Source organism: Terriglobales bacterium (assembly GCA_035764005.1).
Taxonomy (GTDB): Bacteria; Acidobacteriota; Terriglobia; order Terriglobales; family Acidobacteriaceae; genus Gp1-AA112.
The window spans coordinates 1-115,343 of record DASTZZ010000025.1 but is presented as its reverse complement, the minus strand read 5'-3'; the positions used below and the strand labels follow the sequence as shown (position 1 = coordinate 115,343).

The 115,343-nt window shown below is 56.5% G+C and carries 98 protein-coding genes and 1 tRNA gene (1 of these 99 running past the window's edge); 39 read left to right on the top strand and 60 right to left on the bottom strand.

Going from position 1 to position 115,343, the window contains the following annotated elements:
• From VFU50_04520 to carB, 5 genes are all read left to right on the top strand, one after another.
• A protein-coding gene (locus VFU50_04520) for a glutamate-5-semialdehyde dehydrogenase (protein ID HEU5232102.1) crosses the window boundary here: on the top strand, positions 1 to 635 show its 3' portion. 694 nt of this gene lie to the left of the window's left edge; only the last 635 of its 1,329 coding nucleotides appear in the window; its start codon lies off the left edge, out of view; it ends in the stop codon at positions 633 to 635.
• Positions 636 to 693: 58 nt separating this feature from the next.
• Positions 694 to 1,677, top strand: coding sequence for a D-2-hydroxyacid dehydrogenase (locus VFU50_04515; protein HEU5232101.1), 984 nt, complete (start codon positions 694 to 696; stop codon positions 1,675 to 1,677).
• A gap of 71 nt (positions 1,678 to 1,748) precedes the next feature.
• On the top strand, positions 1,749 to 2,315 hold the full coding sequence (gene lepB, locus VFU50_04510; GenBank protein ID HEU5232100.1) for a signal peptidase I: 567 nt from the start codon (positions 1,749 to 1,751) through the stop codon (positions 2,313 to 2,315).
• 179 nt (positions 2,316 to 2,494) lie between these two features.
• The gene (carA, locus tag VFU50_04505) at positions 2,495 to 3,625 is read left to right on the top strand and encodes a glutamine-hydrolyzing carbamoyl-phosphate synthase small subunit (GenBank protein HEU5232099.1); all 1,131 of its coding nucleotides are present in this window, start codon (positions 2,495 to 2,497) and stop codon (positions 3,623 to 3,625) included.
• A gap of 6 nt (positions 3,626 to 3,631) precedes the next feature.
• Entirely contained in the window at positions 3,632 to 6,910 is a 3,279-nt protein-coding gene (gene carB, locus VFU50_04500) for a carbamoyl-phosphate synthase large subunit (GenBank protein ID HEU5232098.1), read from the top strand.
• Between the two features lie 260 nt (positions 6,911 to 7,170).
• On the opposite strand, the gene VFU50_04495 is transcribed toward carB, so the two are convergent.
• Positions 7,171 to 9,519: a glycoside hydrolase family 31 protein gene (locus tag VFU50_04495; GenBank protein ID HEU5232097.1), complete on the bottom strand. Its 2,349-nt coding sequence runs from the start codon at positions 9,517 to 9,519 to the stop codon at positions 7,171 to 7,173.
• A 158-nt stretch (positions 9,520 to 9,677) separates the two neighbouring features.
• Here VFU50_04495 and VFU50_04490 point away from each other — a divergent pair, with 158 nt between their 5' ends.
• The 3 genes from VFU50_04490 (at position 9,678) to VFU50_04480 (ending at position 11,904) form a co-directional block, all read left to right on the top strand.
• Positions 9,678 to 10,163: an AI-2E family transporter gene (locus tag VFU50_04490; protein ID HEU5232096.1), complete on the top strand. Its 486-nt coding sequence runs from the start codon at positions 9,678 to 9,680 to the stop codon at positions 10,161 to 10,163.
• A 138-nt stretch (positions 10,164 to 10,301) separates the two neighbouring features.
• A complete protein-coding gene (locus VFU50_04485; GenBank protein HEU5232095.1) occupies positions 10,302 to 11,048 on the top strand; it encodes a YebC/PmpR family DNA-binding transcriptional regulator in 747 nt (248 codons plus the stop codon).
• Between the two features lie 115 nt (positions 11,049 to 11,163).
• On the top strand, positions 11,164 to 11,904 hold the full coding sequence (locus VFU50_04480; protein HEU5232094.1) for a hypothetical protein: 741 nt from the start codon (positions 11,164 to 11,166) through the stop codon (positions 11,902 to 11,904).
• A 71-nt stretch (positions 11,905 to 11,975) separates the two neighbouring features.
• Here the strand turns inward: VFU50_04480 and VFU50_04475 are convergent, their stop codons facing one another.
• Positions 11,976 to 12,347, bottom strand: coding sequence for a hypothetical protein (locus VFU50_04475; GenBank protein HEU5232093.1), 372 nt, complete (start codon positions 12,345 to 12,347; stop codon positions 11,976 to 11,978).
• A 26-nt stretch (positions 12,348 to 12,373) separates the two neighbouring features.
• Between VFU50_04475 and VFU50_04470 the strand changes: the two genes are divergently transcribed.
• Positions 12,374 to 13,558 (top strand): pyridoxal phosphate-dependent aminotransferase, encoded by a 1,185-nt coding sequence (locus VFU50_04470; GenBank protein HEU5232092.1) that lies wholly within the window; start codon positions 12,374 to 12,376, stop codon positions 13,556 to 13,558.
• Here VFU50_04470 and VFU50_04465 read toward each other — a convergent pair.
• The 5 genes from VFU50_04465 to smpB all read right to left on the bottom strand — a co-directional run bounded on the left by VFU50_04465 (position 13,555) and on the right by smpB (position 17,269).
• The gene (locus tag VFU50_04465) at positions 13,555 to 14,187 is read right to left on the bottom strand and encodes an MBL fold metallo-hydrolase (protein ID HEU5232091.1); all 633 of its coding nucleotides are present in this window, start codon (positions 14,185 to 14,187) and stop codon (positions 13,555 to 13,557) included. The genes VFU50_04470 and VFU50_04465 overlap by 4 nt on opposite strands.
• 34 nt (positions 14,188 to 14,221) lie before the next feature.
• A complete protein-coding gene (gene secG, locus VFU50_04460) occupies positions 14,222 to 14,566 on the bottom strand; it encodes a preprotein translocase subunit SecG (protein HEU5232090.1) in 345 nt (114 codons plus the stop codon).
• A gap of 95 nt (positions 14,567 to 14,661) precedes the next feature.
• Positions 14,662 to 14,746: transfer RNA gene (locus VFU50_04455), tRNA-Leu, on the bottom strand.
• A gap of 333 nt (positions 14,747 to 15,079) precedes the next feature.
• Entirely contained in the window at positions 15,080 to 16,591 is a 1,512-nt protein-coding gene (locus VFU50_04450) for a leucyl aminopeptidase (protein HEU5232089.1), read from the bottom strand.
• 153 nt (positions 16,592 to 16,744) lie between these two features.
• Positions 16,745 to 17,269 carry an SsrA-binding protein SmpB gene (gene smpB, locus VFU50_04445; GenBank protein HEU5232088.1) on the bottom strand — a complete coding sequence of 175 codons (525 nt, stop codon included), beginning with the start codon at positions 17,267 to 17,269 and terminating at the stop codon, positions 16,745 to 16,747.
• A gap of 270 nt (positions 17,270 to 17,539) precedes the next feature.
• On the opposite strand from smpB, the gene VFU50_04440 reads away from it, so the two are divergent.
• The 3 genes from VFU50_04440 to VFU50_04430 are packed head-to-tail and all read left to right on the top strand — an operon-like array spanning position 17,540 to position 20,788.
• On the top strand, positions 17,540 to 19,876 hold the full coding sequence (locus tag VFU50_04440; protein HEU5232087.1) for a cohesin domain-containing protein: 2,337 nt from the start codon (positions 17,540 to 17,542) through the stop codon (positions 19,874 to 19,876).
• Entirely contained in the window at positions 19,866 to 20,372 is a 507-nt protein-coding gene (locus tag VFU50_04435) for a type II secretion system protein (protein ID HEU5232086.1), read from the top strand. The genes VFU50_04440 and VFU50_04435 overlap by 11 nt, the downstream gene beginning before the upstream one ends.
• Positions 20,366 to 20,788 carry a prepilin-type N-terminal cleavage/methylation domain-containing protein gene (locus VFU50_04430; GenBank protein ID HEU5232085.1) on the top strand — a complete coding sequence of 141 codons (423 nt, stop codon included), beginning with the start codon at positions 20,366 to 20,368 and terminating at the stop codon, positions 20,786 to 20,788. Before VFU50_04435 ends, VFU50_04430 begins: the two co-directional genes overlap by 7 nt.
• A gap of 9 nt (positions 20,789 to 20,797) precedes the next feature.
• Here the strand turns inward: VFU50_04430 and VFU50_04425 are convergent, their stop codons facing one another.
• Positions 20,798 to 21,685, bottom strand: coding sequence for a PAS domain S-box protein (locus VFU50_04425; protein ID HEU5232084.1), 888 nt, complete (start codon positions 21,683 to 21,685; stop codon positions 20,798 to 20,800).
• A 102-nt stretch (positions 21,686 to 21,787) separates the two neighbouring features.
• On the opposite strand from VFU50_04425, the gene hutU reads away from it, so the two are divergent.
• From hutU to VFU50_04410, 3 genes are read left to right on the top strand one after another with little or no spacing between them, the layout of a single operon-like run.
• Positions 21,788 to 23,557: a urocanate hydratase gene (gene hutU, locus VFU50_04420; protein ID HEU5232083.1), complete on the top strand. Its 1,770-nt coding sequence runs from the start codon at positions 21,788 to 21,790 to the stop codon at positions 23,555 to 23,557.
• Complete coding sequence (gene hutI, locus VFU50_04415) at positions 23,554 to 24,834, top strand: imidazolonepropionase (GenBank protein ID HEU5232082.1); 1,281 nt, start codon at positions 23,554 to 23,556, stop codon at positions 24,832 to 24,834. The genes hutU and hutI overlap by 4 nt, the downstream gene beginning before the upstream one ends.
• Positions 24,835 to 24,843: 9 nt before the next feature.
• A complete protein-coding gene (locus VFU50_04410; GenBank protein HEU5232081.1) occupies positions 24,844 to 27,432 on the top strand; it encodes a M1 family metallopeptidase in 2,589 nt (862 codons plus the stop codon).
• Between the two features lie 284 nt (positions 27,433 to 27,716).
• Here VFU50_04410 and VFU50_04405 read toward each other — a convergent pair whose 3' ends face one another.
• The 6 genes from VFU50_04405 to VFU50_04380 form a co-directional block, all read right to left on the bottom strand.
• Positions 27,717 to 30,383, bottom strand: coding sequence for a glycoside hydrolase family 3 C-terminal domain-containing protein (locus tag VFU50_04405; GenBank protein HEU5232080.1), 2,667 nt, complete (start codon positions 30,381 to 30,383; stop codon positions 27,717 to 27,719).
• Between the two features lie 520 nt (positions 30,384 to 30,903).
• Complete coding sequence (locus VFU50_04400; protein ID HEU5232079.1) at positions 30,904 to 32,550, bottom strand: TolC family protein; 1,647 nt, start codon at positions 32,548 to 32,550, stop codon at positions 30,904 to 30,906.
• 21 nt (positions 32,551 to 32,571) lie between these two features.
• Positions 32,572 to 33,861, bottom strand: coding sequence for an ABC transporter permease (locus tag VFU50_04395; GenBank protein ID HEU5232078.1), 1,290 nt, complete (start codon positions 33,859 to 33,861; stop codon positions 32,572 to 32,574).
• Entirely contained in the window at positions 33,861 to 35,165 is a 1,305-nt protein-coding gene (locus VFU50_04390) for an HlyD family efflux transporter periplasmic adaptor subunit (protein ID HEU5232077.1), read from the bottom strand. Before VFU50_04390 ends, VFU50_04395 begins: the two co-directional genes overlap by 1 nt.
• Positions 35,162 to 36,418: an efflux RND transporter periplasmic adaptor subunit gene (locus tag VFU50_04385; protein HEU5232076.1), complete on the bottom strand. Its 1,257-nt coding sequence runs from the start codon at positions 36,416 to 36,418 to the stop codon at positions 35,162 to 35,164. Before VFU50_04385 ends, VFU50_04390 begins: the two co-directional genes overlap by 4 nt.
• The gene (locus VFU50_04380) at positions 36,415 to 37,800 is read right to left on the bottom strand and encodes an efflux RND transporter periplasmic adaptor subunit (protein HEU5232075.1); all 1,386 of its coding nucleotides are present in this window, start codon (positions 37,798 to 37,800) and stop codon (positions 36,415 to 36,417) included. Before VFU50_04380 ends, VFU50_04385 begins: the two co-directional genes overlap by 4 nt.
• A 168-nt stretch (positions 37,801 to 37,968) precedes the next feature.
• On the opposite strand from VFU50_04380, the gene VFU50_04375 reads away from it, so the two are divergent.
• From VFU50_04375 to VFU50_04365, 3 genes are all read left to right on the top strand, one after another.
• Positions 37,969 to 38,868 carry a metallophosphoesterase gene (locus tag VFU50_04375; GenBank protein ID HEU5232074.1) on the top strand — a complete coding sequence of 300 codons (900 nt, stop codon included), beginning with the start codon at positions 37,969 to 37,971 and terminating at the stop codon, positions 38,866 to 38,868.
• On the top strand, positions 38,868 to 39,587 hold the full coding sequence (locus VFU50_04370; protein HEU5232073.1) for an amino acid racemase: 720 nt from the start codon (positions 38,868 to 38,870) through the stop codon (positions 39,585 to 39,587). Before VFU50_04375 ends, VFU50_04370 begins: the two co-directional genes overlap by 1 nt.
• Positions 39,588 to 39,772: 185 nt before the next feature.
• The gene (locus tag VFU50_04365) at positions 39,773 to 40,318 is read left to right on the top strand and encodes a transposase (protein HEU5232072.1); all 546 of its coding nucleotides are present in this window, start codon (positions 39,773 to 39,775) and stop codon (positions 40,316 to 40,318) included.
• Between the two features lie 66 nt (positions 40,319 to 40,384).
• Here VFU50_04365 and VFU50_04360 read toward each other — a convergent pair whose 3' ends face one another.
• Positions 40,385 to 42,307 (bottom strand): ABC transporter ATP-binding protein, encoded by a 1,923-nt coding sequence (locus VFU50_04360; protein HEU5232071.1) that lies wholly within the window; start codon positions 42,305 to 42,307, stop codon positions 40,385 to 40,387.
• 103 nt (positions 42,308 to 42,410) lie between these two features.
• Here VFU50_04360 and VFU50_04355 point away from each other — a divergent pair, with 103 nt between their 5' ends.
• Together VFU50_04355 and VFU50_04350 are read left to right on the top strand one after the other, a co-directional pair.
• Positions 42,411 to 43,427, top strand: coding sequence for an RluA family pseudouridine synthase (locus VFU50_04355; GenBank protein HEU5232070.1), 1,017 nt, complete (start codon positions 42,411 to 42,413; stop codon positions 43,425 to 43,427).
• A 90-nt stretch (positions 43,428 to 43,517) separates the two neighbouring features.
• Positions 43,518 to 44,696, top strand: a complete 1,179-nt coding sequence (locus VFU50_04350) for a VWA domain-containing protein (GenBank protein HEU5232069.1) — start codon at positions 43,518 to 43,520, stop codon at positions 44,694 to 44,696.
• Between the two features lie 35 nt (positions 44,697 to 44,731).
• Here the strand turns inward: VFU50_04350 and VFU50_04345 are convergent, their stop codons facing one another.
• The 5 genes from VFU50_04345 to VFU50_04325 form a co-directional block, all read right to left on the bottom strand.
• Positions 44,732 to 45,499 carry a hypothetical protein gene (locus VFU50_04345; GenBank protein HEU5232068.1) on the bottom strand — a complete coding sequence of 256 codons (768 nt, stop codon included), beginning with the start codon at positions 45,497 to 45,499 and terminating at the stop codon, positions 44,732 to 44,734.
• Positions 45,500 to 45,600: 101 nt separating this feature from the next.
• Positions 45,601 to 46,893, bottom strand: coding sequence for a porin (locus VFU50_04340; GenBank protein ID HEU5232067.1), 1,293 nt, complete (start codon positions 46,891 to 46,893; stop codon positions 45,601 to 45,603).
• Between the two features lie 231 nt (positions 46,894 to 47,124).
• Positions 47,125 to 48,036: a VOC family protein gene (locus tag VFU50_04335; protein ID HEU5232066.1), complete on the bottom strand. Its 912-nt coding sequence runs from the start codon at positions 48,034 to 48,036 to the stop codon at positions 47,125 to 47,127.
• Positions 48,037 to 48,096: 60 nt separating this feature from the next.
• A complete protein-coding gene (locus tag VFU50_04330; protein HEU5232065.1) occupies positions 48,097 to 48,582 on the bottom strand; it encodes a GNAT family N-acetyltransferase in 486 nt (161 codons plus the stop codon).
• A gap of 19 nt (positions 48,583 to 48,601) precedes the next feature.
• Positions 48,602 to 49,102 carry a DUF4188 domain-containing protein gene (locus VFU50_04325; protein ID HEU5232064.1) on the bottom strand — a complete coding sequence of 167 codons (501 nt, stop codon included), beginning with the start codon at positions 49,100 to 49,102 and terminating at the stop codon, positions 48,602 to 48,604.
• A gap of 139 nt (positions 49,103 to 49,241) precedes the next feature.
• On the opposite strand from VFU50_04325, the gene VFU50_04320 reads away from it, so the two are divergent.
• Positions 49,242 to 50,561, top strand: coding sequence for an AAA family ATPase (locus VFU50_04320; protein ID HEU5232063.1), 1,320 nt, complete (start codon positions 49,242 to 49,244; stop codon positions 50,559 to 50,561).
• A 77-nt stretch (positions 50,562 to 50,638) separates the two neighbouring features.
• Here the strand turns inward: VFU50_04320 and VFU50_04315 are convergent, their stop codons facing one another.
• A complete protein-coding gene (locus VFU50_04315) occupies positions 50,639 to 50,851 on the bottom strand; it encodes a hypothetical protein (GenBank protein ID HEU5232062.1) in 213 nt (70 codons plus the stop codon).
• A gap of 170 nt (positions 50,852 to 51,021) precedes the next feature.
• On the bottom strand, positions 51,022 to 51,945 hold the full coding sequence (gene truB, locus VFU50_04310) for a tRNA pseudouridine(55) synthase TruB (protein ID HEU5232061.1): 924 nt from the start codon (positions 51,943 to 51,945) through the stop codon (positions 51,022 to 51,024).
• A gap of 92 nt (positions 51,946 to 52,037) precedes the next feature.
• Between truB and VFU50_04305 the strand changes: the two genes are divergently transcribed.
• The gene (locus tag VFU50_04305) at positions 52,038 to 52,751 is read left to right on the top strand and encodes a rhomboid family intramembrane serine protease (protein HEU5232060.1); all 714 of its coding nucleotides are present in this window, start codon (positions 52,038 to 52,040) and stop codon (positions 52,749 to 52,751) included.
• A 117-nt stretch (positions 52,752 to 52,868) separates the two neighbouring features.
• Here the strand turns inward: VFU50_04305 and VFU50_04300 are convergent, their stop codons facing one another.
• From VFU50_04300 to VFU50_04285, 4 genes are all read right to left on the bottom strand, one after another.
• Positions 52,869 to 53,585 carry an SDR family oxidoreductase gene (locus tag VFU50_04300; GenBank protein HEU5232059.1) on the bottom strand — a complete coding sequence of 239 codons (717 nt, stop codon included), beginning with the start codon at positions 53,583 to 53,585 and terminating at the stop codon, positions 52,869 to 52,871.
• A 220-nt stretch (positions 53,586 to 53,805) separates the two neighbouring features.
• Positions 53,806 to 54,411 (bottom strand): GTP cyclohydrolase I FolE, encoded by a 606-nt coding sequence (folE, locus tag VFU50_04295; GenBank protein HEU5232058.1) that lies wholly within the window; start codon positions 54,409 to 54,411, stop codon positions 53,806 to 53,808.
• 251 nt (positions 54,412 to 54,662) lie between these two features.
• Positions 54,663 to 55,088 carry a 6-carboxytetrahydropterin synthase gene (locus tag VFU50_04290; protein ID HEU5232057.1) on the bottom strand — a complete coding sequence of 142 codons (426 nt, stop codon included), beginning with the start codon at positions 55,086 to 55,088 and terminating at the stop codon, positions 54,663 to 54,665.
• Positions 55,085 to 55,495, bottom strand: a complete 411-nt coding sequence (locus tag VFU50_04285) for a 6-carboxytetrahydropterin synthase (protein HEU5232056.1) — start codon at positions 55,493 to 55,495, stop codon at positions 55,085 to 55,087. The genes VFU50_04290 and VFU50_04285 overlap by 4 nt, the downstream gene beginning before the upstream one ends.
• A 42-nt stretch (positions 55,496 to 55,537) precedes the next feature.
• Here VFU50_04285 and VFU50_04280 point away from each other — a divergent pair, with 42 nt between their 5' ends.
• Positions 55,538 to 56,068 (top strand): TlpA disulfide reductase family protein, encoded by a 531-nt coding sequence (locus VFU50_04280; GenBank protein ID HEU5232055.1) that lies wholly within the window; start codon positions 55,538 to 55,540, stop codon positions 56,066 to 56,068.
• A 137-nt stretch (positions 56,069 to 56,205) separates the two neighbouring features.
• Here the strand turns inward: VFU50_04280 and VFU50_04275 are convergent, their stop codons facing one another.
• The gene (locus tag VFU50_04275; protein ID HEU5232054.1) at positions 56,206 to 57,816 is read right to left on the bottom strand and encodes a hypothetical protein; all 1,611 of its coding nucleotides are present in this window, start codon (positions 57,814 to 57,816) and stop codon (positions 56,206 to 56,208) included.
• Between the two features lie 664 nt (positions 57,817 to 58,480).
• Between VFU50_04275 and VFU50_04270 the strand changes: the two genes are divergently transcribed.
• From VFU50_04270 to VFU50_04260, 3 genes are all read left to right on the top strand, one after another.
• Positions 58,481 to 58,948: a hypothetical protein gene (locus tag VFU50_04270; protein ID HEU5232053.1), complete on the top strand. Its 468-nt coding sequence runs from the start codon at positions 58,481 to 58,483 to the stop codon at positions 58,946 to 58,948.
• A gap of 83 nt (positions 58,949 to 59,031) precedes the next feature.
• Positions 59,032 to 61,479 (top strand): ABC transporter permease, encoded by a 2,448-nt coding sequence (locus VFU50_04265; GenBank protein ID HEU5232052.1) that lies wholly within the window; start codon positions 59,032 to 59,034, stop codon positions 61,477 to 61,479.
• 91 nt (positions 61,480 to 61,570) lie between these two features.
• The gene (locus tag VFU50_04260) at positions 61,571 to 61,759 is read left to right on the top strand and encodes a hypothetical protein (protein ID HEU5232051.1); all 189 of its coding nucleotides are present in this window, start codon (positions 61,571 to 61,573) and stop codon (positions 61,757 to 61,759) included.
• Between the two features lie 69 nt (positions 61,760 to 61,828).
• Here VFU50_04260 and VFU50_04255 read toward each other — a convergent pair whose 3' ends face one another.
• From VFU50_04255 to VFU50_04230, 6 genes are all read right to left on the bottom strand, one after another.
• Positions 61,829 to 64,255: an ABC transporter permease gene (locus VFU50_04255; protein ID HEU5232050.1), complete on the bottom strand. Its 2,427-nt coding sequence runs from the start codon at positions 64,253 to 64,255 to the stop codon at positions 61,829 to 61,831.
• A gap of 39 nt (positions 64,256 to 64,294) precedes the next feature.
• A complete protein-coding gene (locus VFU50_04250) occupies positions 64,295 to 65,881 on the bottom strand; it encodes an FAD-dependent oxidoreductase (protein HEU5232049.1) in 1,587 nt (528 codons plus the stop codon).
• 222 nt (positions 65,882 to 66,103) lie between these two features.
• Positions 66,104 to 66,841 (bottom strand): hypothetical protein, encoded by a 738-nt coding sequence (locus tag VFU50_04245; protein ID HEU5232048.1) that lies wholly within the window; start codon positions 66,839 to 66,841, stop codon positions 66,104 to 66,106.
• Between the two features lie 366 nt (positions 66,842 to 67,207).
• On the bottom strand, positions 67,208 to 68,122 hold the full coding sequence (locus VFU50_04240) for a GntR family transcriptional regulator (protein ID HEU5232047.1): 915 nt from the start codon (positions 68,120 to 68,122) through the stop codon (positions 67,208 to 67,210).
• A gap of 101 nt (positions 68,123 to 68,223) precedes the next feature.
• Positions 68,224 to 68,655 (bottom strand): hypothetical protein, encoded by a 432-nt coding sequence (locus VFU50_04235; protein HEU5232046.1) that lies wholly within the window; start codon positions 68,653 to 68,655, stop codon positions 68,224 to 68,226.
• Between the two features lie 89 nt (positions 68,656 to 68,744).
• Positions 68,745 to 69,461: a GAF domain-containing protein gene (locus VFU50_04230; protein HEU5232045.1), complete on the bottom strand. Its 717-nt coding sequence runs from the start codon at positions 69,459 to 69,461 to the stop codon at positions 68,745 to 68,747.
• Between the two features lie 457 nt (positions 69,462 to 69,918).
• Here VFU50_04230 and VFU50_04225 point away from each other — a divergent pair, with 457 nt between their 5' ends.
• Genes VFU50_04225 through VFU50_04215 form a run of 3 tightly spaced genes read left to right on the top strand, consistent with a single transcriptional unit; the run spans position 69,919 to position 72,546 of the window.
• On the top strand, positions 69,919 to 70,776 hold the full coding sequence (locus tag VFU50_04225; GenBank protein ID HEU5232044.1) for a hypothetical protein: 858 nt from the start codon (positions 69,919 to 69,921) through the stop codon (positions 70,774 to 70,776).
• Positions 70,777 to 70,795: 19 nt separating this feature from the next.
• Positions 70,796 to 71,518, top strand: a complete 723-nt coding sequence (locus tag VFU50_04220) for a hypothetical protein (GenBank protein ID HEU5232043.1) — start codon at positions 70,796 to 70,798, stop codon at positions 71,516 to 71,518.
• 8 nt (positions 71,519 to 71,526) lie between these two features.
• Positions 71,527 to 72,546, top strand: coding sequence for an alpha/beta hydrolase (locus VFU50_04215; GenBank protein ID HEU5232042.1), 1,020 nt, complete (start codon positions 71,527 to 71,529; stop codon positions 72,544 to 72,546).
• 116 nt (positions 72,547 to 72,662) lie between these two features.
• On the opposite strand, the gene VFU50_04210 is transcribed toward VFU50_04215, so the two are convergent.
• Positions 72,663 to 73,112, bottom strand: a complete 450-nt coding sequence (locus VFU50_04210) for a cyclic nucleotide-binding domain-containing protein (GenBank protein HEU5232041.1) — start codon at positions 73,110 to 73,112, stop codon at positions 72,663 to 72,665.
• A gap of 333 nt (positions 73,113 to 73,445) precedes the next feature.
• Between VFU50_04210 and VFU50_04205 the strand changes: the two genes are divergently transcribed.
• Positions 73,446 to 73,766 carry a co-chaperone GroES gene (locus VFU50_04205; GenBank protein ID HEU5232040.1) on the top strand — a complete coding sequence of 107 codons (321 nt, stop codon included), beginning with the start codon at positions 73,446 to 73,448 and terminating at the stop codon, positions 73,764 to 73,766.
• 187 nt (positions 73,767 to 73,953) lie between these two features.
• Positions 73,954 to 75,621, top strand: a complete 1,668-nt coding sequence (gene groL, locus VFU50_04200; GenBank protein ID HEU5232039.1) for a chaperonin GroEL — start codon at positions 73,954 to 73,956, stop codon at positions 75,619 to 75,621.
• A 323-nt stretch (positions 75,622 to 75,944) separates the two neighbouring features.
• Here the strand turns inward: groL and VFU50_04195 are convergent, their stop codons facing one another.
• A complete protein-coding gene (locus VFU50_04195) occupies positions 75,945 to 76,529 on the bottom strand; it encodes a GTPase domain-containing protein (GenBank protein ID HEU5232038.1) in 585 nt (194 codons plus the stop codon).
• A gap of 145 nt (positions 76,530 to 76,674) precedes the next feature.
• Positions 76,675 to 77,946, bottom strand: coding sequence for a VWA domain-containing protein (locus VFU50_04190; GenBank protein HEU5232037.1), 1,272 nt, complete (start codon positions 77,944 to 77,946; stop codon positions 76,675 to 76,677).
• Between the two features lie 112 nt (positions 77,947 to 78,058).
• On the opposite strand from VFU50_04190, the gene VFU50_04185 reads away from it, so the two are divergent.
• Positions 78,059 to 79,153 (top strand): VWA domain-containing protein, encoded by a 1,095-nt coding sequence (locus VFU50_04185; protein ID HEU5232036.1) that lies wholly within the window; start codon positions 78,059 to 78,061, stop codon positions 79,151 to 79,153.
• Positions 79,154 to 79,517: 364 nt separating this feature from the next.
• Here VFU50_04185 and VFU50_04180 read toward each other — a convergent pair whose 3' ends face one another.
• A complete protein-coding gene (locus VFU50_04180) occupies positions 79,518 to 82,172 on the bottom strand; it encodes an ABC transporter permease (GenBank protein HEU5232035.1) in 2,655 nt (884 codons plus the stop codon).
• Complete coding sequence (locus tag VFU50_04175) at positions 82,169 to 82,510, bottom strand: PadR family transcriptional regulator (protein HEU5232034.1); 342 nt, start codon at positions 82,508 to 82,510, stop codon at positions 82,169 to 82,171. Before VFU50_04175 ends, VFU50_04180 begins: the two co-directional genes overlap by 4 nt.
• Positions 82,511 to 82,862: 352 nt before the next feature.
• On the opposite strand from VFU50_04175, the gene VFU50_04170 reads away from it, so the two are divergent.
• Positions 82,863 to 83,027, top strand: a complete 165-nt coding sequence (locus VFU50_04170) for a hypothetical protein (protein HEU5232033.1) — start codon at positions 82,863 to 82,865, stop codon at positions 83,025 to 83,027.
• Positions 83,028 to 83,093: 66 nt separating this feature from the next.
• Here VFU50_04170 and VFU50_04165 read toward each other — a convergent pair whose 3' ends face one another.
• The 15 genes from VFU50_04165 to VFU50_04095 form a co-directional block, all read right to left on the bottom strand.
• Positions 83,094 to 83,462 carry a VOC family protein gene (locus tag VFU50_04165; GenBank protein ID HEU5232032.1) on the bottom strand — a complete coding sequence of 123 codons (369 nt, stop codon included), beginning with the start codon at positions 83,460 to 83,462 and terminating at the stop codon, positions 83,094 to 83,096.
• Positions 83,463 to 83,659: 197 nt separating this feature from the next.
• Positions 83,660 to 83,971, bottom strand: coding sequence for a hypothetical protein (locus VFU50_04160; GenBank protein ID HEU5232031.1), 312 nt, complete (start codon positions 83,969 to 83,971; stop codon positions 83,660 to 83,662).
• Positions 83,972 to 84,076: 105 nt separating this feature from the next.
• Positions 84,077 to 86,656, bottom strand: coding sequence for an HD domain-containing protein (locus tag VFU50_04155; GenBank protein ID HEU5232030.1), 2,580 nt, complete (start codon positions 86,654 to 86,656; stop codon positions 84,077 to 84,079).
• A 9-nt stretch (positions 86,657 to 86,665) separates the two neighbouring features.
• Entirely contained in the window at positions 86,666 to 87,004 is a 339-nt protein-coding gene (locus VFU50_04150) for a P-II family nitrogen regulator (protein ID HEU5232029.1), read from the bottom strand.
• Positions 87,005 to 87,288: 284 nt separating this feature from the next.
• On the bottom strand, positions 87,289 to 88,707 hold the full coding sequence (locus VFU50_04145) for an ammonium transporter (GenBank protein HEU5232028.1): 1,419 nt from the start codon (positions 88,705 to 88,707) through the stop codon (positions 87,289 to 87,291).
• Between the two features lie 241 nt (positions 88,708 to 88,948).
• Positions 88,949 to 89,875 (bottom strand): homoserine kinase, encoded by a 927-nt coding sequence (gene thrB / locus VFU50_04140; GenBank protein ID HEU5232027.1) that lies wholly within the window; start codon positions 89,873 to 89,875, stop codon positions 88,949 to 88,951.
• Positions 89,872 to 91,086 (bottom strand): threonine synthase, encoded by a 1,215-nt coding sequence (thrC, locus tag VFU50_04135; GenBank protein ID HEU5232026.1) that lies wholly within the window; start codon positions 91,084 to 91,086, stop codon positions 89,872 to 89,874. The genes thrB and thrC overlap by 4 nt, the downstream gene beginning before the upstream one ends.
• 330 nt (positions 91,087 to 91,416) lie before the next feature.
• Positions 91,417 to 92,715: a homoserine dehydrogenase gene (locus tag VFU50_04130; GenBank protein ID HEU5232025.1), complete on the bottom strand. Its 1,299-nt coding sequence runs from the start codon at positions 92,713 to 92,715 to the stop codon at positions 91,417 to 91,419.
• A gap of 3 nt (positions 92,716 to 92,718) precedes the next feature.
• Positions 92,719 to 94,140, bottom strand: coding sequence for an aspartate kinase (locus tag VFU50_04125; GenBank protein HEU5232024.1), 1,422 nt, complete (start codon positions 94,138 to 94,140; stop codon positions 92,719 to 92,721).
• A 400-nt stretch (positions 94,141 to 94,540) separates the two neighbouring features.
• Positions 94,541 to 96,346, bottom strand: a complete 1,806-nt coding sequence (locus tag VFU50_04120; GenBank protein ID HEU5232023.1) for an ABC transporter ATP-binding protein — start codon at positions 96,344 to 96,346, stop codon at positions 94,541 to 94,543.
• Between the two features lie 300 nt (positions 96,347 to 96,646).
• The gene (gene cmk / locus VFU50_04115; protein ID HEU5232022.1) at positions 96,647 to 97,345 is read right to left on the bottom strand and encodes a (d)CMP kinase; all 699 of its coding nucleotides are present in this window, start codon (positions 97,343 to 97,345) and stop codon (positions 96,647 to 96,649) included.
• Positions 97,338 to 98,243: a hypothetical protein gene (locus VFU50_04110; GenBank protein ID HEU5232021.1), complete on the bottom strand. Its 906-nt coding sequence runs from the start codon at positions 98,241 to 98,243 to the stop codon at positions 97,338 to 97,340. Before VFU50_04110 ends, cmk begins: the two co-directional genes overlap by 8 nt.
• A 196-nt stretch (positions 98,244 to 98,439) precedes the next feature.
• The gene (mutL, locus tag VFU50_04105; GenBank protein HEU5232020.1) at positions 98,440 to 100,401 is read right to left on the bottom strand and encodes a DNA mismatch repair endonuclease MutL; all 1,962 of its coding nucleotides are present in this window, start codon (positions 100,399 to 100,401) and stop codon (positions 98,440 to 98,442) included.
• Between the two features lie 74 nt (positions 100,402 to 100,475).
• Positions 100,476 to 101,678 carry an amidohydrolase family protein gene (locus VFU50_04100; GenBank protein ID HEU5232019.1) on the bottom strand — a complete coding sequence of 401 codons (1,203 nt, stop codon included), beginning with the start codon at positions 101,676 to 101,678 and terminating at the stop codon, positions 100,476 to 100,478.
• 37 nt (positions 101,679 to 101,715) lie between these two features.
• Positions 101,716 to 102,540: a dienelactone hydrolase family protein gene (locus VFU50_04095; GenBank protein HEU5232018.1), complete on the bottom strand. Its 825-nt coding sequence runs from the start codon at positions 102,538 to 102,540 to the stop codon at positions 101,716 to 101,718.
• Positions 102,541 to 102,708: 168 nt separating this feature from the next.
• On the opposite strand from VFU50_04095, the gene VFU50_04090 reads away from it, so the two are divergent.
• The 3 genes from VFU50_04090 to VFU50_04080 all read left to right on the top strand — a co-directional run bounded on the left by VFU50_04090 (position 102,709) and on the right by VFU50_04080 (position 107,136).
• Complete coding sequence (locus tag VFU50_04090) at positions 102,709 to 103,398, top strand: TetR/AcrR family transcriptional regulator (protein HEU5232017.1); 690 nt, start codon at positions 102,709 to 102,711, stop codon at positions 103,396 to 103,398.
• Between the two features lie 319 nt (positions 103,399 to 103,717).
• Positions 103,718 to 104,107, top strand: coding sequence for a BlaI/MecI/CopY family transcriptional regulator (locus VFU50_04085; protein HEU5232016.1), 390 nt, complete (start codon positions 103,718 to 103,720; stop codon positions 104,105 to 104,107).
• Positions 104,107 to 107,136, top strand: coding sequence for a M56 family metallopeptidase (locus VFU50_04080; protein ID HEU5232015.1), 3,030 nt, complete (start codon positions 104,107 to 104,109; stop codon positions 107,134 to 107,136). Before VFU50_04085 ends, VFU50_04080 begins: the two co-directional genes overlap by 1 nt.
• 162 nt (positions 107,137 to 107,298) lie before the next feature.
• Here VFU50_04080 and VFU50_04075 read toward each other — a convergent pair whose 3' ends face one another.
• A complete protein-coding gene (locus VFU50_04075; GenBank protein ID HEU5232014.1) occupies positions 107,299 to 107,625 on the bottom strand; it encodes a hypothetical protein in 327 nt (108 codons plus the stop codon).
• A gap of 119 nt (positions 107,626 to 107,744) precedes the next feature.
• Between VFU50_04075 and VFU50_04070 the strand changes: the two genes are divergently transcribed.
• Positions 107,745 to 108,380 (top strand): hypothetical protein, encoded by a 636-nt coding sequence (locus VFU50_04070; protein ID HEU5232013.1) that lies wholly within the window; start codon positions 107,745 to 107,747, stop codon positions 108,378 to 108,380.
• Between the two features lie 4 nt (positions 108,381 to 108,384).
• Here the strand turns inward: VFU50_04070 and VFU50_04065 are convergent, their stop codons facing one another.
• Together VFU50_04065 and VFU50_04060 are read right to left on the bottom strand one after the other, a co-directional pair.
• Positions 108,385 to 109,386, bottom strand: a complete 1,002-nt coding sequence (locus VFU50_04065; protein HEU5232012.1) for a site-2 protease family protein — start codon at positions 109,384 to 109,386, stop codon at positions 108,385 to 108,387.
• 42 nt (positions 109,387 to 109,428) lie between these two features.
• Positions 109,429 to 109,698, bottom strand: a complete 270-nt coding sequence (locus VFU50_04060) for an HU family DNA-binding protein (protein ID HEU5232011.1) — start codon at positions 109,696 to 109,698, stop codon at positions 109,429 to 109,431.
• Positions 109,699 to 110,030: 332 nt separating this feature from the next.
• On the opposite strand from VFU50_04060, the gene VFU50_04055 reads away from it, so the two are divergent.
• A complete protein-coding gene (locus VFU50_04055; GenBank protein HEU5232010.1) occupies positions 110,031 to 111,089 on the top strand; it encodes an L-threonylcarbamoyladenylate synthase in 1,059 nt (352 codons plus the stop codon).
• Positions 111,090 to 111,284: 195 nt separating this feature from the next.
• Here the strand turns inward: VFU50_04055 and VFU50_04050 are convergent, their stop codons facing one another.
• The 4 genes from VFU50_04050 to VFU50_04035 form a co-directional block, all read right to left on the bottom strand.
• Positions 111,285 to 111,689, bottom strand: a complete 405-nt coding sequence (locus VFU50_04050; GenBank protein HEU5232009.1) for an RNA chaperone Hfq — start codon at positions 111,687 to 111,689, stop codon at positions 111,285 to 111,287.
• 172 nt (positions 111,690 to 111,861) lie between these two features.
• Positions 111,862 to 112,242 carry a c-type cytochrome gene (locus VFU50_04045; GenBank protein HEU5232008.1) on the bottom strand — a complete coding sequence of 127 codons (381 nt, stop codon included), beginning with the start codon at positions 112,240 to 112,242 and terminating at the stop codon, positions 111,862 to 111,864.
• Between the two features lie 2 nt (positions 112,243 to 112,244).
• Positions 112,245 to 113,060: a hypothetical protein gene (locus VFU50_04040; protein HEU5232007.1), complete on the bottom strand. Its 816-nt coding sequence runs from the start codon at positions 113,058 to 113,060 to the stop codon at positions 112,245 to 112,247.
• A 193-nt stretch (positions 113,061 to 113,253) separates the two neighbouring features.
• Complete coding sequence (locus tag VFU50_04035; GenBank protein ID HEU5232006.1) at positions 113,254 to 114,375, bottom strand: lysylphosphatidylglycerol synthase transmembrane domain-containing protein; 1,122 nt, start codon at positions 114,373 to 114,375, stop codon at positions 113,254 to 113,256.
• Between the two features lie 318 nt (positions 114,376 to 114,693).
• Here VFU50_04035 and VFU50_04030 point away from each other — a divergent pair.
• The coding region (locus VFU50_04030; protein ID HEU5232005.1) for an endo-1,4-beta-xylanase at positions 114,694 to 115,343 on the top strand (650 nt) is incomplete at its 3' end.

The window sequence follows — 115,343 nt, the reverse complement described above, 5'->3', positions numbered from 1 at the left end:
ACGTCTGCGTCGATGCTGCTGCTGATCTCGATCTGGCTACTTCCGTGATTCTCGACAGCAAAATTCAGGCGCCCGCAACCTGCAACGCAGTCGAAACCGTTCTCATTCACCGCAACATTGCAAACGACTTTCTTCCGAGATTGGTGGAGTTGCTTCAACTCGGGGGAGTGAAAGTCCGAGGCTGCGAGCGCACCCGGGCCATTTGCGGCAATGGAATCGATCTCGTGAAAGAGAGCGAGTGGCACGCCGAATATGGATCCCTCACGCTCGCCTTGCGCGTGGTCGAAAGCTGCGACGAGGCAATTACGCATATCAACCACTTCGGATCGCATCACACCGACTCGATCATTACCGAGGATCAACAAACGGCCGAAAAGTTCCTGGCTGAAGTTGACTCCGCGGGAGTGTTTCACAACGTCTCAACGCGTTTCTCCGATGGATACCGCTATGGCTTCGGAGCCGAAGTGGGCATCGCGACGGGCAAACTGCACGCCCGAGGTCCGGTAGGACTGGAAGGACTGGTTACGTACAAGTACATTCTCGTGGGTAAAGGACAATGCGTTAGCCAATACATCGGTGCTCGTGCTCGAAAGTTTAAACACGAGCTCAATGCCACCGAAGTTGCTGTGGGATGATGAGGTGAAGAATATGATGGTTGCGATTATTCATATTGCATAGCATCATCAGCTCCCGTTGAAAGTCCTGTTGGCCATTCATCATCGCTTTGAACTGTGGAACGCGCCGGAGTGGCTCGGCCCGCGTCTGCAGCAGGATTTTCCCGAGCACCGGTTCATTCAGCTCACCAATCTCGAGGACCTGCCAGACAAACTTGTCGATGCCGATGTCTTGGTGGGCTGGCAGCTCCGTCCGGAACAATTCAAAGAGGCTAAGAAACTGCGATGGATTCACGCCACAACGGCTGCCGTGCATCAGCTTATGTTTCCCGAATTGGTCGCGAGTGATGTACGCGTGACCAACTCGACGGAAATCCACGGACCAGTTGTTGCCGAGCACGCGGTAGCGCTCATCCTCGGGCTCGCCAAGGGACTGCCGTGGGCGATGAAATTCCAACAGCAGCATCGCTGGGGACAACAGGACCTGTGGCGTAGCTTTGCGCGTCCGCGAGAAATCGCGGGAGCAACTTTGGGCGTGATTGGGCTCGGCGCGATCGGACGCGAGAGCGTCAGACTGGCGAAGGCACTAGCCATGCGAGTGATTGCCGTTCGCGAGCACCCCGAGCGTGGAGCGGAAGGAGCTGACCGCGTTTTCGGACCCGGTGAACTCGATCAGTTGCTCAGCGAATCTGACTACGTTCTCCTGGCCGCCCCGCTCACTCCAAGAACAGCAGCTATCTTCGATGACCGGGCATTCGCGAAAATGCGCGGCGATGCCTCCTTTCTAAACGTTAGCCGCGGAGCGCTCGTGGATGAAGAGGCGCTTGGGCGAGCTCTGCGGCAGGGCAAGATACGAGCCGCAGCTCTGGACGTCTTCCAAACCGAACCTCTGCCCGCAGATTCGCCGTTATGGAAAATCGAAAACCTGTTCATCACTCCTCATACTGCGGCTCTCACGGAGAAGCTCTGGGAGCGGCACTTCAAGCGCATCAGCGAGAATCTGCGTCGCTACGCCACGGGTGAGCCGCTGTTGGGAGAAGTGGATAAACAAAAAGGCTACTGACTGTGTCTTTATAATGAGGAGTAGACCGAGTGGGGCACCGTGGTAATGCCCGAGCTTGATTCTGATCTCTTGTGATTGAATCCAGCACGCCACCGACGATACAACCTCCAGCCCAACCGTCGCGCCGCCAGCGCTTGCTTTGGAGTTGGGGCCGCGATCTTCTGATCGCGCTGGGACTCTCCGCTTTTTTCATTGTGTTTCTCTATCAGCCCGTGCGCGTCGAAGGCACGAGCATGCTACCGGGTCTGCAGGACCAGGAGCGCATCTTCATCAACAAGTTCGTTTATAAGCTCGAGCCGATCGAACGTGGCGATATCGTTGTCTTCCATTATCCGTTTGATCCATCGAAGAGCTACATCAAGCGCGTGATTGGAGTATCAGGAGACCGCGTGCGCATCGTTGAGGGGCAAGTGTACGTGAACGAACGTCCAATCAAAGAACCATACGTTCCCGGCGAATACTTCGACTATCGCTCGATGGCAGAAATGACGGTTCCACCGAATTCGTATTTCGTGCTTGGCGATCACCGCTCGCTATCAAATGACAGCCGCGATTTTGGAGCAGTGGATCAGAGCTATATCTACGGAAAAGCCGTCTTCGTTTACTGGCCTGTGGATAAGTTGGGCATTTTGCGCTAGCAGCTTCTTAGCTTCTAAGCTGCTCAGCTCCTGAGCCAGAGTCTCGGCTCAGTTCAGCGAGAATCATGCTCGAGCGAGAATCGTTCACGAAGAAAAATTCAGCTAGAAGCTCAGCAGCTTAGCAGCTCAGAAGCTAAGTTGCGTGATAGAATCGGTAAAATCCACCCCCGGAGAAACAGGTGCAAGCAATCCTTGCGCTGGAAGATGGCCGCATCTTCCGAGGCAAAGGCTACGGAGCGAAAGCAGAGTGCTACGGGGAAGTCGTTTTTAATACATCTCTCACCGGATACCAGGAAATCTTCACCGATCCTTCCTATGCCGGTCAGATCGTAGTACTCACCAACCCCCAAATCGGTAATTACGGTACCAACCCAGAAGACAACGAAGCTGTTCGACCGTTTATTGAAGGCCTCGTCGTTCGCGAGTTTTCGCCTATCAGCTCGAACTGGCGTTCACAACAGGCTGCCGATGAATACCTCGAGCGCTTCAACATTCCTGTAATCGCCGACATCGATTCGCGCGCGCTCGTTCGCCATCTGCGCACGCATGGCGTGATGCGCGGCGTGATCTCGCTGATCGAGTCGGATACGGAAAAGCTCGTAGCCAAGGCGCGTTCGATTCCCAAAATGGATGGAACCGATCTCGCACGCGTGGTGAGCACGAAGCAGCGCTACTCGTGGAACCAAGGTCCGATCGTGACGTACCCGGCGCGGCAGATAAAAGAACTCGATCCGGAGAGCGCGCTGCACGTTGTCGCGTACGACTACGGGATCAAACAGAACATCCTGCGCATGCTGGTTGATCAGGGGTGTAACGTCACAGTCGTTCCCGCGGAAACGAGTGCAGAAGATGTGCTGGCTCTCAAGCCCGATGGAGTTTTTCTCTCGAATGGCCCCGGAGACCCCGAACCGGTGACCTACGCCCAGGAGAACATTCGCAAGCTGGCGGGCAAAACTCCCATCTTCGGAATCTGTCTGGGGCATCAGTTAGTTGGACTGGCGCTCGGCGGCAAGACCTACAAACTGAAGTTCGGACATCACGGTGGCAATCATCCTGTGCGCCAGGAGCGAACAGGCAAGATCGAGATCACGGCGCACAATCACAATTTCGCCGTCGATCCAGACTCGCTCAAGCAAAGCGAAGTCCAGATGACGCACTTCGATCTGAACGATGGCACGCTCGAAGGCTTGCGCCATCGCACGATGCCGCTGTTCACGGTCCAATACCATCCGGAAGCCTCGCCGGGCCCGCATGACTCGCATTACCTGTTTGGCGATTTCGTGAAGATGATGCAGGAGTGGAAGGGCTAAGAACCAATGCCTCGCCGCAACGATATATCAAAGATTCTGGTCATCGGCTCCGGTCCAATTGTGATCGGTCAATCGGCTGAGTTTGATTACTCCGGCACACAGGCTTGCAAAGCTCTCAAGGCCGAAGGTTACGAAGTCGTGCTGGCGAACTCGAATCCGGCGACGATCATGACCGATCCGGAACTGGCCGACCGTACTTACATCGAGCCGCTCACTCGCGAGTACCTCGAAGAAATCATTCGCCTTGAATCGGAGATGAAGATCGGTGGCAAGTTTGCTCTGCTGCCGACGGTGGGCGGACAAACGGCTCTGAACCTTGCTGTCGAGCTCGCCGATTCGGGAGTGCTCGACAAGTATGGCGTCGAGCTGATCGGAGCGCAGTTGCGTGCGATCAAGATGGCCGAGGATCGGCTGCTGTTTAAGGATGCGATGACGCGCATCGGCCTCGATGTTCCCAAATCGGCACTCGTCAACAATCTGCGCGATGGCATCGAATTTGCCGGCAAAATTGGTTTTCCGGTGATCATTCGGCCTTCGTTCACGCTCGGCGGATCTGGCGGCGGCATCGCCTACAACCGCGAAGAGTTGATGGAGATTCTTGCCCGTGGACTCGATCTCTCTCCGGTTCACGAGGTTCTTATCGAGGAATCTGTTCTCGGATGGAAAGAGTACGAGCTTGAGGTGATGCGTGACTTGAGAGACAACGTCATCATTGTCTGCTCGATTGAGAACTTCGATCCCATGGGTGTCCACACGGGCGACTCGATCACCGTCGCGCCTGCCCAGACGCTCACGGATCGCGAATACCAATGTATGCGCGACGCGGCGATTCGCGTCATTCGCGAGATCGGCGTCGAGACCGGCGGATCGAATATTCAGTTTGGAGTACATCCGACGAACGGACGCATGGTCGTCATCGAGATGAATCCGCGCGTCTCGCGTTCTTCGGCCCTTGCGTCGAAAGCAACGGGATTCCCGATTGCGAAGATTGCCGCGCGCCTCGCAGTCGGCTATACACTCGACGAAATTCCCAACGACATCACGCGCAAGACCCCAGCATGCTTTGAGCCAACCATTGATTATGTAGTCGTCAAAATTCCCAAATGGCAGTTCGAGAAATTTCCTGGAGCGGAAGAAGGCCTCGGTCCACAGATGAAATCGGTCGGCGAGGCCATGGCGATCGGCCGCACGTTCAAAGAAGCGCTGATGAAAGGCGTTCGCTCTCTCGACACCGGAAAGCGAGCCACAGCAGAAGACATCGAGCCGCGACGGCTCATGCAGCGCCTGGTCACCCCTCATCCTGAGCGCCTGATGTATCTGCGGTATGCGTTGCGCGAGGGACACACAGTCAAAGAACTCGCGCGCATTACCGCCATCGATCCGTGGTTCCTGCAGCAGATGAAAGAAATCTCTGACATGCAGAAGGAGATCGAGAAGCATCCGATCGATTCTGTCCCGCCGCAGCTTGTGCGCGAAGCCAAGCGCATGGGCATCTCCGATGCGCGGCTGGCGGATTCTTGGAAGATTGGCGACAGCAAAGGAGCGGCCGAGAAAGTTCGCCACCTCCGCGCGAAGAATGGGTTAAAGCCGGTATTCAAGCTGGTGGACACCTGCGCGGCAGAGTTCGAGAGCTACACCCCATATCTGTACTCAGCGTACGAAGAGGAGGACGAAGCGCCTCCGACCGGCAAGAAAAAAGTCATCATTCTGGGCAGCGGGCCAAATCGCATCGGGCAGGGAATTGAATTCGATTACTGCTGCTGCCACGCCTCGTTCGCGTTGCGCGAAGATGGTTACGAGACCATCATGATCAACTGTAATCCCGAAACGGTGTCGACTGACTACGACACCAGCGATCGGCTCTACTTCGAGCCACTGACTCTGGAAGACGTGCTTGCCGTGTACGAGCACGAAGCTTCGAGTGGCGCACCCGTCGCCATGATCGTACAGTTTGGCGGACAGACTCCGCTGAATCTATCTCTGCCGCTCAAGGCTGCTGGAGTGCCAATCATCGGAACCTCTCCGGAGTCGATTGACCTGGCAGAAGACCGCAAGCGCTTCGGCAAACTGATCGAGGAACTAGGAATCCCGCAGCCGCCGGGGGCCATGGCCACGAGTGTCGATGAGGCAGTGAAAGGCGCAAACGCGGTCGGCTATCCCGTTCTGGTACGTCCGTCATATGTGCTTGGCGGGCGCGCAATGGTCATCGCCTACGACGATGCTTCCGTGATTCGCTACATGAAAGAAGCGGTCGAATACTCCCAGGAACGACCGGTATTGATTGATCACTTCCTCGAAGCTGCAGTTGAAGTTGATGTCGATGCGCTGTCCGACGGCGAGGACGTCGTAGTCGCAGGAATCATGCAGCACATCGAAGAAGCCGGAATTCATTCAGGTGATTCCTCATGCGTGCTGCCCGCGGTGGAGATTGCACCGCACCTGCTCGATACCATGCGGGAGTACACGTTCAAGCTTGCTCGCGCTCTCAAAGTTATCGGGCTCATGAACATTCAATTCGCGATTCAGCGCGATAAGGTTTACGTCCTTGAAGTGAACCCACGCGCCTCGCGAACCGTTCCATATGTGTCGAAAGCTACCGGCGTTCCGCTAGCAAAGATTGCTGCTCGCCTGATGACCGGACGTAAGCTTCGCGAGTTCTTGCCTGAAAATGTGGAGCGACGCACCGATCTGGAAACCGGCGATTGCTATTTCGTGAAGAGTCCAGTATTCCCGTGGAACAAGTTTCCCGGAGTGGACACGGTGCTCGGTCCCGAAATGAAATCGACGGGCGAGGTGATGGGGGTGGGCGACACCTTCGGAGAGGCGTTTGCAAAGGCGCAGCTTTCAGCAGGCCAGAGTCTGCCGACGAGCGGAACGGTGTTCATCAGCATCGCCGATCGGGACAAGGACGGCCTTGCCGAATTGGGAAAGCGGTTTGTCGAACTTGGCTTCAACATCGTGGCGACTCACGGCACGGCGAACATCTTGGAGCGTGCAGGTCTGCCGGTCGAGCGCGTCTACAAGGTCAAGGAAGGGCGCCCGAACGTCGTCGACTTGATTAAGGGCGAGCGCATTCAACTCATCATCAATACGCCGCAGGGGCAGGATCCCTGGTTCGACGAGCAGGCAATTCGCCGCGCTGCCGTAACACAGCGCATTCCTGCTCTCACCACGATGGCTGCGGCTCGCGCTGCTGCGGATGGAATTGCCTCGCGGCAAGGTGGACAGATATCAGTGAGAGTGCTGCAGCACCTGCACGCGGAACGCGTCGCCATTGCGAAGTAATCATCTCTACGCATCTTTTTAGGAACTGTCTTCGCTCGCGCCGTAGGCAAGTGCATTGCTGCTACATCAAAGCGATCTTGCGGCGCGGGGGACCTGCTGTTCCGCGCAGCCGACAGAAAAGCGGGTGCCCCGCGCAGCAAACATCAAATTGTCCAAGCCTTATCTGATTCGCGGCTGCGCGAGGCATGACAGTATCTAAAAAGGCGGTGCAAGCTGGAAAGCGGTGTAATTCTCCAATTGCGCGGATCATCGTACGTCGATCACCGAACTGGAACAGCCACCTGCTTGCCTGAGTATTGGACTGTTTTGTCTGGCGCTGAGATCGACGCCTCACCTGTGCCGTGTCCCTCTCGGACCAGAACGATTTGAAACGATCGGGCCGACATCATTCCAGGAAAGCTTCCCGTGCGATCGCCGATCGTCAGCGTACCTGTCGAATCATTCCAGTGCAGCGGAATGACCGCATACTCCCCTTTCTCGTAATCGTAGTTGTCGTTTTCGTCTTCGTAGATTGCGAAATCAGCATTCGCTCCGGGATAGATTCTGATCTCGATTGGATCGGCGGGCTTTTCGGAAGCGTATTGCACTTCGGGGCCCATCGGCAGAATCGATCCGGCGCGCACATAGAGCGGAAGCTTGTCGAGAGGTGCTGGGCTGTCGATCGCCACTCCGCCGTCCTGCGTGGCTCCCGTCCAGAAGTCGTACCACTTCGCTTTCGGCAAGTACAGATGACGCATGGTCGCTCCTGGTTCCGTTACGGGATTCACCATGATCGCCGGTCCAAACATGAACTGATCGCCGACGTTGATGGCGCGCTGGTCTGAAGGAAAGTCCATCACCAGCGGACGCATAATCGTGTAACTGTTGTGAGTCACCTGCCAGGCGAGCGAGTAGATGTACGGCATTAATCGATAACGAAGATTGTCAAAGCTGGTGAGAATCTGCTGCGCTTCGGGACCATAGGACCAAAGCTCATTCTGATTCGTCGTTCGAGTGCCATGAACACGGAAAATTGGGCAGAAAGTCCCATATTGGAACCACCGGATGAAGAGCTCGCGATATTGAGGATCGTCGGGATTGCCGTCTACGAAGCCGCCGATATCGGTAGTCCAATAAGGAATTCCAGAAAGAGCGAAGTTCAGTCCCGCGGGAATCTGGCGTTTAAAGCTGAGAAACGTGGAGTTCACATCCCCCGACCATGCCGTGACCGCATTGCGCTGTGAGCCCGCGAACGCGGAACGCGAAAGAATGAAGACGCGCTTATCTGATGAAGCTTGCCTCTGCCCCTGGTAAACGGCGGATGTGGTCATGAGCGGGAAGAGATTTACGTAGCGATCGCCGCTGCCGATGGCGAGCTTGTGTCCGAGCTGAATATTCTCTTCCTGACCTTCGGTTTCAGGCTCGGTGGTATCCATCCACCAGGCGTCTACCCCGAGTTTGAAGAGACCCTTGTCGAGCAAGCTCCAGTAATATTTGCGCGCTTCGTGATTGGACGCATCGTAAACGGCCATGCCATCCGCGTGGAACGGCGGCTTAGCGAATTTAAACTTGTCGATGAACCAGCCCTGTTTATTCATGTAGTCGTATTCGGACGAGCCGGGCTCGAAGAAAGGCCAAACGGAGATCATCAGGTGGAAGTTCTCGCGATGAAGTTCGTCGATCATTGCCTTCGGGTCGGGATAGTTTCTGTTGAAGACAAACTCGCCTTTACGCACCCACCAGAACCAGTCCTGCACGATGTTGTCGACGGGAATCTTCAGCTCGCGATATTTCGCTGCGACCCCAAGCAGCTCGTCTTGCGTTTTATAGCGGTTCTTGCACTGCCAGAACCCATACGCCCATTTACCGAACATTGGGGCTCGTCCGGTCAGCTCGCGGTAATCGGCGATGAGTTTATCGAGTTCCGGCCCATAGAAGAAGTAGTAGTCGATTACATCGGCAACTTCGGAGCTGATGTACAGATAATGAAGAAAGCGATCGTTGAAGCGGCTGCGCGAGTCGTTGTTCCAAAACAGTCCATAGCCGCGCGATGAAACCATAAAGGGAACGGCAATGTTCGTGTTCTCTTGTGAAATATCGACCGACTCACCGCGGTAATTCCAGACACCGGCCTGGTGCTGCCCCAATCCATAGAGGCCCTCTTGAGAGCCATACATGCTCACCAATGATTCGGCATGGTAGGTGTTCTCTCCATTCACCTGAACGGGCCTCATCATCCGATTCGCCTCGTTCATGAGTGGCTTGCCATCGGCGGAGCTATAGGCGATCGATCCGTCGGTACGGTCGACCGCGATGCGCAGGCGCGCAGTGGAGAGTTGGACTTTATCGCCGTTGTCTTCACGCTTCCAATCAACCGCCGGCCAGGACTGCTTTACAACCACGTACTCCGGTCGCGAGGGGAAGTCTTTGGTGGGCGAATAGAGCACATGCACGATCGAATCGGAGCAGACCTGAATGCGCAATGTGCCTGTGCCCATGGTCAGCACTACACCGTCTGCCTGTTGCTGCACGGCGGTGACAGGATTCCGCGGCTTCCATTGCGCGTTTAGCGGCAAAATACTGGAAATGAGGAACGCAGGGAGCAAGAGGAGAATGCGAGCGAGTCTCATGTGGGGTGCGCTCAATCGTTTTAGTAGAACAGACGCGCTACATTCTCAGGCTCGAACAAGAATTGTTCAAGCAAAAGTAATAAAAAACGCGACCGAGCAGCGAATCATTGCGCATGGTCCATGGAAAATGAAGTGCTTTGCAGAGTTCGGCATCTAATATGAACAAGAAGATGGATTTTCGCTCACATGTCCAGACCACGGCTTCCGCCCTGAAGAACTGGTTCATCGCCACACTGCAAGATGCGGCTGCGGTAGCAGCGATGTGGTTGATCGGTTTGCTGATTCTGCGCGTGCCGCTGGCCCCAGTCTGGGCGGTGATTGGCGGGGCCTGTCAGTTCATTCCCAATTTCGGACCGCTGATCGCGGTTATTGGGCCGGCGCTGACAACGCTGTTTGCCGCCAAGTCAGACGCGTTGATGCATTTGCTGTACGTGTTCATTCTGTACGCAATCATTGCCGTCATCGATGGCCTGGTGCTTCAGCCTTATCTGATGAAGCGCAGCAATCGGGTCCCCATCTGGGCATCGATACTTGCGCCCATCGTGCTGGGATTCGTCATTCCTTTTTGGGGAGTTCTGCTGGCCCCTCCGCTGCTCGCGGTTATTTACGCGCACAGGCGGCCAAAGCAAATCATCAGCCGCTAACGGTCGCGTCGCGCCATCCGTAGGCACGATCACGCGCCAAAATCAGCGAGCCCGCGTGCTATACTTCTCGTTTGTTCTCATGCGGATGCGGGCATTTGGAGAGCTGCTCTGCATTAATCCAAGGTTTGAGGTTGTCACATGTCTGGCCACTCAAAATGGGCCACAATTAAGCACAAGAAGGGCGCGCTGGACGCTAAGCGCGGCAAGATTTTTACTCGGCTAATAAAGGAAATCACGATGGCTGCCAAGAGCGGCGGCGATCCCGAGGGAAATCCCCGTCTGCGCACCGCTATTGCTGCTGCCAAAGCCGAGAACATGCCGGCCGACAATATCAAGCGCGCAGTCCAGCGCGGCACGGGCGAACTACCCGGCGCAACTTACGAAGAGATCCTGTTCGAGGGCTACGGGCCGGGTGGCGTGGCACTGCTTGTCGATGTCACGACCGATAACCGCAATCGCACGGTGAGCGAAATTCGTCACGCCTTTACCAAGAATGGTGGGAACTTGGGCGAATCAGGTTCCGTTGCGTGGATGTTCCACAAGAAGGGATACATTGTCGTTCCCAAATCGGCAGCGAAGGAAGACGATCTGATGTCGCTTGTACTTGAAAACGGCGGCGACGACCTGCGCGATGATGGCAACGATTGGGAGATTGTTACCGATCCATCGGCCTTTGAGAGTGTCCTGAACGCGGTCAAAGGAGCGGGGCTGGAGACGACTGTGGCCGAGGTCTCGATGATTCCGCAGAACTACATCAAGCTCGAAGGCCAGGCTGCCAACACGATGATCCGCCTGCTCGAAGCTCTCGAAGATCACGACGACGTGCAACACGTGTATTCGAATTTCGATGTCGATACCAAGCAGCTAGAAGAAGTCGCCGGTTAACTTCGCTGACGCTCCGCGCCCTGCGTCGCTGAATCTGTGATAGCTTCGTTCGCGAAGCTTTCGTCACGCATTTTTTCGTGCGTGATCATTTCTCGTTCCCCTCGAGGAGAAGCCAGTGATCCCCCACATGAAGAAGCTCACCCTGCCTCTGATCGCGGCGTTGATGATGTTCGCCAGCGCCTGTGGAAACAAAAACAATGCCAACAACGAGCCTGCTCCTGCGAGCCAGCCGTCCGCGACTTCGACGCCCGGTGCCGGAGGCGAGACTTCCAGCGCTTCGGACACTAGTAAGAACGCGGCAGCACCTTCTCCGACGCTGAAGACGCGCGCGGCAACACAACCCGCTCCCGTTACCATACCTGCGGGCACGGTGATCACAGTTCGCACCGGTCAGGCGCTCAGTTCGAAAACGAGCCAGGCTGGCGAGACGTTCACTGCCACGGTCGCTCGTCCGGTAGATGTTGGCGGCTCAGTCGCCATTCCCGACGGTGCAAAGGCAACCGGCACCGTGACGACAGCTCATCCCCTTGGACGCTTCAAAGGCGGAGCGATGCTCGGACTGAGGCTGACCTCCGTCGAAATTAACGGACAAAACGTTCCCGTCGATACCGCTGCTGTCGCTCGTACGGAAAAAGGAAAGGGTAAACGTTCGGCAACGATGATCGGCGGTGGCGCCGGTCTGGGAGCGCTAATCGGCGGACTCGCCGGCGGCGGAAAAGGAGCTGCGATAGGAGCGCTCGCCGGAGCTGGAGCGGGCACTGCGGGTACTGCTTTTACCGGGAATAAAGAAATTGAAATCCCAGCTGAGTATGCTCTCAGCTTCAAACTCACGAAACCCGTTCAACTCAGTAAATAATTCCCAGCATCAAGAGAGAGCGAATCAGATCCTCTGGTTGGCTCTCCGTTACTTTTGCGCAGTCGCACCCGTTAAGTTGTGGAGACAGTCTTCTTGACGAACTCGTATGCTTCTTCTGCCAAGTGCGTCCAGCGTCCCGGCTCTGAATCGATTGCAATCCACTCCTTCATGAGGCGCCCATGGCCGGGATCGAAGCGTTCTCCTCTACCTTGGGTTACGAGTTCGTCGACCCTGCTCTTTGGGAGTTTGGCAACGAACTTACCGCGCCCAAACATAGCGAAGATTTTGCCGTTCACCTTTAATCCATAAGAAGACATCAACTTGCCGTAAGTTACATCGCGGCGGCGGGAGAAGGCATTCACCACCGGAGCGAAGCTTGAATCGATTGGCTGCTGCCCATTCTTCGCTCCCTGTTGCTTGCGCGGCTGGCGTGACCGAGTCATGACCTCAGATGTTACATTGAACATCCATGTTCGCGCGAAGAACGGAATGGGAACTGGGCCAGAACCGCTTCTCTCGGGCTCTCACGACAGCTCGCGCACGTGGAACTAAGCTGCTCGATCTGACGATTTCCAATCCCACCGAGTGCGGATTCGAATTTGATTCTGCGTCCATAATGAACTCACTTCATCGCGTTGAGTCGCTCACCTATGATCCTCAACCGCAGGGGCTTCTGTCAGCTCGTCGCGCCGTCGCCGAGTACTGCAAAGCGAACGCAATTCGGCAGGAGGATCAGGTTTCACCGGAGCAGATTTTCCTGACCACCAGTACAAGTGAAGCGTACTCGTACCTATTTCGGCTGCTATGCGATCCCGGTGATGAAGTCCTGGTTCCGCGCCCGAGCTACCCGCTCTTCGATTTTCTTGCAGACATTCAAGACGTAAGGCTTCGCCGCTACGACCTTTTTTACGATCACGGTTGGCAGATCGATATCGGTGGACTGCCGGGCGCAGTAACCGAGCGAACTCGCGCGATCCTCATCGTAAATCCCAACAATCCCACTGGATCATTCGTACACAACCCGGAGCTTCGTCAGTTGCAGGCTTTCTGCGCTGCACGAGACTTGGCGCTCATTTCCGACGAGGTGTTTCTTGACTACGAAGTAGAGGCTGAAGCGGAAATGAGCGCTGCTATTTCACGAGAGTGCCTTTCGTTTGCGCTCAGTGGACTATCGAAAATCTCCTGCCTTCCGCAGATGAAGGTTGCCTGGATGGTTCTCAGCGGTCCTGAAGAGCTGCGCCGAGAGGCGCACCAGCGTCTTGAGGTAATTGCGGACACTTATCTTTCCCAAAACGCGCCCGTGCAGCATGCAATTCCTGCCTTGCTGCATCAGAGAACGAAGGTACAACCGCAGCTTACGAAAAGAGTCCGTTCCAATTTGGAATTTGTCGATGACCAGTTGCAGACCTGCCCTGAAATCCAGCGCTTACGAGTCGAAGGCGGATGGTACGTCGTGCTCCGCGTACCTGTCCGCCAATCCGATGAAGAACTCGCAATTGAACTTATCGAGAAGTCAGGAGTTGTTGTGCATCCAGGTCATTTCTATGACTTCCAGAGCGATGGATATCTGGTTCTAAGTCTCATTACGCCCAATGCTGTATTCGCGGAAGGCCTGCAGGCGGTTCTGAAAAGAATCGGCTCTGATTCGGCCTAGCGCTTCACCAGAAACGGATTGCTCTGCCGCTCTTCCCCAATCGTTGTGAGCGGACCGTGACCTGGGACGACCACCGTTTCGTCTGGCAGCGCGAGCACGCGATCGTGCAGAGAAGTGATGATCTTATTGAAGGAGCCGCCGGGCAGGTCAGTTCTTCCAATGCTGCCCGCAAACAGAGTGTCGCCGGCTATGAGCTTTTGCTCCACAGGGAAGTAGATACAGATACTTCCTTCCGTATGACCCGGCGTGTGCATTGCGACTGCCTGGAGCTTCCCGCACTGAACCGAATCATGATCCCCGACACTCTGATCGATTTCGACAGCGCCGGGAGGTTTCGTTCCAATCCAGGCTGCTTGCATATCCAACATCTTCAGCAGCGCGTAATCGTTCTTGTTGAGCAAAATCGGGGCGCCCGTGGCCTGCTTCAGCTTCATTGCCCCGCCGACGTGGTCGATGTGCGCATGAGTGACGATGATCTGCTTGAGCTTGAGCTGGTGCTTATTGAGGACGGCGAGGATCCGCTCAATCTCGTCGCCGGGATCGATCACAAGCGCTTCGCGTGTGCTCTCGTCACCGATCACCGAGCAGTTACAGCCGAGAAGGCCAACGGGGAAAATCTCGTGGATCAAGGCTTGTACCTACGCACGGTACTGACGCCGATACTTACCGCGTGACTGGCTGAGGCTCGCTGTTCGAGCCTTTGGACTGCGCGCCGGGCTGCGCCGGAGCGGTCGTCTGCTTCGTTGGTTTCGTGTTCTCCAGCACCGAACCAGTGTGACGACGGCTCATCATCACCGACAAAACGATCGAGGTGATCATGAAGATCACTGCGGACCACGTGGTTGCCTTCGTCAGAACATTGGCCGACGAACGCGGGCCGAAGGCCGTCTGCGATCCCATGCCGCCGAAAGCTGCGGCCACGTCGCCACTCTGGCCGCTCTGCAGCAGGACGACGATGACGATGAAGAAGCAAACGACAATGTGAATAGCCAGAATCAGATACATCATTGCGAGCGAGTTACCTTTCGGGGCCCTGCAGGCGTAAGTCCATCAGCTTCAACGGGCTGGAAAGACTGGATGCTGCGAAGGCGGGGCAAAATCTATGGTGCGGAAGGGGGGACTTGAACCCCCATGCCTTTCGGCGCCACCCCCTCAAGATGGTGTGTCTGCCAATTTCACCACTTCCGCACACTGGTGGCGAGGCCGTTCACAGTATAGCAGAGCTTCTCCAGCAGCTCGGAGCGGTTTCACCACGGAGACACGGAGGCACGGGGGCGGTATTCGTTTGTCATTCCGAGCGCCGATTCTGCGGCGAGGAATCTCTATCGACGACTACAAAAGCAGAGGTCGCGATGAACTCTCGCGCAGGACTCTAAAAGGCATTGAAGGCTGGGACAATACAAACTCAAACAGCGCTCGCGAAAGCCAATAGGGATTCCTCACCACCGCCAGCAGGAGGTTCGGAATGACAAAATGAAAAGGCTTTCTCCGTGACTCCGTGTCTCCGTGGTGAAAAGGACGTTAAGCAGGGTGCGTTTCGAAGCTGCGCACGAATTCGATCAGACTCCGCACCGCGATTCCTGACGGTCCTTTCGCGATGAAGGGTTTGGCCTCGTCGACCCAGGCTGTGCCCGCAATGTCGAGGTGAATCCAGGGCTTGTCTTCGACAAATTCCTTGAGGAACATGGCTGCCGTCACGGCCCCGCCGTAGCGTCCACCGCTATTCATGATGTCGGCGATGCCGGACTTAATCATGTCACGGTACTCGTCATCGACCGGTAAGCGCCACATCTTCTCGCCGGCCTGATGCAGCGCCTTGTGGAAGCGCTCGTAGAGCGCATCGTCGTTCGCAAACACGCCAGCGTTGACCATGCCGAGCGCTACCACACATGCGCCGGTCAAAGTTGCGGCATCGATCAGGTGCGTGCATCCCAATTTGGTACGTGCGTACGTGAGACCATCGGCGAGGACGAGGCGGCCCTCGGCATCGGTGTTAATGATCTCGATGGACTTGCCTGACATCGCGATCTGCACGTCGCCCGGTTTCTGCGCCTTGCCGGAAGGCATGTTTTCCGATGCGCAGATCACGGCATTCACTTTGACTTTGGGCTTAAGTTGCGCGATTGCCCGCATGGCGCCGAGCATGGCTGCGCCGCCGGCCATGTCGTACTTCATTTTCTCCATGCCATCCGCGGGTTTGATGGAAATGCCACCGGTGTCGAAAGTGATCGCTTTGCCCACAAGTCCCAAAACGGGCTGCGCCGGCGCTCCAGCAGGCGAGTACTTCACGATGATCATCGCCGGAGGCTCGTCCGAGCCTTGCGCGACGCTCCAGAAGGCGCCCATCTTCAGGGCTTTTATTTCATTCGGACCGAGGACCTCGCATTCCAATCCGTTTTCGGCGCACATCTTCTTTGCGCGCTCTGCCAGGATAGTTGGAGTGAGGCGATTGCCCGGCTCATTGACCAGCTCACGCGCGAAGTTCTGTGATTCTCCGATGATTCGTCCTTCGTTCAGTGCTGAGCGCAGGAGCTTTTCATCGCTGCCGGGAGGCGCGACGATCGATAGCGATTCCAGTCGCTGATCTTTGCGATCGCTCTTGTAGACATCAGGATCGAAGTCGCCGATACACGCTCCAATCACCGCAGCGCGAACCGCGTTGTCGGCATGGAAGTGAACGTTGGACGGAAGAGCAATAGCGAGATGGCGAATGTTTTTCGGCTTCAGATACCGCGCGGCAGCTCCGGAGATTTTGCGTAGATCGTTGGGACTGAATTTTCCCTCTTTGCCTCCGCCGATGAGGAGCACACGCTTGGCTTTCACCCCCATCGGGCGATAGAGCAGTGCCATCTCCAGCGGCTTGCCTCCGATCTCGCCAGAGGTGACCAGCTCCTGCGCGGCATCCTGCAGCGGTTTTTCTGCCGTCAGCAGCGAGGCTACGGCTTTGTCCTTCTCTCCTTTATCGACAACGGGAACTACGAGGCATTCAGTTTCGACTTCAGCAGCGTTCTTGATGACTAGATCAATCTTCATTTTTTCCCTTTTATAAATGCGTTTTCACCACGGAGTCACGAAATGCAGGAAAAGCTTCGAGTTTCAGGTTTCGGCAAAGCCTTTGCCGACCATTCACGTTGCAGCTGGCTTTGCCGAAACTCGAAACCTGAAACTCGAAACGCTGTTGCCCTTTTAAGGGCGGCGACTGCGCGCAATTGCTTCTCGTGCTTCCTTATCCGCCGTTCGACGCCGTTCGGTCTCTCGCTTGTCCCAATCCTGCTTGCCACGCGCGAGAGCGAGTTCGCACTTCGCTCTCCCATTTCGGAAATAGACACGAGTTGGGATGAGCGTTAAACCCTTTTGCTGCGTCTTTCCGATTAATTTCCTGATTTCTTCGCGGTGCAGCAAAAGCTTGCGGGTGCGCGTCGGCTCGTGGTTGAAGATGTTGCCATGTTCGTAGGGCCCAATATGGGCATTCAGCAGCCAGGCTTCGCCGTCTTTCACCAGTCCATAGGCGTCCTTAAGTTGGACTTGCCCTGCCCGGATTGACTTCACTTCGGTACCTCGAAGCTGGACTCCCGCCTCGTATTTTTCCAGCAGAAAGTAGTTGTGCGAGGCTGCCCGATTGACCGCCGCGTCCCGCTCTCCCGAAGCCACTGGATCGCGTTTCACATTCTTCGGCTTGTCGGGTTTGGTTTGGACGGTGGGCCGAGCCATAGCGGTAAATCCCCATTGCGGACAAATTCAAATCGTACCATGCAAGAATTGGTGCAAGCGAAAAGGCAGCCCGCGTTCAGATGCTATAATCGGCAATTCCGCAACTGGCAAAAGATGTTATGTAACAGCGACTTGCGGAGATTCCGGGAGCGGCATCCCGATCCGCTTATGCCGGAGCAGTCTGATCGGAACGAAGTTCGCGCTGCTTTGCCGCCTAAGACAAACCTGCCGCCGGCGAATCTCCGGCGGACAGGGCTCGAAGGAGCTGGTTTGAGAATTCCCACCCGAAGTACAGCGGTGCTGTTGTCACTCGCCTTAGTGGTTCCCGCATTCGCCGACGATTCCGCCAAGACGCTTTTCAAGAAGGGCCAGAACGCCGAAGCGCGGCAGAATTATCTCGAAGCCTACGAAGATTTCAAAGCCGCTTACGAAAAAAAGCCGACCGACTTGCGCTATCGCGCTTCGTACGAGCGTATGCGCTTCGAGGCTGCGGCCGTTCACGTGAAGCAAGGCCAGCGGCTGCGCGATGCCGGTAATCTCGAAAAGGCTCTGCAGGAATTCCAGACGGCGTTCCAGATCGATCCTTCGAGCTTTATAGCGCAACAGGAGATCGCGCGGACGAAGGAAATGATGAATGCTGCCAACCCGGGCAGCAGTGAGCCGAAGCCGCCTGATCGCGCCGACATTCTCCGTCAGCGAATTGAGCAAGCGCAGGGACCGGTCACGCTGGCACCCATCAATGACCAGGCAATCACGCTCCGCATAGCCAATGACAGCAAGACCGTTTACCAGACGATCGGCAAGCTGGCGGGGATCAACGTTCTGTTCGATCCCGATTACGTGTCCCGGCAGCTTCCTATGCTCGAACTGAACAATGTCACGCTGCAGGACGCGCTGAGTCTGGTCGCCATTCAGTCAAATACGTTCTGGCGTCCGGTGACCCCGAATACGATCTTCGTCGCTCCGAATACGCCTACGAAGCGCAAGGACCTGGATCAAAGCGTGGTGAAGACTTTCTATCTCACCAACGCAGCCAGCCAGACCGAGTTTCAGGATATTGCGAACACGTTGCGAACTATCCTGGATATCACGCGAGTACAGCCGATCGCTGCAGAGAACGCGCTCATCGTGCGCGGAACCCCAGATCAAGTCGCATTGGCAGAGAAACTGGTCAGTGATCTAGATAAGAGCCGAGCAGAAGTCGTAGTGGATGTGGCAGTGATGCAGGTCTCGCGCGAAAAGATCCGTAACTTGGGATTCAGTCCACCTCTGGCGAATGGCCCGATTGGCGTGCAACTTACGACGCCAGGTCAAACTACTACCTCGAATAACAACAACGGAAACAACACGAACGGTACTCCCGCTACTCCCACCAATAACCTCACACTTAACTCTTTTAAGAATCTGAACGCCACGAATTTTTCAGTCAGTGTTCCGCAGGCGCAATTAAACGCACTTTTAAGTGATTCCAATACCAAGCTTTTGCAAAATCCTGAGATTCGAGCGTCAGACGGTCAAAAGGCCTCAATGAGGATCGGCTCGCGAATTCCTATCGCAACTGGTTCGTTTCAACCCGGCATCGGCGGTGTGGGAATTAATCCGCTGGTTAACACCCAGTTCACTTACTTAGACGTGGGCGTGAATATCGACCTGCAACCCACCGTTCACCTGAACGGTGACATTACGCTAAAGGTCACCATGGATATCACGTCGCAAACAAACACAGTCGATATCGGAGGTATCTCGCAGCCGGTCATCAGCCAGCGCAAAATCGATCATCAAATCCGCCTTCGCGAAGGCGAGGTTAATCTCGTCGGCGGGATTTTTGAGGATCAGGATCAGAAGAGCTATGGCGGCATTCCCGGTTTAGGACAAATTCCAATTCTCAAGTACCTTTTCGGCAGCGAAAAAGTCGACCATCTGCAGAACGAAGTTGTGTTTGTGCTAATTCCGCATTTGGTACGAAACCAGGACGTCAGTGATCTCAACCTGCGACCGATCGACGTTGGCACCGCCAACAACGTGGAACTCAGGTTTGCGAATCACCCTGGGCGCGGCGCGCAAGGTGAATCTCCGGCTGCATCACCCCGGCCAGCGACAACACCTCAGCAGCCTCAAAGCCAAGGTTTACCCAACTCTGGGGCCGTGCCGGCTCCGCCACAAACCCAGCCTGAGCAGCCGGCTTCGGCTGGGGCCGCAGCGCTGCGCTTTGAACCCGCTTCGATCACGACAACGAATGGCGCGACGTTCAGCGTAAATGTGAATATGACAGGCGGAACCGACGTCGCCGCTGTCCCGGTGCAGATTGCATACGATCCGAAGCATCTCTCGGTTGCGAAGATCGATAACGGCGATTTCCTTACCAAAGACAGCCAGCCGGTTGCCCTCGTCCAGCGTGATGACCCGAATAGCGGAATGCTGGTCGTATCGGCTTCTCGTCCGCCCGGAGCTGCCGGCGTCAGCGGCCAGGGAACCGTTTTCACCATCACATTCACTGCAAAAGATAAAGGTCCCACCGTTCTCAGTATTACGCGTCCGGGTGCCCGCAACAGTCAGCAGCAGCCGATTCAGGTACTTGGCTCGCAAATGACAGTAAATGTTCAGTAGCTTCTGGAGCGACAATATTTATATGCATTCAGTCGTACGCTCTAGAAGGACCGGGAATTGTCGCGGCCTCACGTTGGTCGAGTTGATCGTGGCGTTCACGATCATCGGGATTATGGCCGCAGCAGCGGTTCCCATTGTGCGCGTGCGCATCAAGCGCGAGAAAGAGATTGAGCTCCGCCGCGATCTGTGGGAGATGCGCGACGCTATTGATCGATACAAAGATGCTGCTGACCGCAATGCCTTTCAAACGAAACTCGACAGCCTCGGCTACCCGCCAGATTTGCAAACGCTGGTTGATGGTGTGGACGTCCAGGGTAAGAAGCTGCGCTTCCTGCGGCGCATTCCTGTCGATCCAATGACGGGCGATTCAGATTGGGGATTGCGCTCGAATCAAGACGATCCTGACTCTAGTTCATGGGGTGGGCAGAACGTCTTCGACGTGTACACCAAGAGCGAGGGCACGGCCCTCGACGGCACAAAATACAATACATGGTGAAACGCTCCCAATTCGGAACGCCGATCTTGCGCTCTCGTCGCGGTTTTACGCTTATCGAGCTGATGATCGTGATCTCCATCATTCTGATCCTCATCGGAATCGCAGTTCCCGCATATCAGCAATCCGTGATCCGCGCCAAAGAAGCAGTTCTGCGGCAGGACCTGAAGACGATGCGCGATCAGATCGATAATTACACGATGGACAAGGAAAAAGCGCCGCAGTCGTTACAGGACCTGGTCGATGCCGGATACCTGCGAATGATCCCCAAGGACCCATTCACCAATTCTGCAGACACCTGGCAGGCCGAAACCTCCGACACACTGCAAAGTCTGGATCAAACCGAACCGGGCATTACAGATGTCCACAGCGGCTCAAGCGAGACGGGCAGCGACGGAACTGCCTACAACACCTGGTAAGCGGATCTCTCAACGTGGGCGAATGAATCCCGTGAACACTCGTTGACCGCCTCGCTGGAACTCTCCGAACGCGATCGTGAGCGGGACGATGCCTCCATCTTTGTGAAGACCCGGTAGGTCCGTCCCCGACCAGTCAAGCTTCCGATTGGCGGTTTCGATGTAACGCCGCAGCCCACGCTCGTGTAACGAACGGAATTCTTCAGGAATAATGCGCGTCAGATTACCTCCGATGAGTTCGTCTGGCTCATATCCGAGGATTCGCAACGTTCCCGAGTTGGCATAAATGACCGTGCTTTGCTCGTCAATCGTGAGGACTGCATCGAGTGACCGCTCGGCCGCAATGCGCAGGCGGTCGCCCTCCTGGATTACATCACTGATGCCGTAGTACTGCAGAAAAAGGCCGACCTGAGCTCCCAGGGCGCTGAGGAACTGTTCCGTTTCGGGATCGGATGTCAGGAGGTCCGGGCTGAAAAATTCAAACACTCCGAAGACTCTGCGCGCCTGATAAGCAGGGAACGCTACTCCAGTGTGCAAGCCCTCGAGAGCGGCGACGGAAGCTCGAGGGAAGTTCGATTCTTTGGTGATGTCGGTGAACCAAACCGCGTGGCGAGCCTTCCAACTCGTGCCTGGCAGGCCGTCGCCATAATGGAAACTGCGGACGCGGGTTACGAGCTCAAAACTCGGATATTGATGATCGTCGCGCGTCCAGAACGTGGTGCTTCGCAGCGCAGCGTGGAGCTCATCCACTGCCCAAAAAGAACCAGCAACGAATCCGAGCGCCGCGCCAACCGTAGAGAGAATGTTGTCGACGGCAGTCTGCGCATCCGAAGCTTCGGAAAGCATGCCGGTGATGCTGTAGCTCAGGTTCCAGCGCTCTTGCGAGTCCAGCTTTCGCATTCGTCTTTGTGCAGAGCAGATATTGTACCTGCTCGGTTCTTGATTACAGCCCTGTTCAAGACGTAGGCTACAGAGTTTGCTCAAATGAGGTAAAGCGCGCTCATGCCGGTTGATATCGAAGTTCCTCCAATCACCAAGCACCGCATCAAAGCTCCGCGCGGTACGCAGCTTTCCTGCAAGGGTTGGCAACAGGAAGCTGCATTGCGCATGCTCATGAATAACCTCGATGATGAGGTCGCCGAGCGCCCGGAGGATTTGGTCGTTTATGGAGGCACGGGACGGGCCGCGCGGAACTGGGAATGCTATGACGCCATCGTTCGGTCGCTACGCGATCTCGAATCGGACGAAACGTTGCTGGTGCAATCCGGCAAACCGGTCGGCATCTTCAAGACTCACGACTATGCTCCGCGCGTGCTGATCGCGAATGCAAACCTGGTTGGGCAGTGGTCGAATTGGGAAAAGTTTAACGAGCTCGAACGCGTCGGCCTCACCATGTACGGCCAGATGACCGCCGGGTCGTGGATCTACATCGGTTCGCAGGGAATCATCCAAGGTACATTTGAGACCTTTGCTGCGGTAGCGGAGAAGCATTTCGCAGGCGACCTTGCCGGCAAACTGATCGTCAGCGGCGGCATGGGAGGTATGGGAGGAGCCCAGCCCCTGGCGGCAACTATGGCAGGCGCGTGCTTCCTCGGAATTGATGTCAATCCCGAGCGCATCAAGAAACGCCTGAAGACCGCCTACTGCGACTTCATGGTCAACAGCCTCGACGAGGCGCTGCGAATCCTGAAGAACTCGATTCGCAAAAGGGAAGCGGTTTCCGTCGGTTTGATCGGAAACTGTGCGGATGTGATTCCCGAATTGGCTGCGCGTGGAGTTAAGCCCGATCTACTTACTGATCAAACCTCGGCGCATGATCCCTTGAATGGCTACATTCCTTCCGGGTTGAGCGTCGAGCAAGCGGATGAACTCCGGCGACGTGATCCGAAAGGTTACCTTGAACGCTCGCTCGATTCGATCGCACGGCACGTTGAAGGCATGCTGGTCCTGCAGAAGTCCGGTTCGGTCACATTCGACTATGGCAACAACATCCGCACCTTCGCCTTCGAGCGCGGCGTCAAGAACGCTTACAATTTTCCCGGATTCGTGCCAGCCTACATTCGTCCACTCTTCTGCGAAGGACGCGGTCCCTTTCGCTGGGCAGCTCTTTCAGGCGAGCCATCCGACATTGCAGTGACCGATGAGCTGATCCTGGATATGTTTCCCGAGAATCGGATCCTGAGCCGATGGATCAACCTGGCTCGCAAGCGCATTCGCTTCCAGGGACTGCCCGCGCGCATCTGCTGGCTCGGTTACGGCGAGCGTGCCCAATTTGGAGTTGCGATGAATGATCTCGTCAAGCGCGGCAAGATCAAAGCTCCTATTGTGATCGGCCGTGATCATCTCGACTGTGGCTCGGTTGCTTCTCCTTTCCGGGAAACGGAAGCAATGAAAGACGGCAGCGATGCAGTCGCAGATTGGCCCTTTCTCAATGCACTTCTGAACACAGCGAGCGGCGCGAGTTGGGTTTCGATTCACAACGGCGGTGGTGTTGGCATCGGCTACTCACAACATGCGGGCCAGGTGACAGTCGCAGATGGTACCGATCTCATGGCCAAGCGCATCGAGCGCGTGCTCACCAACGATCCTGGCATTGGAATCGCCCGCCATGCCGATGCAGGCTACGAAGAAGCTCGGGAGTTTGCAGAACGCAAGGGCATCCGCCTGCCCATGCCATCGACTGGATCGGTGCGCTCCGCAGCCAAGTCAGTACCGTCCGCGGTAGCGGATGGGTCAATACCCTTCAAGTCATCCTCGGGTGATGCAGAGTGATTGCTCCCGACCAGCCAGGACTCACAACACCACTACTCCTGACCAACATCGGTCAATTGCTTGCGTTGACGCACCCAAGTGGCAAAGAGCAGCCGAGACGCAGGGCCGACTTAGCCGAGCTTAGCATCGTATATGACGCAGCAGTTCTGATTCGGAACGGCAGGATAGCCGAAGCTGGTCGCGAAAGCGACATCACTCGCAACTTAGCCGGGGAAGATCTGCAGAATTTCGACTGCGCTGGCGGCGTAGTCCTGCCAGGATTTGTCGACTCTCACACCCATCCAGTCTTTACCTCTCCCAGGCTGATCGATTTCGAGCAGCGCATTCAGGGGAGCACCTACGATGAAATCGCCAAAGCTGGAGGCGGTATTCGCTCCAGCCTGGAAGGCGTGAGGAGCGCAAGCCCTCAAGAGCTGTCTTGCAAGGTACTGCGCGTCTGCGAGCGAATGCAGAGATCGGGAACGACGACGGTGGAAGCTAAATCCGGTTACGGCTTGAGTACCGATTCCGAACTCAAGTCGCTGCATGCGATTCGCTGCGCGGCAACTCGCTGGCATGGAACCGTTGTTCCTACTCTGCTTGCGGCTCACGTAGTTCCTTCAGAGTTCCAGGGTAAGTCAGACGAATACGTGGACGTAATCTGCAAAGAGATGATTCCCAAGGCCGCGGAAGAGAACCTCGCTCGATTCGTTGACGTCTTCTGCGAGCGTGGAGCTTTCTCTCTACAGCAGACCGAGCGCGTATTCGCAGCTGCCAAACGATCGGGCTTGGATGTGCGCGCACATGTATGCCAATTCACCCCGCACGATCTTTCAAGCCTCGCGGAATTCGATCCCGCTTCGTTCGATCACCTCGATTGCCTGCGTGACAGAGATCTTGAAGCTCTTGCCGGACAGAACACCATCGCCACGCTGCTTCCGGGAGCTTCGTATTTCCTCGCGCACTCGTATCCAATGGCACGACGCTTGATCGATGCCGGCGCTGCAGTCGCGCTAGCGACAGATTTCAATCCGGGAACGTCGCCCACGACGAGCATGACATTGATGCTCTCGATGGCTTGTACGCAGATGCGGATGAGTCCGGGGGAGGCGATCTCGGCAGCGACGATCAACGGAGCGCACGCACTGCGACTCGCCAGTCGCAAGGGAAGTATTGAGCCAGGAAAAGACGCTGACCTGGCCATTTTCGATGTGAAAGATTATCGCGAGATTTGCTACTGGTTCGGCACTGAACATTGCCGCGCCACAGTGCTGAACGGCAAACTCGCTGTACATTGAGGAGTGAGAATGAGAAATCTGATTTTTGCCTGTGTATTGTTGCTTTGTTGCTCCGGAGCCGAGGCGCAGCGCCTGCCAACCGGAGTCGTGCCCGAACATTACCAGCTCAGCTTTACTCCCGATTTGAAAACCGCAACGTTTGCTGGGGACGAAGTTATCGACGTTCGAATTCTCAAGCCTACGAAGCTGATTACGCTGAATGCGGCTGAAATCAAGTTCACCTCCGCTATGGTGGAAATCCACGGCACTCCTGAATCGGCAAGAGTCACAGTCGATCCCGATCGAGAACAGGCGACGATCATCGCTCCGAGCACGCTCGCTGCGGGTTCGACACGTCTGCACATTGTCTTTACAGGCATATTGAACGACAAACTGCGCGGATTCTATTTGAGCCGGACGGCGAAACGCGGCTATGCGGTCACGCAGTTTGAGCCGACCGATGCTCGCCGAGCTTTTCCGTGCTTCGACGAGCCGGACAAGAAAGCTACGTTCGACATCACGCTGATCGTTGATAAAGGCGACACGGCAATCTCGAATGAGAAGCTGGTCTCCGACACTCCTGGCCCTGAGCCAGACAAGCACACTCTGAAGTTCGCGACCACCAAGAAGCTCTCGACATATCTGGTCGCAATGTTGGTTGGTGACTTCGAATGCGTAGGTGGCTCGGCCGACGACATCCCGATTCGCGCCTGCGCCACGCCCGACAAAAAAGATCAAGGCAAGTTTGCGCTCGAAGCTGCCGAGTACATCATGCATTTCTACAACGACTACTTCGGCATCAAGTATCCATTCGGGAAACTTGATCTCATTGCGATCCCCGACTTCGAAGCCGGAGCCATGGAGAACGCCGGAGCGATCACTTATCGCGAGAGCGAGATGCTGCTCGATCCCAAGATTGCAACCGTGGACAACTATCATCTCGTCGCGTCGGTCGTAGCCCATGAGATGGCGCATCAGTGGTTCGGCGATCTGGTCACCATGAAATGGTGGGACAATCTCTGGCTGAACGAAGGCTTCGCCACCTGGATGGAATCGAAGCCAGTCCAAAAGTGGAAGCCGGAATGGCACGCCGAACTCGAAGACGTTGCGGATACGAGTCGCACGCTTTCGCTCGACGCCCTGAAGAACACGCGCCCGATCCGTCAAAAGGCCGAAACGCCTGATGAAATCAACGAGCTGTTTGACGGCATTGCATACGGCAAAGCTGCGGCGGTGCTGCGCATGGTCGAGCACTACGTTGATCCCGAACTCTTCCGCAAAGGCGTGCAGAACTATCTTCGAGCACACTCTTACGGCAATGCCACTGCAGAAGACTTCTGGAACGCGATCACAGCGGCCTCGAATAAGCCGGCTGACAAGATCATGTCGAGCTTCGTCGTTCAAGCCGGCGAACCACTGCTGCATATTTCCCAGGACCCCCAGCTCACGATCTCGCAGGAGCGATTCTTTGCCGACAGACAACTGCTTGGCACATCGCAGCAGATGTGGACTATTCCGGTTTGCTGGCGAGCCGCCTCTTCCGATAGCACGGCATCTTGTCTGCTGATGCAGAGTCGCGGTCAGGAAACGAAAATGTCCGAATCGACTCCGGTATTCGCGAATGCCAATGGACGCGGTTACTATCGCACCGAATACGACGCTCCACTTCGGGACAAGCTGACGCAAGTATTGGAGTCCGGACTCAATCCCGCCGAACGCATTTCGATGCTGGGCGACGAGTGGGCGCTCGTGCATGTTGGACGAATCTCGATCAGCCACTATCTCGACCTGACGTCTCACTTAAAGGGAGACCGGCAGCGTCAGGTCTGGGAGGAGGTCCTAACCAGTCTGGAGTACATCAACGACAAGCTCGTCAGCGATCAGGATCGCGATCAGTTCCGCCAGTTCGTGCGCACGCTGCTGAAGCCGCCTTACACCGCAACTGCAAACACAGGCGATGTGGAAGAGAAGGCACTCCATGCCGATCTCTTCGAAACGCTCGGACTGATTGGCCGGGATCCTGACGTTATCGCCGAAGCCCGCCAGATCACCGACAAGGCGCTGCAGAATCCCGACAACGTAGATTCCCTGATGGCTTCGCCGGCCATGGAAATCGCCGCAACGCAGGGAGACCAGGCGCTCTTCGAGCGTTTCGTAAAGGCATTGAACGGAACATCCGATCAGGTTTTGCGTCGCCGCTACATGAGTGCGCTTTCCCATTTTGAAAATCCGGAGATTCTGCCAAAAGCGGTTCAACTTGGAACATCGAGTGCCATTCGCAACCAGGACGCCGCATACTATCTCAGCGATTTCCTCCGCCATCCTGAGACTCGCCAGCTCGCCTGGAAGTACATTGAGACGCATTGGAGCGATGTCGAGAAGCAGCTCACGACCTCGAGCGCATCGAGAATCGTGACCGCAGCCGGTCAGTTCTGCAACGAGGATGCAGCTTCGAACGTAAGCGCGTTCTTCAAAGTGCATCCGCTTCCGGCGTCGGAACGCGCGTTGCGTCAGGCTGTCGAGCGCATCAACTCATGCACCGACCTGAAGAAGCTGCAAGGCTCGAACCTGCAATCGTGGCTGGCAGATCACAGCAGTGCGCAGGCCAGTGGGAACTGAGCAACACGCATTTCTTGAACAGCCTCTGGTGGTCCAGTTCACGTGCTCTCATAACCACTGTCATCCCTCGCGCCGCAGTAAATACTTTTGTTGCGTGGAACCTTTGGTTTGCGGCGCGGGGGATCTGCTGTTCCGTAGCGCGCCAAAACAGCAGGTCCCCCGCGCAGCTAAAACAAATTCTCGATCCTCTGTGGCTGTTTGCGGCTGCGCGAGGGATGACAGTGTTGTTCAAAGAGGCATCATCGGAATCACGCACTTCCTGGATCTCTACGGAGTGCGCACATCTAATCCGGCAAAGTAACTTCCGATGTGATCGAGAACTGTCCTTTCACGCCCGCAGGCGTAGTTCCATTTCGGGAAATCGGCTGGCCACCTCCAATCCACACATCGACGGTGCCGGGTACAATCCGGTGCTTGCCCTCCGGATCCACGATTCCTAAGTCTCGACCGCTCAATGCAAAAGACACGGTACGTTGATCTCCTGCATCAAGCGTGATGCGTTGGAATCCTTTCAGCGCACGTATTGCTGCTCCCTGGACTCCCTGGTGCGCGAGATACAGTTCGACGACTTCCTCCGCTTTCTTTTGGCCGGTGTTCACCACATCGACTGAGAGACGCACCGTTCCATCCGCCGCAACGTTCGGATTGTCGATCTGCAGGTTGCGGTATGCGAACGTCGTGTAACTCAGCCCGTAGCCGAATGGATATAGTGGTTCGCCGTCGAAGTAGCGATAGGTGCGCTTCGCCATTGAGTAGTCTTCGAACGCGGGTAGCTGGTCAATGGATTTGTAGAAGGTGACCGGCAGGCGGCCGCCGGGGCTGAAATCGCCGGCGATCGCCTCGGCCACGGCGGTTCCTCCTTCTTCACCTGGATACCACGCTTCGAGGATCGCGGGAACGTGCTCCTCGGCCCAATTCACGCCCAACGCGCTTCCGTTGGTGAGGACCAGAATCATCGGTTTTCCCAAGGCATAAATCTGTTCGAGAAGTTCTTTCTGGGGCGCGGGAAGATCGAGGCTGGTGCGATCGCCGCCGGCAAATCCTTCGGTGTGGACGTTCATCTCTTCGCCTTCGATGCGCGGGGAAAGTCCGAGAACCATGATTACCAAATCGGAATTGCGAGCGACATTGATGACGTCCTGACCATCGCCGGGCTTGCTCCAAACCAGGCGCGCTTCGGCGCTGCGGATCGTCTGGAAGTATTCGATCTTCACCGAGTACGCATGACCTTTGTCGAGATGGACCTTCGTGGTGATGGTGTCGGCGGGATGATGAATCGTCCATTCTTCGGCGACGAGCTTGCCGTCGAGCCACATGCGGAATCCATCCTGCCCGGTGAAGCCTACGAGATAGTCGCCCGTTGTCGGAGGAACGATGATTCCAGTCCAGCGCACGGAATAGTTCTTGAGCAGTTGCGGTGAGATGCCGCGATCTCCCCAGGCAAAATTTACGTCGGCGTCAACCCGACTCATGACCGGAGCGCCTTTGAGATCGACATTCCCGAAATAGTCCGCTTTCAAGCCGTGCTGCTTGCGGGAGGCGTCGGTAAAGAGCGAGTCAGAGGGAATCGCCCGTACGATCGGGCCGGTGAGTCCTACTCCCTGCGAGTAAACAATCTTTGATTGCGAAAAACGCTTGCGGATTCCATCGACAATTGTCACCGGATGAGATGGCGTGCCATTGTAATTGCCGACCAGTGCGTCGAGATTGTCAGCATCCGGACCGATGACTGCAATGGTCTGATACGTTTTCTTCAAAGGAAGAAAGTTGTTTTGATTCTTCAACAGCACCAGGGACTCGCGAGCCGTTCTCAATGCTAGTTGGCGGTGCTGTTCCGTATCGTTTTCGGAGATTCCAATCTGAGAGAAGGGAACAGCGCTGGGTGGATCGAACATCCCAAGGCGGAAACGCGCAGTGAACAGACGCTTCATCGCGCGGTCGATATCGGCCTCACTGAGAATACCCTCCTGCACGGCTTTGAGCGCGGCATCGCGTTCGGTCTTTACGCGAGTTCGCGGATTGCCGCAAATCAGATCCGTGCCTGCTTTGATCGCCGCAGCAACGCCTTCTTCCATCGTTTTGGTGAAGTGATGGTTGTCCGAGATGTCAGTCACAGCTCCGCAATCTGAAACGACATAGCCCTGAAATCCCCAGTCGTGCCGCAAATGTTCATCAAGGAGCACGTTGTTAGCACATGCAGGCTGTCCATTCAGCGAGTTGTACGCGCACATCACCGACTCGGCTTTGCCCTGCATGACGGTCGTGCGAAACGCAGGAAGGTACGTGTCTTCCATGTCGTGACGCGACGCCTGCACGTCGACGGAGTGCCGAGTTGGCTCCGGTCCGCTGTGTACGGCGAAGTGCTTGGGAGTCGCAACCGTCTTCAGGTACTTCGGGTCGTCACCCTGAAGACCGGTGACGAACGCGAGCCCCATGCGCGACGTGAGGAATGGATCTTCGCCATAGGTCTCCTGCCCGCGTCCCCAGCGCGGGTCACGGAAGATGTTGATGTTCGGCGACCAGACGGTAAGACCGCGATACCACTCGGTAGATCCGTCCGGATGACGCTCGGCGTTGTACTTAGCGCGAAATTCCGTGCTGATTACCGTGGCGATCTGATGCATCAGCGGCTCGTCGAAAGTTGCCGCCATCCCGATCGCCTGCGGAAAGACAGTCGCGACTCCTGCGCGTGCAACTCCGTGCAAGCCTTCGTTCCACCAGTTGTATTCTGGAATTCCCAAACGGGGAACGGCGTCGGCCGTGTGCCCTAGTTGAGAGACTTTCTCCTCCAGCGTCATGCGAGAGACGAGATCGTCAACGCGTTGCTCAAGGGGAAGCGAAGCGTTCTCATAAGGTGCGCTGGCCGGGACTTCAGGAGACGCCTGTTGGCCAACAGCTAGCGTTGCGACAGAGAACAGCAGAAGAGCACCTACAAAAGGCGGAATGTTCATCGATTGGATTCCTGAAGAGTCATTTTGTGAACGGCGCGAAAGCTCCCACTAGACGGCTAAATCGTTTCAGGCTGGCAGTAAATCACGCCGAAACGACCATGCGCAATATCTTGCGTCAACAGACGACGAGGATGTCTTGGCATTTGCCGATTTAAACCGAACACACAACGAGAGTTCCGCCACATGCTGGCGTCGATTTCACGATCCGAATAGCCGAATTGAACCCCGGGGTTAACCCCGGAATTTCCACGGGGTAAACGCCCAGTTTTCCACGGCGTTAACCCCGAAATTTCCACGGCGTTAACCCCAGCACTTTCGGCGTTAACCCCCGAGTTCCATTTGAGAATGAAAGCACCTCGGTCCACGGTTGCATTCCGAAATTGGGAAAATAGCCCCATACTCTTGTGCTATCCCGGATCTTGTCGATTGTCAAGCGGAAAGTCCGCGGTTGGTCGCGACTGCTGTGAGCACGCGGAATGCCGTACTGCCGACTTCTCTAAGCGCGGAAAGAAATTTCCCGTCAGTGAATCGAATCGGCGATGAGCACACGATTGTGCTCGAGTAGATTGCCGGTTGCGTGATCGAGTTGAGCAAGCGCAAGCTGGTACCCGATCTGTGCCTGCAGGTAGCTCTGTTCGGCCTGCTGAACCGTACTCTGCGCGTCGAGCACGAAGAAGATCGTCTCAGCGCCTAGCTCGTACTTGCGCTGATCGGCTGCCAGAGTTTTCTTTGCGAGATCGAGAGCGTCGGCAGCGGCGGAAAGCGAGAGCTTGCTGACCTCAAGCTGGTGAACGGCGTTGCGGACCTCCAGCGTGATGGCCTGTTGACGTGAACGAAATTGATAGAGATCAGTTCGCTTCGATACAAGAGCAGAACCGAGGTCGGCTTCCGCCTGACGATTCTTAATTGGCAGCCGCAGATTCAGTCCAACGCTGTAGGTGGGGAATCCGAATCCGCCCACTTGCCCGAGGGCATCGAGCAAACCTCCGCGCGCCACCACAACAGGAGCTCCGCTCGATGTATCGATCACATTGCCGCCGATTCCGTTCGACGTGTATGCGCCAGTGAGGCTGAGGTCGGGTTGGAGGCTATTGTGAGCGATATAGACGCTGGTGTCATCGTTCGCAAGCTGTTGGCGCACCGCTTCCAATTCGGGACGCTTGCTGAGCGCGGTCTCTATAGCTGTTGGAATGTCCTCCGACATCAGATCGCCTGAGACTTCAGCGTTCTGGACGAGGTCAAGATCAAGAGCTCCGGCGCGCGAATCGAGATCGGCGCCGATGGTGCGGCGGAACTGGTCTTCGAGCGGCTTCACCGCGTATTCCGCTTGAATCACCTGCAGCCTGCGTTGCGCGACCGTAGCTTCGGAGCGATAGATGTCGAGCGGCGATAGCGCGCCAAGTTCCAGCGCGCGCTTGTCGTGCTTGTACGATTCCTCGGCTAAATGCAGCGAGTCTTGCACGACGGCGAGATTCTTTTGCGCTTCTACGAGATTCCAATACTGATTGATCACGCCGAGAATCGAATCGTTCAGTTGCGCTTCAAAGTTAGCTCTCGCCTGCTTCACATTGCGCTGGGCAATAAGAATTGGACCGTGGTTCACAACGTATCCGCGTCCGCGGAGCAGATGTTGCCCGACCGTGAATGTGGCGCCGGAAGTGAACGATGGATTGAAAAGAGCGAAGCTGCTGTTGGTGGTAAAGCGCTGGGTGCTGAAACCGAGAGAAAAGTTTGTCCCACTTTGGAATTGCTGGTTGTAGGAGACGTTCGTGCTTTGCTGCAGCTGACTCAGCGTTTGTGCGCCCGCCAGAGCAGTGGTGGTCGGCTCACTTGAACGTTGTGGCAGGAAACTGGCATTGAGAACCGGATCAAAGTTCGAATATGCTCTGCCGATTCCAAAAGAGGTCTGATCGAGCTGCCCCTGACTGATCCGCACTTCGGTGTTGTTGAGCAGCATCAAGCGAATCGCGTCCTGCAACGATAGGTGGAGTTTCCCGTTGACAATGTATTCATCGAGGCTTTGCGGGCCCGAGAGCTGCGTCTGGACGTGTGGAAAGCTGAACGCTTGGCGAAAGTAATCGGGCGCCGGGAACGTCTGAGCGCTCAACGCTGACGCAACATTGATAACAGCGAGTAGTGCTAAAACACGCAGGACTGCAGACTTCATCAGAAAATCTCCCAAAGTACCTTATTCGTAGCGAATCGCTTCAACCGGATCGAGCTTGGCGGCTTTGACCGCAGGATAGAGACCAAAGATCAATCCAACGGAAACCGAGAATGCGAAGGACAACACAATAGAGCTGATGCTGGTGACCGTGGACCACCCAGCAAGCACAGCGATGGTCTTCGACATCGTCATTCCCAAAACGATACCGAGCATTCCCCCCACGAACGAGATCAGGACCGCTTCCACCAGGAACTGACGAACGACGTCGCTGCGGCGCGCGCCAATTGCGCGCCGAACGCCGATTTCGCGTGTACGTTCGAGGATGTTGGCGAGCATGATATTCATGATCCCAATGCCGCCGACCAGCAACGAGATCGAAGCAATGGCGACCATCACCAGGTTGAAGACGCGCTGCGTGCGCTTCTGCTGTGCCAGCAGTTCGGCGGGAACTAGAATGCCGAAATCTGATCGGCCGTGATGCGAGACGTTCAGAACGCCGCGAACCATCTCTGCGACCGTGGGGCTATCGTCTGCGGAAGCAAGCTGGAGATAGATGCCATCGATCTCATCGCGGAAGCCGCTGCGATTATCTTCGAGGCGCAGCATCGCGCAATTGAGCGGAACGTAAATCAGATTGTTCAGATCCTGGCTTGAAACACCCTCGATTGCGCCGCCTGAAGTCATCTGAGGACCTGCCACTCCGATCACGTGCAGCCATTGGTCATTTACCTTGATGTACTTGCCAACTGGATCTTGCTGCGGAAACAGCGCAAATCGCGCCGCCTCGCCCAGCACCGCGACGTTTGCCGCCGAGCCGGCGTCTTCTTCATCGAAGAATCGTCCAGACACAATGCGCAGACCGGCAATGTTCAGATAACTCGGCTCGACGCCATAAATGAGAGGGGCATCTCCTTGCGCCTTGGGCAGCAATTTCGTTGGAACGAATTTCTTGCGAGGCGTGGATGCAACTACGTCGCGTGTAGTGGCGCGGATTACGCGATAGTCTTGCAGGGTCAAACCCGGAGAAGTCTTGCGCGCCTCCTGCCAGTCCTGCCATGAATTCGCCTCATGTGCTTCCACGATGAGGTTGCGCACGCCCAACTGCTCGATGAAGGCCATCGCCTGCTGGCGCGCTCCGGCGCCAATCGAAAGCATGGCGATCACAGCGGCGACACCGAAGATCATGCCGAGCATCGTCAAGAGCGAGCGCAGCTTGTGAAGGAGCAGGTTCTGGAAGCCAAGTCCCAGATCGGGAAGATAACGAGCCTTGAATTGGCGGATTGCGGCCAGCGATATCGTCGGAGCAGCCATTACAGTGCTCCGCTCGCCAGCATCGAACTGGAGCGTGGTCCTGACTTCTGCTTATTGGTGGGATTTATAACGGAAACCTCGGTCCCTTCCTGCAGACCTTCGATAACAATGCGGCTTTCGCTGCGGTACTTCACTTTCACCGCAGTGGCCTGGAAATCGTCTCCGTGTTTCACATAGACAACGGGCTTTCCGTCTTTGTCGAACAGCGATTGCGCAGGCAAATACAGAACGTCGCTCAAACGCACCCCATGTACCTTTACGAGCGCCGAGATGCCAGGACGCAGATCAGGCGAATTGCGTTCAAGCTGGAATGTCGCCGGGAACTTGGCTTGCGAGTTACCACCCCAGAAGTCGTGTGGAGCAAGGCCGGCAACGGTCTTCACCTTGGCCGGCAAGACTTCGCCCGGATGGGCGTCGATCTGAACTTCGGCGCTTTCGTTGGGAGCGATATTCGACCGGTCGGTCTCGCTCACCTTGGCCTGTACTTCCATCTGATCGATGTCGAGCACATCGGCGAGAACGCGCCCGGACTGAACCAGGTCGCCGGCGCGATACTCCGGCAAGACCATTCCCGGGAAGCAGCAAATTCCTCCAAGGGTGTCGCGATTTTCTTTGGCAGCAACGATGCCCGAGATCGTCGATTTGAGAGTCATGTTCTCGATGTTGTGCTTCGCCACGTCCATCGCCAAACGCGCGGCGTTGCGCTTCTCTTCGAGCACGCGAATACCGGCTTGGCCCGAAGTTGCGCGCGACTTCACGTCCTGCTCGAGCTGCGCCAACTTGCGCTTGGCTTCTTCGAGGGCAAGATTGTTCTTCTCCGCGTCAATGGAGCTCACAAGCTCATTGCGACCGACCTCAAGCTCGGCGCGGCGCACATCGAAGCGCGCCTTCAGCAGATCGGTCTGATCCTGTGCAGCCTGAACAGCGGCATCAGCTTTGGCTTTCGTAATGTCCTGCTCCGCCTGCCGCAACTGCGATTCGGCCTGCTCGAAGTTGTATTGCTGCTCGCTGGGATCGAACTGGATAACCACGTCGCCGGGCTTTACCGCTGCTCCGGTGCTCGCCATTGAGACGATCTGAAGTGTTCCGTTCACGGAAGGCGCGATGAGAGAGATGCTGTGCGGGGCTCGCAGCTCGCCAGAGGTGAAGACGTCGATCTGAACATCTCCGCGTTCGACGCGAGCGGTCGGAATCGGCGCCTCTGGTGTCGAGAGACTGCGCGCCGCATTAACAATACCTTTGCCGATAAATACAGCAATCACCAGCACGATTGCGGACGCGATGATGCGACGCTTGGTCTTCATTTGTTCTGCGCCAGCTCCGTTGGATTCTTCAGCGCAACGCGCTCGCCCGGGCGCAGTCCATCAATGACCTGAACCGTATCACCACTGCGCCGCCCCACGCGCACCGTCTTTTCGTCGAACTTTCGGCCGTTCTGAACGTACACCACACTCGAACCATTTTTGGGGAAGATTGCCTGCGGCGGAATGAGTATCGAATCGGGAATAGTCTCGACGGCGATGCGCGCATTCGCCTTCATCCCTGGCCGGATGCGCGTGTCGGTGCGATCCATCTTGAGGTCGAGCGTGAAGTTCTTCGCCGGCGGCCAGTTCGTAAAATCCAATTGAGCAATCGTGCTGATGCTGCGTACCGATCCGGAAAAATCGGTATCGGGAACGGCATCGACGTGCACGGTTCCGCTCTGGCCGGCTTTGAGCTTGCCACGATCGGCTTCCTCAATTCGCGCTTCGAATCGAACCGAACTCAAGTCGGGAATTTCGGCGATTGCGGCCCCCGGCCAGGCGTGATCTCCTTCACGAAAATCAGGAGCATTGCCGCCAAACATCACGGAACGAAAATTCGGTAAAAGGGTAACTACGCCATCGCTGGGAGCGCGCAAGGTGAGGGAAGCGATCTGGTGCTCGGCGAGTCGAACGTCGAAGAGAGCTTTGTCGCGCTTCTTCTTTTGTTGCGCGATGTCCGCAGCGGAGCCGACCTTTCCGGAATCGAGCTTGGTTTGCGCCTCGCGATATTTTTCCTGCGATGAAGCCAAAGCTAACTTGTTTTTCTCACCGTCGATGACCGACAGAATTTCGGCTTTGCTGGCATCGAGGCGCGCGCTCTCAACGTTGTACTTGGCCGCGAGCGAGTCGGTCAGGTTCTGCTCCTCGGTCATGTGCTCTTGCGCTTCCTGCTGGCGTATCTGAGCTTCGGCGGAGGCGAGATCGGTACGCTTCTGTTCGAGCGTGCGCTGCACCGTAGTGGTGTCGAACTGGACAACTACGTCTCCGGCCTTCACCTGCTGACCGGTGTGCGCGAGCTTGATGATTTGTAAGTCTCCTGCTGCGGAAGGAGCGGTGAGCGTTTTTGATTCGCGCGCTTTGATCTCTCCGCGAATAGAGAGATAGTCCACGAACTCGCCGCGACGGACTTCCGCGGTCGGAATCGCAGTTGCTGCTGCATGCGAGGAACGAACGGAGACGAAGACGACTGCCGCCAGTACCACAATGAAACCACTGCCGAGCAACCACCTTCGCTTCTTGATGAAGGACTTCATTGCTGGCTCACATTGCGCAGCACGCGTGTACCTTCCGAGATTCCGGAAATCGCTGCTTGGGTATCGTTCTCTGCCTTGATATGAACCGGCTCGCGAGACGAGCGCGACGCGGAATCGAGTACAACGTAGTGCTCATTTCCGGAGCTCACAACGGCATCACGTGGAACGATGAGCGAGTTCGGGATGCGCTCAAGTTCTACATCGAGTGACGCAGACAGATCGGGCATGAGTCGAGCATCGGAGCCTTCGATCGAGAACAGCACGTTGAATGATCGGACGCGGTCGTTCAGACTGCTGGTGACGCCGATAGCGGCGATGCGATCGACTTTGCCCTTGAATGACAGATCCGGATATGCGTCCAGACCAACGCGTACTGGTTGACCCACGTGTAGCATCGAGACGTCGGCCTGATTCACCCGCGCGCGCACCTGCATCGCGCCGGGATTCACGATCTGCATGAAGGGAATGCCGGCGCGAACTTCGTCGCCTTCCTGAACCTCACCCATCTGCCCGCCCTTCCAGATGGTGTTCAGCACCACGATGCCATCGATGGGCGCGTGAATCTCAAGCCTCGTGGTGTTCTTGCGCGCGTAGTCCATCGCGTCGCGAGCACGATCACGTTGGATCTCCAGAGACTTCAGCTCTGCCGCAGCGGCCTGGCGCTTCAGCGCGAACGTCTTCTTTAGCTGCTCGTAGGTTGCTTTGGCTTGCTCGTAGGCGAGATTGTTCTTTTCAGCGTCGATTTTGGAGAGAATCTCGTTGCGTTTGACTTCGAACGCGGCGGAATTTACGTCGTTCTCCGCCTGATGCAGCGCACTGTCGTCGGCGGCTTTCGTGGCTGCTTGATCAGCCTTCTTCTTGTTTATCTGTTCGACGAAATCCTGGTAGGTCGCTTCCTGGTCGAGTGCATTTCGAATTTGCTGCTGTTGATCGAACTGAACCAGAAGGTCACCTTTCTTGACGTGGCTTCCGCTTGGCATCAGTTTCGTGATCACCAAGGTTCCCAATCCGGGTCCGGAGAGGCGGGGAGCGGCGATGGCAAGGAAATTGACTGCCTCAACTGTTCCGGTGAGCCGAACGGTGCGAACGAAATCAGCTCGTTGTACGGTAAATATCGAAGCTGCGGAATTTGCGAGTGGCTCGGAACGGCGAACAGCTCTGAAGGTCAGGACAGCTATCAAAGCAACCGCCACCAAGCCCAAGCCCCACCAGGTCATCGCTCTGCCGTGTTTTGGCGGCTCTGGAACAACTAATTGCGGAGCCGGTGCTGCAGCAGCGCTTTGAACTTCCGGAGCTTCGAGTACCTGTTTCACTGTGGAGATGTCATCAGGCGAGTCGAGAGACTCGCGCCAGTATCTTAGCTGCTTTTGGACGTGAGGCACTATCAGGCGTTAGCACGATTTCAAGGAGCGAACTGCCTGAAGTTGCCCGTGAGTTGAACGGCGCGATTGCCGAGCTTGCGCAATTTCTTTTGACACCGTGTAGCCCCGAAAGGTGCCCAGTTTGAATCCGGTGTCCCGGTAAGGCTTTCACTTGTAGTCTAATGAGGAGTGACCACCCTCACGACCGATCAGAACGAAACCATCTTGCCGCCAAAGTTAAGCCGCCGCACTTTCTTAAAGCGTGCCAGTTTGGGAGCCGGTGTGCTGGCCATCGGATTGGCCGGGTATTCAGGTCTCATTGAACCCAACGTCGTCGATGTGACCCGGCTCAATTTAAAAGTCAACCGCCTGTCGGCAGCCTTTGACGGATTCAAGATAGCTCTCATTTCCGATCTTCACTATGGCCCCTATACGGGCGAGCACGAGATCAGCGCCGCAGTCCATGACGCCAATCAGTTAAAACCAGATGTCGTCTTTTTGCTTGGCGATTTCGTGACCGAATCACTGATCGGACGCTCGAAAGACGGAGCAAAGAAAGCGGAGCCCTGTGCCAAGCTTCTCGCGCGTCTCGAGGCGCCGTATGGCAGCTTTGCCGTTCTGGGAAATCATGACTATGCGACAAATCCGGAGCTTGTAGCCGAAGCTCTTACGTCACACGGAATTACTCTGTTGCGAAATGCGAATCAAGTAGTTGAGCGCCACGGTGATCGGTTTTGGCTGCTCGGATTGAACGACGCGATGTTCGGCAAGGCGGCTCTGGAGCAGGCGATGCAGGGTGTGCCTGCGAGCGAACCTAAGGTTTTGCTGGTGCACGAACCAGATTTCGCCGATGAGTCGTCCCGATATGGAATCGACGTTCAGTTTTCCGGACATTCGCATGGAGGACAAATTCGCTTCCCTGGAATCCATCCACTGTGGCTTCCACCATTGGCGAAGAAGTACTACCGCGGTTATTACCGAGTACGCAATCTTCAGCTCTATACCAATCGCGGCATCGGAACTGTGGCGCTACCGTTTCGGTTCTGCGCGCCGCCGGAAGTCACACTAGTGACGCTGAGATCGGCGTAATGATGGCTGAGAATCAGGTGAAGCATATCGGCATCGTCGCATGCAGTGCAGAAGGCGCGGCACTTTGCTATCGCACGGTTGCGCAGGCATCGGAACCGCTGTTGGGAACCTACAACCATCCCAAAGTCACGCTTCACTCGATTCCCATGGCTGACTGGATGCCGGCCTTCAATTCCGGCGACTATCGGGGCGTCGGCAAGCTCATGCTGGAATCGGCCAAGGTGGTGGGGAATGCAGGAGCGGATTTCGCCATTTGCCCGGATAACTCGTGCCACCTTTCCTGGCCGTATTTCATTCAGGAATCTCCGATTCCGTGGCTTCATATTGGCGAAGTTGTGGCTGACGAAGCGGTGCGAAATGGCTGGAAAAAGGCTGCGCTGCTGGGAACGCGATTCACGATGAACGGTCCGATGTACCGCGAGGTGTTTCGCACAAGAGGCATGGAAGTGCTACCACCGTGCGCGGAGGATCAGAGGATTGTGGACGACATCATTTGGAACGAACTCGTGCAAGGAAAGTTTCCTGAGAGTTCACGTCTGCTCTACAACCAAGTGATTGATCGACTGAAGGATCGAGGATGCGACTGCGTAATCCTTGGCTGCACCGAGATTCCGCTTTTGGTGCTACCCGAAGATTGCCCCTTGCCTACTCTTGATTCAACACGCTTGTTGGCGGTCGCCGCGGTGGGACATGCGATTGGGGAGCAGGCACAGGCCTGATTGGGCACAACAACTGGAGGCCCGGCAGAGTCAGTACCGTCCGCGGTAGCGGATGGGTGAGTCTGCGCTGTCATGCCGCCTTCGAGCTCGCGAGCTGCAGCTCTTCACTCTCAATTAATTTCGGCGGGCATCTACTACTGTTCCACCTGCTGAAGCTCAGCCCACTTTCTATATACTCTTGGCCAATGCCTGACACTCCACTGGCATATCTCATCACCTTCAGGTGCTATGGGACCTGGCTGCACGGCGACGAACGCGGATCTATTGATCGACATCGGAACCAGTACAACTCTGAGTACATAATCGCTAATCCGAACTGGCACGAATATAACGTTCGCCACCTGAAGTTTGCTCCTGTAAAGTTGACGGATATACAGCGTCAGTCAGTGGAAGCTGCGATCCATGAAACATGCCAATTCCGCAGTTGGGAGTTGAAAGCCATCAACGTTCGCAGCAATCATGTACACACCGTGGTGTCTACCGGTTCACTTAGACCCGAGCGCGTGCTGAATGCGCTCAAAGCAAATTCCACCCGGCAGTTGCGGCAGGATGGACGTTGGCTGCATTCGCATACGCCGTGGGCTGATAGCGGAAGCAAGCGATATGTATGGACCGATGTTGGCTCCAGCGTGCTATTCAGTACGTGGCTAGCGGTCAAGATGGTCCCATTCCGGAACTCGATCCACCATCTTCTCGTTTTTCGGGACCTGGCACTCGGGCGGAATCGATAAAACCAGACTCACCCATCCGCTACCGCGGACGGTACTGACTTTGCGCCGCGTCGCTCATACCCGCGGTCAGTACCGTTCACCGATCAAGTTTCCTGAGGAAGTGGCCATCTCCTGATCCTTGTACTGAAGCTGGTAAAGCTTCCAATAAATCCCGCGGTGTGCCAGCAGCTGCTGGTGAGTTCCGATCTCGCGCAGATGAGCTTTGTGCATGACGATGATTTTGTCGGCCCGCTGAACCGTGGAGAGTCGGTGGGCGATGATGATTGACGTGCGTCCTTCCACCATCGTCGTGAGCGCTTCACGAACTCGCAGTTCCGTATCGGTATCGACGCTGGATGTGGCCTCGTCGAGAATGAGAATTCGCGGTTGATGCGCCAAAGCGCGAGCGAACGAGATCAGTTGCTTCTGTCCGGTCGACAGTGTACTGCCGCGTTCGCGCACGGGTTCCTTGAAGCCGGCGGGAAGGGTGCGGATGAAGTTGCCGATATTCACATCGTCTGCCGCAGTTTCGGCCATCTTCTCGCTCACCCATTTTGAACCTAAACGAATGTTGTCGCCGACTGTGCCAGAGAACAGGAATGGATCCTGCAGCACCACTCCATAGCGGCGGCGCAGATCGGCGAGATTCATGTCGCGAATATCGACTCCATCGAGGCGAATCGATCCTCGTTGAATGTCGTAGAAGCGCAGCAGAAGGGAAATGATCGTGGTCTTTCCCGCGCCGGTGTGGCCGACGATTGCAACCGTCTCGCCTGGCTCGATGGTGAACGACACATCGCGCAGCACCCAATCGAGCTCTCCTTCATGAGCTAAAGGCTGTTCGGAGAATCCATTACCCTCGTGCTTCTTCGATTTCACTCGCTGGTACGCGAACCAAACGTTCTCGAACTCGATTCGGCCAGGACCATCCACACATCTCGGCTCCGCGGGAGTGGCGACTTCAACAGGCGTATCGATGAGCTTAAAGATGCGCTCGCTTGATGCCATCGCCGACTGCAGAATGTTGTATTTCTCGCTCAGGTCCTGAATGGGCCGAAAGAAGCGCTGGGCGTACTGAATGAAAGCGACCAGAGTACCGAGCAAACCTGCGTCGATTAGCGCCTGACGTCCTCCGAACCAGATAACGCTGGCAATGGCGATCGCGGAAAGAATTTCGATTGTGGGGTAGTAGATCGCGTGCGCAAGGATGGCGTCTTTGTAGGCATCCATGTGTTGCGCGTTTACCTCTTCGAAGCTCTTGTACGCCCGCTTCTCGCGATTAAAAAGCTGCAAAACGACAATGCCGCTTACGTGCTCCTGAAGATAAGCATTGATGCGGGCAATGGCGACGCGAATGCGTCGATAGGACTCGCGGACACTTTTGCGAAAGATCATCGTTGCCCAGAAGATCAGCGGCAGAACGGCAAAGGTGATCAGCGCTAGCCACCACTTCATCCACAACATGAAGCCAACGATGCCGGCAAGCACGAACACGTCTTCAAAGATCGCGACCACGCCTGACGTGAACATTTCATTCACGGCGTCCACGTCCGTGGTAACGCGCGTGACGAGTCGCCCTACAGGGTTGCGATCGAAGAAAGCGACATGCAGGCGCTGCAGATGAGCAAAGATCTGGCTGCGCAGGTCGAACATCGCTTTCTGCCCGACCCACTGCATGTAGTAGGTCTGCAGGAACTCCATGCAGAAGCTGATTGCGAGGAGGGAAACGTAAAGCGCCGCGATCTGGCCGATGCCGACCAGAGGACGCGAGCTCAGCCAGGAATCTAGAAACGGATGCCGCACTCCGGCACGGGCGCTCGCCAGGTACTTATCGATAGCAACTTTAGTCAGGTAAGGGCCGACGACGTCGGCTCCAGCTTTCACCAGAATGGCGACGATCGCGAGCAGCGTCTGCCATTTGTAAGGAACCAAATAGGCCAGCAACCGCTTCATCAGGCGGCTGTCATATGCTTTTCCTAGTACCTCTTCTTCCTGATGGGCGTCGGCCATGGGGAGCTGATTTCATTTTAGATGGAGGAGCAATGAGAAGGTCGCACCGGCTTGGAACAGATTTCCCGGCTAAGGATATCCTCCTGACGAGCAGTCCAGCTTGATGGATCGTCCCGACACACCGCCGGCCATCCGTACACTTCGTGCCAATCCCGAGGACTCAGGACGCCGTTTGGACCAATTCCTCACTTCCTCACTCGAAAATTTGAGCCGAGCACGGGTGCAGGACCTGATCGAGCAGGAGAAGGTTACCGTCAACGGAACCCTTGCAAGGTCTTCGCTCAAGCTGCGGGGCGATGAACTGATCGAGATTACCGGCGAGATCGAGCGCCCGCCGCTGAAAGCACTGCCAGAGGACATCCCTGTCGATGTTGTTTATGAGGACGAATACCTGGCTGTGGTGAATAAGCCTGCCGGCATGATCGTCCACGCGGGGGCCGGAGATGAGGAGCGCAATCGCGGCACACTGGTGAATGCGCTGCTATTCCGCTTTCGGAAGCTCAGCGAACTGGGAGGCGAAGCACGGCCTGGAATCGTTCACCGGCTCGATAAAGAGACGAGCGGATTGATGGTCATTGCCAAAACCGACGAGGTTCATCGCAAGTTGGCGGCCCAGTTCGCCTCAAGACAAGTGAAGAAGAAATATCTTGCGCTGGTGATGGGCTGGCCGCCGGAGAAGGGAACTGTTGACGCTGAGATTAGCCGCGACCGCCTCCGCCCAACGCGCATGACCACGCGACGTTCAGGAGGACGAGCAGCAGTCTCCCACTATCGCGTGACCCAGAAAGCCGAGACCGCGTTCGGAAAGTTCGCGCTGCTCGAGGTCGAAATCGAAACCGGTAGAACGCACCAGATCCGAGTGCATCTGTCATCGCTGCATCATCCAGTTGTTGGAGATGCTCTCTATGGAGCTCCACGTGCTCTTCGGCGTCAGGACATGCGAGTTGGGCAATCGGGATCACCGAAGCAGGATCAGCAACTCTCGTTGAACCGGAATTTTCTTCATGCTGCAGTGCTGGAGTTTATTCATCCTGCTACCCACGAGCGAATGCGATTTGAACGAGTGCTGCCGACAGAACTTCAGAACTTCCTCAAACAGTTAGGCTTTCCAGCATCATGAACGCGCAACGACAATCCGCGAAAGTGGTATGAGAAGTGCTCTTGAGTAACGTGAAATCTTCGTAAGAACCGGAATATAATTAATCTTTCCATGCGATTTACCCGTCTTTTTGCAATTGCGCCGCTCGCAGCGGTGTTGTGTGCCAATGCGTCCGCTCAGGATGCAACAAGCCTTCCCTCGGCTCCATCAGCAACTCTGGAGCAGCAGGCCGCGCCGCCTCCGGCGCCAACCGCGCAACAGCAACCCGCTCGGCAGCCGGAATTGAAACATCGGGAGAAGCCCGGTCAGCCGGTTCTCGAAAGTCTCGATCCAAAGCCCCGCCCTGTTCCGCAGCCGCAGAATACGGCCGCACAGCCAGCCAGCACAGCCCAGAACTCGAACGAGACTGCGGCCGATCAGGCCCCTCCGCTCACCATTCGAACGGCTGTTAACGAAGTGAATGTTGTGTTCGCCGTCACCGACAAACACAACCACTATGTGAAAGATCTGAAAGCGAGCGATTTTCGTGTGTTGGACAACCGCATGCCTCCGGCCAACATTCGCAGCTTCGTCTCGGAAACGAATCTGCCTCTCCGAGTCGGACTGCTCGTGGATTCCAGCAATTCAATTCGCGACCGTTTTCGTTTTGAGCAGCAGGCGGCGATTGAGTTCCTGAATCAGATTATTCACCCCAGCCGCGACGAAGCTTTCGTTCTCGGTTTCGACACGACTCCGGAGATAACTCAGGATTTCACCGGCAACGCTGACAGGCTCGCCAATGGTGTTCGCATGCTGCGGCCGGGCGGCGGCACAGCTATGTATGACGCCATCTATGGCGCCTGCCGCGACAAGCTGGAGAAAAAGAATGCTGAAGGTGGCGTACGCCGCGCCATCATTCTTCTTTCCGACGGTGAGGACAACCAGAGTCGTGTGACTCGCGATGATGCCATCGAAGAAGCAGAGCGCGCCGACGTTGTCGTTTACACCATCAGCACCAATGTGAGCGGCACGAAAACTCGAGGCGACAAGATTCTTGAAGCCATCGCCGATGCCACTGGAGGCCGCGCCTTCTTCCCCTTCAAAATCGAAGAGGTCGCCGACGCGTTTTCCCAAATTCAGGAAGAATTGCGTAGCCAGTACGCGATCTCCTATAAACCCGCTGACTTTGTAGCCGACGGCAAATACCGCACTATCGATATCGAGTCGGTCAATAAGAAGTACAAAGTGCGTGGCCGCAAGGGTTACTTTGCTCCCCGCGCGGAGACAGCCTCGGTTACAGGAGGCAAATAGACCTGCCGTGCACAAGAATTCAAATTCTTTCGAGACTACTGCGAACGCTTAGTGTCCGCCCGTTCCGTATCTTGGACACGAATAAGCTGCACACTGATGATGGCGTTCTCGTTGCTCTTGGCGGCGGCTGAGATGAGTTCGCTAGCTGCAACCTCCAGCCTGCGATTGTCGCTGATAATCAACTCCATATCCGCTTCCGGCATCTTTGAATAAAATCCATACGAACAGGCAAGCAGCACATCTCCCGCAATAAGTTGGCGTTCCGCGATGTCAACTGCCACGAAGACGTTGTTGCCGAGAGAACGCGCCAACTGCTGACGCGATGCAGACCGTACGACGTCCTGATTCGGCACCAAGCCTAGTCGACGCTGATCGTTAACAACGGTATGGTCGCGCGTCAACAACTCCGCATGAGCGCGTCGAATCAGATAGCAACGCAGGTCTCCTACGTGGCAGATCACAACAGTATCTGACCGCAAAGCACATGCCGCGAATGCAATTTGCGATTCTGGCTTTCTGTTATCCCGCACAAGCCTGGAGTTTGCCTGCTGGATCAGACGCGGCAGTAGCGCCCGCTGCAGTTCGTATGGACTCGCCGAGCCAAAGCCCGAGGACACGGTCTCCAGAGCCGTGGCGCTTCGGAAATCGCGCCCGTGTTCAGAGCCAATCTCGTCGGCAATGGCAAACATCCAGCCGTGGGTGCGAGCTTGTTCAGCCGTTTTGGGCGTAATCGATGCGAAGCAATGTTTGGAATCGCGATGGTGCGAGCCGACGGCTAGCTGCGCATATTCGACATCGAGCATGAACGAAAAATGAGACCGAAATTAACTCCGATTTGAGACTTCCATCATAGTGGAAAGCAAGGGCAGGCTTGCCGACCCTTGCTTCCAATCCGTCGCCACTTTTACTTCGCCTCACGGCTGTCGAAGATGAACACCAGCCCTGCTGCCGCAGTGTTCTGCGCCATGGCTGCATTGTTGTTGCCTTTGATGAACGTCGGGCGATTCGACATGTCCCGGCGGAACTCCAGGCGCGTAAGAATGTGACTTGCTACCGTCCGCTCAAAGGTTCCCGTGATGCCGTTGAAGTTCTGCGCGGTTCCAGTCGTGAAGCCGTCGTGATCATCGTAGTACTCATAACGAGTCGCGACCGCATACTTCGGACTGAAGGCATACTTCACGTAGCCCGCGACTCCAGTCCAGAACACTGGGTGGACGATCCCGGTTGCGCGGTCTCCGCGGCCGTAGTCTGTATTTGCCATCAGAGAGAGCTTGCCGGTAGGAGAGTAGGTGATTACAGTGTCCCAAAGCTGACGCCAGTTGGAGTTCGTAGGCTGCTCAGGACCGGCCACGTAGTTCTGAGTCACGCTAACTTTCTTTGTAACATTCCAACCAAGGCTCATTCCATATGTCTTGCCGGTATTGTTATCGACTACGTTGTTCCATCCGTTCACAACGTAGCCAGTGAGCGAATACTTGTCATTGAAGGCATACTTTGCACGCAGACCAAAGTGATAGTACGGAATCGCATAAGAGAACAATAAACCGCGAGAGTAGTTCCAGTTATCTTTAGTTTCAATGACTTCAGCGCCAGCAGGCGTCACGAACTTACCTACATCAACCTGTAAACCTTTGCCGGCTGGAGCCAGGTAAGAGAAGTAAGCCTCTTTGAGATATTGATCGAATCCCAAGCCGCCGGGATCACTGCCATTGATTGCGTTGATCGCCTGACCAAATCCTAACGCAACGTGATAGCCGGTGCGACTGTTGGTTGCGACCGGCTGCTTATCGACGACGAGTTCAACCAGATTCAATGCGAACTGATTCGCCTGTGTATCGAAGCTGCGGAAGCTACTCGTGCGAGAAGCTGGTTGATTCGAGTTGTAAGCGTAGTAGGTATCGACAAAACCACTGAAGCTCGTGGGTCCCAGCAAACTGGAGAGCGATGTCGAACTGGAGTTTGCGGGCGGCGCTGGAGCCACAGCAGCTGCAGCCGGAGCAGTGGTTGCTGCCGTGCTCTCCTTCTTGAGAGCGGCCAATTGCGCGCGCACATCTTCGAGTTCCCGCTGCAGTTCTTCTACTTTGGCATTTAGGTCGGTAGCAGTGGGAGCGTCGGTCTGAGCCTGGCAGAGATTTGGGGAAGCAAAAGGCAACAGAGAAGCAAACATGGCGGCCAAAAATCGAGTACGGCGGGTCATAGTCGTCGCTTCACCTCGTGCGCTTATCTTCTGAGATAAGCGTCAATGATGAAGTACACGCTATTATTCGATAGGCTGAATCGTCCAATGAATAGTTTCTATGGAGAGAATACAAAACGTAGATATAGCTATACTTATAAGTTAATCTGATTGGTCATATCTATCATTGCTATAGTAAGGATAGCTAATGCGAGCTATAGGAAAGTGTGATGCTTGCTGCCGCGCCGCGCATCAGTTGTTTGCGGATGGATGTGGCGCGGTGAAGGGAGAGCAGCACGGCGTCTGAGTCGGCGTGAACTCCATAAATTCGACGCGAGTGCCGTCGGGATCATATACGTTGAGCTGCCATTTTCCGTCTCGACCCATCTGCATGTGGCTTCTCGAATTTGAAGTCCAGCCGCGAGCTTCGAGTTGTTTTGCCGTTTCCTTCATGTCGGTAACACCGAGTGAAAAATGATTGAGGACTCCAAGCCGTTCAGGTGTCATCTGTGCGTCTTTGTCGGTGAGCATGTATTCGATCCACTCATGCCCTTCAGGTACCTGCAACGCAACCCAATCGACACGGTCATCTGTTCGTCCACCGAACCAATACGGCCGAAATCCCAGAATTTCGCGATAGAACGCGTCCTCCGCAGATCGATCATGGACCATGAAACCAACATGAATGAGTTGGGATGACAGAGGATCTCTCGTTTTAGGTCTTTTCCCGGTCACCTGTTCAAAACGAATGTGGTTGCCTTCAGGATCGTTCACTTCAAACCAGCGCGTGCCGTTTGAATCCTTCTGCACGGCAGGCGGTACCTGCACGTGATGAGCCTCCAGGTATTTGCGCATAGCTTCGACATCGGTCGTGGCAAATCCGATGTTCGCCAGCAGGGAAGGAGGATTGGGAGGATTCTCAGGAATTACGGTTACGCGCTGACGTCCGACAAGGTAGCTGCCGGACTGACGAGCGGGTGACATGCCGAGTAAGTTGACATAGAAGTTTTTGGCCGCGTCCGCTTGGGTCGTGTAGAAACTCACGTGCGAAAAGCCACTGATGGGAGGTCGAGCGATCTCTTGCCCTGAGGCGAACGTTTCAAAAATCAGCAGCAGCGTAATCCAGCCGAGATGCTTGAAGAGAATCGAATGGTTCTTCGTCATCAGCAATCCTCCTTACGGCGAAGAGCGAGACGGCATCATACACTTGCTCTTCAGAGAAGTTCACAACATCAACTTCATTTCGTTCGTCTGTTCAAAGCCCAGAGATTCGTATAAGGACTTTCCATATTTACTGGCGTGCAGCCAGACGACTTTGAAGCCTTGCATGCGACACCACTCGATGGCCTTCACTGTAAGTTGTCGTGCCAGACCTTGGTTTCGAAAATCTGGATGAGTATAGACATTCAGCAAATATGGGCGACAGGTCTGCTCAGGGCTAAAAGGACCTGATACCAACTCGGTAATGATCAAACCGACTCCGGCAACAACGCGATCATCGGCTCTTACCGCGAACCAACCTCGGTAGGAGCCATCCGCGAGGTACCGTGCGATGTTTCGCCGCGACCGTTGCACCATAAGATCGAGCGCCGCGATATCTTGATATCCCATGTCGTAGAACATCATTCGTCGATGCCGGAGGATCTCTTCGAGATCAGCGGGACGCGTCTCGCGAATCGTAATCGCGGGTACTGTGGCAGGAGTGGTCACTGGTTTCTTGTCGTTCAGCTTATCTCAGCTCAGCCTCTTCCACTGCTGGATTAGGAACGTCGTCCCGTCCAATTCGCCTCGATGCGCTGAACACAGTCCCATGTGCCTCGATCGTGGGAGCAAACGCCGCGAATCCGATTCGCCGTGGGACGTCGTCATAGATAGCCTCCATTCCTCCACGCATGCTGTAGGTTTCATGCCAAAACCCGGTGCCTCCGCTATCGCGCAGGAAATCTTTCCACCAACGGCGATGAGGATCGCTGCGTGTCCACGCAAGCAGTGACGGCAAATCTCGCCAGTATTGCCGCATGCCGGCATGAGGAGGGAACAGCGAGTAGATGATCTGCTCGTGATGCAACAGGCCATCGGGTTTGGCGGCAACTGAGACGCTGATTTGCGGCCCAAGCCCAATCAGGCGCTTCAGTCCATACCAGACGTTTACGCGCATGCCCAGATAGATCACCACCAGGTCTGGATATTGGGACAAATCAACAGTTCGTCTGTTCACTTTGGCGGCCACGAACACCTCCTCGCAAATCGACTACTTTTGAGTGAAATCGGAGTTTCGCACAGTCCGACTTCCGGCTATGATGTGATTCCAAAAGCCTATCGCAGCAGCTCCCCCTGCATCAGAACCAGGCCTCGTAGAAGGACATGCCATGTTAACCAGACTACGCATCCAGAACTTTAAGACGTTCGGGGAGCAAGTTGAATTTGATCTTCGACCGTTGACCCTCCTAACCGGTCCAAACGGAGCAGGCAAGAGCTCTGCCCTCGAATCCATCGGGCTCTTCGCCCAGAGCACTCCCATTCCGGAACAGCCGCCGCAGGTGCGCTGGAGCGATCGGCATGTCGATTTAGGAGCTAACGGTCAATCGGCATTCCACAAGCCCGAGCAGGATCTCCATTTAGTGCTGGGCCTGGAAATCGAAGCCGGCGAGCATCTCCGCTCCTGGCTGCGCAAACACAATTTTGACGCCGACCTCCGGGCCGAATCGATCGGTTATACGGTCGAACATCGTCGTGGCACCGAAGAGTGGAAGCATCATCTGTATCTCGATGGCGAGTTGATCGCCACTAACGCAACGATGCCGTTGGGCCGTGGACTCATCAAGAAAGGACACGGTTCTTTGCTTGAGTACCACTCGCGCTCGGCTCTGGAACGGATGTTCACGCCCGCCGTCAGCGGTAATGCTGTTCTCTCGCCGAAGCTCTTCATGGGAACTAAAGCGATTGGGGGCGATGAGGTCGATGAGTCGACGCAACATACATTCGTCGGATTCGGCCTGTACATGTCTTTTCTCATTGCTTGCTTGAAGCAGAAGCTTTTCATGCTCGGTCCAAGCCGGATGCCAGTGCGCGAAACTCCTCAGGCGGAGAATGGTCCGCTAAGCGTCGGACGGCGCGGCGAGCGCACCATCGCCGTGCTGTCAGTCCTGTTCGCTCATCCCCGGCACCTTGCCCAGGCACGTCAGATTCAGCATTGGGCCGAGCTCTTCGGAATGAGGTCGCTCACAAGTGGCTGGGTCCGGGAAGAGTTGCTCCACGCCGGATATCTGGATTCAGATTTCGATACGCCGCTCGGTTTTGAATCTGCGGGGTGTGGAGCTCAGCAGGTTCTGCCCATCATCACCCAGATCTTTGCGGCTCCTAAGAACAGCACGATTCTGATCGAAGAGCCGGAAGCGGGGCTGCATCTTGAGTCGCAGGCTCACCTGGCTCGAATGTTCGCCGAGTCGGTCCGACTTGGGCATCAGCTCGTGATGACTGCCCATAGTCAAGGTTTACTTGAAGCTTTACAGGGCCAAGTCTCCGCTGGGACTTTAAAACCTCACGAACTTGCAATCTATGACTTGAAGAAGACACAGGCAGGTGCACGATTACAAAGACGTTTGGATGAACACCGTCACGGCGATGGGCCGGTCGCCGTTGAATCGACTTTCGTGCCGAGCGGGCGAGCGCAGAAGGCTCATGCCTAAAGAGCACACACATCATCGCCTGCGGTTCCTGGTAGACGGCGCGCTCGACGGGAAGTACCTGAGTTCCAATGCTTGATTCAGCCGAGGTCCTTCAAAATCTCTACGCCGCGGGTTTCGATATTCAGACCTTCGAACGGTTTCCGCGAGCCATTGGGATCAGCAAAGGTAATTGCATCGTGCTGCTTGAAGCAGATTCCAGCGCTGGATTGCGCATGGTCGGCCGGCCAGGATGGCGAATCGGTGACGGAATCGGCGTGCTGACAACTCAAGCCGGTCGTCGGGTATTTCAATCAAAGGATCAACTGGTTGAAGCGTCAGCTGAGCGGCTCAAACTACTCGAGGCATTCGAGAGGGAACTCGCTGGCCTATTGGAACCTCGGGGCGACCCGCCCCTGCGTGGAGTCCCAGCTCGTAGTTAACAGAATATCCATTATCGGACATTGCAAATATCTCAGGAAATTCAGCGGGCATGGCCAGGTCCCAGCACTACTTTCGGCTGGAAAAGTGTTCCCGCGACTCGGCTGGCTATGGCAAGCAACTGCTTCTCCCCGGCGAAGACTTTTACCTGATGCGCAGTTGAAAGATCTGCCAGATTGACAGCGCGACCGTTTGCGATCAGCCCTGCCGTCTCGCTGTTTACGGTGACAGATGGCAGTTGCCGCAGAATTTGGCGCGGGTGGACTGAAATCTTCCCAATCCAATCTTCGACACGAATTCCTTCGTCGACTGCATCTTCCTTCATCGCCTGCAGGCGATCGAGAGTGATCGCCTGATCGAGCGCGAATTCACCGGACGCCGTGCGCCTCAGTTCGGCAACGTGGGCACCGACACCCAGGAGCTGCCCTAAGTCATGCGCCAGCGAACGGATGTAGGTACCGGCGCTTACTTTGGCGGCAAAAAACGCGCGGTCGGAATCAAGCCGGGAGATTTCAAAGCTCTCGATGTGCACTTGCACATCGGTGAGCTCAACATCCTGCTTCTTTCGTGCCAACTTGTACGCCGGAACTCCTGCAATCTTCTTGGCTGAAAAGTGCGGCGGTGTTTGCTTGATAGTTCCGGTAAATCTTCGTGCAGCATGCTGCAGTTCTTCGAGTGTTACTTCAACTTCCTGGGTGATTGGCCCGACTGGCTCGCCGTCGGCGTCGTGGGTATCCGTAGCAAATCCGAGCCGGATTATGCCCTCATAGCTCTTATCGGCGCTTCCGAAGAACTGCGCGAGCCGGGTGTAGCGTCCGATAAGCAGCGGCAGGACTCCGGTGGCCAGCGGATCGAGCGTGCCTAAGTGCCCCACCGAGCGCTCCCCTATCAACCTACGTACGCGTGCCACGACGTCGTGCGACGTCATTCCGCTCGGCTTGTTGACTACCAGAATGGCGTCGATCATTCCATTTTTCCGGCTGCTGCAGAGCCGACTACATCGAGGAAGCGTGATTCGGCAATATGTTACGTTCTAAGGACTGTTGACAGCGCTCCCTCATGATACCGATTCGCGACGACACACCGAAGTTCTCGACGCCTTTCATCAACTACCTGCTCATCGCGCTGAATACGCTTGTATTCCTGTACGAGGCGCTGGTGCTAGGGCCGCACAGTCGCGAAGCATTTGTATACGAATTCGGTGTCGAGCCTGCCCGTGTGCTGTCTGCCCTAGGTTTGGCCAATCTCAATGTGTCACATGCGTCCGCGGTTCCATTGCTGACCTCGATGTTTCTTCACGCCTCATGGCTGCACCTGATCGGCAACATGTGGGTGCTTTGGATTTTTGGCGACAACATCGAAGACTATTTAGGACACTTCTCCTACTTGATTTTTTATGTAGTCAGCGGCCTGGCCGCATCACTCGCGCACATCGCGCTCAATCCGAATTCGACCATTCCCAGTGTGGGAGCCAGTGGCGCAATTGCGGGAGTCATGGGCGCATATTTTCTTCTCTACCCCTCCGCCCGCGTTCTGACCTTGGTTCCTCTGATCATTTTCTTCACATTCATCTGGCTGCCCGCTTGGATCGTCTTGGGATATTGGTTTGTGCTGCAATTTCTGAGTGGCGCGGCGACCTCGATCGCCTATTCCAATCGCACCGGGGGCGGAGGCATCGCATTCTGGGCTCACGTCGGCGGATTCCTTGCCGGACTGATCATGATCAAACTCATGCCTCAACGCGTGCGACCGCGTTCCAGATTCACGTATTAGAGCTGCTTAGCTTCTAAGCCCCTCAGCTTCTAGGCGAGTTCAAGATTGGAACAACGCTTGTCGAGGGCCACTGGTTTTGCTCAGAAGGTGAGCAGCTTAGAAGCTAAGCAGCTTCCTTCACAACGTTCCACTCGCCGGTCCCATTCTGATTTCGTCAATCGACGTGTTCGGCGGCATCGAGAGGGCGAGTGCGACGGCTCGTGCTACGTCGTGAACGGACATCATCTTTTCGCGCGGTGCATCGGGCCAGAACTGCTGCCAGATGTCGGTATCAACAGCACCAGGGACGAGCGCCAGGACGCGAATCCCCTTATCTCTGAGTTCTTCACGCAAGACATTTGTAAGAGCCAGCGCGCCAGCCTTGGAGGCGTTGTAAGCCGCCATTCCTGCGAATGCCTGGTGTGCTGCTACGGATAGATTGTTCACAATCACCGCTCCTGTACTCATCAGCGGGATCGCCGCGCGGCAGCAGAGAAAAGTTCCAATAAGATTCACATCGATTACGCGCCGAAACTCTTCCGGCGCGAGCCGATCGACGTTCGTCAGCGCGTGCGCCGCGCCGGCGTTGTTGACGAGGAAGTCGAGTACGCCCATACGCTCGCGCACGGCATGGAAGAACTCGTGTACCTGATCCGGATCAGAGACATCGCAACGCTTGGCGGAAATCGAGAGCCCTTCAGCCTTGAGCTGCGCAATAACAGACTCAAGGGCCTGCGGATCGCGTCCGGCAATCACCACGCGGCAGCCGTTGCGGGCAAGCTCGCGCGTGATTCCCAATCCGATACCGCGGCTTCCTCCGGTTACGACCGCGGTTCTTCCGTTCAGGTCAGGCATTCAGCTTTCCTTTGTCATTCCGAACCGCACGCCTTTCGCGGTGAGGAATCCCTATCGACTGTAATGAAGTTCGATTGACGATTATCGGCTGAATCCGCCGTGCCTGGCTGCTGTACCCGCAAATCTAATGACCTTCTTGGCTCCGCTGTCCAGCATGGAAGTCCGTAGGGATTCCTCACCGCAAGAACGTGCGGTTCGGAATGACAATAAAGGAAACGGTTCAGAATCCATTCGGCTTGCCGGAGCGAATCAGTGACAGAAATTCCTCGCGCGTCTGCTGCTGTTCGCGGAAGGCTCCCACCATTGAGGAAGTCACCGTCGCAGAATGCTGCTTCTCGACGCCGCGCATCATCATGCAGAGATGGCGAGCTTCGATCACCACTCCAACGCCGATCGGCTCGATTGCGTCCTGGATCGCATCGGCGATCTGCTTGGTCAGCCGTTCCTGAACCTGCAGACGGCGTGCGAAGACATCGACCAAGCGTGGAATCTTGCTCAGACCGATCACGCGTCCTTTCGGTAGATACGCAACATGCACTTTCCCAAAGAAGGGCAGCATGTGATGTTCGCATAGACTGAAGACTTCGATGTCTTTGACGATGACCATCTCGTCGTAATCGACATCGAACAGCGCGCCACGCAACAACTTGGCAGGATCTTCCTGGTAGCCGCGCGTCAGGAACTGAATGGCTTTGGCTACGCGCTCGGGAGTTCGCTTCAAGCCATCACGATCGGCATCTTCGCCGATATTTTCTAGTACCCGCAAATACGCCTTCTCCAGCTCTGCCTGCGCTCTCTCGGTTCCGTTGGTTGTGCTCTTTGGCATCGTCATCACACGCTTCACTGCTGCAGACTTCACTCGATCTCCTTTCATGACGCTCGCCTAACGTGGCTGCCATTGCTCGTGTACTCTCACCTGTGATTCCCAACGCCTGATGTTGGCGTGAGGAATCCCTATCGACATCCGTAATTTCCTATTGTTCATGCCTCAGTAGGGATTCCTCACTCCTGCTCACGCGAACTGCACGCGTGAGCATACGTTCGGAATGACAAACAGCCGCAGCGGCCGACTCCACGTTATTCCGCTCCTAATTCCCTTCCACCGGCGTATTCAAACGAGTTCATCATCGTCTCTTCGATCCGGACTTTCTCTACTTTTGCCAACCTGAAACGGTCACGAAAGAGATGAAACAGCTCGCGCGAAAGATTCTCAGTTGTTGGCACCTGATTACGAAAGTTGTCCAATTCATTCAGATTGCTGAAGGCGAAGCGCGGCATCAGTTCGCGTTCGGCGAAGCTGTCGAGATCGGCCAAATTACAGATCATTCCCGTATCGGGATCAGGTTCACCGCTTACCGTGACTTCCACTTTGTAGTTGTGCCCGTGCCCATACGGGTTGTTGCATTTGCCATACGTCGCGCGGTTCTGCTCGTCGCTGAGTTCCGGCGAATGCAATCGATGCGAGGCCGAGAACTTGTACCGTCTTGTCAGGTGCGCTTTCATTTCTCGCCGTACACATCCACATACAGATCATCGGTCTCATACAGCCGTACTCGATGCAGTCTGGTGCCGTTCAACTTCCCTGCCAGCCGGTTCCAAATGGCGATGGCGAGGTTTTCCGTTGTGGGAATTTTGTCGCGAAACTCCGGTATTTCTTTGTTGAGGTGCCGGTGGTCAAGTACGTCGATCACCTCGCGATTCATGATGTCCTTCAGCTGTTTCAAGTCCATTACGAATCCGGAGCGCGCATCCACATCTCCAGCGACCGTGACCTCCAGGGTGTAGTTATGTCCGTGCCCGTGCGGATTGTTGCACTTGCCGAAAATGCGCTGGTTTTCTTCCGGGGAGAGCTTGGGATTGTGATAAAAGTGCGAAGCCGAAAACTCAGCCTTTCGCGTGAGATAAACCATGCTGTGCCTTGAGTTTACGCGTGATACCTTTATTATACGGTTGTGACCAGCAGTTCCCTTCTAATCAGAGTCGCCAAGCTGACTTTCGTTGCAGTTTTTCTTGCCATGACGGGATGCGACCGCGGCATGCATCCCGAATGGGTTGGCCACTCGGCACCGGATTTCACTGTGTCTGATGCCCAGCGCACGATCTCACTGCACGACTACAAAGGCAAAGTCGTGGTCCTGAACTTCTGGGCAAGTTGGTGCGCGCCATGCATTGAGGAAATGCCCTCGCTTATACAGATGCAGCATGAACTCGGAAATAAAGTCACAGTTCTTGCTGTTGCCACCGATCACGATCCAGATGCTTACCGCCGCTTCGTGCGTGATCATCACGTCGATCTGATCACGGTGAACGATCCCGCGCAGAAGAGCAGCGACATCTACGGAACATGGGGCTGGCCGGAGACATACATCATCGATCGCAAAGGCATCGTCCGTCGCAAATTCATCGGGCCGGTGGAGTGGACGAGCCCATCAATCATCTCGTACCTGGAGAAGCTGCAGACGGAACAGAACCGCCGGCAGTAGCCGGTGGATCGGAGATCGCCGAATGGCGAGCTCCGACTGCAACGATGCTGCACGCATTGTGCAGACACGCAGTCGCGAAGCGCGGCTGCCCCACCGCCTACCGGAGGCGGTTCCGTTGCATCTCGGCGCCCAGTCGATTAATGCATTCCCATTATGGGAATAACCTTTTCAACGTTGTCAACAACCATGCGTGCCACCGCCTCCTGAATCACCGCCGAAGTTCGCAGCGGGGACATGAGCGAGCGCAGTTTCACCTGCACGGTTTTTGCGGGATTCGCGGTGAGCAGCTTCTGCTCGAGCTTGCCTGCAACATCGAAATCAAAGCCTTCGCACACGAGAACGCCGGCGCCATCGATGCGCACGATGCTCACTGGTCCTTCTTCGGTTTGAAAGAAATAAGAGCTGTTGCAGTCTGAATCGGCACAAGCTGCGTCTTTGTGCGCGACCTTCTTTACCGACGAGTACCGCTGCGGCAGGTAGTCTGCGTAGATTTTGGCGAAAGCATCGGCGGAATCGTCCGCGTCCCAACGCGAAAGATACAGCAGCCCGATACGAGCAGTGCCGGTCAGCCTGGGATCTTTATTCTCGGCAGCATAGTAAGCGCCTCCGCGCCAGGCTTCCGCCATGTCTTTCGCCGCGGACTGATCGGCGTACTGCTGCGCGAGGATGCGGGTGTCGAGCTGACCGATCGAGCCTTCATCGTACTTCTGGTATTTTGGTCCCAATTCGGGACGCAGATCCGGGATCACCATCCACTGTGCGGGCCGGTTATGAAGATAAGCCGCAACATCCATCACCTCGTGCGTATCCTGCGGCGGACGACGGAATGCTCCCGAGAACGCGGCATCTTTACCCCGCTGCAGCAAAGCAGATTCAAACGTGAGCCCATCGCCGTAAGGAAAAACCAGCGATTCGCGAATCATCAGCGGCGCTTTATCCAACAGCGGATAATCGCTATTCGACGTCATCGCCTTGCGCATCGCATCGGCCACTTGCGGAGCCTCGGCGAGCGTTGTTCCCGACCCGCGGAGCATGTAATCGACCAGCGTCACCATTCCCTGCCCTTCCGCAACGGCGCTTCGCGCGGTGGAGGCCTCGTCCTCGTCGAAGGTGTATTCCTCTTTATCTCCCGATTTGGGAGCCTTCGGACTCTCCCAGTTCTTCAGATCGAAGTTCTGATCCTGCAGCGCGTGCGTGAGCTCGTGTGCCAGCACCGGCTTTTGCGCGTCGGCCGAGAGCCAGTCGAGCAGATACATCTTCTTGGTCTTTACGTCGTAGTAGCCGGCTACCTGCTCCTGCAGCAGGTCGATGAGGAACTTGTGGAGATTGAACTCGCGCGGCAGCAGCCCGAATTTCTTCAGCACGATCTCCGAACGTTCCAGACGCTTCGCGTCCTCATCCTCGTTCATCTTCTCGTCGACGTACTTGGCCACCTGCTCGCGGCTGGCGAGCTCCCCGGTGACCTTCTTCTTGATCGCGTAGCCGGTGTCTTTGCTGAGCCAAGTGAGTGTGTCATCGATCGAAGCAAACAGCTCCTGAGCCTCCTGCGGGGTGATCTTTTTTTCTGATGGAGGTGCTGCCGGCTCTACCTGCACGCCGATGTCGCCCTTGCCGGAACTTGGCGGTGCATTCGTTCCTTTTCGGGCGGGAGCTTGCTGCGAGAGAAGCGCAACTGAAGTTAAGGTCAGCAGGACGGACGCAAGACAGCACCATCGGATCGAATCGATGAGCGATCGGCAGGTTGACACCGAACAGGAAAAACTCTGCATACGAGTTGATATTACCGGGATTGGCCCCTCGCTCCCAACGCTAGTGGTTGACGTGACAATCGAAAGTTGCATTCGGCGGCTACTCATCAGGGTAGCGGTTCAGCGGCGATTAAGTAGCCGTCATCAGTACCTGAATGAGCAACTTGCAAGTAATACTTCGCATATCGGATGAATTGCAGCAACGCATCGCCGAGCTGCGTAACCCTGACTTTTCCCCAGGGTTACCCTGCAATTTCCAGAGCGTAACCCTGACTCCGCTGGGTTGGGCAGCATTCCGGTAAGGGTGGGAGGTTGGGAGCACGCCCGGAAAAGCAGACGCGCGTCGGTACCGTTCGCGGCGTAGCGAATGGGTCAGCACAGCCGATCGCAACTCCCACGTGTACTTGTCGCGCTTGGCTCTACCGAAATGAAAATTTCAGTCAAACACTTGGTCGTGCCCCGGAGAGTCCTGGGGGCGAACCTCTAATTGCGGCGATAGAAACCTTCGCGAAAACTCGAAGCCCGCACATTTACCATCTTGCGCCTGGTTACCTCAGTCACACACGCCCACGCCAGATTTACTGCTATCGTGACTTCGAAAATCCATTCCATGACTCGGGCAACCGGAGATCGCAAGTCCTGCGGCCCGCATAAGAGGTGCTTCTTGAAAAACATTCTCGCCCTGATTCTTTGCCTGGCAATTCCCATTTCGGTCTTCGCTTCCAACAACAGCTACAAGGTCACCTACGACGGCGGCTCGGTGCCCGACCTGAAGACCGGAACCACGGTCAAGATGTACATCGAAGGCACTAACGTGAAGTTTGTAAAAGGAAAGAACGAGGTTCTCACGATACCCGCCTCCTCGATCACCGAGATCAGCTACGGACAGGATGTTCATCGCCGCATAGGAACGGCAGTGGGACTCGCAGTCTTCTCTCTCGGTATCGGAGCCCTCACCGCGCTCAGCAAATCGAAGAAACACTTTGTCGGAATCACATGGGCAGACGGCGATAAAAAAGGCGGCCTGGCCATGCAGTGCGACAAGAACGACTACCGTGGAGTGCTGGCTGGCCTGGAAGGCGTCTCGGGCAAGAAGGCGGTTAATTCCGATAATCTGACGGTCAAGAATTAGCGCATTCAGTTTTCCCACATTGGAATAGATTGTGAAAGCGCACTCTGGGAAGAAGTCGAGGGTGCGCACCGCCAACAGAGACCATGTCCTCCCTCAGTTCGATCACGCAGGACGTCCGCGACGCATTCCGGTCCATGCGCAGCAGTATCGGGCTAACCTCCATCGCCATCCTGTCTCTCTCGTTAGCAATCGGCGGTACCGTCGCGATCTTTTCGGTGATGTATGCGCTCATCCTGAGGCCGCTGCCGGTGTTTCAGCCGGAGCGACTCATTCAGATAACACGCAGCAACGGAGCGCCTTACCACCCACACGCGGTATGGAAAGGTTTGCAGGACAGAGACGGACCTTTCTCCGGCGTGCTCGCCTACTATCCATGGGACAGCCAGTTCGCTCTGACCAGCAACGGACAGAGCGAGCAAATTCCAGGTTTGTACGTAGGTGGAAGCTACTTCGAGACCCTTGGAGTGTCGGCCATCGCAGGCCGAACTTTAACCGTGGCTGACGACCGACCCGGAGCGATGCCCGCGTGCATGATCAGCTACACACTCTGGCAGCGGGAGTACCGCCAGTCACGAGCTGCTCTCGGCCAAACGATCATTCTGAATGGACATGCCTTCGAGATCGTCGGCGTGGCTCCGCAATCGTTTTTCGGTCTGGAAGTCGGAAAGGATCCGGAAATCTTTGCTCCGCTGGAGATGCAGAGAGCGTTTCACGACTATGGAACCTGGTTCAACGGCAATGCGAAGCCGACTTTGGATCACTCAAATGCATTGGTCATTGTTGGCCGACTGAAGCCCGGCGTCTCCATCAATCAGGCCGACGCATGGTTGCGGGTTGCCGGTGTGGACATATACAAGTCCTTTTCTAAGTCTTGGAGCGGAACGCTGGATGCGCATCCCATGCCTGCGGGAATGTCGCGGAGCTACGTCAGCGATATCGTGCTCATGATGATGGTCATGGCCGGAGTCGCTCTATTTATTGCCTGCGCCAATCTGGGCAATCTGCTGTTAGCCCGCGCAACGCGGCGCGAAGGAGAGATGGCTACGCGCCTCGCGCTCGGCGCTACGCGGTGGCGAGTTGTCCGCCAGCTTCTGGTGGAGAGCCTTGTCTTGTCGATTGCCGGAACTTCAGGCGGCCTGCTTCTCTCGCATTGGGGCAGCCGCGCACTGCTTCCGGTGATTTCATCGGGCTATCTAACTGCGCTCGATCTGTCGTGGGATCTTAAACTCGCTCTATTTGCGGTCGGCGCGACGGTGGTATCTGCGCTTCTCTTCGGACTGGCTCCGGCGATTCGCGCGAGTAGAGTTCCGCTGTATTCAGCAATGCAGCAGGCTTCGGCGACTTCAAGCGGCAGGAACCGGCTCTCAAACCTCGTGCTGATTGCGGTACAAGTCGCGTTTTCGATTGCGCTGTTTGACAGCGCAGGTCTTCTCGTGCGAACGCTGCATGGGCTCATGGCGAAAGATCCTGGATACGAAGCCAACGGTGTGTTGGTTGCTAGAGTGGGCATGAAGAGCGCAAGCAACGACGCTCATCGTGAGGTAGTCGAGGGTAGTGAACTTCTGAATACGTTTCGCTCCGTGCCCGGCGTTATCTCTGCATCCCGGACGGCGAACTCTTCCGCGAGCACGCCCCCGGAAATCAAGATTCTTCAGCCCGGAGGATCAGAGCACCAAACTCGGGCCTATCGGTTTTTCGTTTCTCCTGATTTTTTTGCGACCAGACGTACTGCGATGCTGGCCGGAAGGGACTTCAGTGAGAACGACAACGACAGGTCAATTCCAGTTGCCATTCTCAGCGAGCAAGCGGCGAGCATGTGGTTTCACGGAACAAATCCAATCGGTTTGACTTTTCATGAAAACGACGACGGCGAGGATGGACGCGCGTACTCAGTGAAAGTTGTAGGCATCGCCAGAAGCATAGATTTCAATGGACCAAATTACGGTCCACTGCCTGTCTTCTACCGACCTGCTTCGCAATGCTCGGCCTGCGCTCCCATGGGTCGCTACGAGGTGCGATTCGCCGGGCCGTTGTCCGATCTGACGAAACGGTTGCAAGATTCGGCGACCAGCTTGGATCCGAATCTCGCGCTGGAGCTTCATCCTCTCAGCGATGAAACTCGAGCCATGGTGGAACAGAATCGTTCAGTCGCGTGGATGGCAACAGCATTCGGCATCTTTGCCGCACTGCTGGCGATGATCGGCGTCTACGGGGTGACGTCGTATGCGACGTCGCAGAGAACGCGCGAAATTGGTATTCGCATAACGCTTGGCGCGCAGCCGCATAACACGCTGCGAATGATCTTGGGGGAGAGCGCCATCGCGGTTGCAATCGGCATCGCTTTCGGAATTCCAGCGGCGCGAGCAGGCGCAGGAATGATTCGAAAATTGCTCTGGGGAGTCGCGCCTAACGACTTTCAGGTCTTTGCAGTAGCAATTGCGCTCATGTTGGCCGTGAGTTTTCTCGCTGCTCTCTTGCCAGCCCGGCACGCGACTCGCATAGATCCGATAATCTGTCTCAGATATGAGTGATGGCGATATTTCGGTTGCCTCGTTTTGCTCACATCGTCATAACTGTTTATGAAGGAAGTGACTTCCGAAATTTAGGGCAAAGTTTCTAGCCTTGCTGAAGAAACTTCAGAAGAGCAAAGGTGCTATGGGTGCGAGTAAGCCTGTCGCTGATGGGACGCCACGGCCTCCAAAGCCCAACAAGGGCTGCTTGCTTGGTTCTATGAAGGCAGAAATCAAGTTCTTAGGAGACGTTATCGCGCCAGTCTTTGAAGAGAAGGACTGGAAGGACTCGAACGAGTAAACCCAGTTGTGCATGCCGGTGTATGGCCGAGGTCCTTTTCTGCCTCGACCGTTCGCAGCAGGCGCGCGGCTATTCACTCCGCAGAGAGATCGCGGGATCGACGAGTGCAGCCTTACGCGCGGGCAATAGAGCTGCCGCTAACGCGGTGACCGTGAGTAGCGCGCTCACCGTGACCAAGGTTCCTGCGTCATGCGGTTGGACTTGATACAGCAATGACGCAACATATCGGCTCAAAATCCAGCCTCCTGTAAGGCCGAGGACAATTCCCAATATGGTCAATGGAACAATTCCATAGATTGACCACCACAAAATGCGTGCGGGAGAGGCTCCGAGAGCCATGCGGACTCCAATCTCTCTGGTTCGCTGCGCCGTCGCATAGGAGAGCACGCCGTATACACCGAACATCGCGAGCAGCAGAGCTATCACAGCGAATGCAGTAAACACGGCTGCGTTGAAACGGGGACGGCTGCGAAATGTGTCGAGGTTCTCTTCTACCGTCTTGAAGACCACCGGGCGATCGGGATCGATCGCAGCGATTACCTTGCGCATCTCCGGGATCAGATAGTCAGGTTTGATCGCTGTGCGCACGACAACATACATGCTTTGCAGCTGCCATTGAACGGTTTGTTGATATGCCAGGTAGACCTCCGGCTGAACTTCCGCGGCGATGCCATCGTTTTTTACATCGCCGACTACGCCGACAATGGTCTTCCAGTCCCTGTTAATGTGACCCATGACTTGCTTGCCGACGATTTCCTCATTTGGGAAGTACTTTCGGGCAAATGCCTGATTTACGACAGCAACCAGCGGCGAGTCCTGGGTATCGCTGTCCGCCAGGAGACGACCACGAATGAGCGGTATGCCCATGGTCTTGAAGTATTCCGCATCGACCGGATGAAGCAGAATGTTGTCGCCGCGATGACCGGGCTGTGGCGGAGGAGCGTCGGAGCGCGAAAAAACCATCAGCATGAGTGGACCCTTGGGCGGCACCGCGCTGGAAATGGCGACCGACTCCGCGCCCGGCAGAGCTCGCAAGCCATCGACGGCACGATTCCAGAATTGGAGCTCCGGCTCCTTTTCTTTGTATTGAGGTCCGGTGAGAGAGATGTGCGCGGCCAGAACGCGTTGCGGTTGGAAGCCGAGCGGCAGGTGCTGCAACTTCCACAAGCTCTTTACCAGTAGTCCCGCGCCAAGTACGAGCGCAACTGATAGCGCTATCTCAGCGGTTACGAGCGACTGGCGCAGGAATCCGCTGGAGCGCGTCATGGCCAAGCCGCCCTCCTTCAGCGATTCCTGCCAGCGAGCTGACCACGCTGCGAATGCCGGGGCGAGGCCCATGAGAATTCCCGTAACGAGCGCAACAGCCAGGGCAAAGCACAACACTCGCCAGTCGATGTGAACCGAATCTGCCCTCGGGATCTCGCTGGCTCCGAAGGCGTGCATCGCGCGAGTTAGTCCGGCAGCAATCGCGATGCCCGCCAAGCCGCCGGCACAACTGAGGATCGAGCTCTCGATAATGAACTGTCGCAACAATCGTGCGCGACTCGCGCCCAACGCCAGTCGCACGGCGACCTCCCGCTGTTTCCCAGCGGCTCGCGTGAGCAGTAGATTCGCAACGTTGGCACAAGCGATGAGCAGCACAAATCCCACGGCGCCGAACAGTACATAAAGCAGGAGACGTACGCGCCCGGTCTCGTGTTCCTGTAATGGAACTACCACGAGCTTGTTGTCATTGCGATAAAAGAATGGGAAGCGGTGTTGCGCATTCGCAAGCAGTCTTCCGAGATCGGCGCGTGCCTGGTCCAGCGAGACACCTGGCTTCACGCGTCCAATCGCGTGAAGAATCCCCATCTGCTTGCGATTGAGTTGGGCAGCCTCATTGAGCTGCATGGGCACAAGAGCATCGAAATCCAGATCGCCAGGAAAGCGGAACGATTTGGGCATGACGCCCACGATCGTGTATGGCTCCTCGTTGAGCACGACCTTCGATCCAACCGCGGAGCTCTGCCCTGTAAACTCTCGCATCCAGAATGGATAACTCAGCACTAGAGCGTGCGGACCTCCCGGCTGATCTTCGTCGGCAGTAAACGTCCGGCCGATGCTGGGCTGTACTCCGAGGACCTGTAAGAAGTTGCCGGTGACACGCGCGCCAGCGATACGCTGCGGCACTTTGCCGGCCCGAAAGTCGAACTCTTGCGTGCCGCTGAGCCCGAAGGCCGCGATGCCCTGCAGCGTACGATTTTGCTGCTTCCATTCCACATAGTCCGCGCCGGGCAGCAGTTCTTCATGAAGGCTCGGCCAGGACATTCCCAGCCAAACCAGTCGTCCCGGATCGGGATACGAAAGTGGACGCAGCAAGACACCATTGACTACTGAAAACATCGCAGTAGTCACGCCTATGCCCAGGGCAAGTACAAGTAGCGCAACAAGAGTGAAGGCAGGCGTAAGGCGGAGGCTGCGAACGGAATACCGAAGATCATGGCCGAAGTCAGCCATGGAAGGCTTAGACGCCTAGGCGGCAGAATTAGTTCCCAATCACTTCTGGTATGGAATCACGAATGGACCTCTGGCAGCCTCTCTCGTCTGAAATCGTAAATTGCGACGATCCAGATACGAAGCTGCTCCCGTGACAGTAGCTGAAGGATCGGAGAGAGCAACATACCCATCGGGACGCACCAAATAAAGGGCGTTTTGTTGCAAGCCGCTGCGGCCCATTTTGGGACTCCATGGGAAGACGTGCAGTGGAAGATTTCGCTGGGCGCAGAACGTTTCCAGCTCAGATGTCGACTGACCATACAGATGGGCTTGCCAGTCGAGCGAAGTCAGCGGCTCGAAATTGTCATGTTCGATTCCGTTAATCGTTACCTTCACCCAGGGCAGTCGGTCGCCGCCATGAACTGATCCGGCGCGGCCTTCGCTCAGGCTGCTTCCGCGATAATTCACCACTGTTTGTGAAACCGTGCGGAACAGGTAGCGTCGAGCTTGTTTGAATTTGAAGAGCAGTGGGAATAGCAAAGGGACCATGTCGAGTCGAATCAGCCGTGCGGTCAGGGTTGGACTCGTGACGGCAGTAAACGCCTGGTCGGTGGTCGCAACCAATCGTCGCGCAAACGCGATTCGTTCTGGTTCATAACTGTCGAGAAGTGAAGCTTCAGCTCTGCCTTGCAACACGGCCGCAAGTTTCCAGGCGAGATTCACAGCGTCGCCGATTCCGGTATTCATGCCTTGTCCGCCGACCGGACTATGAATGTGCGCGGCGTCACCGAGTAAAAACGCGTGTCCATGGCGAAAGCGTTCGGCTACGCGATGATGCACGCGGTAAGTCGAAAACCAGTTCACGCGCTCGACGTTGACCCGCATGGACTCAATGACAGTCTTACCGACGTCTTCCCAGTCGAGTTGGTCGCGTCCTTGTGCGGCTTCGTCGCGCACGGTGCCGACGAGTCGCACTCTTCCTTCGCCTCTCAGTGGAAACACGGCAAGGAAGTCGGCTCGATCGAGCGCGACGTGGAGATCGCCGTTCATCGCCGGACCGCTGCCTTGCACGTCGGCGACGTAGAACAGATGTGTGTAGATTCCGCCGGGAAATCCAATGTTCAATGCCTGGCGGACAGTGGAGTGCGCGCCGTCGCATCCGGCGATGTAGGCAATTTCAGAGGCTTCCGTCGCTCCATTAGGAAGATTGATGCGCGCCAGCACGCGATCGGCGGTTTCTTCGAAACTTACAAGCTCTGTGTCGCGTTCGACACTGACGCCAAGCTGAGCGAGGCGCTCGATGAGCAATTTCTCGTGCTCATCCTGTGGGAAGACCAGCGCGTAGGGAAATGGACTTATGCCCTCGCCCAACTCGCCGAACACAGCGCGAGCAGACTTTTTGCTATGCACCCAGAGATTTGCAGCGATCACCCTGCGTCCGCGCTCCACGACGGCATCGGCGAGGCCGATCTGCTGGTAGAACTCCAGAGTTCGAGCTTGGACAGCAAGAGCACGCGACGTGGTCCCCGGTTCCGAAGCCTTGTCGATGATTCGCACGCGTACGCCCAGCCGCGTGAGCCATAACGCTAAGACAAGACCTGTCGGCCCGGCGCCGACGATCAGAACATCACTAACGGTTGAAGGCATTAGGCGACTTTGCTGAACAGGTACTGGTGAACATTAGTCCTGCGGAGGCGACGCGCAGCAGTTGGACAAGACGAACACCCATATGGCCGCACCTTTGTGCTTGAACGGTAGAATTGCCGCAACAACAGTATCAGCTTCCCAAAAGAGTCTGCCTGCTGCGTAAATCACTGCGAGCATCGGGAAACCGTTGATCGGTGAGGCACCCCGGCATTTAGGCTCGAATTAATGATGCGGATACCAAGGCTCCGGTGGCAGGTTCTTTGGTTCGGTTTTGCTCCGAAAATCAAGTTTCGAGCTGGGAATGCTCACATCGTGCTCGAGGATCATTTCCATGCGCGTGCCGGTCATAAGGTGAATGTCGTCTCCACGCTTGAACATCGCGATACCAATGCCAAATGCGGCGCCGATCGCCGCTCCCTGCCAGGCGCCTCTGCCTCCTCCTGCTAAAGCTCCTATGCCGGCCGAGGTGCCGACCGAGGTGAGGATGGTCTTAGCGTCTTTGTCGATCTGATCGACAGGCTGAAGCGTGCCTGAGCGTTTCGTTTCGTACTCGCTTCCGGCAAGACTGACGAGTCTTCCCGAGACAGGAACAACATAGTTGTTGGGCAGGATGACTCGATCGAAATGGAATTGCAGGTTAGCGCGGCCCTTGATCCTTCCGGGACGCCCAGTTTTGATCACTGAGCCCTGCACACGGCTGCCGACGGGAACAACCAACCGGTTCTGCTCGATCACGTCGGAGACAGTCTCAAGATAGAGACTCGATTCATTAGTTGCCGAAATCGTGTTCAGCGAAGTCGTGGTCGCCAGCAGCACCTTTGTGCCGGCGGGAATGGTAATCATCGTCAACTCGCCCGTTTGTGGCGAAGCTGGTTGGGCGGGCGGTGCGGATTGGGCGCCTATGCAGATCGTGGACAACAACGTTAGCGCGAGGACTCCGGCTCGGCTGAGTTCTTTCATGGCTCTCTCCTGTACTGCGCACGAGTGTAGAGAGCCGACCAGTCGAGCGGGACGGCGATTGTGACACTATCGCGAATGTCACAACCCCTGTAGGAGAAGTGAGTGCCGCACCGAGTGCCGCACCCTGTGCGGCACGTTTGGAAGTAGCCCGGAGTGAAACTCCGGGTAAGCAACACCGCCAGACAGAGTCCCGCGTTGTTTGCGGGACGATTGGCTTTTGCGCGGCGGAAGAGAAACACAGTCGTCCCGCAAAAGAACGCGGGACTCAGTGGCCGTTGTAGGCGTACCCGGCGTTGCGACGCCAGGCTATTCCCAGGCGTGCCGCAAACAACGCGGCACTCAGGCGAGATCGTTGACGATGCCGCACTACGACAGAGGCTTGCGAATGAACTCTTCGTATTGTTGGAGTTCCAACAAACAAGACGACGCCAAAACGGGAAACGGGAGAGCGTTGCAGCTCTTTGGCAGCTTGGTCGCGGTCAGTGTATCGCACACGATGGCTGTAACCTGCGGAAGAGCTTTCTGCCAGCCGTTGAGTCGCGCGTCGCGGACGATGAGAGCATCGGCGTCGAATCCGGCGGCGATCAGCATCGTCTGGGCTCGCTTCAGAAAATCGGGCCAACTCGAGACAACGGCGATGAGTACGTCTTGTCGCGCCGGAAGCCATGAACCCAGAGAGTCTGTAACAGAACGCACGCGCAGCGGAAGGAGATCGGTTCCGGCGGGCAATCTTTTCCGCACGGTCTCAACCTTGCTTGGAAGGGCGACTGGAATACAGGCGTGAAGGGCATCCGCGTCGTCGCAGGCGCTTAGATCAGCGACTTTGACGGGAAACGTTACTGACGCTCGCATCTCGGCGGCGACGATTTCTCGCAGTTCGGCATCGGGCTCAATCAGCAGAAAATGGTCGGGCGGTTGCAACTCGAGCCAATGGCGCAGCCGCGCCTGAACTGCACTCAGCGGAACCTGCAATTCTCTGGCGGAACGAAACAGTTCTGCGATCAAGTGATCGAGAGACAGCTCTGCTGACAGGGCTCCATTCGCTTTGCTCCGAATGTAGACACCGCTGCCGCGACGCAGTTCCAACCACCCGGCTTGTTCGAGGTCTCGATACGCAGCGCTGACCGTGTTTGCGTGAACACGGAATCGACGCGCAAGCTCACGCGTGCTGGGAAGACGACTGCCCGGTTTCAGATCGTCGCTAACGATGCCAAGCACAATCTGCGTTCCAAGCTGTTCACGAATGGGAATATCGCTGGTGTGCGAAATCCAGAGGCGCATTGCTTAAGTATGCACCTGTTCTCTTTTCGTCCTGCCGCAGGCGTCGATTATGTGAACTGTGAGCTTGAGTCAATAGCTAGCCGGCACTCACTATGAACATTTCAGCCAAGGAACATCAACGCCTGCAGCCCAGCAAACGCAATCGCGATTAGGACAGCAAGGTAGAACGGAATTGTTCGTAGTCGCAGCTCGCGTTGGTTGGAAGTCAATACCAGAATTGAGGAATAAATTGCGGCAGCAGAGCAGGCGGAGCTAAATGCGAGCACCGATGGCTTTGCCGCTCCGCAAGGACCCATGCCAGCGAATCCAAAACCAGCAATGCCGATCAAGAATGCCGAGACAATCAACAGCGTGGCGTAAATCCAATGAATCTTCGGATCATTCGATCGGCTAAGAAAACCGTTCTCGCGCATGCCGCTTCTCGGAATATGAGTGTCGCCCAGTTTACGGTAATTTTGTACCGCGCTTCCATCCACCATCGTTGCGAGGGCTGTGCAATGCTCAGGGCCGATCACGCTATCGGGACACAGCACGCCAGGAACGCGCTCATTTGCGGATTGTGCATGCCAAGCTTCCGCCACTATTTGCCACGGTCGCTTTGTGGCCAGCCAACTGATCCGTGTTAGGCAACAATTTCCGCTATGTCAGGGGCACGACTTCCACGAGTAATCGCAACGACCAGAAGACCGGTTAGCAATTGGACCGTGGCGACATCCTGATCGGAAAATGCGTTCTTCTGACCGGAGAATATTTCGAGCACGCCGAGCACGCTGTTGAGATGAGAAACCGGCGCGGCCAACACCGACTGCGTTCCTAACTCGCGGCAGCGTGTGCGATCCACATAGGGATCGTGCTCCGATGAATCGCAGCGCCAGCTCATTGCAGTACGAGCGCAAAGGCCGGAGATGCCGCGGTTCAGGTCGATCTCAACTCCGAGATCGGGAACCGATGCTCCGGCATGGGCATGACAAACGAGCTTTCCTCGACGCGCAAGCGCGAGCGCGGCGCCGTCGGCGCGAGTAGCTGTGCAGGCACGCTCCAATACCCAGCGCATGGCGGGCTGAAGCTGCGGCAGTGCTTGCGGCAGAGTGCGGCACGTCAGGCCGGTCATCGCCGGCTCTGCACATAGTAAGGTTGAACTTTCGGAGACAAACTCTGATGGTTTGTTCTTCTCCAGGATGTTCTCGACCACCCGATTGATGACAGCGTCATCAATCAATCGAGCACGATCCTGTTCGCGAATCGCTCCGCCGAGCACTCGCGACAGGCTCAGCAGCGCCGTGCTGCTGCACGCCAGGCATTTGGTTGTGTTGTTGTAGCTGATAAGTTCACAGCTCACGCAAAATACGGTGTTCTGTAATTGCAGGAAGGTAACATCTGCGGCCCTGAATTTTGACATCCCGAAGTGCGCGCCCCGATCCCGACGAAGTAGGAACTGATTTGTCGAAGATAAATTTCGCGCGCTCACTGTGCGAGTGACAGCAATGGTACATTTGCGCTGCGCGTTGTCCCGCGATGACGACGCCGACTGCGTCGTCAGGTCATTAGAATTTCCGCTCGCTCTTTCTGCTCTGTCATGCTGAGTCCGCCTCAGCGGACGAAGGATCTCCTGCGATGCTTATAGCGAAGACGGATTCCGCGAGGCTCCTCGGCAATCGCTGTCGACTTTATGGTGGAAGAGCCATGCCGACGACAGCTAAGTGCGAAACATCGCCGGAGATCCTTCGCGCAAAAGGACGCGCTCAGAATGACAGGCCTATAAGGAAGTAGTCAGAATATGATGAATAATTCAAGCAATGTCGCTTCAAGCCTCACAACTCCGGCAGGAAATTACTCAACGAGCCGTGGAGTATGCGCAGGCAAATCGGATTTACTTCCGCCGTAGCCACTTCGATTTCGGGAGCGTTGTCTTTGATCCTGATCTCGAACGCCAGACTCACGGCAATTTCCATCCTGCAAGCTATCGTGCGATTCTTCGGCGATCGATTTGGCGCAAGCGTTTGGGCAAAGTTTTAACCGTTCCCGACAAGCTGCGGAACCTCGAAGACGATCGGCGCCTTTGCGAACTCGATTCATGCTGCAGCTCGGACGCGCTGCTGATGAATGTCTTCTGCCATCCGCGCGTGCGCAGCTCTTATCGGGTGCTCAGCTTGCTTGGGCTCGACGGACCTGCAGTCCCAATCTTCGGATGGCGCGCTCGTGTTCCTCTCGCGAACGAAAAGTTCGACAGAACAGAAGTGGACATGAAGCTCGGTTCCCTTCTCGTCGAGTCCAAGCTGACGGAATCATCATTCGAGAACTGCGATTTCAAACGCATGCACGAGTACTTGGATTTTCGCGACGTCTTCCACCTGAATCAGCTCCCTCGCTCGCGGAAGCAATACCGCTGCTACCAGTTGCTGCGCAACGTGCTCGCCGCAAACACGCACAGCGCAAGCTTTTGCCTCATCACCGACGCGCGTCGCACTGATCTGATTCAGGATTGGTTTGAAGTGCTCGGCGCAATCTCAACATCGCAACTGCGCACACGCTGCAAGCTGCTCACCTGGCAGGAACTGGCCGAAACGTTGCCGGCTTCTCTGCAACGTTTCCTCGCGCTCAAGTATGGAATCGGCACTGCGGTTGATGTGGCCGCAAGCTCTGTGGGATATTGACCGGCGGAGCCCTTTGCTGATGTCGAACTCCTCCGTCGCCGTCCGCTTCGAGTACGCCAGTGAGCGCAAGATTCGCGAGCGCAACAAACTGCATTACCGCTTCGCGCATTGGCCTATCTGGATCGCCGTTTTCTATCTCGCTCCCGGCCCGTTTACTTTCGATCTCTTCGCGCACGGACTGCATCCGTATATGGCTGCATCGCTCGGCGTTGTGATGATCGGAACTGGTATTGCAGCACTGTGCGGTCAGCTTCCCGGAGTGGAACCCAAGCCGTACATCATCCGCTTTACCGAGGACCGTCCTAATCCTCTTTATCGACGCATCTGCTACACGCTTGCGTGGAGCGAGTTGGTCACCTACGCCGTGCTGAATATCAGCGGACTCATCGGCGCGATCATCACGGGACACTGGCGATTGCAGCAGATCTACTCGCATTTCTACTTTCCTCTGGCCGCAACCTTTTGGATTCTCGGAGCTCTCGGTCTGCTTCCACGCGTAAAGCGCTCCACTGTCGGAGAAGGACACGAGCGCCGATACTTCTACGGCACCGTGTGGGCGTGTGTCGTCGCGCAGCCCATTTTGGGATTGCTGTGGTGGTGGCTGCCGCGAGGCCGAGCGTTCGACATGCTTCGTCTCTGCGGATTTGTCGGCGTGCTCGCGTTTATGGGTGCGCTGGCAGTGAGAGGCTATCTGCCACGCACGCGTCCGATCCTCCCCGGCGAACTCGCCGTCTCGGACTGATCCTCCGCGTGCTCTATTTTGCTATCGCCATCGGAATTGCAGTGCTGCTGGTGGTCTGCGGCATCGTCTATCAGACGCTCGGCTTGCGATCTGACCAGCGCCGCTTCCCTGCTCCGGGCCGGCTGATCGACGTCGGCGGGCATCGGCTTCATCTTTACGAAATCGGCTCCGGGCCATCTGTCATTCTCGAATCGGGAATTTCGGCTTCGTCGCTCAACTGGCGCAGAGTGCAAAACGAGGCCGCTCGATTCGCGCGTGTCTGCAGCTACGATCGCTCTGGCCTGGGCTGGAGCGATTTGTGCAATCAGCCATGCGCACCAACAGCTTTGGCGCGCCAGCTTCATGCTTTACTTCAGGCTGCTCATATTCCTGCGCCTTACATCCTGGTCGGACACTCGTTCGGTGGGCTGATTGTGCGTGCATTCGCGTCAGAGTTCGGCAATGAGACTGCCGGGCTGGTGCTGGTCGATCCTCTTGATCCAGCCGAATGGACTCCCATCACCGAACAGCAGCAACGAATGATTGCGCACGGTATTCGGCTGGCACGCCGGGGAGCGCTGGCAGCGCGGCTGGGCGTGGTTCGCGTTTGCCTGAACCTGCTTCTCGCCGGCAACCGTCTGCTGCCGAGGGCTGCAGCGAAAGCATGGAGCGGGCGGGCCGCTGAGGTCACCGATCGCATTGGCGGGCAGGTGCGCAAAATGCCGGAAGAGACTTGGCCTCTGGTCGCCTGCCACTGGAAGCAGTCCAAGAGCTTCGAAGGCATGGCGCGGCATTTCGAGTGCCTGGCGCAGAGCATCGTTGAATCTTCCGACTTTCCCGTTTTGGGCTTGCCAGTCACAATGCTCGTCGGTGCGCAGAATGAGCATCCGACTGATCAGGACGCATACGCTCGACGAATTTCAACCAGGACCAAAATAGTGATGGCAGAAAAAAGCGGGCATTGGATCCAGCTCGACGAACCCGAGTTGGTGGTGGATGCAATTCGGGAAATGGTGGAAGCCATGCAACAACAGAACCGGCGCCGGTAGGGGTGGGCCGGAGATGGCGAATGGCCAGCTCCGGACTTGTGACATCCTCGGCATTCGGAAACGAGCGCAGCCGCAACAGAAGCGGCTGCCCCCCCCGGCTACCGCCCGCGGTTCCGTTAAAATCGGCGCTTCTGGGCTTCGAGGAAGCTGTGCGATGTTTCGCGCAGGCGGCGTGACAGTAGCACAGCGAGCGACTGATAGAACCTGGCTCCTACGTGCGGGAACATGCGGAAGATGCGATGCAGCTCGGCGCAGTCGATCGCGTCCACTTCGACTTCGGTTTCTGCGATCACCGTGGCACTGCATAGGCAGTTTTCAAGGAACGCGATCTCGCCGCAAATCTGCCCCGGCCCAATCTTAGTCAGTAGAACTCCATTGGCTTCGATGCGGGCGCTTCCGCTGCGCAACAGGAAGAGCGTTCCGCCTGGAGAATCCTGATGAATGAGCACGTCCCCCGCGTTGAACTTCATCTGGCGAGCACCAGCCTTGATTAGTACCCAGTCATTTGCGGTGACCAGATTCAGCGGATTCGGCGAGCTTGTCTTTTCCTGCGCTGCGAGAGCCATGAGTGCAGACTATCGGCCGCTCTCTGAGCGGTCAATGTACGGTGGTAACGTCGAGACCACCAAAAGTCGTATCTGGAGTCGGATTTCTGCCGAGGTTCTCGCATTGAGTGTCTTTCACTCAAGTTTCACAACTAGCTTCTTGACAACTCAGAACAGCCTATCTACAATTAGCACTCGTAAGGCGTAAGTGCTAACAGCCACTCGCGCCCGCTGTCCTGACGGCCTGCTTCCCCGGTTGTCGCTCACGGATAGCGATCAAAGTTTGCTCGTATTTTCAACAGCTTGGAAACACAACTTCAAATTTTAGACAACTCACAAGGAGTCGATTAGGACATGGCAAAGCTAACTCCATTGCATGACCGCATTCTGGTTCGCCGCGTTGAAGAGGGCGAAACCGTTCGTGGCGGCATCATCATTCCCGACACTGCGAAGGAGAAGCCGCAGGAGGGTGAAGTGATTGCCGTTGGTGCTGGCAAGAAGAACGACAAGGGCGAGAGACAGCCTGTAGACGTGAAAGAAGGCGATCGCATTCTCTTCGGCAAGTACGCAGGTAACGAGATCAAGATCGACGGCGAAGAGCTGCTGATCATCCGCGAAGAAGAAGTGCTCGGAATCCTCTCCGGCGCCGCGAAGTCGGTAAGGAAAGCAAGTTAACAGAAGCTCCTAAGCTGCTTAGCTGCTGAGCTTCTAAGCCAACAGCCAAAGGCAGCGATGGACCTTCGGTTTTTGAAAGCTTAGGAGCTGAGAAGCTTAGCAGCTTAGAAGCTCCACGAGACGTTTCGCCGGCACTACGCCGGCTCAGACATGATCGGCCGCAGTAAGCGGTTAAGGAGATAGAAAAATGGCAAAGCAGATCGTACACGGCGAGGAGTCGCGTCAGGCGATTCTCCGCGGCGTCAACGTACTGGCTGACGCAGTGAAGGTGACGCTCGGTCCGAAGGGCCGCAACGTCGTTATTGAGAAGAAGTTCGGTTCGCCGACCATCACCAAGGATGGCGTGACCGTAGCAAAGGAAATCGAGCTGAAGGATGCGCTCGAAAACATGGGCGCGCAGATGGTGCGCGAGGTCGCTTCGAAGACCTCCGACGTTGCCGGTGACGGCACCACCACCGCGACCGTGCTGGCACAGTCGATCTTCCGCGAAGGCGTGAAGACCGTCGCAGCCGGAGCGAATCCGATGGCTCTGAAGCGCGGCATCGAGAAGGCTGTCCAGGCCGTTGTCGGTACCGTCGATGAGGAAGGCAACCGCAAGGGCGGCGCTCTCAGCGGATTCTCCAAGCCCGTTTCGGGAGAGATGATCGCGCAGGTCGGCACCATCTCGGCCAACAACGACGAGACCATCGGCAAAATCATCGCCGAGGCCATGAAGAAAGTCGGCAAGGATGGCGTGATCACGGTGGAAGAGTCGAAGACGATGGAGACGCAGCTCGAGGTCGTCGAAGGTATGCAGTTCGACCGCGGCTATCTCTCTCCGTACTTCGTCACCGATCCAGAGCGCATGGAAGCCGTCCTGGAGAATCCCTACATCCTGATCTACGAGAAGAAGATCAGCTCGATGAAGGACCTGCTCCCGCTGCTCGAGCAGATCGCGAAGAGCGGCACACCGCTTGTGATCGTCGCTGAAGACGTGGAAGGCGAAGCGCTGGCCACTCTCGTGGTCAACAAGCTGCGCGGCACGCTGAACGTCGCCGCCGTGAAGGCTCCTGGATTCGGCGATCGCCGCAAGGCCATGCTGCAGGACATCGCCATCCTCACCGGTGGCAAGGCCATCACCGAAGATCTCGGCATTAAGCTCGAGAACGTCCAGGTGAACGACCTTGGCCGCGCAAAGCGCGTCACCATCGACAAGGACAACACCACCATCATCGAAGGCAAGGGACAGACCAAGGAGATCGAGGGCCGCGTGAAAGAGATTCGCGCCCAGATCGAAAAGACCACCAGCGACTACGATCGCGAGAAGCTCCAGGAGCGCCTGGCGAAGCTCGTGGGCGGCGTTGCGGTGATCAAGGTCGGTGCTGCGACCGAGACCGAGATGAAGGAAAAGAAAGCTCGCGTCGAAGACGCAATGCACGCAACCCGCGCGGCTGTCGAAGAGGGCATCGTCCCTGGCGGCGGCGTAGCCCTTGTGCGCTGCATCGCGGCTGTGGAAGCTCTGCAGAAGACGCTTACCGGCGACGAAGCCATCGGCGCGTCGATCGTGAAGCGCGCTCTTGAAGAGCCTCTGCGTCAGATCGTCGGCAACGCCGGCGAAGAAGGCGCGGTCGTGATCGGCAAGATCCGTGACTCCAAGGACAACAACTTCGGATACAACGCCCAGACCGGAGCATTCGAAGACCTGGTTAAGGCGGGCGTAATCGATCCGACGAAAGTCACCCGCACTGCCCTGCAGAACGCCGGCTCCATCGCCGGCCTAATGCTGACCACCGAAGCCCTGGTCAGTGAGCTTCCGGAAGAGAAGAAGGAAGCTCCAATGCCCGGCGGCCACGGCGGCATGGGCGGAATGTACTAGAAGCAGCTTCTGAGCTGCTAAGCTCAAGGCAAAATCAAGCCCCGCGGAAATGCGGGGCTTTTATTTTGCTTATTAGCGAGATCGCTGATCGGCAGCTTCAATTCGATGAGAGTTGATGGATTTCTTTGGATTCCCGAATCGGGCTTCGCCCGCGGCTAGAGCAATTTCACAATTGCTGTGACTGAGTCGGTGATTCCTGAAATCAGTCAGTACCGTCCGCGGTAGCGGATGGGTTCATCTGATCTCGAAGAAAGCACCCATTCCCTACCGCGAACGGTACTGACCTAACGCAACTCGGATACAGCAACGTGAAATTGCTCTAATCAACCCTTCTTCAGTTCGACAAGTACCTGTCTTGCGACTTCGCGGAGGGTTTCAAAAACGCCGTTGCCTTGGAAGGCGACGGCTTCAAAGACTGGTTCGTTCTTCTTTAGCAGCTCTTTTTTCAGTTGATCTACCGGAAGAACGTTGGGCAGATCGCGTTTGTTGAGCTGGAGAACGTAGGGAATTTTGGTGAAGTCGTAGCCGTGCTCTTTGAGGTTGTCCTGCAGATTGTCGAGCGCTTCGATGTTGGCGTCCATGCGCTCGGGCTGTGAATCCGCTACGAAGACCACACCATCAACGCCGCGAAGAATGAGCTTGCGGCTGGCGTCATAGAACACCTGTCCGGGTACGGTGTAGAGATGGAATCGCGTCTTGAAGCCGCGAACTGTGCCGAGGTCCAGCGGCAGAAAATCGAAGAAGAGGGTTCGATCGGTCTCGGTGGCCAGCGAGATCATCTTGCCCTTCTGCTTTTCATTGGTCTTATTGAAAATATGCTGAAGGTTGGTAGTCTTGCCGCCTAGACCGGCCCCGTAATAGACGATTTTGCAGTTGATTTCGCGAGCTGCGAAATTGATAAAGCTCAATTAGCCGTCCTCACAGGTGAGCCGCACGCTGGCAGCAATGAAACTTTGGAAGAAGAATTGCCTGACCTAAGTTCTTATAACATATCGGCAAACGTAACATTCAGATGAGGCGCGCAGCGAGGGTTCCGCTGGTAACTACTTGGGGTCACTTCCGCCCGGGAGGCAGTGGATAATAGCCCGCTTTCGCCGTTACGCGCAGTCCAGGACGATCAATTCGGACCTCAATGTCGCGGTAGTTGTCCGCGAGCGTAGCCTGCGTGTAATAGCCGAGCGTGTACTGATTGCGCGCGACGACGGTCACCGACGCATAAGCCTGCTCGATTGCCTGGCGAGTAATTTCGCTGAAAACCTCGCCTCCAGTAGCGCTGGCATATTTCGGCAGGATGTTCGAATTTCCCGTTCCGGGAAGATTGATCTGTTCCAGCTTGCGCACAAGTGGAACTCCGGCGGTGCCAACGCCAATGCCGTACACGCTGACTTTGTTCGTAAGCAACACTTTCAGAACGTCTGCGTAAGAGGCGTCGCTGCCGACCTCACGGCCTTCCCCAATGACCATGATGATCCGCCTCCGGCCGGGCGGGACTTTGGACAAATCTAACGCTGCTTCCAGCACAGCATCATTGAGGACGTGGCGCTCGCGTGGGATGATCGGCGTCTGGGGAACGCTGGGGTCCATCGGATGTCCATTCACAGTCGGACCCGCCCCAAACGGGCCGCCGCTGACCGGCACTCCGCTGTAGGTGCCATGCTTATCCTGGGCCACGCGGTTCAAGGCATCCCCCAAGCGACCTCCGGCGGCATTAAATCCAGACTCCCGAGTCACGGAGTTTCCGTAGGTGTACACCGCAACTTCATCATACGGACTAAATGCTGCCTGAAGCGCTTGCAGTCCGGCTTGCACTTTGCGCAACTCAGTCGCGGGCATGCTCACATCGATGAGGACCGCCGCTGAGATCGCCAGCGGATCGCTCGTGAAAAAGCTCAGCTTCTGGCGCACTCCGTCTTCGTAGACAGTGAAATCCCTGGGCAGCAGGCCTTCAACCATTCGACCTGAATCGTCCTTTACCGTGACCGGAATCTCAATAAAGTTAACGTTGACGCCAAGGGTATAGAGCCGCTGCGTATCAGGTGTCTCGGGGTTCCGGACTTCTTGTGGAGTTGAAACCGGAGCCTTACTGGTTTCCGGCGTCGCTGGCGCCGGAGTGGAAGCAGGTTCCGCTGTTTTGTTTTCCGTCGGCTGGGCCGTAGGCGCGGGTGGAGGCGTGTCGTGCGAGCTCGACTCCGTTGCCGGTACCGGAGGCAGCGTCTGCTGGGGCTGTGGGGCGTCGGGCAAATTCTGTTTCTGTGATTGCGCCGGAAGCCACGTGCAGAGAAGCACGATGGTCGTTATCAGTGCGGTAAACCGTCCCACTCGCATCAATTCGTCCTCCGCGCAGAAGCAGATACCGCGACTATGCGTCCCATTGGTGTGTCTGAACGTACGAAGCTATAGAATTGTGTAAAGCTTAGCAAAAAGCCGGGCCTCAACTATGAAGTTTTGTCACGCTGTTCCCAGTGCGTCCAGCCGCTGGATACGCTTTGTGCTGCTCTTCTCTGCTTTGATGATGTTGTGGGTGCCTGCGTTCCCACAAACTCAAGATCTGCCTCCGCCCAAGAATCCCGACACTGGCCCCCAGACCAACAGCGACGAGGGCAGCTCGCCGGTGATTCGCAATCGTACCCAGCCAAGCGACGATAACCCTATGCAGACGCTGAAGGTTAACGTCGATGTCGTGAATCTTCTCTTCAACGTGAAGGATAAAAAGGGACAGCTATTGCCGAATCTGGCAAAAGATGAATTTCAGGTAAGCGAAGACGGCAAACCGCAAACAATTAAATACTTCAAAGCGGAATCTAATCTTCCGCTGACCATCGGCATCCTGCTCGACACCTCAGCCAGCCAGGAGCGCGTGCTGCCGATTGAGAAAGAAGTTGGGGCGCAGTTCCTGCAACGAATGCTGCGGAAGCAAGACGAAGCCTTCCTCATCAGCTTCGACGTAAATGTAGATCTCCTGCAGGACTACACCAACAACGGTCGCGATATTCGCAAGGGCATGGACGCCGCCAAAATCAATGCCGGCGGCGCAGTAGGCGGAATCCCCGGAATTGGCCAAGGCCCAGTAGACATTCCACCCAAAGGCACTCTTCTTTATGACGCGGTCTATCTCGCCGCACACGACAAGCTGCGCAGCGAAGTAGGCCGCAAGGCTTTGGTTCTGCTAACCGACGGGGAAGACCAAGGCAGCCAGTTAAAGCTGCAGGACGCCCTTGAAGCGGCGCAGAAGTCGGACGTGATCGTCTACGTGCTGCTGATCAGCGACAGTGGCGTTGCCATGGGCACCGGCTCCGGTCTGATGAGGAAGCTCTCCGAGGAAACCGGCGGGCGAGTAATCCACGTCGGGAACAATCAGGACAAATTGCAGAAGGCCTTTGATCAGATCTCGGAAGAGCTGCGCAGCCAATACAGCATCGGCTACACACCGACCAACGACAAACACGACGGCACTTACCGGAAGGTAGAGATCAAGACGAAAGACGGCTACAAGGTGCAGGCACGGAAGGGATACTACGCGGCGGCGAGCTGAACGGCGTTGGCCGTAACAGCGCCCGACTTGGGAGGCAATCCAAACCTCTTCCTGGTGCGTTTGGGAACAGCGTAATTAACAGCGTAAAATCGCAATCCGCCCATTCGAAGAACGGATCATCTTGCACAAATGCACACACATCAATCGATTAGCTCGTTTCACTACACCTTCAGCCATCGCGAGAAAATAAATAACAGCGTAATATCAGCGTAATTCAGAGTCGGCCACATCCGTTCGCTCACCAGACAGGCTCCAAAAAGGGACTTACCCCACCGCGTTTGATGCTCCGCAGAAACATAGGGACTCGGGAAATATCGCTATGCTGGGGCCACCGCCGGACGTATAGCTCCAAAGCTGATCCGGATCATTCATATCGAAGCGCAACCAGCGGATCAAGTCTCATTGCCCGGCGTGCCGGGAAGTAGGCCGCAGCCAGCGCCACGAGCGAGAGCAGAACAGCCACCGCAATAAAGGTCATTCCATCAGTAGCGGTGACGCCGTATAGCAAACTCGCCATCAGCCTCGTCGCCAAAAACGCGCCCATCAAACCAAGGCCAACTCCCATCAAAGCGATTCGGGCCCCATGCCCCAAGATCAGGGATTGAATTTTGCCGCGACTCGCTCCTAAGGCCATACGTACGCCGATCTCCGAAGTTCGTTGCGCGACCGAGTACGAAATCACTCCATATACTCCAACTGCGCCAAGCACGATCGCCAATCCGGCAAAAATTGCGAACAGCAACATGATCGAACGCGGTGCAGAAACGGATTTATCCACCACAGCGCGCAAGGTTTGAACCTCGGTTACCGGAACTTCAGGATTAAGCTCTCTCACCGCCTCGCGCAGCGCGCCGGAGATGCTCGCAGCATCGTTCGAGCTCCGCATCACTACGGTCATCTCCGTCGCAGGACGCCGGTCAATCAGCACGGCATGCGCGCTGTACGGTTCATAGATTGCTCCTGCGATCCAGTCAGGCAGAGTCTGAGCCATGCTGTCCTCGCGCACATCCGGCACCACGCCTACGATTCTGCGCCAATGGTTGTCGCGCGGATCTTGAGGCTCCCACGCAGCCCTTACATGTTTTCCCACGGGATCTTCTCCCGGCCAATACTTGCGCGCGGTTGAGGCGGTAATCAGCGCCACCGGCTCGGCCTTCGGCGCAGAATCCGACGGCGTGAACCCTCTGCCTTCAAGCAGGGGAATCTGCATCACCGAGAGATACTCAGGCGTAATCACGCTGTCGAAGATCAGAGGTTCGGGTTGATTGCCGGTATCCTGCGGATAGCCTTCGAACCGAGCCGCAATGAACGCCACACGACCATTCAGCGGAAGCGCATTCACCAGCGCGGCTCCGTGCACTCCGGGCAGCGCTCGCACTCGATCAAGCAATGCGCTATAGAACGACTGGCAGCGGCTGAAGTCAGCGCAAAAAGCCTGATTCGGTGTGAGTCGGGCGCTCAGAATTGACTCGCTGCGAAATCCGGGATCGACGTGGACAAGCTGCCACAAGCTTTTCACCAGCAGCCCGGCCGCAGTTACCAACACGACTGCCAGTGCAATTTCGGAAACGACCAGACCACTGCGTAAACGCTGGCTGCCGCCCACAGTATTCTTCGATCCCGTTTTGAGCGACTCGGTCAGATCAACTTTGGATAGCTGCAGCGCCGGCGCGAGTCCGAAAATAAAACCCGTGCAGATTCCGACTGCGGTCGTAAACAACAGTACTAGCGGATCAATAGATATCGTCGGCAATCGCGGAATACTCTCCGCCGGCAGTTCCGATTTGAGCCACGCGACGCCCACCCACGCGAGCGCCAGTCCGATTGCCGCGCCGGCAATTCCCAGCAGGACGCTCTCCGCTAACAACTGCCGGCAAATGCGCCATCGTCCCGCGCCGAGCGTTGCCCTAACCGCGATCTCCCGCTTTCTCGATGCAGCGCGCGCCAGCAACAAGTTGGCTACATTCGCGCATGCGATCAGCAGAACCAACGTGATCGCTCCGAGCAGGATCAGCAGCTTCGGTTGAACGTCACCCACAATCTGCTGCTGGAGTGAGATCACGCGCGCTGGCTGCCATGTGCTCGAAGGCAGCTTTCCCGGAAACAGCGCGAACAGCCGGCTCTGAAATACCTGAAGCTCCGCCTGTGCCCCCGCAGGCGTCGCTCCGTCTCGCAACCTGCCGATGATAGGAACCCAGTCTCGCTGCCAGTACGTATCGCTGCGAGGGTCGAAGGCGAACGGGATCCAGAGCTGAGTCTTCGGAGACCCAAATTGGAACTCGGCGGGCATCACGCCAACCACTTCGCGGCTTACGCCCGCCAGAGTGATTTGGCGGCCAATGATGCCGGGATCACCGCGGAATTTCTCTTGCCAAAGCGCGGAACTGAGGATGACTTTCGAATCGCGTCCGGGATGGTCCTCGCCACTCTGAAAGACTCTTCCCAATTTCGGATGTACTCCGAGAAGAGAAAAGAACTCGGCCGACACCTCGGTTCCGTAGAGTCTTTGTGGATCGCCCTGCCCTGTGAGGTTGAGTCCTTCACCTTCCAGGTATGCAGCCACATCTACGGTTCGCAGACTCGATCGCATGGCGACAAAGCCACCTTGCGGATACCAATTGTGTGCGCTGAAACTGACGAGTCGTTCCGGTTCGGGAAAGGGCAAGGAGCGGAGAAGAACCGCATTCACCAGGCTGAAGATCGCGCTGTTCGCGCCGATGCCCAACGCCAGCGTAAGCACCGCCACAATCGTGAATCCCGGATTTTTGCGCAGTGCGCGGAAGCCATAGCGCACGTCGGCAAGAAAATCTTCGATCCACATCCAATGCCAGGTCTCGCGTCCGCGTTCCTCGATGAGAGTGGCGTTGCCGAATTCGCGCTGTGCGCTCGCGGCAGCCTCCGCAGGCGACATTCCCGCCTCGATGAGTTCCTGCGTTCTCTCCTCGAGGTGTCCGCGAATCTCGGCCGAGAGATCGTCGCAAAGATCGTTTCGTCTGCGTAGCTGCGTGATCCAGTTCATGACTTTGCCGGAGCCAACACGCGAGTCACGCCTTCGAGCATGCGCTCAAACGCCGAAACCTCATGCGCAAGATGCTTCCGTCCCTTCGCAGTGAGCCTGTAAATGCGAACGCGTCTATTTGTCGATGAAACACCCCACTCCGCAGTGACCAGTTCATTCTTGAGCAATCGCTGCAGCGCCGGATAGAGCGATCCTTCTTCAATCTGCAGCAGATCATCGGAAGCGCGTTTGATGTACTGGCAGAGCGCGTATCCGTGCATCGGCTGCAGCCGCAACGTGCGCAGGATCATCATCTCCAGTGCGCCAGGAAATAGATCACGTGGGTTGTTCGCATTCATGCTCTAGTTTCAAGCCCAGCGGTGGGCGATCCCATTCTACTCAATACCTAGAGCAAACAGGTGTCCATCGTGTACTTAGCCCAATATCAACGATGTACGAGCAGAGACACTTCCCAGGCGATGTTCGCCTATGAACAGCAGTGGCCGGAACCGAACGTTGCCAGGGAGTTGTGATTCGAATTCATGACACGGCAACTGCTTATGTGGATGATCAGAGTTTTGAATGGTTATTTGCCGAATCCGGGCAAAGTCTTTCGCATCGAAACAGTGTTTGTTTTTGTAGCGCTGTACCCGACATGGGACTTAAGCATCTTTGGCTTTGCCCAAACGCGAACGGCGGTAAGGAGAAAGTATGGGCAAGCTAATTGAGTTCTACATTCCTGAAGGCTTTAGCTTCGAAACGAAAGGCGGCGACACTCCGAGAAATTCCCGGGTCATCGAGTTTCCTTCCGGGAAGTCAGATACGTTGCATCAGATCACATGGATATTCCCAGAAGTTGACGCCGATCTGGCTTGATGCAGATCCAATTCATTGCTTCCTGAACTGGGAATTTGTTGCGACTAAGACGATGGGGGTCCGATCTCACAACCTGGCGCCGAAAGCCAGCAGACGGCCATCACAGTCCTTCACTACAAACTCTCGGGAGTGCCAAGGCATGTTGGAGAGTCCTCGAGTGAACTCAACGCATTTGGCTGAATACTCGGCATAAAGCGCGTCTGCATCTTCGACATGCAGGTAGGCGTCGAGCAGTTCGTCCGCGTATTTGTCCGGATTGGCTGTGGGCGCCGGGGCGCAGCGGAAGTGAATCGCATGCTGGTCGCGTGCCACGATGGCGTAAACCGGAGGATCCATCCACGTCCCCAGACATTCGAAGCCAAGCTTGTCGTTGTAGTAAGCAATCGTGCGTGGAATGTTGGTGGTGAAGAACAGAGGTACGATCTGGCGGATCATAGAGGAAGTGTACCCTCGTGCCCCGCCGCATAACGGCGAGGCAACTTAGCAGAATCATCGAGGCGGCCGCTGATCATCGGCCCGCGCACGATCTCGGGACCGGTTTCCGAAGCGCACTGTTTGCGACACAGTAGATTGTCATGTGTTCGCCGCCACCCAGATATTTGGATCAGTACCGAGCTTTAGCGGCGCCGCTACTACCTCGACGCATCCGGCAGCGGCTGCGAAATGCAAAAGAGAGTTCCTTCATTAAAACGACTTTGCTTTTCATCTCCGCCGAGCAATTGAATCAGGAAAGCAGCAGACTCTTCGATCGCACACCGCAGGCTCTTGCCCGGAACGAACCGACGCAGCACATCCTTGCCGACGCGTGCATAAAACGCTGCCGACGGCCGCCTGCAACCTTCTCCCCCTACGAGAGCTTCCAGCACCGTGCCACCAGAAGACATGAGGGCTGATTGTAGCCGTTTGGAGATTGCTTTTTGGCCGATACCCGGGGGCGGAGCCATGGGCGAACCAAGTATCCCAAGCAGTGCGGACGTCCTCTTCATGACCGCCCTTCGGAATCCTCAAGAACTTTTTCCGACAGCCCTGACATCTTCTACTCAGTTGATTTATCCACCGCTGAGCTTCTCTTGCAGCAGGTCGTGCAAACGATTTTGCATTTCGTTCGACAGTTTTCTCCCATGCGCAGTGAGATAGAAGACATCGAGCGCCATCTCCCCTTCGGTGTCGATGAGGGCGATCTCGATGTTGCAGCCAAGCTGCGCCAGGGATTGGGCGATTTGATACAGAAGCCCGGGCCGATCCTGGGCCACAACCTCCAGCACTGTGCTGTGCGTTGACGAGTCGTTTTCCAGAAGCACTTTGGTTTCGATCTGCACCTTCGGCGTGGCCGGACGGAGAAATCCTGTTCTGGACCGGATCAGTTCCTCGAGCGAACGCTCGCCTCGGATGATCCGCGCAATCTTCTCCTTTAGCTGCTCGTGCTCGGAGGCGTTCAGGTCAAGGGCGCGAAAGCGATCTTTGAAATAAAACGAATCAACGGCGATGCCGCTGCTGTTCGAAAAAGCATTGGCCTTCACGATCTCCATTCCCGACGCGGAGAGCGCACCCGCAATCGTGGCGAACAAGCCGGGCTTGTCGCCGCTAAGAATCGTCAAATCGTAGAGATCGCGGTGTGGAAGCAGGCTTAATTCAACACCGTTGTGCTGCAACTTCGAGAACAACTTGAAGTGCTGAGCAATGTGCTCCGAGCTGTAGATTTTCAGGTATCGCTGCGGCAGCCCTTCGAGGAATGGCTCCAATTGCTTTGCCAGTTCTGAAGGAAATGAATAAAACTTGCCGCTGCTCTCAGAATCGAGTGTGCCCTGAACGATGGCATCGTCCACGTGTCGATTGAGGAAATTTGCCGTGGAGGCATAAAGATGCCACAGCGTCTCGGCCTTCCATTCTGTCATTGCCTCTGGGTTCACCGAAGAGATGTCGGCATACGTGAGCAGCGTGAGCATCTTTAGCTGCTCCGGCGTTTCGACTTTAGCCGCGAGCGCGCCGATCACTTTCGAGTCAAAGATGTCGCGCCGCATTGAGGCGGACATCTCCAGATGATTTCGGATCAGGAACAGTACCGTCTGCTGATCCTGCGGTTCGAGTTTGAATCGTAACAGAACTTCCTTCGCAATTCTGAGGCTCCCCTCGACGTGGTTCTCACCTTCGATCCCCTTTCCTACATCGTGCAGTATCAGAGCCAAATACAAGACTTCAGGTTTATCCAACTCCTGCAGAATTTCGCCGAAGCGTTGCGCCCATTCCGATTCAGACTCCCCGAGCCCATGGAGCGTGTCGATCGTAAGGATCGAATGCTCATCGACGGTGTAGCGATGGAAGTAGTCGCGGATTACGAGGGCGTCGATGAGCTTAAGCTCGGGGATGAGCACATCGAGATAGCCGGAGTCGCGCATGGCGCGCAGCGCGCTTCCGGCGAGGCGTCCGACGAGAATGGGATTGAGCTCCAGCCATGCAGATTCCTGTGACGCGCTCGCGAACTGCGACGCCGACGCGCGCAGAAGCCGCTGCGCATCAACGCTGAGCTGCAAAGGCTCGGTAGCCATGCGTTGGAAAATTGCCAGTGCTGTCTTCGCGGAAGGCACATCTTGAAGCTGCAGAATCGCAGCTAAGGGAGGCTCTGTTTTCGCTCCCGGCGCCCTCCGCGGCATACCTCGCAATCGATCACGGAAGGAGACGGGCGTGCGGATGGCATCATCGATCAATTGCAAGCAGGCGCCGTAAATCGTACGCGCGTTGCGAAAATAGTCGCGCATCCATTGCGCCGGTTGGACCGACACCGAAGGAGCGCCGATTCCCTTCTCCGCCGCCGCGTCCTGCGTTTCCCAGCTCAACTGGTTGTCGTCGCGTCCGTTGCGGTAATGCAGGAAGCAGCGCACCGAGATTAGAAAATCAAAAGCGGAATTCAGCTCGGCGCGCAGAGGAAATTGAAATAGCGATTCAGGCGCGGGCCACAATCCGGAAAATCGAAACGACTTCGCCAGAGCCAGCCAGTTTGCGAGGTTGTAGTCGCGCAGACCTCCAGGTCCTTCTTTTACCTGCGGCTCCAGGTGGTAGATGGTATTTGCGTATTTCGCGTGACGCGTCCGCGCCGACTCGCAAACCAGACTCATCAGCGCGGTGCCCGACTTCCGCATCAGGCCAGGCAAGACCTTATTGCGAACTTCGTCGAAGAGCTCGCGGTCGCCGATGAGAAAACGCGAATCGAGCAGCGAGACGGTAAACTCGGGATTCTCCGGATCGAGCTTGCCGCACTCGACTACTGTACGCGCCGTAGCGCTGGCGCGAATCTTCAAATCCCACAGATCGAGATAAATCTGGCTGAGCGGATCCTTGTACGCCACTTCATGCTTCGCGTCCCGAAAGAGGAAGAGCAAATCGACATCGGAATGCGGCAACAGCGATCCTCGGCCGTATCCTCCGAGAGCAACAATGGAGACGCAATTCGGAGGAACGATCTCTTTTTCGACAAGCTGGTTATAGCAGGTGAGGACGACGTCATCGACGAGAGCGGTGCGTCCGGAGATAACGGCGACGCCGTTGCCGGAATAATCGAACTCTCTGCGCAGCGCGCCGAGACCGGATTCATACCGCTCACGTACTTCGCCGCTGGAGAGGACCACAGACATGCACTGCGCCTACAGAGCGTTCAGGCCGCGCTCCTCGTTGCGAATGCGAATGGCTTCATCGATACGCGAGAGGAAAATCTTTCCGTCTCCGATGCGTCCGGTCCGCGTGACAGAAATAATGGTCTGTACTGCCCGGTCGACCAGTTCGTCCGACAGCACGAGTTCCAGTTTGATCTTCGGCAAAAGGTCCACAGTATACTCGCGTCCACGATAGATTTCCGTGTGCCCCTTCTGCCGGCCATGGCCGCGCACCTCGATGATGGTCATCCCTTCGACGCCGATCTCGAGCAGCGCTTCTTTCGCCGGCTCCAGCTTCGATGGCTGGATGATCGCCTCTATCTTCGTCATTCCCATGAATGCCTCGTTATGAAATTGCTGCCTCTTTTTCGCCACGGAGCCACGGACGACAAGAAAGCGCTAAAGGCAAATTGAACACGGAGGACACGGAGGAACGAAGGTTCAAGTCTACGTGCTGCAGCTTGCCTGGTCGAACGACGATCTTTCTTTTGCTCTGAAAAATTTGCGCCTCTTTCGTTATAGGAGGAAAAAATCTCCGTGCCCTTCGTGTCCTCCGTGTTCAATTGTGTTTTTGGGTTTCCTCCGTGCCCCGTCTCCACGGTTAAAATGGGCTCTCACGACGCCGAGAGTTCCCAATAATAACCTTCTTCGCCGTGCTGGCTGAGATCGAGTCCTTGGACTTCGTGATCTGCGGGAACTCGCAGCCCAATCAGCACATCGACGATCTTCAGAATAATCAGCGTGCCCACAATCGCGATTCCCCACGCGATCAGCACGGCGATGCACTGATTTCCAAGCTGACCCCAGTGACCATCTACGACTCCAGAGGGCAGCACATTGCCTTGCGCGTCGTGATAAATCGGATTGATGCTGCTCGTGGCAAAGATCCCCGTGAGCAGCGCTCCGATAGTTCCACCAGCGCCGTGAACGCCAAAGGCGTCGAGCGAGTCATCATATCTGAACCAGGCTTTGACTTTCGCCACCATGAAGTAGCAGAACACTCCCGCAATTGCCCCAATCACCAACGACGACATCGGAGTAACAAATCCGGCAGCGGGAGTAATCGCCACCAGTCCGGCGACGCTTCCCGAAATAGCACCGAGGGCGCTTGGCTTGCCGTTGCGCACCCATTCAGCAACAGCCCAACCTAAAGCAGCAGCCGCCGCGGCAAAGTGCGTGTTCACGAACGCGCTCGTAGCCAGTCCGCTCGACGCCAGCGCGCTCCCCGCATTGAAACCGAACCATCCTACCCACAGCAGACATGCACCGACAAAACTCAGCACCACGCTGTGTGGCGGCATCGGCTCTTTGGGATAACCAAGCCTGCGTCCAAGATAAGCGGCGCAAACCAATGCCGAGACTCCGGAGGTCACGTGAACAACCGTTCCGCCGGCGAAATCCAAACTGGGAAAACGTCCTCCAAGCGCGGCGTTCAGCCACCCACCTTTGCCCCACACCATGTGAGCCATGGGGGCGTAGACAACCAGCGACCACAAGGTCATGAAGAGCAGCATGGCGCTGAACTTCATGCGTTCGGCAAAGGCACCCGTGATCAGAGCCGGCGTGATGATGGCAAACATCAATTGGTAAATCATGAAGGTTTGCGCAGGAATGGTCGCGGCGTAGTCAGGATCGGGAGCGATGCCGACTCCGTGCAGAAACATGTTGTGCAGTCCACCGATGAAGCTGTTCCCTGCCCCAAAACACAGGCTGTAGCCGATGATCGCCCAGATCACAGTGATCAGCGCCATCATGGCGAAGCTCTGCAGCATGGTCGCCAGCACGTTCTTCTTGCGCACCAAGCCGCCATAGAAAAGAGCCAGGCCCGGGCCGGTCATCATGAGGACCAACGCCGCGCTCACCAGCATCCACGCATTGTCCGCCGATGACTGTGCGGCTTTTACCTGCTGTTCCAGTTGCGCGATGCGATCGGGAGACGCGCTTTGTGCCACACCAGCGATGCGGGTAGCCAGTACCACAAAGACACTGCCGCCACACAGCCACAGCCGTCTGCGAAGGAGATCTTTGTTCATTGTTTTGTGAAATGCGCCGAAAAAGATGAACAACAGCTTAGCTGTGAGTGTGCCGGATTTAGATGTTCTCTGAATTGAATCTTTTGATTGCGAAAATCAGTTTTTCTTATGTGCATAGACCGGAGAACGGCGAACACGAAGGTCACGAAGCGCAACACAAGAGGTCACTAAGAAGCGGTTCATTTGTGACCTCTTCTGTTGCGCCTCGTGACCTTCGTGTTCGCCGATCCTCCGGTGATTTTCACGAAGTGCACAGAAGCGGCGCAATCATAGTCGCCGACGGATTGTGGACGTGCAGAATCGAGGTCCGAAATGGAATCCCCAGTGGATGGTAGCTCTGCGCAAGCATTTCCTCGATCTCACTGCATCTCTCGCGCGCCAAGGCTACGATGGATGGTCCAGAGCCGCCGAGAAAGACGCCGAGCAAGTCTGGGTGCGAGAGCCGGAGTGCCGCATTCAGTCCAGGCACAAGCGGCTCACGCGTCGGTTGATGGAGACGGTCGGCGAGAGATTCTGCCAGCAGCGAATCGTCGCCACTTTGCAGCGCCTGCAATAGCAAAAGGACGCGCTGCATGTTTGCGACCGCATCTTTCAATGGAACAGCCTGCGGTAACGCCTTGCGCGAACGCTCGGTCGAGAGTGCCACTTCCGGGGTGAGCACGACGAATCTCAGCGAAGAAGGCCATGGACTGGAAAACGCACATACCGATCCGTCCTGCTTCTGGCAGCAAACAGCCAGCCCGCCGAGGAGCGCAGCCGCCGCGTTGTCGGCGTGTCCTTCGAGTTCTGTGGCTGCGGTTAGAAGAGATTCACAAGTCTGCTCACCATAGAGAAGTTCGTAGAGCCTGAAACCAGCGATAGTCGCAGCCGCGCTGCTGCCAAGGCCGGAACCCATGGGAATGTCACTTTCGACTTCCAGGTGTAAGGAAGGAAAATCGTGCTGATCGACCGCGAGCTTGCGAAAGGCGGTCTCGATGCGATTCTCGCCATTGAGCGGAAGCTTCCCAAAACGAAAATGCAATGCTCCACGCTCAGAGGAGCTCACGCGAACAACGCGCAGGCGCAGGTAAAGCTGCACCGCCACTGCCAGCGTATCCAGGCCGGGACCGATGTTGGCAATCGATCCCGGCACCATAATCTCAGCGCCTTCCAATTCTTGAGAACTCATGAGTCTGCCTTCCGAACTGCCTTGCCTTCGTGCATCTTGAGGACGATGTCGGGATCCTTCAGCACGTGCCCGGTGAGGATCGCTACTACCTGCGCATCGCGCTCGATTGCTCCGCGCTGCCGCAGACGACGAATGCCCGCCAGCGTCGTCGCCGAAGCAGGTTCGCAGCCGATGCCGTCGCGTCCAATGATGGATTTCGCCTCGAGAATCTCCTCGTCGTTCACGTCGAGCACGATTCCCTTTGTGAAACTCAGAACGTGCAGCGCTTTGCGCCAGGAACGTGGAGAGCCGATCTGGATCGCTGTCGCGCAAGTTGTTGGGTTGGAAACGACTGTCAATGACTGGGCTCCTGCCGCCACGGTCTGCACAAGAGGATTTGCTCCTGCTGCCTGCACGATAACAAGACGCGGCACCTTGGAGATGAATCCTGCCGAGTGCAGCTCTTTCAGGGCCTTCCCAAAAGCGGAAGAGTTGCCGAGGTTGCCGCCCGGAACAACGACGAAGTCTGGAGGATTCCAATCAAGCTGCTCCATCAGCTCGAACATCGTCGTCTTCTGGCCTTCGATACGAAATGGATTGATGGAATTAAGGAAGTATTCGCCGGAATCTTTGCGCTGCATCATCTGTGCGAGCGCGTCGTCAAAGTTGCCGTCGATCTCGACCACCTCGGCACCGTAGTCGAACGATTGCGCTACCTTCGCCCGTGAGAGCTTGCCTTTCGGCAGATACACGCGGGCAGTCATGCCGGCGCGCGCTGCGTACGCTGCCATCGAAGCTGCGGTGTTGCCGGTTGAAGCGCAGGCAACTATCCTCGCGCCGCGCCGCCGCGCCTCTGTTACACCAACGGTCATGCCGAGATCTTTGAATGAGCCGGTCGGATTCCAGCCCAGATGCTTGAATTGCAACCGACTCACGCCGGCGTATTCGGCGGTGTTCGCGCCGGCGAGCAGCGGAGTATTCCCTTCTCCCAACGTGACGATGCTCTCGTCGAGATACTGCGGAAGGAACTCGCGAAAGCGCCACACGCCGCTGCGATCTTCCGGAGCATTGGAAGCGCGGCGGTCGCGCCAGAGGCGCCGCAGTTTTCCCGCGTCAGGACGAAAGCCGTTGCTGGACATCTCCAGCAGATCGCCGCACTTGGGGCACTCGAATGACGCGAACTCCCGGTCGAGCGCGTGACGGCATTCGTGATTGCTGCACTGCAATTGCATATGTTTCAGTTACAAAAATTTCAAATCCAGCGGACAGCAGGCCCGAAGGGCCGAAAGAAGCGCAGCCCAGGTGCGTAAGCCCTGGGTCATCCGCCGTATCCGATCCGAGCCCTGAAAGGGCGGCATCTTGTCTCCCTGCGAAAAAGGTATGCCGCCCCTTCGGGGCTCCGTTCCGTGGATTTCTACCCAGGGCTTACGCCCTGGGCTGCACTTCTTCCGGCCCTTTGGGCCTTGATTCTCGTTCAGCGGAAATCCCTTTTTTCAGCTCCGCTTTTCTTCAATGCACCCGCTGCGGTTTCGTGTTCCACACACCGATGCGGAATGTCTAAATCAATCCGCAAAAATCCTGAGCTTCAATGGCGCTTCAACCAGAAACTCGCTGTGCGCGATCTCTTCCAGAGCCGCCGCCAGCTTCACCCCTCTGCACGCCTCCACAGTCACGACGAACGGAAGCGCGCTCTTATCGAATCCCGGCTTCTGAAATACGGCATCGACGTTGATGTGAAACTTCGCCAGGACGCTGGCGATGCTGGCCACGATTCCTGGACGGTCCTTTACCACAAAGCGCAGAAAGTACGGTGCAACACAGTCTTTTGCCAATTCAAAATCTCGTGCAGGCCGCAGCGCCGTACGTGAAGGATTGTGCGAGAGAGTCAGCAGATCGGAGACGACCGCGACCGCGGTTGCATCGCCGCCCGCGCCCGGACCGGAAAAGGCGGTGTTGCCTCCGAGCTTGCCGCCGGTGATTACAACGTTCTCGCATCCTTGTGCTCGCGCGAGTGCCGAAGTTTGGCGAACCAGCATGGGCTCAACCGTCGCGAAGGCCTCGTCACCATTTACGTGCGCTTCGCCGATCTGACGAATCGTGCAGCCAAGCTCGCGCGCGTACTCGAAGTCGATTGGCTGTACATGCGAGATCGGAGTGCATGGCACGGCTTCGACCGGAACCTCTGCACCGAGCGCGACGCGTGCGAGGATCACCAGCTTGGCGCGCGTGTCGTAACCGGCGACATCATCGGTCGGATCGGCTTCGGCATAACCCAACTCCTGAGCCTGCTTGAGTGCCACGGCGAATGGCTGTCCGGTTTCCATCTTGCTGAGGATGTAATTGCAGGTCCCGTTCAGGATGCCGCAGACCGATTGCAGTTCGTCACCCGCGAGTCCGCGCTCGACGGCGGTGATGACGGGAACTCCGCCGGCAACCGAAGCCCCGAAAAGCAGTTGGCCTCCGTTCTCGGCAGCGACCGCCAGCAGTTCCGGTCCGAAGCGCGCGATGAGCTGCTTGTTCGCCGTGACCACCGACTTGCCTGCTTCGAGGGCGGCCTTCACCCACGAGTACGCAGGCTCTACCCCGCCTATGACTTCGACGAGCACGTCGGCGTCGCTATCCAGCACGGCATCGACGTCTTCGGTCCAGAAAACGGATGAATCCACCCACGAAACCTGCTTGCGTTGTACATTGCGGTTGAAAACATGAGTAAGTTCCAATCCGGGAGCATTTCCCGAAGTGAGAATGCGCGCGACGGAGCTTCCTACGGTTCCAAAGCCAAGAAGCGCGACCTTGCGCGCAGCTGCCGGAGCGACCGACAGGGGAGCGGGTTGAGAGAGAACGACCGTTTGGCTTGCCATCGTTTATGCCTCCGCCACCTGCAGGGATGGGAGTCCGAAGCTGTCATGCACAATGACTTCCGGACCCGACACGCTCACCGGCGCCGGGAACATCACGCGATGCATGCGGCGAACCGCCTCGTCGGCATGGCTCTCATCAACGACGAAGCTGAGGTTCATGTCGGAGGCCCCGTGAAAGATCATCTTCACCGGCAATCCCGAAAGAGCGCTCAGGGCGCAGGCTGAGATCACCGGATCGCGCGCGACGTTGCGTCCTACTACGGAGACCAGCGCGACGCCTTCGGTAATTTTGACACTGGCAACGCCGTCGAGTGCCTTCGCCAACGACTCTGCAGACTGTGGCGAAGTCAGCAATAACGAGAGATTCGAGCGGGACACCGCCGCGAGATCAACCAGGCAATCCTGCTGCTCGGCGATGGCGAAGATCGAAGAAGTCAACTTGGCGTCGAGTCCCTGCTTGGCAAAAACTTCTGCGAGACGAATGCCGCGTTTACAGGCGATCGAGCGAACGCGCGGCTCGCCATTGCAGTTCACCGTTTCAACGCGAGTGCCGCGGTTCTCCGGATGGCGCGAGTTCAGTACGTAAACGGGAATGCCCTTCTCAACTGCAGGCTGCAGCGTCTTGGGATGCAGCACCTTCGCTCCAAAATGGGCCAGCTCGGCGGCCTCTTCGAAACTGATGGAATCGATGTTCTGGGCGTCAGGACAGATGCGCGGATCAGTGGTCATCATGCCGTTCACATCCGTCCATATCTCGATGCGTTCCGCGCCGAGCGCCGCGCCTACGATCGACGCAGTGAAATCAGAGCCTCCGCGTCCGAGAGTAGTGACGACGCCCTCCTGCGTCGCTCCGATGAAACCTCCCATTACGGGAATGGAACCTTTCTTGACTACAGATTTGAGTCGGGATTGAACCCGGGAGGCAATCACGTCCACGAGGGGAGCGGCGTGAGTGTGATCGTCGTCGGTAACGATCACCTCGCAGGCATCGACGAAGTCTGCCGGCAGATGTCGCTCGCGCAGCGCCTCGCTCACCAGCACGCTCGACCAGCGCTCGCCGAAGCTCAGCAGCCGATCGGAGGTTCGCGGGCTGAGCTCGCTAATCGCGGCCACCGCTCTGAGCAGGGCGGCGACTTCTTCGAACATCGGTTTTAGAATCGCGAGCACCTCCGCCGATCTCCCGTCCAGAAGCGCATGAGCAACTTCGGCGTGGCGCTTTTCCATTGCGTCGAGCAGACGCAGGGCTTCGTCGAGCTTGCCTGCTTTGCTGAGCGCGCCGAGCGATTGCAGTTGGTCGGTAATTCGCGCCAGCGCGCTCACCACAACCACCGGCTGCATGTGCTGCCGATGGCGGACAATCTCTGCAACGCGGCTGATGCTCTCCGCGCATTCCACCGAGGTACCGCCAAACTTCATTACCAGCATGGAGTCCTCCAGTTGCTCCATTCCGCAAAATAAAAAACCCACCGCCGATTCGGCGGTGGGTTTTTGTCTCTTCGGAACTTTTATTGCTTAACTACATCCCTCCGCCGATTCGATTGTGGGCATACTTGTGCGTGTAATTGTAATTTCAATCGAAATTCGGCGAATGGCGTTCATGAATGCAAACATCCTAGAGCAGACTTCGGCAGCCGTCAACTCAGGCGTTAGTTACTATTGGACGCCGTATGATGACAGAGGGATGTTCGGTTTCGGGAAGTGCTTTTGTTTCAGCAGAGTGGGAGCAGATCAGTGCCGTCCGCGGTAGCGGATGGGTGTAACGCGTTGCTGCTGATTCACCCATTCGCTACCGCGAACGGTACTGACTCCGGTGACCATTTAAGGTCTAGGCTGTCGGACTGTATCTCAACAGCGCTTCCATCGAGTCTGGCCTCGCGGCCTGCTCCTCGTTCTGCCAGATCATGTCTTTCAGCTTGCCTTTTTCCATCACCAGCAGCACATCGCAGTTGCGGATGGTGTTTAGACGATGGGCAATGACGAACGCAGTTCGTCCCCGCATGACTTCCTGAAGAGAGGCAATCAGATCGGCTTCGGTGCCGACGTCGAGCGCGCTCGTTGGTTCATCGAGAATAAGAAGAGGAGCATCTTTCAAAAATGCTCGCGCAATGGACAGCCGCTGGCGTTGTCCGCCGGAGAGTCGTGAGCCGCCTTCGCCGATCTTGGTGTCGTAGCCTTGCGGCAGTCCCATAATGAAATCATGGGCATGGGCTGCAGTGGCAGCGGCCACAATATCCGTGCGGCTGGCGTCGAGACGCCCATAAGAAATGTTGTCGGCGATGGTCGCGGAAAAGAGCACCGGCTCCTGGCTGATAATCGCGAGCTGCTGGCGCAGCGCGGCGATGCCAAAGCTATGCAGATCAATGCCGTCAAGCAGGATGCGTCCGCTGCTGGGTTCGTAGAAGCGCGCGAGCAGATTGACGAGCGTGGTCTTGCCCGAGCCGCTTTGGCCTACGATGCCGACCTTTGTGCCTGCGGGAATGCTGAACGATACATCGTCCAGCGCTTTGGTTCCGGAAGCATAGGCGAAGGTGACATCTTCGAAGCTTACCTGGCCTGAAACGCGATCGACCGGCGCATGTAGCGCGTGGCTCTGTCCTAATTCGGGATTCTCTTCGAACAACGCAAACGCGCGCTCCAGGCTCACGCGCCAGGACTGCAATTCTGGAAGCTTGCTGCTGATGATCTGCAGCGGACTGTAGAGCTGCGCAACATATGCCATCACCAGTAACAGATCGCCGAGCGTGATGATGTCCATCTTCACGTGGCGGATTCCGATGAGCAATGCGGCTGCGCTGCCAGCGGCAATCGCGAAGGAGATCAGAAGATGGTAGCCGGCTTGAATCGACGCCAGTCGCAACTGCTCTTTCATGCGCTCGCGGGAGCGCAGGCGGAAACGGCTGTCCTCGAAATCTTCCGTGTTGAAGGCCTTCACCACGCGAATCGAGGCCAGGGCTTCGTTCATCAGCAGCATGGCGGAGCTGTCAAGGCTTTTGACTCCCTGCCAGGCTTTGCGAACTCGCCGGCTGGACCGGCGGGCGGCAATCATCAGTGCCGGCGAAATGACCAGAGCGACCACGGCGATTGACTTATCAATGCGCGCGACGATGTAAAACATTCCGACGAAGGTCAGCACCGAGGTCATCAGCGGCAGCACGCCTTGAATAAAGATGAACTGAATCGCCGGCGCGTCATGCTGAATGCGATAGGCGATGTCGTTTACGCCACGACGGTCGTGCGCGGAAAGACTAAGACGCTGCGCGTGCCAGAAGAGCCGGTTGCGCAGCTCGTAGACAAGGCGCTCGCCCGTGTAGGTCTGCAGCAGCCATGAGGCGAGTGTCTGCAGGTTGCTCAGGATTGCGAGGCCAATCAGCACGATCATCACGACTGCGAGATTGGCCACTTCCGTCCCAGCAAATCTTGCCGGAACCAGACGGTTCAAGATCGGAGCAAGTGGATGAGTTCCAATCACACTGTCGACCGCGATCTTCAGCGGCACAGGCATGAGGATCGAGATCGGCACCGAAAGTACGCCGAGAAGAAAGATCCCGATCAGATGGGCATAGCTTGGCCGGGCCAATTCGAGCAGGCGCTTAAGGAAGACCGAGCGATTGGAATGCGTGCGATTGGGCAATGTCGTTAAAGAGAGCCTCCCGCCACGGCGGGTGATGCCCGTGATCTCAATGATATTTCCCCCAGTGCCCCGATCACATCAGGCCCGCGCCTGAGTTTTGCGTGAGCAATGTGGGAGCAATTACTTAGATCCGCACCGCTCTTCTCTCGTGTGTCAGCACCCGTGTCACGTCGGAGCCAAAGTGCTTACTCAAAACACGCGGAAGCAGAGCTGATGAGTGGCGGGGTCGAAAGAGACTGCGGCGGCCAGATCATGCCATTGCTGCAGGGGGATCTTGGGATCTTCTTCACTGCTACCGTTCTACTCCGGCTGAGCCGATGCCGCCAGCTTCTCTCTGACGATGTTCTCAGCCGCCTCAATCACCTGATCGAGAGTCAGGTCGGTCGAGTCAATCAGCACGGCGTCTCCCGCAGGAACCAATGGCGAGACTGGACGGGTACGGTCGCGCTCGTCTCTCGCGCGCATTTCCGCCAAAACAGCTGCTGAAGGTTCCGAGGTGGGAGCCTGATGAAAGCGACGGCTACCGCGAACTTCCGGAGCGGCGTCGAGAAAGATCTTCACCTCCGCGTTTGGAAATACAGCCGTTCCAATGTCGCGACCCTCCATCACCACTCCCCCGGAAGCTCCGAGGTCGCGCTGCTTGCGCACCATCCATTCGCGGACACCAGGATGGACAGAAACGCGTGAGGCAGCCTCGGTAACATCCTTCTCGCGAATGCGCTGTGACACGTCGGTGTTGTCGAGCTTCACACGATTCCCATCGATCTGCGGCTCAAGCGTAATCTTCGAATTCCAGGCTAGATCGACAAGAGCTTTTTCGTTATCGACGTCGATATCGTTTTCGATGGCCTTCAGTGCGAGCGCCCGGTACATGGCGCCGGTCTCAATATTCAGATAGCCCAGCTTGCGGGCAAGGCGGGAGGCAAGCGTACTTTTGCCGGCGCCGGCGGGTCCGTCAATGGCGATCACCAAACCGCGCGGGGCAGGAGCTTCAGCCATTCCGTCTCCTCAACGCAGTCTGCCGATTTCCCGATTCGGTACGGGCGGGCTGCGGGGTACCGCGAGCCGGGATCTGGGCCACAGTGATCAATGTGCGAGTCTCACTCGGAGTGTACGCAAATTCGCGGGCCGCAAGCAGCGCGCGAACTACCTCGGCCACTCGCGCACGAGAGGTAAAAGCAGAGAAAACGCTTTCAATCTCCTCTTGCGTGGCCGCGATCACTGCTTCGAGATACTTGGAGATCAGACCGGAAAGAGCTTCAGCGTCGGACAGGCGCACGCCTTCGTTCACAGCGTCTGTAGCCCAACGGTAATAGCTGTCCCATGTGTATCCCGTTTCGGGATTGTGATCGATCGGCGTGATCTTGAGAGCTGTCCACAGCTCCTGCAGAGCGCGATCGAGTCCCGCTTCGGACAAAGCGCCGCCGAGTTGTTCCTGAAGCTGCGCGCGCGTAAGTGGTCCGCGTTCTTCGAGCTTTCTGAAGACGTGCTCGGTTAGTGGAGAAGCCTTGCCTCGAGCTCGACTGTGAATCGGTTTTTTGGGTTGGCGGTCGCTGGCCAGTGCATAGAAATAGGGAAAGCTCTCGGATGAGACGATGAGAGTTTCCCCTGAGAGTTGTGCCGGAAACGCGGCTCTCTGCCGCAGCAGTCGCCAGACCAGGTCTTCTGCCTGGCCCGCTCGGGGATCAGAGAATGCCGTCTTTCGCTCCGGCAGTTTGGCGTCTGAGCCGATGAATGCTGCGATGAAGGTCGGCAGCACCGCTGCAGGGCGGATCGGATACATAAGACACATGCCAACGGAATCGACGAACTCGCGAGTGTCTTCCAGCGTGCGGAGCGGTTCGCCATCCACCCGCCATTTCTCGCGCCGAAGATGTTGCAGTTCGAGTTCAGTCATTGTGTCCTGTTGTCATTCCGAACCGCGGTCTTTTGCGGTGAGGAATCCCTATCGTCTTGAAAATTCTTACGCGACCGAACCTTATCTCGACACGCAAGAATCGGGAAATATTCTGGTCCTTTCCGACGAGCACAGGCGTTCGCAGGGATTCCTCACCGCAACAGCAGCGGTTCGGAATGACAAAGCTGCAAACGCTCTAAATTCGCTTAAACGCCCGCTGAATGTCCTTCACAGAATATCTCAGCACCACCGGGCGGCCGTGGGGGCACGACATGGGACACTCTGTCCTCGCCAGCTCCCTCAGCAGCCACTCCATTTTGTTCTGATCGAGCGGCATGTTGACCTTGATGGCCGCGTGACACGCGATCGATGCGGCGATGCGATGACGAACTTCGCCGAGGTTGATCCGCTGCTGCTCGCGCTCGAATTCGACAAGAAGCTCGCCGAGCATCTGCTCGATGTCGCAGCTCTCGACACCGGCCGGGACGGCTTTTACGACAACCGTTCGCGATCCAAACAGTTCCACCTCAAAGCCATTGCGAGTGAGTTCGTCGGAAATTTCCGCAAACACCGCCTGCTGCCCCGGCGTGAGTTCTACAACAATGGGCATCAGCATCTTCTGCACCGGAATGGATTCCGTTTCCCGCTGCTTCAGCACGCGCTCGAAGAGGATGCGCTCGTGAGCAACGTGCTGGTCGATGATCCACAAGCCTTCTTGATTGACGGCCAGAATGAACGAGTCGCGCACTTGTCCCAGCGGGCGCAAAGACGCAAGTTGGGGTGCAATTCCCTGCTCCGCTTCATCGACCTCATTGATGAGTTCGCCACATTGCGACGTCTGGCTGAGCCGTTGACGTTCAAGCTGCTCCACTCCGATTGCAGGTAGATGGGGAGCAGCGCTGATTCCGCTTCCCTCGAGTTCAAAAGCATTGTCGAACTCCAGAGTGGCGGTTCGTGCCGGAAGCACCGGAGCGCTGAGCGCAAACGCCGACACTTCCTGCGCCGCGCCGTCATTTCGCGGCAAGGAGGCGCCGGGTGAGAGCGCCGCAGCGGCAGTGGGCTGGGCAATGATCTCGCGCGTGAACTGCGGAACGGGCCGCGCCTTCATTAGCGCCGCCCGCACGGAATCGCGAACGAAATCGTGAATGAACGTCTGCTGGCGAAAGCGCACTTCCGTCTTCGCGGGATGGACGTTGGCATCGACTTCCGTCGGCGGCAACTCGAGGAACAGCAGGACCACTGGAAAAACGGTTGACGGAATGATGTTGCGATAGGCGTCGGTCAACGCATGCTGGACGAGACGATCGCGCACGAGCCGCTGATTCACGAAGACGAAGATGGAATTGCGATTCAGCTTCTGCAATTCCGGTTTTGAAACAAAGCCGTGCAGCCGAATCTTGCCCGCAACCGGCGGTTCGTAATCTTCTGCGCGCCGCCATGGCGGAGGTTCGGGGATTCCTGCGCGCTCGAGGTCGGTTTCCGCGGCTACCGGTATGAGCTGATCGAGCGTTTCGCGTCCGAAGATCTGATAGAGCCGCTCGGCATGCGTCTTCACGGGGGACGCCGTGAGCATGTTGTGCGTCGCCGAGTGCAATTCGAAGTGCTTGTCCGGATGCGCGAGTGCGTAGTGAGTCACAAGTGACGCTATCTGCGAGAGCTCGGTTGATTCTGAGCGGAGGAATTTCTTGCGTGCCGGAGTATTGAAGAAGAGATCGCGGACCATGATCGCCGTGCCCGGAGGCGCTCCGGTTTCCTCAACTTTAAGCAGCTTCCCGCCCGCGATTTCGAGGCGAGTGCCGGCTTTGTCCTCGGGCTGACACGTTTCTAGTGTGAAGCGGGACACTGAGGCGATCGACGGCAACGCTTCGCCGCGAAAGCCCAGCGTTGCAATATTCAACAGGTCATCAGCATCGTGAATCTTCGAGGTGGCGTGGCGCTCGAAGGCGAGCATGGCGTCGTCTTGTCCCATGCCGCAGCCGTTATCGGCGATAGCAATGAGCTTCCTGCCGCCGCCTTCGACTTCGATGCGGATGCGCGTTGCGCCTGCATCGAGGGAATTCTCGAGCAACTCTTTGACGACGGAGGCTGGCCGCTCAACGACTTCTCCGGCAGCGATCTTGTTCGCGACATTGTCGGAGAGTACGCGAATGCGGCCCATTGGGGGATTTAATCACAGAACCTTGGAAGAGCGAACACGAAGGTCACGAAGGTTGTAAATCAAGGTCACGGGAGCTAACGCTGGTCCCGATACACCTTTCCACTCTTCATGACGAAAACTACATGACGCACGGCTGTGATGTCGGCTGTAGGATTGCCGTCTAGCGCAATGATGTCGGCCTGCATTCCTGCAGCCAAGCTGCCAATTTGATTGTCTAATCCCATCGCTTTAGCGGCCAATGACTGTGCGGAGATCATTGCCTCCATCGGATCTTGTCCGCCGTCGCGTACACGATAGATGAACTCTTCGGCATTGCGCCCGTGAGCGCCTGCTACTGCATCGGTTCCGAAGATGATCTTCAGACCTGGCATGGCGAGAGCGCGCTTGAACATCTGCACGTTGAGCGGGAGAACCTCTTCCATCTTCTGAAAGCCATCTTCGGTGTAGCCGTCGAATCCGAGAAACCTCTCTTTATTATCGAGATAGTTGTGAATCACCAATCCAACCTGCGGATCGAACCATGTCCCCTTGTTTGCCATATCGCGAAGATCATCCTCGGTCGTGAGGCTGCCATGCTCGACTTCCGTGCAGCCCGCATCGGCAGAAGCCTTCACTGCGCTCTTATAGGCGTGCACGATTGAGCGCAGGCCTTGAGCGCGGGCTTCTGCGCATGCGGCTTTGAGCTGCTCGTCGCTGAGAGTCTGGCCACCGCCCTGGCGAATGCTGCGCGAGGCGAAGATCTTCAGCACGTCGGCGCCTTCGGACTTCACTCGGCGGACATATTCACGAATTTGATCCGGAGTCAGCTTTTCGTCGCTGAGCGGATCGATGGCCGTGAGAATTCGCGGACCGGGAACGACGCCGGAGTTGATCGCATCACGAAGCGGCTTATCCTCCGGAGAGCCGAGACTTTGGATGGTTGTGAATCCGGCTTGAAGTGTGCGCCAGGCATTGCCTTCGGCTTCGAGCGCTGCGCGCTCAGGCGATTCGTCCTTTTCTCCGAAGTGTCCATTCGGTCCGAAGTGCCACGTGATGTGAACATGGCTGTCGATCCATCCCGGCATGACGGTCAGATCGCGCAAATCGTAGTCGGCGCGCGGAAACTCAGCGTTTCCTAATTCACGAACAGAGATGATCTTGTCACCGCGAACCTCAATCCGAACTTTATGCAGGACTCGGCCGCGGCCGTCGAATGCCTTGTTGACGTCAATGGTGGTGACACGCTCCTGCGGGAAAGCAGCCAGAGACAGCGCCAGAACAACGAGTAGAGATCTCAATCTCGATTCTCCGCAAAATTCCCATAGACAGGACGGCCTAAGGCATAACCTTCAAATCGCTAGGCCCTTCGGACCGTGTCAGTAATTTTTTCCAGCGATCCCACGCTTCATCGCGAGCTTTTTTATTGCCCTCGCTCGCATCCGGAGCTTCACCGGCGCGCATGAAGCCGTGGCCAGCGCCTTCATAAACTACCGGTTCATACGTCTTCCCTGCGGCAGCCATATCTTCTTTCGCCTGCGGGATCGTGGAATCGATGCGATTGTCGTTGCCAGCGTAGAAACCATAAACCGGCGCAGTGATGTTCTTCATCGCGTCCTTCGCCGGCGGAGGTCCGTAGAAGACGAATGCTGCTTTTAGATCTTTACGGTTGGTAGCGAAGCGGAAGCTTTGTCCTCCGCCCCAGCAGTAACCGGTCACAAATAAGATCTTGTTTGTTGAAGGCAGCTTCAGCGCATAATCGGCGACCGCATTCAGGTCGGCTGTGACCTGATCCGGATTCAAATGACTCACAGCTTCCGTGACTTCGCTCTGGCCGGCAAACGAGTTAGTGCGTCCTCCCTTCGGACCCATTCCCGAAAGGAGATCAGGCGCGATGGCGATGTAGCCGGCTTCCGCGAGCTCGTCTGCCAGCTCCTGCACCCAGTCGGACATGCCGAAGATTTCATGAATCACCAGCACCACCGGACGCTTGTCTTTTGATTCCGGATAGGCGACGAATGCTTCAACGGAACGCCCGTCGTGCTTCACCGTCACCCATTCCCGATGGCGTGGAGATTTCTCCAGCTTCGCCTTCGCCCAGTCCTGCGCGACGAGCGTTGCGGAAAACGTAAACAGCGCAATCAGCAAAAGAACGCGTTTCATGTATACCTCGTCCCAAATAGGAAAATGGACATCGCGGCCAGCGGCCGACGCAAGAGTGTACTACTTCATCTCCGCGAGGCGAAAACGCCAGCAGATCGATGTTTCTGCTGATGATATGGAAATCGCGATTTCCGCCAGTAAAGTGGCATAAAATTGTCGAAGCTGCGCATGACCAGGCTCTCGTCTCCAGACCGGAAGAAGCAGATCCTCGAAGTCGCCACCGAGATGTTTGCGCGATACGGTTTCGACGGCGTCACCACGCGCCAGATCGCCGATTCGGCCGGCATTACTGAGGCCATTGTCTTCCGCCATTTTGGCAGCAAGGATGACCTTTATTGGGAAGTCCTGAGCGCGAAGTGCGCCTCCGGAGATATAAAGCAGCGCCTCGAAGAGAAGCTCGGACGTGATGCGGAGCCCATCGAGATCTTTACCGCCATTGCGCGCGATGTCCTGAATCGGAACTTCCAGGATCCTGGCAAAAGCCGCCTGCTACTCTTCAGCGCCCTCGAAAACCATCGTCTTTCACAGCGCTTTTTCAAGATGTATATGAGCGAGTGGTATGAGCTGCTGGCCTCTTACATTCGCCGGCAAATGGAAGGAGGAAAGTTCCGCAAAGCCGATCCAGTGCTGGCTGCACGCGGATTCATCGGTATGTGCTTCCATCATTATCTTGTTCAGGAGCTCTTCGGCGGAAGCAAGTATCAGAGTTACGATCTCGACGAAGTCGCGCACACAATGGCGGCTCTGTGGCTGACCGGCATCTGCTGCGAGCCAGTCGCCAACTCCGACTCCTCTTCAATCACTACGCAGGCTGCCGCCGAGGATCTCGGCTCACTCTCCATCCCGAAAGAAGTCTAAGCTTCAGACCCTGCGTTCCCGCCACGACTGAAAAACAGGGATATATACAAGGCAGATTTAAGAATTTCCGTTAAACCGTCGAATTCTGCCCGAATCGCAAATTTCCGAGGCAGCAGGGAAAGCGGCAGGGACTTTAGGGAAGACGGGCACCTAACCCGAGTCAGTTCAACGAGGTAGCGGCGCACTTCCCTTGCATCAAGAAACTCGAACAGAGAAGCTTCAGGGAATGGCGAGCGCAAAAAAATCTTGTCCTCTGCCCTTGACACGGGATGCTAACCTGCTAGCATGTGCTAGTGAGTTAGCACTTAGGTAGACCTCAATGACCAAGAACACACAATGGCAATTAGGACGGCGCGAGCGGCAAATTATGGATATTGTCTTCCGTCTAGGACGTGCGTCGGTTTCCCAGGTACATGCGGAACTGCCTGATCCACCGAGCTATTCGGCAGTGCGGGCGATGCTCGGATTTCTGGAAGACAAAGGCTATCTACGCCATGTGCAGGACGGTCTGAAGTACGTGTACTTGCCTACCACTGACCGGAACAAGGCGCGCATTTCGGCGCTGGACCATGTGGTGAAGACCTTCTTCAGCGGATCGGTCACGGAAGCTGCCGCCGCGCTGATCGAACTTCCCGATTCGGAACTGCCGGAAGTAGACCGGCAGAGACTTCTCCAGGCCATTCAGAAAGCTAAGCAGGAGGGACGCTGATGGTTGCGAAGACTACTCACGACTTTGCGCAGTACCTACCCTGGCTAGCCACGATTGCAGTGAAGACGTCGCTGTTGCTGCTGATCGCGCTCGCCGCCGGCCAACTCTTCCGGCGCGCGTCTGCAGCGCTGCGACATCTCGTTTACGTGGCCAGCATCGCCGGAATTCTTCTGCTGCCACTCGCATCCATGCTGTTGCCCGGCCTCAGAGTACCCATTCTGCCGCCAAGCTCGAATACTGCGAAATCCGAACACATCACTTCGGCTGTGGCTGAGAGCAGCTCGCAGGTCATCCTTCCTTCTCAGCCAATCAAAGCTCGGCAGCCGATAGCACGCGCGGCAAAACGCGAAGCCATAACTCCTGCCGCGAACGGCGAAGCTGCCTCGAGCGTTGTCGTATCCCAAGCAGTAGAAACGACGCAGGCAACGACCCACACGACGAATTGGCGTGGGATTCTGGTCATTTTGTGGATCGCTGGATGCGCAGGTTGTTTGCTGCGAATGTTCGTGATTCATCTGCAGCTCGGCAGGCTGCTCAAGAAATCCGTTCCGGTAGATTCGATTCCGCTGTCGTCACACTTGCGCTGGCTATGTCGCGATCTCGGCATCAAGCAAGAAGTCACGTTGTTGGCCAGCCATGACCTCGACGTTCCGATTGCGGTCGGAGCGCTGAGCGCAAAGATTGTTCTCTCGCCTCAGTCCGGCGAGTGGAGCGAGACTCGGCGCAAGGCCGTGCTCTGCCATGAGCTCGCGCACATTAAACGCGGCGACGCATTCACACAATTTCTTGCGTCGCTGGCAGCGGCGGTTTACTGGTTCAATCCGTTGGTATGGATGGTCGCTCGCACCATGCGTGCTGAGCGCGAGCGCGCCTGCGATGACTATGTCCTGGCATACGGCACGGCTGCTTCCGATTACGCGCACGAGTTAGTTGAGATCGTCTCCACGCTGGTTCGGCCACAACCGGCAGCGGCTCTGGCTATGGCGCGGCGTTCGCAGCTCGAGGGGCGCGTAATGGCATTGCTGAACGCGCGCGTAACTCATGGTGTGCCAAGGCGGACAACGAGCCTCGCTTTCATCGGCTTCGTGTTAGGTGTGGCGCTCCCTTTGGCGGCAGCGCGACTTGAAACCCGCCCCGGTCATGAAACTTGGGGAACGCCCCCTCCGGCTGACGCAGCACCCGGGAGTCCTGCTGTCGACATGGCTGCGCCCTTGGCGGAGCCGCCATCTTCACATATCTCGATGGACAACGAAAATTCCGTAATAGGAATTGCGATTTATCCAAATGCAGTCGCTGGCGACCACACGGATGGGCGTGGCACAGTGTCACTCGCCGATGGGGTTCACGTTCATCGCTTGGCAGCAGCGTCATATTTTTCTAATGATGCACCTTCCAAAGTGCTTGAGTTCTACCGCGACCGCCTGAAGAGCTACGGCAAAGTAGTCGAATGCCCAGGCGGAACTAACAGCAAAGTCGATGTGGAGCTCGATGACGAAGCGCTCTCCAGCCCCACCGTTTGCAGGAGAGAAGATTTCGCCCAAAACGGAACTGAATTGAAGGTCACCAAAGCGGAAGACCAACGGATCGTAGTAGTTCAGCCGCATGGGGCCGGATCTGAGATCGCGCTCGTCCGCTATCCCGCCTTACGTGTTGCGGGAGAATTGGGACTAAGAACGGCCGAGTCAATGCGTGGCGGGTTCTCGGGATCGGCATTCGACTGCTTCCACGGAACGGAAGTCAACCAAAGCAGCGTCAACAGTCATACTGAAAACAACGGCCATCGCACGTGGACGGCAACTTGGAGCGGAGATGGTTGCAGCATCGAAGCGCGAGCTGCCGGCGACGTGCGCTTTAGTCCCGAAGCGACTGCGATTGAGAGCATATCCCCTGGCGGTTATTTCGAATTGAGCGAACGTACCGGCGGCGATCTGCGACGCGTTCGCGTTGAGTCTGGCAACGGTGGCCAACTCAACTACGATTACAGCGTCAATGGCTCGAAACACGAGTTCGACGCAGACGCGCGCGCATGGCTCTCGAAACTATTACTCCAGCTGGAGCGCGCGACGGGATTCTCTGCTTCCACGCGCGTCCCGGCCCTGCTGAAGCAAGGCGGTCCGGAAGCTGTCTTGACTGAGATCACGCAGCTGCAGTCCGATTACGTGCGCCAGGTGTACTTCACCAAGTTGTTTGAGAACGCGACTCTGCCTGCGCCTCTGCTGGTGAAAGCTCTCAATCAGGCGCGCGAGGAGATCGGCACCGATTACAGCCTCGCTCAAGTTTTGCTCACGATTGCTCAGCGATACGACCTCAACGACGAAGCGCAGCGAGTGGCATTTCTCAACGGCGCCAACAAATTAGGTACTGACTACGAGCATGCACGTGTGCTGATTGAGCTACTTAAGCGTCCGAACCTGTCGCCCCAGATCGTGCGTGGGACGCTCGAATCCGCCAAGCACATCGGAACCGACTACGAAAAATCGCGAATCCTTACAACTCTCGCCGGACTCAGCACGTTCGATCAAAGTGAAATATCGAGCTATCTTGATCTCGCCAGCAGCATTGGCACCGACTACGAGCATTCGCGCTCACTGATGGCGTTGATGGAGCACCAGAAGCTGACTCCTGAAGCAGTCAGCCAGGTCCTCCGATCGGCCTCGACGATTGGAACCGATTACGAGAAGTCGCGCATACTGCTCTCGGTCAGTGAGTCGCACAACTTCGACGAGAAGCAGATCGCGACATATCTCTCGCTCGTCGATTCGGTGGGAACCGACTACGAGCGCTCCCGCGACCTGATCGCGCTGATCCAGCAACACAAATTGGCCAACGATTCTGTCCTTCGCGTATTGAATGAGACGCAGAAGATCGGGACCGACTACGAGAAAGCACGCGTCTTAACCGAAGCGGCAAAGCAGTATCAGATGCAGGGTGCGTTACGGGATGCGTATATCAAAGCTGCGGACTCGATTGGCACGGAATACGACCGCAATCGCACCCTGGCTGCGATTACTAAGCGGGATATGACGTAATCACCCGTACTGTCATTCCGAACGGATGCGCACGCGTGTATTTCGCGTGCGCTGGAGTGAGGAATCCCTATCGACTCCAATACTCGTGAGGAAACACTATCGAAGATCGTAGGGATTCCTCCGCCAACACCGGGTGTTCGGAATGACAGTACTAGAAGGAAGCTAAGCTGCGTCTTTGTGATCGAGTTCGTGTTCATCCACATCTTTGCCGTGAATTGAAACGATTGGCTTCCGATGGTGGTCCATGTGCCCTGACTCGTCCACGACCGAATGCTCGACCGGCAGGCTTGCGGCTACGGCGTGATCGTCTTCGATAGCTTCACCGTGCAGGCGAGCCTCATCATCTTCGGAGTGCGTACCGCTCTCGGCCATCATGGCGAGGATATTGCCATGAGTGGGGGTATAGAGGTCAAGCGGCGTTGCCTCGTCCGGTTCGAACGGAATCAGCTCTCGATTGGGAATCTTGTCAGCCGCGGGTCTCACCTTCATTTAGATGGTTCGAGATGACCGTTTGGAAACTGCTGGTCAGAGCTGCAGCATCTTTCCGAACTCGGATTGACATCCAAAGTTACCGAGAAGCAGATTTTGCTTCACCTGAGCACCTCTAGATGCCCACCTCGCGAAAGTCGGTCAGAAGAGCAGGCGCTGCGCTGTTCGCCGCAATCTTGAGCGTTCTATTGCTGGCTTCCCTTCTCGCCGCGCAATCGGATCACACGATCATGCTCATGGCCGGTGGAACCTGGCACTTGCACAGACGCATTCCGCTCGGGTCTGAGGTCCTCGTCCTGGAACCCGCCCGTCGCGCGGTTCAAGTCCTCGCGACGGCTGAAGCTCCGCAATTCGAAGGATGGAAACTGGAAAGCCGGCATGAGAATGCCGTTCTACTCGACGTCTCGGGACAGCCGGTTACGGAGTTGCCGCGCATCATCAATTTCCGCGTAACCGTAAGCGCGCGCGACAAAGTAATCGATTCCAATCCCCTGCCGGTGGAAACTACCAAAGATCTCAATCAGTTTCTGCTCGATGTTCATTTTCGGCTTCAGGTTTTTCGCGGCATGCAGATGCGGGAACTTGGGCCGGTTGCGACAAAGATGATCGGCATTCCTGCCGATGAGTTGTCGGACGAACGCATCTACCGCGCCAGCTTCGATCTCGGCAGTGTGCGTCCGGACGACCGCATCGTGCTGCTGGTCACGGATGGCGCGGGCAATCGCATCAGCAAATTTCATCTGGAATTTTTGTGATACGTCATCTCCGATGTATGTGAGCGACAACCCACGGCCGAAGCTGCTCCCAGGGACTGTGGCCGGCGAAAGGCACCAGCGGAAAACTGACAACAAACATCAGGAGCGCGGCGACTCCAAGCAGGCGACGTTTGCGATCGACAGCCGGAAATTGGGGAACAGGAGGATGCTGCATCCATGGCAGCAACAGGACTACCCCCCACAGCAGCCAGCCTCCCCATAAGAAGAAGCCCATGGGAAAGAGAACCGCCGCAGTGAGCAGCGTCGCCAGGCGATGCAAGCGCGGGAAGATGGAATAAACGATGTGACCGCCGTCGAGTTGCCCGGCCGGCAACAGATTAAGTGCCGTTGCCAACATCCCAACCCACGCCGCAATTGCGCTCGGGTGAAGATTCGCCTGTGACAACGGCGTATGCGAAAAGGGATGGAGCGCTCGCCACGTCCACTGAAAAATTAGCGGCAGACCTAGCGGTGATCCGGAGCCGTGTCCCATGGCAGGCGACAAGATCAGCGATCCGACCAAAATAGGAATTGCAACTACAAATCCGGCTATCGGTCCCGCAATGCCGATATCCATCAGAGCGATTCGATCCGGGATGGGAGAGCGAATGCGAATGAAAGCGCCGAAGGTCCCGATCACCGTCGGTGCCGGTAAAAAGAACGGCAGCGTCGCGTAAACGCGGTGGCGCCTGGCGTATACAAAGTGTCCCATCTCGTGCGCCAGAAGGATGCATAAGAGGGCCGCGCTGAAGGGAATGCCGAGCAGTAGACGTGAAGGATGCCGAAGAGTCCACATTACCGGCAACAGATCGTCGTCGGTGGTGAACTGGGGTGCGTCGTTGATGTAGTTGTACTCCAGCCTCGCTCCGACAATCAGAGTGCTGAAGATTGTCGCCAGAAACAGCAACAGGTGCAGCCAATATCTTCGCCTGGTAGGAAAAATGATATGGACGTGATGGGGAGCCGCCGGATCAAGGACCTGAATGGGATAGCCGGAGTCAGACATCAGGATGAGAGAAAAACTTATTCTCCCACATCGTCCTTGTGGCTATTCGATCGACTGCAGCTCTTTGCCGGGCTTGAAGCGCACGGCCTTGCCTGGCGGGATGCTGACTTCCGCGCCGGTGCGGGGATTGCGTCCGATTCCCGTCTTCCGCGGGCGCACGTTGAAGACGCCGAAGCCGCGCAGCTCGATGCGATCGCCGCTGGACAGCGCCTTTTTCATGCTTTCAAAAACAGTCTCGACAGCCATTTCCGCTTTGGTCTTGGTAATGCCGGTCTTGTTCACCACTTCATTGATGATGTCGAGTTTGATCACAAATCGCTCCGCCGACGGTTTTCTGATGCTGGCGCAATTGAAGGCAGATGCTAGAGGAGTAGCGGCTCAAAGTCAACGGCAGGATTCGGAGCTTGGCGCGCCAGGAGTGTTCGCATTTCGCGATTTCGTGATTTCGCGATTTCGTGATTTGGCACACCTAGGAAAGTACACTCCCGCTATAGGCACAGGTTGTGAACGGAGTTGTCGTTTACCCATTCGCTCACCGCGAACGGTACTGACCGTGGCTATTCGCGAAATCACGAAATCGCGAAATCATGAAATTCTGACGACTCGATCTCAGGTCTCCAGTCTCTCTTGTGTATCTTTCTTGCGTGAAGACCCTACGCCTCACGATTCGGTCCGGCGACAAGTTGACTCCTGAAACTCCGGCGGTCGCCGAGTGTGCGGCAATGCTCCGCCGAGGCGGTCTGGTCGCGATTCCCACCGAGACCGTCTATGGACTGGCGGCCAACGCGCTCGATCCTGCCGCGGTGGCGCGCATTTTCGAGGCGAAGGGACGTCCCACGTGGGATCCTCTCATCGTGCATGTTTCAAATTTTGAAATGGTCGGCAGGGTGGCCGTCGAAATTCCCGAAACGGCACAGAAGCTCGCGCAACGCTTTTGGCCAGGACCGCTAACATTACTCTTTAGCAAATCGGCAAATGTTCCGTCGTCGGTAACCGCCGGGCGGGAGACGATCGCGGTCCGTATGCCGGCACATCCGGTTGCGCATGCGCTTATCGCCGCGGCAGATCTGCCGCTGGCGGCTCCGAGCGCAAATCGCTTCGGACGTATCAGCCCAACGACCGCAGAACATGTCGTCACCGAACTCGACGGCCGCATCGATGCTGTGCTCGATGCAGGGCCGACGGAAATCGGAGTTGAATCCACTGTGCTAGACCCGCTGCGCACGCCGCCATTGCTACTTCGACCGGGCGGTGTCACCCGCGAGCAGATAGAAGCCGTTGTCGGTCCAGTGGAGCTCTATTCGCCTCCAGCGCAGGCTGCATCACCCCAGGCTCTCGCCTCTCCGGGGCTCGCGGCAAGGCACTACGCGCCAACCGCACGTCTCGTCTTGATTGATGGCGAACGCGCTGCCCTGCTCAACGCCGTTCGCGACTACGTCGGTTCGGAGGGAGAACGTGGCCAGTACGTCGGAATCATGGCTCCTGACGACTGGATCGATGAGACAACCCTGTCGGCAGGCGGTATTGTTCTCTTTGCCTGGGGATCCTGGGGAGATTGGCAACAGCTCGGAAGAAATTTGTTCGCGGGACTTCGTTACCTCGACAAGCCGGGGGTGAGCATCATATTGTGCCCGCTACCATCGGATGACGGTATGGGCTTGGCTGTACGAGATCGTTTGACTCGTGCGGCGCAGAATTCCTAGTCTCCAGCGCCGTCATTCCGAACCGCCTGTTTTTGGCGATGAGGAATCCCTACAATATTCCAGGCGCAGAGAGCGCGCACTTTAAGGACGTCCAATGATCTCAGAATCAAACGATGGTGCGCTCACACAATAGTTGTGACTATAGGGATTCCTCACCGCAAAACACGCGGTTCGGAATGACAGAGGCGTCCAGAATCATTTCTTCCCGTTCTCGCCGGCTTTGAACATGTACCGAATGCTCTGCTTATAAACGAGCAGATTTGGTTGGCCGCTGCGATTCAGCTTGATGCAATTGCGGTCGTACCAATCGATCCAGCCGTGGATCTCTTCGCCATCTTTCAGCACGACCACCATCGGAGTGCGGACCTGCATCTGCTTTTGGAAGTAGAAGGCTTCGGCGTGCGTCTGCTCCTGGGTATTGCCACGCTTAGGCACGCGCTGCTCGGCGCTGGTTAGAGGTCGATCGCCATTGGGATCGCGACGCTGAGGTACAGAGAGTGCAGGACGAATGAGCTTCCTGCTGATGAAATCATCTTGCACCTGCTCCGGAACCTCTTCCGGCGCGCGGCCCACAGCTGCAGAGTTGGAAAGATCCTTCATTGGCCCTTGTGATCACTCAACCATAACCGCTTTGCGTGCGACATTCCGCGCCACTTTGCGCTGACATTAGCAACAGCTATCTTGCAGCGGGAATACCGGAAAACGGTGATAGGAAGCGGTTCGAATTGCGCTAACCCTATCACACCTGTCGTACTCAGGCAAAGCTGCGTACTCATTCCAGCGACTTTAAGAAGGTGACCAATTGCCAGCGCTGCTCCTCGGGCAAACGACTCCAGGAAGGCATTCCGTTTTTGAGACTGCCATTCTTCAGTAGCCATTCCAGCTCGCCCGGCGTAGCCGTTTTCAATCGTTCAGAATGCAGATTGGGATGCTTGTCCCGCCCCTCCGCCTCCCGTCCATGACAAGCCGCGCAGTTTTGCTGGAATAGCTTCTCTCCTGCGGCCGTGGACTCCGGATCGGCGGCCATGGGATTTGGACGCATGCGCGCCGCCTCCGGAACCTTCATCAGCCACGAGCCGTCTCCGACTTTGGCCACAATAGCGGTTGCTCCAAGCAACAGCACCAATGAGAGCGCGATAATCTTTGTGCGCATCGTCAGTGCCCCCTCAAAGTCGAGGCAATCTGGTTCAGCTCATAGGAAATCCCAAAGCGGAACAGAAATCCATGGCTGTTGTCGTTGAGTCCAAAACCAGGAGAGACCTTGAACGTCGTCCCGCTCGGCATGCGCCACTCTGCAATTGGAGCGAGATAATGCGAGGTGTCGCGAAGTCCGAAGCTGTAGCGCTCTCCCAATCCGCCATACAGCTCGGCGCCGGCCGAGAAGTTCTCGCGACAGAAGATGCACCGCCTGGCTCCCGCTTTCAGAGCTAACGGCCGGCTCGCTCCCAGCGCATACCCGAACTCCCATGGCTCATTGGCAAGATTTTTCTCCGCAATGATGTTCTCCGAGAAGTTCCATCCCCGCACGTTGCTTGAGAGGATCAGTTTCAACTCCGCCTCTCGCTCTCTCTCACTTCGGTCATTCCGTTCAAGGAAGTCCGCGCGACCGTCGTGGCCGACAACTTCGAGCAACGATTTGTCGGCCGAATTGACGTTCTCGAACTCGAGATACAGCACGGGATTAATCCAGTGTTCGCCGAGCAGCGGACGAAAACGATTCTCCCAACGGAAGCCGGTAAAGACCGTGCTCTCGTGAGCTGTGCTTTGTCCGTCGAGGTACAGTTCAGAAGTCCACCAGGCTTTCGCTCCGTATTCAAATTCGAGAGCGTTGCCGATAAATGCATTGCCTCCCGATGGCGATCCGACGACGGACTTCACGCCGACCTCCAGATTTCCTGGTTCTTCCATCTCATGGGAGTAAGTGACGAAATAGGTTTCCTGCGCTGCTGCTGTGATGGCGAAAAGACCCATCGCTATAAGAACCACTGCTAAAGGACACGAACGGGAACGAGATCCTTCCGATTGCATTCTTCCTCAATTGAAAATGAAATTGAAATTCATTTTCAATTAGAGTAGACGGGGGAGACTCAAGCTCCCAAGCTGGATTAACTGAATGGCGAACCGGGAGTGTTGAAAAGCTAAAAGCGAAGAGCGAACACGAAGATCACGAAGGCAACGGATAGAGGTCACGGGGTGGCGCCTCTTGCGAACCCCGCTCTTCCCTCTTTGCGTCGGCATTTGCCTGTGGCATCGAGGAACCGCTGAGGGAGACGTGTGCGCGGCGCGCCAGCACAAGGCCGATCGGAGTCACAGCGTGGAACGACACCAGCCACAGCAAGATGCCGGCGCTCACTGCGAGTTCTCGAGGAAATCCCAGCAGATCGACCATCGCCACGATGGTCGCCAGCTGCGCGCCTCCCCCTACAGCGGGCAATTGCACCAAGCCGCCGATCATGCTGAATCCCATCAGCAGCATGGCCACGGCGTAGGACGCATGATGCATCGATGGATAAGCGCGCAGCGTCGCCACATACGACCATGCCGTAATCACCCAGATTGCGATAGAAGTCAGCGACAGCTGCAGGAACGAGCCCGTGTCCTTAACCGTATTCAGGCCCTCGGCAAAAACTTCGGCTCGGCGCAACACACGCCGGCTCGCTGGAAAACGTAGAGCGACCGCTTTCTCCAGCCAGCGAAATATCCTCTGGCGCGCGCGGCAAACGGCAAAGGCGAGCACAGCCATGCCTACAGTGACTCCCACAGCGATCCACGCCGCAACGCGGAATTGTCTCAAATCGGGAAGGCCGCTGGCGAAGAGGAACGCCACTACCGCCATGGCGATGAACGCACCCATATCGAAGATGCGCTCTACCATCCATACTCCCATTTGCGACGTCATGCTCAGATTGGTGCGACGCGCGATCATGTACGGACGCACCAGTTCTCCCGGACGTCCGAGGAGTGCAAGGCCGGTGAAGCCGATGAGAGTCGGCGAGAACACGTCGCGGAATTCCGCTTCGCGCATGGGACGCAAAAAGATTTGCCAGCGCCAGGCACGCAATGGAAACGTAAGCAGAGAGAGGATCACCGCGATAATCAGCGGAGCCCATGCCAGACCGCTGGTCTCGGCTGTAAATGTTCCCCAATCGAATGTTTGCCAGGAGCGCCACTGAAAGAAGATGAGCAGCCCAATCAATCCAATGACCACTAATGTGATGACCTGCTTGGAATTCAGTCGTCGACGCGGCTGTGGCAGGGTCTGCGCGATAGAAGTCTCCGGCATCATCAACTCTCTTTGCCTTGTTTCTTGTGGATATGGGCTGAGATGCAACTGGGACATGGAGGAATGCCATGCGTACTCTGGAATTTCTGTGTGCGTGTCAATAACCTCCCCCGGTCCGGGGTCGCCGCGAGCTCGACGTTGGCTCGTGGGGTGTAGGTAGCGGACGGGTCATGAACCGCGTCGTCATTCACCCATTCGCTACCGCGAAGGGTACTCACTTTCCAGACAAGCCGACCAGCTTCAAACGATTACGCATTCCTGCGAGAAAACAAGAGGTTCTTAGCTCACATCAGACTGCATAGCTCCTCTCGGGGTCTCATCGTGCAGTCACTCAAATCGAAACACGCCCTGACGACTCTCGTATGCGCTGGAGCCCTGGCGCTGGCATCACTCTCGTGCGGGCGCGGAGTTCCGGGAAGTATTCCGTCCACACTTACCGCGGGTGCTGATGCAAAAGTGACTCAACGATTCGGCATGCACATGCATGACGCTATTCATCACTGGCCGTCGATCACGTTCGGCTATTGGCGCGTGTGGGATGCCGGGGTGAGCTGGCCGCAGATCGAAACCGCGCGTGGACAATATGACTTCAGCCTGATGGATCAGTACGTAGCGCTGGCACAGGAGCACAACATCAAAATGATCTACTGCGCGGGAAATACGCCGCAGTGGACTTCGACCGATCCTTCCCGAGTTGGAACTCAAGGACTTCCGGGCGCGACCGCTCCACCAAGCAACATCCAGGATTGGCAGGACTTCATCACCACCTTCGCGACGCGTTACAAGGGCAAGATCGATGCTTACGAGATCTGGAACGAAGTTGATCTCGATGGCTACTGGACGGGCAGCGTAGGCCAAATGGTGCAGATGGCACAGGTGGCGTACCAAACGATCAAGCAGATCGACCCCAACGCGGTTGTCCTCTCGCCCTCGCTCGTCGCCAGCAACGGCAAGGATTACATGAAGAAGTT

Bases quoted from the DNA above. Each gene is read 5' to 3' on its own strand.
- carB (HEU5232098.1), top strand. From the start codon at position 3,632: ATGCCTCGCCGCAACGATATATCAAAGATTCTGGTCATCGGCTCCGGT.
- VFU50_04495 (HEU5232097.1), bottom strand. From the start codon at position 9,519: ATGAGACTCGCTCGCATTCTCCTCTTGCTCCCTGCGTTCCTCATTTCC.
- VFU50_04490 (HEU5232096.1), top strand. From the start codon at position 9,678: ATGAACAAGAAGATGGATTTTCGCTCACATGTCCAGACCACGGCTTCC.
- VFU50_04485 (HEU5232095.1), top strand. From the start codon at position 10,302: ATGTCTGGCCACTCAAAATGGGCCACAATTAAGCACAAGAAGGGCGCG.
- VFU50_04475 (HEU5232093.1), bottom strand. From the start codon at position 12,347: ATGACTCGGTCACGCCAGCCGCGCAAGCAACAGGGAGCGAAGAATGGG.
- VFU50_04470 (HEU5232092.1), top strand. From the start codon at position 12,374: ATGTTCGCGCGAAGAACGGAATGGGAACTGGGCCAGAACCGCTTCTCT.
- secG (HEU5232090.1), bottom strand. From the start codon at position 14,566: ATGATGTATCTGATTCTGGCTATTCACATTGTCGTTTGCTTCTTCATC.
- VFU50_04450 (HEU5232089.1), bottom strand. From the start codon at position 16,591: ATGAAGATTGATCTAGTCATCAAGAACGCTGCTGAAGTCGAAACTGAA.
- smpB (HEU5232088.1), bottom strand. From the start codon at position 17,269: ATGGCTCGGCCCACCGTCCAAACCAAACCCGACAAGCCGAAGAATGTG.
- VFU50_04435 (HEU5232086.1), top strand. From the start codon at position 19,866: ATGTTCAGTAGCTTCTGGAGCGACAATATTTATATGCATTCAGTCGTA.
- VFU50_04430 (HEU5232085.1), top strand. From the start codon at position 20,366: ATGGTGAAACGCTCCCAATTCGGAACGCCGATCTTGCGCTCTCGTCGC.
- VFU50_04425 (HEU5232084.1), bottom strand. From the start codon at position 21,685: ATGCGAAAGCTGGACTCGCAAGAGCGCTGGAACCTGAGCTACAGCATC.
- hutU (HEU5232083.1), top strand. From the start codon at position 21,788: ATGCCGGTTGATATCGAAGTTCCTCCAATCACCAAGCACCGCATCAAA.
- VFU50_04410 (HEU5232081.1), top strand. From the start codon at position 24,844: ATGAGAAATCTGATTTTTGCCTGTGTATTGTTGCTTTGTTGCTCCGGA.
- VFU50_04405 (HEU5232080.1), bottom strand. From the start codon at position 30,383: ATGAACATTCCGCCTTTTGTAGGTGCTCTTCTGCTGTTCTCTGTCGCA.
- VFU50_04400 (HEU5232079.1), bottom strand. From the start codon at position 32,550: ATGAAGTCTGCAGTCCTGCGTGTTTTAGCACTACTCGCTGTTATCAAT.
- VFU50_04395 (HEU5232078.1), bottom strand. From the start codon at position 33,861: ATGGCTGCTCCGACGATATCGCTGGCCGCAATCCGCCAATTCAAGGCT.
- VFU50_04390 (HEU5232077.1), bottom strand. From the start codon at position 35,165: ATGAAGACCAAGCGTCGCATCATCGCGTCCGCAATCGTGCTGGTGATT.
- VFU50_04385 (HEU5232076.1), bottom strand. From the start codon at position 36,418: ATGAAGTCCTTCATCAAGAAGCGAAGGTGGTTGCTCGGCAGTGGTTTC.
- VFU50_04370 (HEU5232073.1), top strand. From the start codon at position 38,868: ATGATGGCTGAGAATCAGGTGAAGCATATCGGCATCGTCGCATGCAGT.
- VFU50_04365 (HEU5232072.1), top strand. From the start codon at position 39,773: ATGCCTGACACTCCACTGGCATATCTCATCACCTTCAGGTGCTATGGG.
- VFU50_04360 (HEU5232071.1), bottom strand. From the start codon at position 42,307: ATGGCCGACGCCCATCAGGAAGAAGAGGTACTAGGAAAAGCATATGAC.
- VFU50_04355 (HEU5232070.1), top strand. From the start codon at position 42,411: ATGGATCGTCCCGACACACCGCCGGCCATCCGTACACTTCGTGCCAAT.
- VFU50_04350 (HEU5232069.1), top strand. From the start codon at position 43,518: ATGCGATTTACCCGTCTTTTTGCAATTGCGCCGCTCGCAGCGGTGTTG.
- VFU50_04345 (HEU5232068.1), bottom strand. From the start codon at position 45,499: ATGCTCGATGTCGAATATGCGCAGCTAGCCGTCGGCTCGCACCATCGC.
- VFU50_04340 (HEU5232067.1), bottom strand. From the start codon at position 46,893: ATGACCCGCCGTACTCGATTTTTGGCCGCCATGTTTGCTTCTCTGTTG.
- VFU50_04335 (HEU5232066.1), bottom strand. From the start codon at position 48,036: ATGACGAAGAACCATTCGATTCTCTTCAAGCATCTCGGCTGGATTACG.
- VFU50_04320 (HEU5232063.1), top strand. From the start codon at position 49,242: ATGTTAACCAGACTACGCATCCAGAACTTTAAGACGTTCGGGGAGCAA.
- truB (HEU5232061.1), bottom strand. From the start codon at position 51,945: ATGATCGACGCCATTCTGGTAGTCAACAAGCCGAGCGGAATGACGTCG.
- VFU50_04305 (HEU5232060.1), top strand. From the start codon at position 52,038: ATGATACCGATTCGCGACGACACACCGAAGTTCTCGACGCCTTTCATC.
- VFU50_04300 (HEU5232059.1), bottom strand. From the start codon at position 53,585: ATGCCTGACCTGAACGGAAGAACCGCGGTCGTAACCGGAGGAAGCCGC.
- folE (HEU5232058.1), bottom strand. From the start codon at position 54,411: ATGCCAAAGAGCACAACCAACGGAACCGAGAGAGCGCAGGCAGAGCTG.
- VFU50_04290 (HEU5232057.1), bottom strand. From the start codon at position 55,088: ATGAAAGCGCACCTGACAAGACGGTACAAGTTCTCGGCCTCGCATCGA.
- VFU50_04285 (HEU5232056.1), bottom strand. From the start codon at position 55,495: ATGGTTTATCTCACGCGAAAGGCTGAGTTTTCGGCTTCGCACTTTTAT.
- VFU50_04265 (HEU5232052.1), top strand. From the start codon at position 59,032: ATGTCCTCCCTCAGTTCGATCACGCAGGACGTCCGCGACGCATTCCGG.
- VFU50_04255 (HEU5232050.1), bottom strand. From the start codon at position 64,255: ATGGCTGACTTCGGCCATGATCTTCGGTATTCCGTTCGCAGCCTCCGC.
- VFU50_04250 (HEU5232049.1), bottom strand. From the start codon at position 65,881: ATGCCTTCAACCGTTAGTGATGTTCTGATCGTCGGCGCCGGGCCGACA.
- VFU50_04245 (HEU5232048.1), bottom strand. From the start codon at position 66,841: ATGAAAGAACTCAGCCGAGCCGGAGTCCTCGCGCTAACGTTGTTGTCC.
- VFU50_04240 (HEU5232047.1), bottom strand. From the start codon at position 68,122: ATGCGCCTCTGGATTTCGCACACCAGCGATATTCCCATTCGTGAACAG.
- VFU50_04225 (HEU5232044.1), top strand. From the start codon at position 69,919: ATGTCGCTTCAAGCCTCACAACTCCGGCAGGAAATTACTCAACGAGCC.
- VFU50_04220 (HEU5232043.1), top strand. From the start codon at position 70,796: ATGTCGAACTCCTCCGTCGCCGTCCGCTTCGAGTACGCCAGTGAGCGC.
- VFU50_04210 (HEU5232041.1), bottom strand. From the start codon at position 73,112: ATGGCTCTCGCAGCGCAGGAAAAGACAAGCTCGCCGAATCCGCTGAAT.
- VFU50_04205 (HEU5232040.1), top strand. From the start codon at position 73,446: ATGGCAAAGCTAACTCCATTGCATGACCGCATTCTGGTTCGCCGCGTT.
- groL (HEU5232039.1), top strand. From the start codon at position 73,954: ATGGCAAAGCAGATCGTACACGGCGAGGAGTCGCGTCAGGCGATTCTC.
- VFU50_04190 (HEU5232037.1), bottom strand. From the start codon at position 77,946: ATGCGAGTGGGACGGTTTACCGCACTGATAACGACCATCGTGCTTCTC.
- VFU50_04185 (HEU5232036.1), top strand. From the start codon at position 78,059: ATGAAGTTTTGTCACGCTGTTCCCAGTGCGTCCAGCCGCTGGATACGC.
- VFU50_04180 (HEU5232035.1), bottom strand. From the start codon at position 82,172: ATGAACTGGATCACGCAGCTACGCAGACGAAACGATCTTTGCGACGAT.
- VFU50_04175 (HEU5232034.1), bottom strand. From the start codon at position 82,510: ATGAATGCGAACAACCCACGTGATCTATTTCCTGGCGCACTGGAGATG.
- VFU50_04170 (HEU5232033.1), top strand. From the start codon at position 82,863: ATGGGCAAGCTAATTGAGTTCTACATTCCTGAAGGCTTTAGCTTCGAA.
- VFU50_04165 (HEU5232032.1), bottom strand. From the start codon at position 83,462: ATGATCCGCCAGATCGTACCTCTGTTCTTCACCACCAACATTCCACGC.
- VFU50_04160 (HEU5232031.1), bottom strand. From the start codon at position 83,971: ATGGCTCCGCCCCCGGGTATCGGCCAAAAAGCAATCTCCAAACGGCTA.
- VFU50_04155 (HEU5232030.1), bottom strand. From the start codon at position 86,656: ATGTCTGTGGTCCTCTCCAGCGGCGAAGTACGTGAGCGGTATGAATCC.
- VFU50_04150 (HEU5232029.1), bottom strand. From the start codon at position 87,004: ATGACGAAGATAGAGGCGATCATCCAGCCATCGAAGCTGGAGCCGGCG.
- VFU50_04145 (HEU5232028.1), bottom strand. From the start codon at position 88,707: ATGAACAAAGATCTCCTTCGCAGACGGCTGTGGCTGTGTGGCGGCAGT.
- thrB (HEU5232027.1), bottom strand. From the start codon at position 89,875: ATGAGTTCTCAAGAATTGGAAGGCGCTGAGATTATGGTGCCGGGATCG.
- thrC (HEU5232026.1), bottom strand. From the start codon at position 91,086: ATGCAATTGCAGTGCAGCAATCACGAATGCCGTCACGCGCTCGACCGG.
- VFU50_04130 (HEU5232025.1), bottom strand. From the start codon at position 92,715: ATGGCAAGCCAAACGGTCGTTCTCTCTCAACCCGCTCCCCTGTCGGTC.
- VFU50_04125 (HEU5232024.1), bottom strand. From the start codon at position 94,140: ATGCTGGTAATGAAGTTTGGCGGTACCTCGGTGGAATGCGCGGAGAGC.
- cmk (HEU5232022.1), bottom strand. From the start codon at position 97,345: ATGGCTGAAGCTCCTGCCCCGCGCGGTTTGGTGATCGCCATTGACGGA.
- VFU50_04110 (HEU5232021.1), bottom strand. From the start codon at position 98,243: ATGACTGAACTCGAACTGCAACATCTTCGGCGCGAGAAATGGCGGGTG.
- mutL (HEU5232020.1), bottom strand. From the start codon at position 100,401: ATGGGCCGCATTCGCGTACTCTCCGACAATGTCGCGAACAAGATCGCT.
- VFU50_04095 (HEU5232018.1), bottom strand. From the start codon at position 102,540: ATGAAACGCGTTCTTTTGCTGATTGCGCTGTTTACGTTTTCCGCAACG.
- VFU50_04090 (HEU5232017.1), top strand. From the start codon at position 102,709: ATGACCAGGCTCTCGTCTCCAGACCGGAAGAAGCAGATCCTCGAAGTC.
- VFU50_04085 (HEU5232016.1), top strand. From the start codon at position 103,718: ATGACCAAGAACACACAATGGCAATTAGGACGGCGCGAGCGGCAAATT.
- VFU50_04080 (HEU5232015.1), top strand. From the start codon at position 104,107: ATGGTTGCGAAGACTACTCACGACTTTGCGCAGTACCTACCCTGGCTA.
- VFU50_04075 (HEU5232014.1), bottom strand. From the start codon at position 107,625: ATGAAGGTGAGACCCGCGGCTGACAAGATTCCCAATCGAGAGCTGATT.
- VFU50_04070 (HEU5232013.1), top strand. From the start codon at position 107,745: ATGCCCACCTCGCGAAAGTCGGTCAGAAGAGCAGGCGCTGCGCTGTTC.
- VFU50_04065 (HEU5232012.1), bottom strand. From the start codon at position 109,386: ATGTCTGACTCCGGCTATCCCATTCAGGTCCTTGATCCGGCGGCTCCC.
- VFU50_04050 (HEU5232009.1), bottom strand. From the start codon at position 111,689: ATGAAGGATCTTTCCAACTCTGCAGCTGTGGGCCGCGCGCCGGAAGAG.
- VFU50_04045 (HEU5232008.1), bottom strand. From the start codon at position 112,242: ATGCGCACAAAGATTATCGCGCTCTCATTGGTGCTGTTGCTTGGAGCA.
- VFU50_04040 (HEU5232007.1), bottom strand. From the start codon at position 113,060: ATGGGTCTTTTCGCCATCACAGCAGCAGCGCAGGAAACCTATTTCGTC.
- VFU50_04035 (HEU5232006.1), bottom strand. From the start codon at position 114,375: ATGATGCCGGAGACTTCTATCGCGCAGACCCTGCCACAGCCGCGTCGA.